76 protein-coding genes and 7 tRNA genes (1 of these 83 running past the window's edge) are annotated in these 115343 nt (G+C 52.4%); 69 read left to right on the forward strand and 14 right to left on the reverse strand.

Features of this window, described 5'->3' with window-relative positions:
- Window positions 1-45 precede the first annotated feature (45 nt).
- From ACY1JZ_RS07560 to ACY1JZ_RS07590, 7 genes are all read left to right on the forward strand, one after another.
- A tRNA-Trp gene (locus tag ACY1JZ_RS07560) sits at window positions 46-119 on the forward strand.
- Between the two features lie 12 nt (window positions 120-131).
- A tRNA-His gene (locus ACY1JZ_RS07565) sits at window positions 132-207 on the forward strand.
- A 21-nt stretch (window positions 208-228) separates the two neighbouring features.
- Window positions 229-303: transfer RNA gene (locus ACY1JZ_RS07570), tRNA-Gln, on the forward strand.
- A 4-nt stretch (window positions 304-307) separates the two neighbouring features.
- Window positions 308-382: transfer RNA gene (locus ACY1JZ_RS07575), tRNA-Gly, on the forward strand.
- A 10-nt stretch (window positions 383-392) separates the two neighbouring features.
- Window positions 393-466 (forward strand) — tRNA-Cys (locus ACY1JZ_RS07580).
- A 14-nt stretch (window positions 467-480) separates the two neighbouring features.
- Window positions 481-557: transfer RNA gene (locus ACY1JZ_RS07585), tRNA-Arg, on the forward strand.
- 24 nt (window positions 558-581) lie between these two features.
- Window positions 582-662 (forward strand) — tRNA-Leu (locus tag ACY1JZ_RS07590).
- A gap of 169 nt (window positions 663-831) precedes the next feature.
- Here ACY1JZ_RS07590 and ACY1JZ_RS07595 read toward each other — a convergent pair.
- Complete coding sequence (locus tag ACY1JZ_RS07595; RefSeq protein ID WP_462628719.1) at window positions 832-1740, reverse strand: AraC family transcriptional regulator; 909 nt, start codon at window positions 1738-1740, stop codon at window positions 832-834.
- Window positions 1741-1853: 113 nt separating this feature from the next.
- Between ACY1JZ_RS07595 and ACY1JZ_RS07600 the strand changes: the two genes are divergently transcribed.
- The 5 genes from ACY1JZ_RS07600 (at window position 1854) to ACY1JZ_RS07620 (ending at window position 11842) form a co-directional block, all read left to right on the forward strand.
- Window positions 1854-4571, forward strand: a complete 2718-nt coding sequence (locus ACY1JZ_RS07600; protein WP_462628720.1) for a glycosyl hydrolase family 95 catalytic domain-containing protein — start codon at window positions 1854-1856, stop codon at window positions 4569-4571.
- 230 nt (window positions 4572-4801) lie between these two features.
- On the forward strand, window positions 4802-6055 hold the full coding sequence (locus ACY1JZ_RS07605; RefSeq protein WP_462628721.1) for a HipA domain-containing protein: 1254 nt from the start codon (window positions 4802-4804) through the stop codon (window positions 6053-6055).
- 496 nt (window positions 6056-6551) lie between these two features.
- Complete coding sequence (locus tag ACY1JZ_RS07610) at window positions 6552-7595, forward strand: LacI family DNA-binding transcriptional regulator (RefSeq protein ID WP_462628722.1); 1044 nt, start codon at window positions 6552-6554, stop codon at window positions 7593-7595.
- Between the two features lie 75 nt (window positions 7596-7670).
- Complete coding sequence (gene arfA / locus ACY1JZ_RS07615; protein ID WP_462628723.1) at window positions 7671-9179, forward strand: arabinosylfuranosidase ArfA; 1509 nt, start codon at window positions 7671-7673, stop codon at window positions 9177-9179.
- Between the two features lie 230 nt (window positions 9180-9409).
- Complete coding sequence (locus ACY1JZ_RS07620) at window positions 9410-11842, forward strand: hypothetical protein (RefSeq protein WP_462628724.1); 2433 nt, start codon at window positions 9410-9412, stop codon at window positions 11840-11842.
- A 94-nt stretch (window positions 11843-11936) separates the two neighbouring features.
- Here ACY1JZ_RS07620 and ACY1JZ_RS07625 read toward each other — a convergent pair whose 3' ends face one another.
- The gene (locus ACY1JZ_RS07625; RefSeq protein ID WP_462628725.1) at window positions 11937-12836 is read right to left on the reverse strand and encodes an AraC family transcriptional regulator; all 900 of its coding nucleotides are present in this window, start codon (window positions 12834-12836) and stop codon (window positions 11937-11939) included.
- A 430-nt stretch (window positions 12837-13266) separates the two neighbouring features.
- Between ACY1JZ_RS07625 and ACY1JZ_RS07630 the strand changes: the two genes are divergently transcribed.
- The 10 genes from ACY1JZ_RS07630 to argD all read left to right on the forward strand — a co-directional run bounded on the left by ACY1JZ_RS07630 (window position 13267) and on the right by argD (window position 31905).
- The gene (locus tag ACY1JZ_RS07630; protein WP_462628726.1) at window positions 13267-14661 is read left to right on the forward strand and encodes an ABC transporter substrate-binding protein; all 1395 of its coding nucleotides are present in this window, start codon (window positions 13267-13269) and stop codon (window positions 14659-14661) included.
- 72 nt (window positions 14662-14733) lie between these two features.
- Complete coding sequence (locus ACY1JZ_RS07635) at window positions 14734-15660, forward strand: carbohydrate ABC transporter permease (RefSeq protein ID WP_270165585.1); 927 nt, start codon at window positions 14734-14736, stop codon at window positions 15658-15660.
- Window positions 15657-16526 (forward strand): carbohydrate ABC transporter permease, encoded by an 870-nt coding sequence (locus tag ACY1JZ_RS07640; protein WP_270165583.1) that lies wholly within the window; start codon window positions 15657-15659, stop codon window positions 16524-16526. Before ACY1JZ_RS07635 ends, ACY1JZ_RS07640 begins: the two co-directional genes overlap by 4 nt.
- Window positions 16527-16567: 41 nt before the next feature.
- On the forward strand, window positions 16568-23632 hold the full coding sequence (locus tag ACY1JZ_RS07645) for an S-layer homology domain-containing protein (protein ID WP_462628727.1): 7065 nt from the start codon (window positions 16568-16570) through the stop codon (window positions 23630-23632).
- A gap of 367 nt (window positions 23633-23999) precedes the next feature.
- Window positions 24000-24677, forward strand: a complete 678-nt coding sequence (locus ACY1JZ_RS07650) for an Lrp/AsnC family transcriptional regulator (protein WP_462628728.1) — start codon at window positions 24000-24002, stop codon at window positions 24675-24677.
- Between the two features lie 127 nt (window positions 24678-24804).
- Window positions 24805-25584, forward strand: a complete 780-nt coding sequence (locus tag ACY1JZ_RS07655; protein WP_462628729.1) for a patatin-like phospholipase family protein — start codon at window positions 24805-24807, stop codon at window positions 25582-25584.
- A gap of 130 nt (window positions 25585-25714) precedes the next feature.
- Complete coding sequence (locus ACY1JZ_RS07660) at window positions 25715-28162, forward strand: efflux RND transporter permease subunit (protein ID WP_462628730.1); 2448 nt, start codon at window positions 25715-25717, stop codon at window positions 28160-28162.
- 225 nt (window positions 28163-28387) lie between these two features.
- Window positions 28388-28699, forward strand: a complete 312-nt coding sequence (locus ACY1JZ_RS07665; RefSeq protein WP_462628731.1) for a phasin family protein — start codon at window positions 28388-28390, stop codon at window positions 28697-28699.
- A gap of 72 nt (window positions 28700-28771) precedes the next feature.
- Window positions 28772-30397, forward strand: coding sequence for an ABC1 kinase family protein (locus ACY1JZ_RS07670; RefSeq protein WP_462628732.1), 1626 nt, complete (start codon window positions 28772-28774; stop codon window positions 30395-30397).
- Window positions 30398-30741: 344 nt separating this feature from the next.
- Window positions 30742-31905, forward strand: coding sequence for an acetylornithine transaminase (gene argD, locus ACY1JZ_RS07675; protein ID WP_462628733.1), 1164 nt, complete (start codon window positions 30742-30744; stop codon window positions 31903-31905).
- Between the two features lie 57 nt (window positions 31906-31962).
- Here the strand turns inward: argD and pdxR are convergent, their stop codons facing one another.
- Window positions 31963-33399: a MocR-like pyridoxine biosynthesis transcription factor PdxR gene (gene pdxR, locus ACY1JZ_RS07680; protein ID WP_462628734.1), complete on the reverse strand. Its 1437-nt coding sequence runs from the start codon at window positions 33397-33399 to the stop codon at window positions 31963-31965.
- Window positions 33400-33699: 300 nt separating this feature from the next.
- Between pdxR and ACY1JZ_RS07685 the strand changes: the two genes are divergently transcribed.
- On the forward strand, window positions 33700-34938 hold the full coding sequence (locus ACY1JZ_RS07685) for a benzoate/H(+) symporter BenE family transporter (protein WP_462628735.1): 1239 nt from the start codon (window positions 33700-33702) through the stop codon (window positions 34936-34938).
- A 198-nt stretch (window positions 34939-35136) separates the two neighbouring features.
- Window positions 35137-37107: an AraC family transcriptional regulator gene (locus tag ACY1JZ_RS07690; protein WP_462628736.1), complete on the forward strand. Its 1971-nt coding sequence runs from the start codon at window positions 35137-35139 to the stop codon at window positions 37105-37107.
- Window positions 37108-37361: 254 nt separating this feature from the next.
- Here the strand turns inward: ACY1JZ_RS07690 and ACY1JZ_RS07695 are convergent, their stop codons facing one another.
- Entirely contained in the window at window positions 37362-37952 is a 591-nt protein-coding gene (locus tag ACY1JZ_RS07695; protein WP_462628737.1) for an RNA polymerase sigma factor, read from the reverse strand.
- Between the two features lie 431 nt (window positions 37953-38383).
- Between ACY1JZ_RS07695 and ACY1JZ_RS07700 the strand changes: the two genes are divergently transcribed.
- From ACY1JZ_RS07700 to ACY1JZ_RS07720, 5 genes are all read left to right on the forward strand, one after another.
- Window positions 38384-38626: a hypothetical protein gene (locus tag ACY1JZ_RS07700; RefSeq protein ID WP_462628738.1), complete on the forward strand. Its 243-nt coding sequence runs from the start codon at window positions 38384-38386 to the stop codon at window positions 38624-38626.
- A 98-nt stretch (window positions 38627-38724) separates the two neighbouring features.
- Window positions 38725-41223: an ATP-binding protein gene (locus ACY1JZ_RS07705; protein WP_462628739.1), complete on the forward strand. Its 2499-nt coding sequence runs from the start codon at window positions 38725-38727 to the stop codon at window positions 41221-41223.
- Window positions 41224-41235: 12 nt separating this feature from the next.
- Window positions 41236-42132 (forward strand): response regulator, encoded by an 897-nt coding sequence (locus ACY1JZ_RS07710; protein ID WP_462628740.1) that lies wholly within the window; start codon window positions 41236-41238, stop codon window positions 42130-42132.
- A gap of 186 nt (window positions 42133-42318) precedes the next feature.
- Window positions 42319-47421 (forward strand): S-layer homology domain-containing protein, encoded by a 5103-nt coding sequence (locus ACY1JZ_RS07715; protein WP_462628741.1) that lies wholly within the window; start codon window positions 42319-42321, stop codon window positions 47419-47421.
- Window positions 47422-47647: 226 nt separating this feature from the next.
- Window positions 47648-48436: an AraC family transcriptional regulator gene (locus ACY1JZ_RS07720; RefSeq protein WP_462628742.1), complete on the forward strand. Its 789-nt coding sequence runs from the start codon at window positions 47648-47650 to the stop codon at window positions 48434-48436.
- Here ACY1JZ_RS07720 and ACY1JZ_RS07725 read toward each other — a convergent pair.
- Window positions 48433-48636, reverse strand: coding sequence for a hypothetical protein (locus ACY1JZ_RS07725; protein ID WP_462628743.1), 204 nt, complete (start codon window positions 48634-48636; stop codon window positions 48433-48435). The two genes, ACY1JZ_RS07720 and ACY1JZ_RS07725, sit on opposite strands and share 4 nt — an antisense overlap.
- 1 nt (window position 48637) lies before the next feature.
- Window positions 48638-49804 (reverse strand): glycoside hydrolase family 27 protein, encoded by a 1167-nt coding sequence (locus ACY1JZ_RS07730; protein WP_462628744.1) that lies wholly within the window; start codon window positions 49802-49804, stop codon window positions 48638-48640.
- Window positions 49805-50169: 365 nt separating this feature from the next.
- Here ACY1JZ_RS07730 and ACY1JZ_RS07735 point away from each other — a divergent pair, with 365 nt between their 5' ends.
- The 20 genes from ACY1JZ_RS07735 to ACY1JZ_RS07830 all read left to right on the forward strand — a co-directional run bounded on the left by ACY1JZ_RS07735 (window position 50170) and on the right by ACY1JZ_RS07830 (window position 81801).
- Window positions 50170-51483: an ABC transporter substrate-binding protein gene (locus ACY1JZ_RS07735; RefSeq protein WP_270165552.1), complete on the forward strand. Its 1314-nt coding sequence runs from the start codon at window positions 50170-50172 to the stop codon at window positions 51481-51483.
- 91 nt (window positions 51484-51574) lie between these two features.
- Window positions 51575-52486 (forward strand): carbohydrate ABC transporter permease, encoded by a 912-nt coding sequence (locus ACY1JZ_RS07740; RefSeq protein WP_270165550.1) that lies wholly within the window; start codon window positions 51575-51577, stop codon window positions 52484-52486.
- Between the two features lie 13 nt (window positions 52487-52499).
- Window positions 52500-53330, forward strand: coding sequence for a carbohydrate ABC transporter permease (locus tag ACY1JZ_RS07745; RefSeq protein ID WP_270165548.1), 831 nt, complete (start codon window positions 52500-52502; stop codon window positions 53328-53330).
- A 199-nt stretch (window positions 53331-53529) separates the two neighbouring features.
- The gene (locus tag ACY1JZ_RS07750) at window positions 53530-55365 is read left to right on the forward strand and encodes a sensor histidine kinase (RefSeq protein ID WP_462628745.1); all 1836 of its coding nucleotides are present in this window, start codon (window positions 53530-53532) and stop codon (window positions 55363-55365) included.
- Entirely contained in the window at window positions 55343-56938 is a 1596-nt protein-coding gene (locus tag ACY1JZ_RS07755; protein ID WP_270165544.1) for a helix-turn-helix domain-containing protein, read from the forward strand. The genes ACY1JZ_RS07750 and ACY1JZ_RS07755 overlap by 23 nt, the downstream gene beginning before the upstream one ends.
- 32 nt (window positions 56939-56970) lie before the next feature.
- Window positions 56971-58278, forward strand: a complete 1308-nt coding sequence (locus tag ACY1JZ_RS07760) for an ABC transporter substrate-binding protein (protein WP_462628746.1) — start codon at window positions 56971-56973, stop codon at window positions 58276-58278.
- Window positions 58279-58467: 189 nt separating this feature from the next.
- Window positions 58468-62781 carry a cohesin domain-containing protein gene (locus tag ACY1JZ_RS07765; RefSeq protein WP_462628747.1) on the forward strand — a complete coding sequence of 1438 codons (4314 nt, stop codon included), beginning with the start codon at window positions 58468-58470 and terminating at the stop codon, window positions 62779-62781.
- 77 nt (window positions 62782-62858) lie between these two features.
- Window positions 62859-63899 (forward strand): S-layer homology domain-containing protein, encoded by a 1041-nt coding sequence (locus ACY1JZ_RS07770; RefSeq protein ID WP_462628748.1) that lies wholly within the window; start codon window positions 62859-62861, stop codon window positions 63897-63899.
- A gap of 454 nt (window positions 63900-64353) precedes the next feature.
- Window positions 64354-66573, forward strand: a complete 2220-nt coding sequence (locus tag ACY1JZ_RS07775) for an ABC transporter ATP-binding protein (RefSeq protein WP_462628749.1) — start codon at window positions 64354-64356, stop codon at window positions 66571-66573.
- Complete coding sequence (locus ACY1JZ_RS07780; RefSeq protein ID WP_462628750.1) at window positions 66570-67097, forward strand: DUF1854 domain-containing protein; 528 nt, start codon at window positions 66570-66572, stop codon at window positions 67095-67097. The genes ACY1JZ_RS07775 and ACY1JZ_RS07780 overlap by 4 nt, the downstream gene beginning before the upstream one ends.
- Window positions 67098-67160: 63 nt before the next feature.
- Window positions 67161-69392 carry an ABC transporter ATP-binding protein gene (locus ACY1JZ_RS07785; RefSeq protein ID WP_462628751.1) on the forward strand — a complete coding sequence of 744 codons (2232 nt, stop codon included), beginning with the start codon at window positions 67161-67163 and terminating at the stop codon, window positions 69390-69392.
- Window positions 69393-69815: 423 nt separating this feature from the next.
- Window positions 69816-71774 (forward strand): ribosomal protection-like ABC-F family protein, encoded by a 1959-nt coding sequence (gene abc-f / locus ACY1JZ_RS07790; protein WP_462628752.1) that lies wholly within the window; start codon window positions 69816-69818, stop codon window positions 71772-71774.
- Between the two features lie 259 nt (window positions 71775-72033).
- Window positions 72034-73680, forward strand: coding sequence for an extracellular solute-binding protein (locus ACY1JZ_RS07795; protein WP_462628753.1), 1647 nt, complete (start codon window positions 72034-72036; stop codon window positions 73678-73680).
- 68 nt (window positions 73681-73748) lie between these two features.
- Window positions 73749-74651, forward strand: coding sequence for an ABC transporter permease (locus tag ACY1JZ_RS07800; protein WP_462628754.1), 903 nt, complete (start codon window positions 73749-73751; stop codon window positions 74649-74651).
- Between the two features lie 19 nt (window positions 74652-74670).
- Window positions 74671-75546 carry a carbohydrate ABC transporter permease gene (locus ACY1JZ_RS07805; RefSeq protein ID WP_270165518.1) on the forward strand — a complete coding sequence of 292 codons (876 nt, stop codon included), beginning with the start codon at window positions 74671-74673 and terminating at the stop codon, window positions 75544-75546.
- A gap of 13 nt (window positions 75547-75559) precedes the next feature.
- A complete protein-coding gene (locus tag ACY1JZ_RS07810) occupies window positions 75560-76369 on the forward strand; it encodes an alpha/beta hydrolase (RefSeq protein ID WP_462628755.1) in 810 nt (269 codons plus the stop codon).
- Window positions 76369-77139 carry an alpha/beta hydrolase gene (locus ACY1JZ_RS07815; RefSeq protein WP_462628756.1) on the forward strand — a complete coding sequence of 257 codons (771 nt, stop codon included), beginning with the start codon at window positions 76369-76371 and terminating at the stop codon, window positions 77137-77139. Before ACY1JZ_RS07810 ends, ACY1JZ_RS07815 begins: the two co-directional genes overlap by 1 nt.
- A gap of 19 nt (window positions 77140-77158) precedes the next feature.
- Window positions 77159-78358, forward strand: a complete 1200-nt coding sequence (locus tag ACY1JZ_RS07820) for an MFS transporter (protein WP_462628757.1) — start codon at window positions 77159-77161, stop codon at window positions 78356-78358.
- Window positions 78359-78377: 19 nt separating this feature from the next.
- A complete protein-coding gene (locus tag ACY1JZ_RS07825) occupies window positions 78378-80669 on the forward strand; it encodes a helix-turn-helix transcriptional regulator (protein WP_462628758.1) in 2292 nt (763 codons plus the stop codon).
- Between the two features lie 130 nt (window positions 80670-80799).
- Window positions 80800-81801, forward strand: a complete 1002-nt coding sequence (locus ACY1JZ_RS07830) for an NAD(P)/FAD-dependent oxidoreductase (RefSeq protein ID WP_462629054.1) — start codon at window positions 80800-80802, stop codon at window positions 81799-81801.
- A gap of 68 nt (window positions 81802-81869) precedes the next feature.
- Here ACY1JZ_RS07830 and ACY1JZ_RS07835 read toward each other — a convergent pair whose 3' ends face one another.
- Entirely contained in the window at window positions 81870-82778 is a 909-nt protein-coding gene (locus ACY1JZ_RS07835; RefSeq protein WP_462628759.1) for an AraC family transcriptional regulator, read from the reverse strand.
- A gap of 226 nt (window positions 82779-83004) precedes the next feature.
- Between ACY1JZ_RS07835 and ACY1JZ_RS07840 the strand changes: the two genes are divergently transcribed.
- The 4 genes from ACY1JZ_RS07840 to ACY1JZ_RS07855 all read left to right on the forward strand — a co-directional run bounded on the left by ACY1JZ_RS07840 (window position 83005) and on the right by ACY1JZ_RS07855 (window position 88050).
- On the forward strand, window positions 83005-85389 hold the full coding sequence (locus ACY1JZ_RS07840) for a glycoside hydrolase family 95 protein (protein ID WP_462628760.1): 2385 nt from the start codon (window positions 83005-83007) through the stop codon (window positions 85387-85389).
- A gap of 321 nt (window positions 85390-85710) precedes the next feature.
- Window positions 85711-86097, forward strand: a complete 387-nt coding sequence (locus ACY1JZ_RS07845) for a MarR family transcriptional regulator (protein ID WP_270172619.1) — start codon at window positions 85711-85713, stop codon at window positions 86095-86097.
- 14 nt (window positions 86098-86111) lie between these two features.
- Window positions 86112-87119, forward strand: coding sequence for an LLM class flavin-dependent oxidoreductase (locus ACY1JZ_RS07850; protein WP_462628761.1), 1008 nt, complete (start codon window positions 86112-86114; stop codon window positions 87117-87119).
- Between the two features lie 226 nt (window positions 87120-87345).
- A complete protein-coding gene (locus tag ACY1JZ_RS07855) occupies window positions 87346-88050 on the forward strand; it encodes a DNA alkylation repair protein (protein ID WP_462629056.1) in 705 nt (234 codons plus the stop codon).
- Between the two features lie 129 nt (window positions 88051-88179).
- Here the strand turns inward: ACY1JZ_RS07855 and ACY1JZ_RS07860 are convergent, their stop codons facing one another.
- On the reverse strand, window positions 88180-88740 hold the full coding sequence (locus ACY1JZ_RS07860; RefSeq protein WP_462628762.1) for a methylated-DNA--[protein]-cysteine S-methyltransferase: 561 nt from the start codon (window positions 88738-88740) through the stop codon (window positions 88180-88182).
- A 102-nt stretch (window positions 88741-88842) separates the two neighbouring features.
- Window positions 88843-89490 carry a bifunctional transcriptional activator/DNA repair enzyme AdaA gene (locus ACY1JZ_RS07865; protein ID WP_462628763.1) on the reverse strand — a complete coding sequence of 216 codons (648 nt, stop codon included), beginning with the start codon at window positions 89488-89490 and terminating at the stop codon, window positions 88843-88845.
- Window positions 89491-89785: 295 nt separating this feature from the next.
- Between ACY1JZ_RS07865 and ACY1JZ_RS07870 the strand changes: the two genes are divergently transcribed.
- Entirely contained in the window at window positions 89786-90307 is a 522-nt protein-coding gene (locus ACY1JZ_RS07870; RefSeq protein ID WP_462628764.1) for a tubby C-terminal domain-like protein, read from the forward strand.
- A 461-nt stretch (window positions 90308-90768) separates the two neighbouring features.
- Here ACY1JZ_RS07870 and ACY1JZ_RS07875 read toward each other — a convergent pair whose 3' ends face one another.
- The gene (locus ACY1JZ_RS07875; RefSeq protein ID WP_462628765.1) at window positions 90769-91749 is read right to left on the reverse strand and encodes a glycoside hydrolase family 43 protein; all 981 of its coding nucleotides are present in this window, start codon (window positions 91747-91749) and stop codon (window positions 90769-90771) included.
- Between the two features lie 298 nt (window positions 91750-92047).
- Between ACY1JZ_RS07875 and ACY1JZ_RS07880 the strand changes: the two genes are divergently transcribed.
- From ACY1JZ_RS07880 to ACY1JZ_RS07890, 3 genes are read left to right on the forward strand one after another with little or no spacing between them, the layout of a single operon-like run.
- Entirely contained in the window at window positions 92048-95251 is a 3204-nt protein-coding gene (locus tag ACY1JZ_RS07880; protein ID WP_462628766.1) for an efflux RND transporter permease subunit, read from the forward strand.
- 40 nt (window positions 95252-95291) lie between these two features.
- Window positions 95292-95972 carry a response regulator transcription factor gene (locus ACY1JZ_RS07885; RefSeq protein WP_462629057.1) on the forward strand — a complete coding sequence of 227 codons (681 nt, stop codon included), beginning with the start codon at window positions 95292-95294 and terminating at the stop codon, window positions 95970-95972.
- Between the two features lie 10 nt (window positions 95973-95982).
- Window positions 95983-97329 carry a sensor histidine kinase gene (locus ACY1JZ_RS07890; protein WP_500862384.1) on the forward strand — a complete coding sequence of 449 codons (1347 nt, stop codon included), beginning with the start codon at window positions 95983-95985 and terminating at the stop codon, window positions 97327-97329.
- Window positions 97330-97439: 110 nt separating this feature from the next.
- Here the strand turns inward: ACY1JZ_RS07890 and ACY1JZ_RS07895 are convergent, their stop codons facing one another.
- A complete protein-coding gene (locus ACY1JZ_RS07895) occupies window positions 97440-99662 on the reverse strand; it encodes a heavy metal translocating P-type ATPase (protein ID WP_462628768.1) in 2223 nt (740 codons plus the stop codon).
- Between the two features lie 599 nt (window positions 99663-100261).
- Between ACY1JZ_RS07895 and ACY1JZ_RS07900 the strand changes: the two genes are divergently transcribed.
- The 3 genes from ACY1JZ_RS07900 to ACY1JZ_RS07910 all read left to right on the forward strand — a co-directional run bounded on the left by ACY1JZ_RS07900 (window position 100262) and on the right by ACY1JZ_RS07910 (window position 102946).
- A complete protein-coding gene (locus ACY1JZ_RS07900) occupies window positions 100262-100939 on the forward strand; it encodes a DsbA family protein (RefSeq protein ID WP_462628769.1) in 678 nt (225 codons plus the stop codon).
- A gap of 21 nt (window positions 100940-100960) precedes the next feature.
- On the forward strand, window positions 100961-101368 hold the full coding sequence (locus ACY1JZ_RS07905; protein WP_462628770.1) for a disulfide oxidoreductase: 408 nt from the start codon (window positions 100961-100963) through the stop codon (window positions 101366-101368).
- Between the two features lie 291 nt (window positions 101369-101659).
- Window positions 101660-102946 carry a CopD family protein gene (locus ACY1JZ_RS07910; RefSeq protein WP_462628771.1) on the forward strand — a complete coding sequence of 429 codons (1287 nt, stop codon included), beginning with the start codon at window positions 101660-101662 and terminating at the stop codon, window positions 102944-102946.
- Between the two features lie 144 nt (window positions 102947-103090).
- On the opposite strand, the gene ACY1JZ_RS07915 is transcribed toward ACY1JZ_RS07910, so the two are convergent.
- Together ACY1JZ_RS07915 and ACY1JZ_RS07920 are read right to left on the reverse strand one after the other, a co-directional pair.
- Entirely contained in the window at window positions 103091-103594 is a 504-nt protein-coding gene (locus tag ACY1JZ_RS07915; RefSeq protein ID WP_462628772.1) for a FixH family protein, read from the reverse strand.
- Window positions 103595-103610: 16 nt separating this feature from the next.
- A complete protein-coding gene (locus ACY1JZ_RS07920; RefSeq protein ID WP_462628773.1) occupies window positions 103611-105029 on the reverse strand; it encodes a PepSY-associated TM helix domain-containing protein in 1419 nt (472 codons plus the stop codon).
- Between the two features lie 246 nt (window positions 105030-105275).
- Between ACY1JZ_RS07920 and ACY1JZ_RS07925 the strand changes: the two genes are divergently transcribed.
- Together ACY1JZ_RS07925 and ACY1JZ_RS07930 are read left to right on the forward strand one after the other, a co-directional pair.
- On the forward strand, window positions 105276-106100 hold the full coding sequence (locus tag ACY1JZ_RS07925) for a sensor histidine kinase (RefSeq protein ID WP_462628774.1): 825 nt from the start codon (window positions 105276-105278) through the stop codon (window positions 106098-106100).
- A 259-nt stretch (window positions 106101-106359) separates the two neighbouring features.
- Window positions 106360-107046, forward strand: a complete 687-nt coding sequence (locus ACY1JZ_RS07930) for a sulfite exporter TauE/SafE family protein (RefSeq protein WP_462628775.1) — start codon at window positions 106360-106362, stop codon at window positions 107044-107046.
- Window positions 107047-107078: 32 nt separating this feature from the next.
- Here the strand turns inward: ACY1JZ_RS07930 and ACY1JZ_RS07935 are convergent, their stop codons facing one another.
- Complete coding sequence (locus ACY1JZ_RS07935) at window positions 107079-107495, reverse strand: FixH family protein (protein WP_270165464.1); 417 nt, start codon at window positions 107493-107495, stop codon at window positions 107079-107081.
- 218 nt (window positions 107496-107713) lie between these two features.
- Between ACY1JZ_RS07935 and ACY1JZ_RS07940 the strand changes: the two genes are divergently transcribed.
- The 7 genes from ACY1JZ_RS07940 to ACY1JZ_RS07970 all read left to right on the forward strand — a co-directional run.
- Window positions 107714-108136: a BlaI/MecI/CopY family transcriptional regulator gene (locus ACY1JZ_RS07940; protein WP_462628776.1), complete on the forward strand. Its 423-nt coding sequence runs from the start codon at window positions 107714-107716 to the stop codon at window positions 108134-108136.
- 341 nt (window positions 108137-108477) lie between these two features.
- The gene (locus tag ACY1JZ_RS07945; protein WP_270165460.1) at window positions 108478-108951 is read left to right on the forward strand and encodes a C40 family peptidase; all 474 of its coding nucleotides are present in this window, start codon (window positions 108478-108480) and stop codon (window positions 108949-108951) included.
- Window positions 108952-109741: 790 nt separating this feature from the next.
- Complete coding sequence (locus ACY1JZ_RS07950; RefSeq protein WP_462628777.1) at window positions 109742-110314, forward strand: matrixin family metalloprotease; 573 nt, start codon at window positions 109742-109744, stop codon at window positions 110312-110314.
- Between the two features lie 22 nt (window positions 110315-110336).
- The gene (locus ACY1JZ_RS07955) at window positions 110337-110906 is read left to right on the forward strand and encodes a hypothetical protein (protein ID WP_462628778.1); all 570 of its coding nucleotides are present in this window, start codon (window positions 110337-110339) and stop codon (window positions 110904-110906) included.
- Between the two features lie 323 nt (window positions 110907-111229).
- The gene (locus ACY1JZ_RS07960; protein ID WP_462628779.1) at window positions 111230-113056 is read left to right on the forward strand and encodes a cache domain-containing sensor histidine kinase; all 1827 of its coding nucleotides are present in this window, start codon (window positions 111230-111232) and stop codon (window positions 113054-113056) included.
- Window positions 113046-114650, forward strand: a complete 1605-nt coding sequence (locus ACY1JZ_RS07965; RefSeq protein ID WP_462628780.1) for a response regulator — start codon at window positions 113046-113048, stop codon at window positions 114648-114650. Before ACY1JZ_RS07960 ends, ACY1JZ_RS07965 begins: the two co-directional genes overlap by 11 nt.
- Before the next feature lie 359 nt (window positions 114651-115009).
- A protein-coding gene (locus tag ACY1JZ_RS07970; protein WP_462628781.1) for an ABC transporter substrate-binding protein crosses the window boundary here: on the forward strand, window positions 115010-115343 show its 5' end (the start). The gene runs 950 nt beyond the window's last position; 334 of the gene's 1284 nt are visible here — the first part of the coding sequence; its start codon is at window positions 115010-115012; the stop codon falls past the right edge of the window.

A 115343-nucleotide genomic window follows, 5' to 3' on the forward strand; every position in this document is an offset into this window, starting at 1 on the left:
TACGAGTTCGGTGGTTCGAATCCATCATCCTCCACCAGTTACCTTAGGGGCATAGTTTAAAGGTAGAACAGCGGTCTCCAAAACCGTTAGTGTGGGTTCAATTCCTGCTGCCCCTGCCAATATGCAATATGGCGGTCGTGGCGAAGGGGTTAACGCACCGGATTGTGGCTCCGGCATTCGTGGGTTCAAGTCCCATCGATCGCCCCATTAATGAAAATTACATATTGTTGGGAATTAGCCAAGCGGTAAGGCAACGGACTTTGACTCCGTCACTCCTAGGTTCGAATCCTAGATTCCCAGCCATCATGCGGAAGTGGCTCAGCGGTAGAGCATCGCCTTGCCAAGGCGAGGGTCGCGGGTTCGATTCCCGTCTTCCGCTCCATTATATTTTTGGCGCCATAGCCAAGTGGTAAGGCAGAGCTCTGCAAAAGCTTTACCCCCAGTTCGAGTCTGGGTGGCGCCTCCATAAGTTATTGTTATGTGCCCTTAGCTCAGCTGGATAGAGCGTTTGACTACGAATCAAAAGGTCAGGAGTTCGAATCTCTTAGGGCACGCCATATTTTAAATATAATGTTCAATGTGCCGGTGTGGCGGAATGGCAGACGCGTTCGACTCAAAATCGAATGGGGAGACCCGTGGAGGTTCGAGTCCTCTCACCGGTATTAACAACGAAATTAAACTCTTGGGATAATAATCCTTAGAGTTTTTTTGTATGTATGATTAACTAAATAAGCCGATATGTTTAGCGAGTCGACACATTAACATGGTTGTCGGCTTTTTTAATTTTATCCCTGCCGAAAGGAAGTCGCCACGGGGCAGTGTTTATTACAATTATTTTTTTTGAGACCTGTAGTGGGTTGCAGTTATGCCGTAATATTGCTTGAACGCATGGCTGAACTGTTCCGGTGTTGAAAATCCGATACGTGCGGCAATAGCATTAATAGTCATATCGGTTGTTGCAAGAAGATGGGCTGCGGCGCTCATTCGGGATTGTTGCTTTTTTTCTCTGAAAGGAACGCCGTATTGTTTCTGCACAGTCCTCTCTGTTTGGCGTGTGCTCAGACCTAGCTTGTCCGCAAGCTGTCTTAGTGTAAGAGAAGAATACTCATATAAGAAGCTGTTCTCTATTGTTAGCAGTCTGCTGTCATCCAACGTTTTTGTCGGTATGTCATGCGGAGAGGAACAATCCCCCGTATATTGCCTGATCATTCGGGTAACAATCATCTCCAGTATATTCGTAACCATATGGTGGAAGCCGAGGCGCTTCAAAGACAACTCGCCTGCAAGCATCTCGAACAAAGTCATCATATTTTCGTTGTCAAGTCCGATCCAGAACGGAGTGTTCACCAGCAGCTCTGGAAGGAGGTTATCTTTGAGGGGGTTGTAATTAGTTGCAGCTAACTGGAAATCACCAGGGAGCACCTCGAAGAAGATACAGTATTCAGCCATAGGATCGTTATGATCTGGAATTTGCTCATGTACGACACCTGGTCCGGTCATAAATAAAGTGCCAGGGGTGAGTGGATAACGCACTCCGTCAGCCACCAGTATGCCCTGACCACAAGGAATATAATGAAGCTCATAGCTGCCATGGCTGTGACTGTGCTCGCGCATCGGGCTGTGGAAATAGCCGTACTTCACGTATAGTACATTCAATATGAAGCCGCCAAGCGTGAGCTTAATATCCATATTTTCAATATGAACAGGGGGAAGGTTCATTTCAATAGTCTCCTCTGCCAAAATGCGACATCCCGAAGATGGCCTTGGTCGCCTCAAACGATGCCGCTTAGATGCCTGAGTCGTTATAATTATAACGAAAAGTCAAGAGCTTAGGGAAGCGGGGAAATAAAACAATGACAACTTCTACTGATCGTTTGTTCAAAAAAGGAAACTATGCTAATAGTTATACGGAGGTGCCAATATCCAATCCGGGTTACGCTTGGCGTGACGGCATGGTAAGCGGTAACGGTGAAAATGGTTATGTTACATCAGGGTCCCCTTATTCCGACAGCTTTATCTTTCAGTATATGTTGTTTAATTATCCTTCCAAAGCCCCCAGATTCATTCCATATGAGTTAACGGAGCAGCTAGCCGATGCGAGATGGAATGTCTTTAATCAGAATGATCAATGGAAGATAACGGACGAGAATGGCTCAACACGAGTCCGAACATTCTACTACTGCTACCATCCCGGCCATCAGCTTCGATTAAATGTGACAAGCAGAGGCAGCGTTACCAGTTATAAGCGATGGACAAATTATGAGACTGCAGAGACGGGCGTACATTACGTGGATGAGTTTGGCGAATGGGTCAGAACCTCCTTTACCTCCAGAGCAGACAATGTTTCGATTACGAAAATTGAACAATCCTCCATTGGCTCTAAAATCAATATGACGATTTCCATCGACGATATATTGTGCATGAGCAGGGCACACAACGGTTCCATTGAGCTTACAGAACTGCAATATAAGAAGCTGGTAGATCAGAAAGCGGAATACATCGCTCAAGTAGCGCATTACCCGTCTTATGCGGGCAGCGAGCTTCGTAACGCCGGATACGCGGGGCTGACGCAGGTAATAGTGGTGAACGGCACAAAAAAAAGAGTGTTGCTAGCCGAAACGAATGAACCGATTAACGTTGGCAGCGAGCAGAATCCGGCAATTCAAATTATTAATGCTGATGCCGTTTATTTCATTACACAATCCAACCGAACATTTGAAATGGGCAGTATTGAGGATTTTGCCAGGCAACCGGAATACCCTCTCGTAGAGCAGTTGTTCAGGAATACTAACGCTGTCGCGAGGAAATATAGCGATACGCAAGCCTGTTTTGATTATGAAGCTGCCCTTGTCCCCCATGTCGAGCAGCATGCTGCTGAATTCAACAACGTACAGTTTTCGTTGGCCGGCGATGATGCGGATAAGTACGCGGATAACCTGACGCTTATTTACAAACAGCAAGCGATGACAACTAGAATCAATCATGCCTTCATGGAACAGGTTTATAATCAGGGGCGGTATGCAATGATTTGCTGCGGAGGCTCAAGCGCGCCTCGCTTGTATGGTATGTGGACGGGAGAGTGGAATCCGGGCTGGCGCGGCATCTACACCCTTGACGCCAATGTGAATTTGCAGGTTGCAGCTATGAATACCGGGCATCTGACGAAGGCACAGCTCGGTTATATTGCATTTTTCTTGCGAAATGCGCCGGACTTTGCTTATAATGCTCGAATGGCTTACGGCATGCATGATGCGCTCCAGGTATCCGTTAACTCTGACGGGGATCGCGGCATGCATGTGGAATACGACAACGATTATCCGTTTCAATATTGGAATGCGGGGGCAAGCTGGTGCCTGCTGCCTATCTACGAATACTGGCAATGCTATGGCAATATGCAAATACCGATTGTTGATTCGATGAGAATACATGAATTGCAGCCGCTGCTCAGCGTTCATGACGGTGGACTTTCTGATGAGGAATTTGCCAATCTATTGCGAAGGGGATATCTGGAATTAGAGAAAGATATCCTGCTTCCGCTCTTGACGAAGCAAGCTAACTTCTGGGAACAGATATGTACACCGGAATACTTCACAGACAAGAACGGCAATGCTTGTTATCAAAGCGGCAAAGTATCGTTAAATCCAGGCGAGAAGTACATGATTATCCCGACCTATTCACCGGAGAATAATCCTATTGGCTATAACAGCACGATTACAGCTAATGCTACTATGGATATATCTGCCGCACGGGATGGGCTGTTGATGGTCATATCGATGGAAAATGCCATCAAGCGCGAGGGCTATGAAGCCGCTGTAATGAAGTGGAGGACTCTCCTGAATCTACTTCCTGAATATAAATATGATGAGGACGGCGCTTTGCGTGAATGGGCGATGAATGAATATAAGGAAAATAATAATCATCGCCACCTGAGTCATCTTTACGCAGCCTGGCCTGCCTATGAAACGCAAAGCAATCAATCGCTTGCATCGGCAGCGAAGATTGCGCTTATGAACAGGGACAAATACAATACAAAAGACGCGACAGCGGGGCATGGCTGGATGCATAAGGCACTGGTTAGCGCGCGACTCAAACAAGGCGAAGGCGTGCTGTCTTCGCTGCTGCCAATGATGAAGGAATTCGGTTATTACCCATCTTTAATGACGGATCACGATACGAATCGTAGAAATCATTGTTACTGTACAGATACGTCATTTGGAGTTGTCGGGGCTGTGAATGAAGCGCTCCTGTTCTCTAATAGGGGAGTCATTGAAATCCTTCCGGCTTTGCCTCCAGATTGGCAATCGGGATCGGTATGCGGACTAATGGCACGAACGCAAGTGGAGGTGAGGCGGTTGTCCTGGGATTTATCATCGGGTACAGCACAAGTTTTGTTGAGCTCTGGCATAAACGGAAATACTATAGAATTAAGTGCCGGGATTCCTTGGGAGAAAGCTATTGTGGTTGTGGATGGCAATGAAAGAGAATTACTTTCGAACAATACGGGTGGACATATTCAGTTAAAGTTGGATATGGATAGGGATGCGAGTATTTCATTTATGTTTATCGTATGAGATATTTGGAAAAGAAGCCCGGTTTACAAATGAACAAGGGGCTGTCCCAAAAGCCCCGTTATTTATAGATTAAGCGCATGGCTCCACAATCAACTTATGGCTTGAACTGAAGTCACTTTCGAGTTGTGTTCCAAATGGAAAAAATTAAAAGCCCTACATGACGAAATCTCTGCAGACTTGATATAATAGAATTAATATAAAAAGAAAATCAAGAAATGGAGGAAATGATAGTGGCTGAATCCTGGAACAAATCCTATACACTCATGCACAAAGATGAACCCGTGGCTGAGATTGAGCTGGATGAAGCAACAGTCTCCATTTCAGCGATTGGACAAGTCTATGCAGCGGGGCATGTGCCCGTGGGCATACCTGTTAAGAAGGGAGCAATAGACCGTGCGGCACTCAATGAATGGTGGAGGGAACGAGCGATTCCGGCCAGTCGTGATGGAATAAAAGAAGCGCTGCTTGAATTGAATTTGTCTACAACACAAAAACTGTTAGATAAAAGCTACGGACTTAGTTTGTCCGATCAATATTGGATTCGTCCATCTGCATCACATTTGGAATGGAGCGCCATTAACTTCTTTCACAACCCTTTCTCGGGGGACGTAGGGAATGTATTGTTTGGGCAGGGTTCATCTGATGCGATGAGTCTGATCTCGCCAGACAATACCTCTGATGGCTGGTTGAAAAAGAAGTGGGCGATTATAGATGGTAAGCGTTGTCTGGTGAAAGGCGGAAGCGGCGCGACTAGGCAGGAGCCATACAATGAGGTCATTGCCAGCAAGATCATGGAGCGATTGGGGATTCGACATGTCCCCTATACACTGATGGAGCTGGAGGATTACCCCTATAGCGTGTGCGAGAATTTCATAACTCCACAGACAGAACTCATTACAGCTTGGTATGTGATGCACACTAGGCAAAAGCAGAACCATGTATCGGTGTATCAGCATTACGTGAACTGCTGTGAGGCGCTGGGCATTACCGGCATTGTGGAGGCGCTGGACCAGATGATGGTGGTGGATTATCTGATTGCCAATGAAGATCGGCATCAGAATAATTTTGGAGTGATCCGCAATGCAGAGACCTTGGAGTGGATGGGGGCAGCGCCGATCTACGATAGTGGCTCGTCACTCTGGTTTTCCAAGCCGCTTGGTCTGATTCGCGCAGATGGCAAGCTGACGTGTAAACCATTCAAGCCTGATCACAACGAACAAATTAAACTGGTAACCTCCTTCGAATGGCTAGATCTGTCTCTACTAGACGGAATTGAAGAGGAGGTGCGGACTATTTTCCGTGGCTCGCTGTTTGTTGACGAGTCCCGTTGTCATGCGATTTGTCAGGCTCTGCGTGGACGCATCGAACGTTTACAGGAAATCATGAATCGTCGTGAACTGCAGGTGTGGGTGGACGATCACAGCACCGATGTGAAAGAGAATATTGCGTACAGTGGCTTGCAGGAGGAAGACGAAGGAAGGTAAAGGAGAGCGTCTAGGCAGCCCTATAGGCATTACAAGAGCTTATGAAGCCGAAGCTCCTCGCTTGGGCTGTAATTGCTCAGGCGGGTTCGTCGCGTGTTTCCATACGTAATCGTTGGACTGTTTTAGACAATCTAGCGAATCCAGTTCAACGTCTGCTGTCAGTGATTAGCGGGCCTTCTGCATGTATAGGGAATAGTAATGGAGAACATTCGTTAGCCTTGTTAAAATAATCAAAAAAAGCGCTTGCACATAACTGTAATCATGTGATATAAATTAAAATAGATATCTAAACGTTTAGATGATCTCTTCATTATATTAGACTAGACTGTGTATAGCTACGATAAGATTCATGAGTACGTAAGAGTCAAGCTTGCCTGTCAGCACTGGATTCAGATGATCAGCAGGCTTGGATTCCTGAAGTGATCATGTGTACATCAATAGGGATTAGGCTACCCATAATTCGAAATCTAATCGTTTATATTAGGAAGTGTTGAATGTGTCGAGGATCGGAATTAAGGACATCGCTGAGAAAGCCAATGTTTCAACTGCAACCGTCTCCTATGTATTGAATGGAACGCGCAATGTCAGCCCGAAGACAAGAGAACGTGTGTTAAGGGTAATCGAAGAGTTGAATTACACACCCAATGACGTAGCCAAAAGTCTGAAATCTCAGCGCACCAACATCATCGGAGTCATTGCTGAGGACGTAACGGTTTTTAATGTGCCCGAAATTATTGATGGTATCAATGAGTATGCTGACCGGCATGATATGCACATTCTATTGACGAACTTACGGCTGCATAAGCGAGTGGGCCATAACTTCGGAGATGTGGATGCCTATAAGAAATATGCGTCAAATGCGGTGATGGATCTACTGTCCAAGCAGGTGGAGGGTATTATATACGTTGGTGTCCATCCGCGTGATGTGACCGGGCTTATAGATACCAGAGGAAAACCGATTGTATACACGTATTGCTACACAGATTCGGATATTTCCATTCAATATAATGATGAGCAAGCTTCTTATGATGCGATGAAATATTTAATCGAACGTGGTCATCGGCGCATTTCTATTATTAGCGGATTAATGGATTCCTTGCCGTCACGGCTTAGATTCAATGGCTACTATCGTGCGGTCACCGAGTTTCAACTGCCTTTTGATCCACAATTTATTAAGGTGGGAGACTGGGGGCTAGAGTCAGCCTATCGGTTGACGAAGGAACTGCTGGATCTGCCACAGCGACCGACCGCTATATTGATTATGAACGATATCATGGTTATAGGTGCGATGAGGGCATTGTTAGAAGCGGGCATTGCGATTCCTCAGGAGATGTCGATTATCGGCTTCGATAATCGCGAGTTCAGTGATTATGTTAATCCGCGCATTACGACAATGGATCTGCCATTACATCAGATGGGATATAGCGCGATGAAGATTCTGACTTCCATTGTAAAAGGAGAAACAGTGGAGTGTGATCGCAGCCCTGCATGTACATTAATCGAACGGGATTCGGTTGCCTCCCTGCTGCCTCGTCCTTAGAGGACGGTGTGGTAAAAGCATGCTTGAAAACTTGTCTGTGTAGAGCATATCTTTCATAACAAGGAGAGAGAGAACATGGCATTAACGGCAAAAATGGTCGTTGACAAGGATTTTATCATTAGCAAGATTGATGATCGCATGTATGGTTCTTTTATTGAGCATTTAGGGCGAGCGGTGTATGGCGGAATATTTGAACCGGGTCATCCGACAGCGGATGCCAATGGATTTCGTCAGGATGTACTGGAGTTAATTCAGAAGCTGAATGTGCCGATTATTCGATACCCTGGGGGTAATTTCGTATCGGGCTATGACTGGAAGGATGGAGTAGGGCCTGTAAGCGAGCGCCCACGCAGGCTGGATCTGGCTTGGCGCACCGTGGAGCCGAATCTGATCGGGATGAATGAATTTGCCACATGGGCGAAAGCTGCTGGCGCAGAGGTGATGTGGGCGATCAATCTGGGCACGCAAGGAGTAGAGGATGCCAGACAGGTGATTGAATATGCCAATCATCCGGGTGGCAGCTACTGGAGCGATCTACGTATCCAGCATGGCTATGAGCAGCCTCATCGGATAAAAACATGGTGCTTGGGCAATGAAATGGACGGACCATGGCAAATCGGGCAAAAAACAGCCGATGAATACGGGCGAGCTGCTGCTGAAGCTGCGAAGGCGATGCGGTGGGTCGATCCAGATATTGAATTGGTGGCTTGCGGCAGCTCCTATCTTGGGATGCCTACATTTGCTCAATGGGAGGCAACCGTTCTAGAGCATACCTATGAGCATGTTGATTATTTGTCGCTTCATCAATATTATGGCAATGCGGAGCAGGACACGGCGACCTTCCTTGCACGTTCCTTGCAGATGGATCAGTTTATTGATAGTGTTACCGCAATTTGCGATTATGTGAAAGCGAAGAAGCGCAGCAAAAAGACGATGAAGCTTTCATTTGACGAATGGAATGTATGGTTTCATACGTTGGAATCGGATAAGCAGATCGAGCCGTGGCAGGTTGCGCCTGCACAGCTAGAGGATATTTATACGATGGAGGATGCGCTTGTTGTCGGTTGCATGATCATTAGCCTGCTGAAGCATTCAGACCGTGTTGGCATGGCGTGCATGGCACAGCTTGTCAACGTTATAGCGCCGATTATGACGGAGACAGGTGGAGCGGCATGGGCTCAGACGATCTACTATCCGTTTATGCATGCTTCCTTATATGGAAGAGGGAATGCACTGATTCCGCTTGTTCATTCGCCGAAATATGATACAAAGGAAATTACCGATGTGCCGTATCTGGAGGCAATCGCTGTTCATAATGAAGAACATAATGAAATCACTATATTTGCAGTCAATCGTCACTTAACGGATTCATTATCGTTGCTCATGGATGTGCGCAGCTTCGGAGAAGTTGCTCTTATCGAGCATCTGGTAATGGAGCATGAGGATTTGAAGGCAGTGAATACGGCCAATCTGCAAGCGGTGTCCCCGCATGCTGGCGGGAATGCGCGCGTTGAAGCCCGTAGCGTGACCGCAAGCTTAGCGGCGGCTTCATGGAACGTGATCCGCCTAAAAACCCATTCTTGAGGCTCAGAGCGATGCGAGTAGGCGATCTTGCTAATCGGTAATACATCGCAGAGTGTGGAATATGAATACTTGATGTGTGCGAAGGAGACTGTGTTCACTTACAAAACGGTCTCTTTTTCGCATGAATGGTACACGCTTAACTGGTGTTATATCCTTGATTGGGTATGTAGCTGAGTGGCATTATAAGCTGGAAATTTAAACGTTTAGACTATGACAATAGGAGTGAGAACTTGAAGCTGCTTCGTAATGGTACCTTTGACGTATCTCTGTCCCCGCAAGGGACGGTGGAGTCTTTAATAGTCCGAAATGATCCAGAGCAGATGAACTGGGTTATTGATGCACAATATGTACAGGACGCCGGATACACGAATCAGGATAAGCGTTTTGGACAGTGGAGTGCTGTTGTTGATGATGAACGAATTGAAAGCCTTGATTTGCAGTCACATATGGAGGCTATCGGTGAGCAAGGTGTGTCGATCACCTTTTTACACGATAAGTTTCACGTTCAATATGAATATTTGCTCGATCAAGATGATGAATGGAAGTGGAATATTCGTTGTACCAATTGTGCGGATCATCCTATAAAGGTGAATGGCTTTCACAGTTGGTTTTCTCTTGCGTATATTATGTTTCGAGATTCGGATGTCTTGCGGAACATGAACCACTCGTGTGCGGTATTCCCGCATCTGGGTGGAGATTATGCCAAATTTGCAGCGATGCGTAGAAGTAATGAGGCTCCACATCTTGCCATATACAGTGTTGGCGAGCGGGTTGCTGCCTTTGGCACCTATTGCAGCTATGTCAATCGGTTCTTGGAGCAGGTCTCCCCATCCTTGGACGGTATGCTCTATCATCGGTTGTCCTTGATTGAGGATGGGAGCTCGCTGGCACAGTCTGCAGATCATGATTGGATCTATAGCGGTGATTACTCGGCGGTAATCCTGGAGCCTTCTGAGACCAGACAATGGTCATTTGTGTTCACACCCTTCACAGAACAAAAGGAGTTTTATCTGCTGGCGTTAAAGTATGGGCATCCACATTGGACGTATTCGCCTGTGACGACGACCGAAGGAGAGTTCTATGCGGAGGTAAGTGTGCCAGAGCACGATAACCTGCATTCAGTTACCCTGATAAGGGCAAGCGATAGAGCGGGGATCGTGGAGGAGACAGACATTACCGATGCATTCAAGGTTGTGGCCACTACAAAATCTAAACGTTTACGTGCTGTTGTGTCACGGCCAGCGGCTGGAGAGCTGAAGCTGGTAGCACGACTTGAGAGTGGAAAATGCGATGTATTAGTTGGCAATGTGCTGGAGCCGATTCATAGCATACTTGAGCAGCGGGCGGCTTGGCTATGTGAACATAGCTTTAATACAGCACAAGCCACTCGACCGTATGCCTTTGTGCCCTTATCGAATCAGGGAGAATCGCTGGGCAAGCTCTCCTTCATCCTAATGAAAAATCTGTTATCTCCTCCGGTGATCGAACAGGTCAAAAAGGTTGAAATGTCAGCCGTCCTCGACTTGAAGGAACATTGGTTTGTAGCTGGAGATTTTGGGCGCCCGAGGCCGTTATACGGTTCCTTTTATCGCATTTATGATTTTGATTATATTGGGCATGTCTACTATCTGCTGTCCAAATTCGATACCTCTCTATTATCTTATGCCGATTCAGACACCTATCTGGAGTGGGCAGCGCAGGTCATGTGCATGAGGCTGGATTCAGCCTGTCATCACAGTAAACGCGAAAAAGAAGAATCCCGACTTGTCGGTGTATTTATTCTGTATATAGCAGACTTGCTTGAGGATCTGAAGAGAACAGGGAAGATGGATGGCTACGCGAAGCTGAACACACTGTGGCTGGAGTTTATTAAAGGCTTAAAGCAGGATTCACAAGGGTATCAAGGCGCGGTAACGGAGCACTTTTATGATAATGCCGGGTTTGGGCCGACTTGTGAAGCGCTATGCCTGGCTGGGCTGACGGATGAAGCCCATTTGTATGCTCCATTAATTATTGCGAATATCGGATTTAGTAATGATTATCGTGCTAATGCGCCGGATCGTTGGTGGGAGGCGTTATCCTTCATGACGCATTCTTTATGGGGAGGATTGGTAGCGGGAGCTGCCCGATCTTCTTACGAGGCGCTTGGCGATCCACGACTTCTGGAAGCAGGCTATCGGGCGACGATGGCGGTGTTTAATTGCTATGATTGGAATGTAAAGTCGACAACTCGCCAGTTAAATCCGGGTGAGGCTGCTTCTACGTATAGCATTGCGGCTCCCAATCTGAATATGCCCGAGCTTTCCAGAAATCGCTTTGGTCAATCGATCTTCAAGAAGTCGAGCGATCCGTTATTCAGTAGTCTATTTGCCAATATTGAAGGTGACGATTGGGATATGGGCGAAGAGCTCGTGGCCTATTTGCTTGGATTTGGCTCGACAACCTATCTGTATACGGATGGCGAAGGCGAGCTGCGATGCGTCAATGGATGGATCGAACCGATGGATAGAGGATGGAAGATTACAAGCTACGCTGCCTATCCAACGAGATATATGATGCTGGAGAGAGGATGTACTTTCGTTGCCCATACGGGAGAACTCGTCAAAAGCGTTTTGTGGATCAATGGCCAGTTCGAACGTATCGAAGTCAAATTAGAACAGTAAGCATGCTACCGAATGAAAACAGAAGGCTTGGCGATACAATAGGGACAATCCGCTTGTATCGCCAAGCTCTTTGGGTTAGGGTTGGATACACGTCCTAGTGCAGCCCAGGCTGGCGAAACTCTTTTTTTCTAAAATTTGCGGGAGAAATTCCTTGTTTATTGGTGAAGACAGAGGAGAAGTAAGCGGGATTGCTAAAGCCTAATTCATCAGATATGCGAGTAATTGACCAGTTCGTTTGAATCAGCATTTTTTTGGCTTGCTCGATTCGATATTGCAGGACATAATCAATTGGCGTGATCCCGTACACCTTTAACATGCATTTGGCTAAATAGTTGGGATGATAATTAAATTCGGCTTTGAGCATAGCATTCGTTATCTTTGAAGTATAGTTTTGCCGAATAAACAATTCTATTTTTTCTGCAAGTTGTACGGCAGTTGAGTTGATTGTCGTTGCCGATTCCTGGTTTATATTTTGCATGAACGTTTGGAAGGCTGTCTGCTTCCTCCAATTGCGAAGTGAACGAGGATCCTTATCCAAGGAATAAAATTCAGCAAGATCATTGATCGATTTGTTGGACAGCTTGGCTTGCTTGGGAATAAAGATAGAGCTAGCTTCACAATGATTAAGATAAGCCTGCTCTTTATGTTTTTCAAATAAGGCCGGCTCTTTTTCGTAGCATTCGTTAATGCTCTTCATTTCCTCCCAAGCTCCGAACGTTTGAAAATGTATCCACGTAATTTCGGTCTCCTCTTCGCAAGGAAACGTGCCATAATGATACGCATCAGGTCTTAATATAAGGGCTTCATCCTTGGGGATGACCCACTCTTTATCATTTTCTCCGATAAACAATGTTCCTTTGGTGACGATGATCAGATCGAATACACGAATCGAATCACGGCTTACATGCCGTTCTCCCGGCAAAAACGTATGTTTTCCACTGTCAATAAAATAAGGAATGGGCGGGGTAACAAAGTGCATGACTAAATCAGACATGATGATTCCTCACTTTACGCTGTAATGGTCGCGTTTTCATTTCGTGGCGGAGAAATACCAACAGGGAGACTCCAAGGTTGGCCGCCCTGTCCCCCTGCAACAATCATTGTGGGCTTTCGCCATGTCTATCGTAGCGGATCGAGCATTCGTTGTAAAGGTAAAATATATAATCTGCATCTAAACGATTAACTTTGACTGCTTCCATATTCTGTAGAGAGGGAGACAGGGAGAGAAAATTTTACAAATTGCTCACGACAGGTTGAAATAATAAAAAAAGAGGTTTAAATATGCCGTTTCGCTTCGTGAATACACATGACATAATATTCTCGAGATCATTTCTAAACGTTTAACATAAATCGTGAGCATTTGGAGCGCTCTGTTAAATGGTTAGACATGAATTTGAAGCTAATATTGAAGGGAGTACGGGGGCATGAAAGCAGGAAAGAGAATTGGAATGGGTCTTGTCGCGGCTGCATTGGCAGTGAGTGTGGTTGGATGTGGGAGCAGCGGGGGAAATGAGCCATCAACGGGAACGAATGCTGTAAATACACCGGAAAATTCCAAAAAAGAAAAGGTTAAAATTGTGTACTCGATGTGGGGGAGCGCGGCAGAGGGAAGTGCGACTCAGGCAGTAGCCGACAAGTTCAATGCTTCTCAGGATCGCATAGAAGTAGAGGTGATGGCGATTCCATGGGAAAACTACATGACAAAGTTGAATACGCTTGCAACCGGGGGGCAATTGCCGGACACAGGGATGTTGCAGGAAAGTGGCGTTATCCAGTGGTCATCTGAAGGCATGCTGAATGATGTAAGCGCTATGTATGAAGGGAGCGACAGCAAGCCGCTAGATAGCCTGGCTTACAAATATCAGGGCAAGACGGTAGCCTATGCGGCTGCTAATGAAATTCTTCTGCTCTATTACAACAAGGATATGTTCGACAAAGCGAATGTAGCCTATCCTCCGGCTGTACTCGATGAAGCATGGACATGGGATCAATTCGTAGCCACAGCGAAGAAGCTGACGATTGACAAAAATGGCAAGCATCCTGGCGAGGAGGGCTTTGATGCACAGAGCATCGTTCAGTATGGCGCCTCGGTCGAGAATCTTCCGTGGCAGTTGGAGACTTGGACGCTAAGCAATGGCGGCGGTTTCTATTCTGAGGATGGCACAGAGGTTAAGATTGGAGAAGACGCCAGCATCGAAGCGATTCAAAAGGTCGCTGATCTGTATCTGAAGGATCAGGTTGCTCCATTGTCTGTCGGGCAGACGGATGATGGGATTCAGCGCACCATCATTGCAGGCACAGTGGCGATGGCAACGAATGGTCAATGGAATGTAGGCACCAGCTTGAATACAGCCAAGGAAGAAGGGCTGAACTATGGGGTCGCTGTATTGCCTTACATGAAGGAGAAGGTCACGCTCAATACAGGCGGCGCCAATGTCGTATTCTCCCAGACCAAACACCCGGATGAGGCAATGGAATGGCTGAAATGGTATAACTCTGAAGAGAACAATTGGTCTCTCATCTCATCAGGTATTTGGATGCCAACGCTGGATAAGTGGTATAAAGATGAAGCGCTTACTCGTAAATGGGTTGAAAATCCAAACTTCCCTCCATATGAAGAGTACAAGTCCGCCGTAGTCGACTATGCACAATCCTCTGCGGCCAGACCAGCCTCATGGTTCTATACGAACTATACAACAGACTTTAATACACTGCTCGGTTCGGTTCTGGGGGATGTGTGGACAGGAAAGACAACAGCGAAAGAAGCTATCTCCAAAGGTCTTGATGCATTGAAGAAGGTTCATGCAGGCAGCAACTAAAAGATAGAAGGGATGGCCGCTCATACAGTATACATAGCGGTCATCCTTCATACATGAGGTGGGGAGCGAGATATGGAAACCAATAATACACTGCAAAGGCGCCGCCGTTCCCGTGCTTATTCAAGCGAGGCACGCGTTGCTTATATATGTTTGATTCCTGCTTTCATCGGGTTATTCTTTCTGACATATCTGCCGCTTGTTGGGGTACTGGGGATCAGCCTGACGAGCTGGACCGGGTTGAAGAGCCCCGAGTTCGTCGGCCTTGATAATTACATCAAGCTATTTACTTCCGATCCTTATATTAAAGATTCTATTGTGGCTACAGTCTATTTCGCTGTTTTATCGGTAATTGGAAGCATGCTCTACTCTCTGTTCATTGCAATGCTGCTCAACCGTAAAATTCCGGCACGCGGATTTTTTCGAGCGGTGTTCTATGTACCGTATGTCTTGCCAGCAGTAGCGATCTATGTAGGATGGTCTTGGCTTTATGAAGGGAATTTCGGCTTTTTCAACTATATTCTCTCTGAGCTCGGAATGAAAAAAATTCTGTTTATCGCTGATTCCAGCTATGTTGTTCCTTCTCTGTCATTGATTTCGGTATGGCTGGCCGGGAATTTGATCGTTATCTTTTTGGCAGGGCTGCAGAATGTGCCGGGTGTGTACCATGAAGCTGCTGAAATGGATGGCGCAAATGGCTGGCAGCGCTTCCGTCACATTACGCTGCCGTGTATGACACCGATTATTTTTTACAACCTGCTGATGAGTCTGATCGCTAATCTTCAAGTCGTTACACCAGCGCTTGCCCTAACGAATGGCGGCCCAGGAAACTCCTCGCGATTTTTAACCTATTTGATGTATGATCAGGCTTTTGTCAATTACAAGCTAGGTTATGCATGTGCGACTACCGTCATTATCTTTGCGATTCTTGCCAGCTTTACTGTTGTGTTGTTTAAGACGTCCAATCTGTGGATTCATAACGAAGGGGGCGACGAAAAATGAGCGTAGCAGCATATAGCAGATTAGCAAGCAAGAAGCGCAGAGCCACAATGATGAACATCCTCACGCTTGTAGCCGTCATTGTTTTCGCTATGTTGGCCATCTTCCCAATCTGGTGGATTTTCCGTACTTCTCTCATGACCAGTGCTGAGATCTACCGTTATCCCCCGGCCCTATTGCCGAGCAATTGGTTGTTTTCCAACTATGAGAAGACGCTACAGGTATTCAAATTTTGGAAGTATCTATGGAACACGATGCTCATTATCGTACCGGCCTGCTTGGCGGGGACATTTACAGCTACGATTTGCGGCTATGCATTTGCCAGGCTGCGGTTTCGGGGGAAGAACCTCATCTGGACGCTTTGTGTCGGCTCGATGCTGCTTCCTGCGATGGTGACGCTTATTCCGCTGTATATCGGCTGGACGCGGGGGCTGGGACTAAGTGATAGCTATTGGCCGCTGATTTTGCCTTATTTTTGCGGCGGTGGCGCATTCAATATCTTCCTGATCCGTCAGTTTATTATGTCCATCCCCAGAGAGCTCGACCAAGCGGCAACCATTGACGGCGCAGGCTACTTCCGAATTCTGTTCAGCATTATTATGCCAGCGATTCGACCTGCAATGATCGTCGTCGCGTTGTTTATCTTCATCGGATTATGGAATGATCTGCTTCAGCAGATGATTTACATCAATTCCAGTGATAAATATACGATCGCGCTTGGACTCACCAACTTTCGAGGCCAACTGAAAAGCGATTGGTCGATGACGATGGCAGCAACCTGCTTATCCTTTACCCCAGGCGTTCTATTCTATCTGATCGGTCAAAGGTACTTCGTAGAAGGAATTACGCTGACTGGAATGAAAAGCTAGTTCATGAATTACATAACGTGTTACGGGAGGTTATGATGGACATGATTGCCAAAAAGCTGACTTCACTGACTATTGCATCCTTGCTGCTTTTTCAAACCGTACCATTAGGATTAGGTGGGGCATCTATAGCAGCCGCAGCCAGGGAGGATATCTCCAATGCCAGTCTTTCTGCCAAGATTGGTGAGCTGGGACAGATTGAAGAGCTGTATATTAACAATAACCCTGCCAACAGAAATGGCCAACCGATCAATTTTGTACTACCCAACAATACATCACCACAGAATGATGTGCAGCATCAATGGATGGGCGAGATGATCTTTTCTTATCGTACCGGTGACAGCGAGCAGTTCCCTAACAACAGGGATGGGTTTGTGGAGGTGGATACGAATAAAACATTGGCAGCCGGGGGTTCAACAACCTATTCCAATATTAGTCCTACTAACCCATATATTCAGAAGAGCGCTTCATCTGACGGCAAAAAAGTAGAGGTCAACTTTATCGGTCAGGAGCTGGACTCTACCGTCCAGCGGGCGATGAAGGGCTTCGACGTGAAATCTGTGTTCGATATGGACACCGAAGATGGCTCGATGCTGTGGAACATTACAGTGAAGAACAAGAGCAGCAAATACATGGAGTTTGGCGATATCGGCTTGCCGATGCCCTGGAACAATAAATATCGCGATGTATTGGACACCTATGATAATCGTCTTACCGTGCATAATTTTGCTGGTGCCGACAGCGGCTATGCCTATGCGATCCGCACGAGCGGCGAGGGGAATTTCATGCTGTTCACTCCGGTACCGGAAAGCGGAGCCCGCATCGAATATGTGGATTATTGGCATAACGACGCTGGTGAGCTGCGTACTGGAAGTACGTTCTCCAACTGGACAGGAGACAGCGGCGGCTGGTTCCCGGGGCTGAATGTGCTCTATATCCATTCCAAGGATATTCAGAAGACAGGTCGCGGATATTTCACCGATGCTTCCAGTCTAGTACTGGGACCGAATGAGGAGAAAACCTATCAGTTCAAGTTCTCCGCGGTGCGAGCAGGCAATAATGAGCCGCAAGATAATGCCCAAAGCCCGAATAACGCCTCGACTTCGATGGAAAACCGCGAGGCCAACCTGCGTTCGATTCTGTACCAATCGGGTATGATCGATGCAGTAGCAGTGCCTGGCTTCCAGACTGCGATCAATATGCCGACCAAGCTCGATCTGCATTACAACGATAGCCTCATTGATGTGCAGTCTGTAGAGATTCAGTCTGTTCATGAGAATGATCCATTTGACGAGGCGCATATCCCCAGCATCAAGCCTGGCAAGACCAGGGAGGAGATGGTCAACAATTCTCGTGCCGGTCGCGGTCTCCCTGACGGGAATCCGGGATATACGGAATCTGCGCAGTTTGTAGAGACGAAGATCATTAACGGCGAGCAGCATCATATTTATTCCCTTCAGTTTAATAATATTGGCAATAACAGTGTTCGTGTGAAGTATAAGCTGAAGGTCGGCGATGAATGGGTGGACAAGTTCACCCAGCTTGAATTCAACGTGCTGGCTGAGCTGGATGCAACCTCGCAGGCTCACTCCACCTTTATGGTAGAGAGGACGCAGGACACAGACCCGAACAGCCCTACCTATGGCATTTACCGTGACTGGTATCTTACAGGCGGCATTGATATGGACAAGAACCATTGGGGCGATGACTGGAGCCACGACAATATCAATTTCATGGCGATGAAAAACTATCTCGACCCGAATCCGAATGAGATTCGCTCCATGGAAACGTATCTGATCGACTTTATGTGGAAGCGGTTTATGAAGAATACACAGGATAGCTATACGGTTTCGAACTATCTTCGAGATTCGGGCTCATTCACAGACAAAGAGAAGCCTTATACACGGGCGTTCTCCGAGATTATGGTGGCCACCGGCTATTTCAATATGTATCGCGTGCAAAAAGCGTATCCTAATCTGATCGAATATCGCGAATCGCCTCAGTATTATTTGGAGAAGGCCTACGGCATATACTATAATCGCATCTCTAGCGAGCCGATCGGATTCTATGGGGAACAGCAGATTCCAGATATGATTGAAGCGCTGAAAGAGGAAGGCATGCAGACCGAGGCGCAGAGGCTGCAACAGAAGTTCGCGCGGGACAAAGGGCGGAATGTGACGCGCGCCGTCTATCCGTTCGGCTCCGAGTTTGAATATGACAATACGGGCGAAGAAGGAGCCTACTCCGCTGCCAAGGCACTGCGTAGCTACTATCCTGGAGACGAGCGGGCAGCAGCAGCCAAGAAGAGCATGCAGATGTCGGACTGGAAGACGCGAGCGATGCGCGGCATTCAGCCAACATGGTATCACTATTCCGTACCGGTATTCCGGGCAGGGGAGAGCTGGTGGAACTTCCAATATACAGCGTCCTTGGCGGGATACATTATGGATGACTGGCTTCGCTATCAGGAGGATGGCAGGTCTGGCGAGCAGCAAGCGATCGCGCAGCAACGCAACTATGCGGCGAAGATCTCAAACTTTAACGCCGTCAATATGGGTCAGATTGCAGCACAGTCTGTAGGCAGTACATCCTGGAGATATTCCATGCATAAGGGAGGAACAGGCACCAAGGACGTATTCGATGGTGGCTCCCGCGTGATGAATAACGGCTGGAATGATTTTTCCGGGGAGTCGGAGGAGGGCCTCTATGGATCATTGCTGAGTATTAGCTCTGATATTGTCACCGATCCGGTATTTGGGCTTTTCGGTTACGGAGCATTGGTTACAGATGAGGGCAATCGCTATGCGATTACGCCTAAGGACGGCTTTGGCAAGCGACTTAACCTGATCAATGAGAAAATATATCTGGTGCTGGAGAACGACAAAATCGAACATGCAACCATTCAAAAGGACGGCAAGGCATTGACGATGGAAATCGCTAATCTCGCCCAAAATGAGCATGCCTCAAAAATTAAAATGGATGGGGCAGGCGTAGAAAATGGCTATTATACGATCAAGCTAAATGGTGCGGATGCCGGACAATTCTACGTACAGAACAATAAAGGCGTTGCGATGTTCCAGATGAGCAGCGCGCCAACGGCTCAATTGACGATTGAGAAGGCAGCCTCGGGTGAAAATCAGGCTCCTAAGGTTACTATACAGACGGCGACGCAAGCCCCGCAGGCACTCATCCCATTCATGCTGAACGGTATGGTAACGGATGACGGGGCGCCAAGCGGCACGCTCACCTACCAATGGGAGGTTGTCAGTACGCCCGAAGGTGGCAAGCTAAGCTTTGTTCACCCTCAGGCCAACATGACCCAGGCTGTCGGAACGAAGGAAGGCTCCTATACCGTGAAGCTCACTGCTAATGACGGGGAGGAACAGGGTGCTTATGAGCTTACCTTCACCCTGGCGGCGGCACCGGACAAACAGCCTCCAGTCATTGGGGCAGTGACGGCGGTTCAGGATGATACGAATAACAGTATTCTCCTCTTGTCCGGCGAAGCGACAGCAGATCCGGTGCATAGCGCAGAGTTCGAGCCAACGTGGACCTACCAATGGACGGTCAAGCAAAAGCCGGATGGTGTGGGAGAGATCGCTTTTGTCGATGGAGACAAAGCAACGGCCTATGCGCGTGTAAGCAAGGCAGGCCGCTACGTATTTACCTTTACAGCAGCAGATGAAGGCAAGGCTGCGAGCAAGGATGTCACGATTGAGATACAGCAGGATGCGAAGGACACATACCGGGCAATCAGTGTCGTGACTCAGAAGAGCATCGCTCCACTCCTTCCTGCCGCTACGGATATTCTATATGACGATGGGTACAGAACAAGTGAGATCCAGTGGAATGCAGTAGAGCCAAGCAGCTACGCGAATATCGGTCAATTTGAAGTCAGTGGCCGTATCAAGGGCAGCGAGTTGGAGGTGCATGCCACAGTATACGTTGTGGATACGGAGCTTCAGAACGCTGCGCTCGTAGCCAAGCCGTCGGCGAGCTTCTCCAGTGGTGACGGGTACCCTGAGGCGATGAATAATGGCTTCGATCCCAAAAGCTCGGGAGACTTCTCGCCGAATCGCAATGCTCCGAACAGCGCATGGCATAACTGGGGAAGAGAAGGAGATCCGGCATGGGTTATGTATGAATGGCCGCAGCCACTCCTTGCTTCAGCAATGGATGTCTATGTGTTCCAGGATGGTGCGGGGAACTTCCGTCCCAAGGATATGCAGCTCATGCTTCGTGACGAGCATGGGACATGGTATACACCAAGAGCGCTGCATGGGCTAGGCAATGAACTGAATCAATACAATAAGACGACCTTCGAGCCTGCCTACATTACAGGTGTGCGAATGGATATGAAGCCTATTGCCAATGGGTTAGGTATCTTGGAGTGGAAGGTATATGGGTATACGGGGGCGGTAGACAAGTCGGAGCTGATTAAGGTTTATAATTATGCTACGACCTTAAACCCTGCCAACTTTATCGATCAGGGTCTTGCGCCGATCGAAGAGGCCAAGGCAACGGCATCCGATGTGATCAAAAAATTAGATGCTACAGAAGAGGAGGCTGCAGAGGCTCTTAACAAGCTGCTGAACGATCTGCGTCTGCTCCATCCGCGCGACAATAATGCAGCATTTTTGGCAAGTGTGTCAGCTAGCTATACATCGCCATGGGAAAGTCTTGCTGCGATTAATGACGGCAAGAAGGCAACGAGCAGCATCCCGCACTGGGGAACCTGGGGCAATGGAAGCGCAGCGGAGTGGGTGCAATATGACTGGCCGCAGGGCGCTACCATTAACAGCACGGATCTCATATTGTGGACGGATGGGGGTGGTATCCTGGTACCGGCCAAGTATGAATACTCCTACATTCCAATGGATAGTCCAATGAATGAATGGGTCACACTGGGAGCAGTTAGCGAAGGGATTACATTGGCTGTGGGGACTCCGGTGGGTTCCTCCAATCCCTATGAATTTGCTCAACCGTTGAAGGTGAAGTCGTTGCGGGTGACGATAACCAAGCAGCAAGCAGATGGGAACGGCGTTGGTCTATGGGAATGGGAGGTGTTCCAGGGGCAATCCAATCAGGAGCGGGAAGCACCGACTACACCTTCAGGAGTTGCGCCGACCAATGTGAATAGAAACGATGGGAAGCTGATTGGCGTAACGGCGGAGATGGAATATAGGAAGGAAGGAACGGAGCAGTATACGGCCATTACAGGAACAGAGGTTACAGACCTTGCTGCTGGCACGTATTATGTACGGTATATGAAGGCCGGCTCCTGGAATGCAAGCCCGGATAAGGAAGTCATCATTCCAGAAGGGGTGAAGCAGGATCAGGAAACGCCGGATCATAGCGGATGGACAATCACCAACGCGAATACGGATACCGATACAAAAGGGAAGATCGAGGGCGTAAATGACACGATGGAATACCGCAAGCTGGGGGATGAGGACTATATACCTGTCAGCGGCACCAGCATGGACAATCTGGAGCCGGGAAGCTATCAGATTCGATATGCGGAGACAGGCGAACGGAAGGCAAGCGAACCCGTAACGGTGGTTATTGGCAACGAGGCCAAGATAGACAGGGATGCGCCCAAGGCGGACGAGCTTGTCATCACGCCACCAACAGCAGCAGGTGGAAATGATGGAAAGATCGAACAGGTAACTGCTGCTATGGAATACCGCAAGGTGGATGGCGGCGCCTATATGCCGATCACCGGAACGAGTATCGATAACCTTGCTGCAGGTCGTTATGAAATTCGCTACGCCGAGACAGACACCGAGAATCCAAGCCCTGCTATCGTCATTGTCGTGCCTGATGGAGCCAAGCAGGAACAGAATCCGCCATCTGATGCAGCGGTCAAAGGTGTAAATGTCACTGCAAGCGGTGCGGTGGATGGCAGGATTACAGGCGTCGATGTAACGATGGAATATCAGAAGCAAGGCGCTGCTTCGGATGACTGGGTCGCGATTACAGGTACCGAGGTTACGGGTCTTGGGATTGGAACCTATTACGTAAGATATAAGGAAACAACAACTCGTCTTGCAAGCAGCTCCCTGACGATTACGATCAGCAATCCGGCCGATCCGGAGCCTTCCAAGGATACGGAGGCGCCGAAGTGGAGTGTGGGCAGCAGAGTAACTGCGCAAGCGGGTACAACGTCCATTACGCTAGCATGGGATGCAGCCGCTGCTATCGATACGGTAGGGGTTACGGCGTACAAGGTGGCATGGAAGCAAGGGGCTGAAACAAAAACACAGGATATTGCAGATGGCAAGGCGACAAGCACTGCAATAAGAGGACTGCAGCCGGGCACGAGCTATACCTTCAAGCTCGAAGCAGGTGACGCAGCGGGGAACTGGAGCAAGGATGGCCCAAGTGTGACTGTGACTACAGTACAATCGAGCTATTATCCATCTGTAAGCACACAACCGGAGCCTGAGCAGCCGGTGAAGCCCGAACAGCCCGTTGATCCGGTACAGCCGGTAGACCCCGAACAGCCGGTCGAGCCCGAGCAGCCAGCAGAGCCCGAGCAACCGGAGCAACCGAAGATAGAGTTCAAGGATGTTCCAGCAACATACTGGGCAGCACAAGCAATCGAGCGTGCAGTGGGTCTGGGCATTGTAAACGGATATGGCGATCAACAGTTCAAGCCTAATGCTGCGACAACGCGGGCGGAATTCATTACGATGCTGGCGAAGGCCTTCCAGTGGCAAGCTGAGTCAAGCGAGCAAGGAGAACTTACCTTCTCCGATCATGGCAAAATCGGCACATGGGCGAAGGCAGCGATCACCCAAGGGATCGCCCACGGCGTCATTACCGGCTATGCCGACGGCAGCTTCCGTCCTGATCAAGAAATTACACGTACCGAAATGATGGTCATGCTGGCCAGAGCAATGGAGCTTCCAGGCTCAACCGTCCAGCCAACAAGCTTTGCCGATGATGCTGCAATTCCGGCGTGGGGCAAAGGAGCAGTTGAAGCATTGCGTGAGCTAGGTGTAGTTACCGGACGCAATAACAACAGCTTTGCGCCGAATGATGCCGCAACTCGTGCAGAGGCACTTGTAATCATTATGCGTATACTGGATCGAAATGAAGCCTAAAGAAATGGTGGCGTCTATTCTATCATAAATGATCCATAAGAACTTTGGATGATATGGAATTACAATCGGAAATAAGGTGAATCAGGAGTTATTCCGTATTCACCTTATTTCTTTAAGGTTACGATTGCGTGGATGCATTTGCATTTGGCTTGGCCATTCGTCATATGGTCTGGCCCAGTGAAATGATCATGCATGGCAGCCGCCCCAATCCCCACCATTAAAACAATACATCCTGCGATTGACTGTGAAAACTTAAGATGGTAGTATTAAGTCACAAAAAACCAAAAAACTTAACGAAAAAACAAGACACAGCGGCGTTTGGTTACAATATATAGTACTCATCTACAGAGAAAGGCGGGAGAATAGCATGGTATTATCCAAAAGACGGCTCCAATTTCTGGATGAGCTTGTGGGGATGTATCAAAGGCAGCGCCTGCCTATCCATTATGAGGCATTGGCTAATGCTGTTGGGGTGAGTAAGTGGACAGCATATGATATGCTCAAGGCGATTGAGAAGTCTGGTTATGTTACACGCAGCTATGAAGTAAATCCCAATGAAACAGGTCGATCCCAGGTCGTCTTCGCGCCAACACAGAAAGCGACAGAATTGTTTGAGCAGCAACGTCCTCACGAAGGAACGATTGAAAAGTGGGAAGAGAGTATGAAGGCACTGTGGGAGATGATTCATAGCCTCAAGCATACCAGTATACAAGACTTAATGAAAAAAATGCTGGATGATATTCCGCAAAGACAATCGAGTCTGGAATTCTGTGGATATGTCTTGGGCATATTAATTGTATATTTGAAAAAGGTTGGTGGGCGAACAGAGGTAGCCATCCGAAGGGTCATCAATAAAACTGCCGGTTATAGCACTAGTCTGCTGATGTTTGTTGGTACGGTAATGGGAACGGTTATCCAAAGCGTGGGTGAGGAAATCAGCAATGAATTGGCAGAATTGCTTAGTTCATATGTCAAAATGATTGGCAGCCTGTCCAATGAAGAACATAAGCTGCTAGCTGATTTTGTAAATGAGGCGCTTGCGTAAACGCAAGATCATATGTCGTGCGGTCCATATTTACGCGAAACGAGCTTTGCCTGTCCAAGACAGTGATAGCCGTTTACGCTTATTATGTTTTTGGGTCTTTTGTGAATTCTTGATTAGGTGGTGAATGATGTTGAAGAGAATAGGATTGGTATTAGGCGGAGGGGCTGTCCGTGGGCTTGCTCATATAGGTATACTTAAATCGCTGGAGGAGCATCGCATACCCATTCAATGCATTATTGGCACAAGCATGGGGGGGGTGATCGGAGGACTTTTTGCCGCGGGTATTTCGGCACACAATATTGAGCATGCCTTTATCCATACACCCAAGTATCGATTCATTGATTTCGGATTGTGGCAACGGGGATTGCTTGCAGGGAATGGAATTAACCAGATGGTCGAGGATTTGATGGAGACGAGCGGCAGAAAGGGCCTTGAAATTCAAAACTTTCCGATTCGTTTTAAAGCGATTGCGGTGGATCTGATGGAAGGCCAGCAGGTGATACTAGATACAGGTGATTTAGGGATGGCCCTGCGAGCAACCTCAGCTTTTCCCGGCGTATTTGCTCCCTTTATAGTGAACAATCAAATGTTGGTGGATGGCGGTGTACTGAATAATTTGCCGGTTGCAGAAATGCAGGAGGAAGAGGTTGATTTCATTATTGCGGTAGATGTTGCACGCGAGCATGAGAAGAAAATGCCCCGCAATATGGTGGAGGTTGTCTATCGTTCCTATAGCCTGATGACCGCAGAGCGGAAGCGCAGCAGTTTGCATAAAGCGGATTGTATTATTCGACCTGAAGTGGGGCAGTATGCAGCATTTGATTTTACGAAGATGACCGAGTGTATCCATGCGGGGGAAGAGGCAGCGGAGCGGCTTATTACAGATTTAATCAAAATTCTAGAGTAGAGTTAATTTCAGCGCTTGAAGGAGGTGAGACTTTTTATCCTGAGATTCGTTTATTTAATTTAGTTTTTGGGTCTTTTGTGTATTACATTGAAGTCATCAAATAAAGAAAAAGAGTGGAGTGGGATATTGCATGTTGAAGAGAGCATCAGGAACGATCGGTTCACTTATTCATCAATACGCTGTATGGTTCGTTGTACTGCTAATTCTATGTACTGGCGTGATGGGATATGGATTAAGCCAGATCGAGATTCGTACAAGTGTGAATATGCTTCTGTCTGATGAGGACCCTGTGTCGATCAACAATGGGAGGTTTCAGGAGAAGTTTGGAGGCGAAAGCTTGATTTTATTAATTGAGGGACAACAGTCTTCGTTATTTGAGCCCTCATCCTTGGCGATTTTAAGCGATCTACAGCACAAGCTCAGCGAAGTGGATAAAGTATATGCGGTGACGAGTCCCATGTCCTTGGCGGAAGTGTTTGCGGAGCAAGCGCAGAAGCAATCTGAACAGATGGAGCAGCAAATTGCCCAAACCATGAGCACAGCGGCAACCGAAGCTGCCGCAATGGTCAGAGAGAGCGGGGGCGATGAAGCTGCTCAAGCCGAGGCCGTAGAAGCTGCCAAGGCACAAGTCATGAAAGGGATTCAGCAGCAATATGGAGCACAATTAGAAAAAATGAAATCGATTGGAGAGCTTCGTGCAACCAATGCTGCATTTGTTCGTTATGCGCTGTTGGATGAGAACGGGGTCCCTCAGGCTGCTGTTGCGCCACTGCTCCCAGACAACGGCAATAACATGCTCTTTCAAATTCAATTGGATAGCGGGCTCACGATGCAGGATATGGCAGTTGCTACGGATGATATAGAGAAAATCATTGACACTCACTCGATGGACACAACGAGAAGCGTGTTCTCCGGCATACCAGCACTCTCCAAAACGTTGGAGGACTATATTCAAAAAGATATACTCACTATGCTATTAACGGTCATTGTACTAATGATTGTCGTGCTTGCGATAGTATTTCCAGTTCGCTGGCGTCTGGTCTCGTTGCCTGTCATTTTGATCGGGATGATATGGACGTTTGGACTCATGGGCTACATGGGGATGCCGTTAAGTATTGCGACTATGGCCTTGCTTCCAATTCTCATTGGATTAGGTACTGATTTTGCGTTGCAGTTCCAAAATCGTTATGAAGAGGAGCTCGCTAAAACCAAAGATGTTCCAAAAGCTGTTACAAGCACCATGAGTCATATGGCACCGGCAGTTGGCATTGCCGTATTCATTATGGCCATTGGATTTTTGACGCTGCTTTTATCTGATATGCCCATGATTAAGGATTTCGGTCTGATGCTGGCTGTCGGTGTATGTATTATGTATGTGATCGGGCTAGGATTGTTGTTGCCTTTGCTGGTACTGAGAGACCAGAGGGGAATACAATCAAAACAGATTGCTTCGGGGGGGCTTGTGGAGAAAGGGTTGACTCGCCTGGCGAAATGGGTCGTCCGCAAACCGGCCTGGTTCCTCATTCCTCCTGTACTCATTGCGGGCATCGGCTTTGGACTGGATCACAAATTGAATGTTGAGAGCAACATCGAGAAGCTGATGCCGCAGGAAGCCCCTGCATTGTTAGCGATGAATGAAATCCGTGACGTTCTAGGCAGTACATTGACTATAGACTGGATGGTAGAGAGTGAGGATGTACGAAGTAAAGAGGTGCTTCAATGGATCATGCAGTTCCAGCAAGGCAGTATCGAGAAACATGCGGATATTGAAGAGGCGTCCAGTATTGTGAATGTATTGACATCGTTGCAAAGCGATGTTCTGGATAGCGACCAACAGGCGATTGAACAGGTGTACGATCAGGTGCCCGAGGCTATGATGGCGCCATTCGTATCATCAGATCATCGTATGGCTCGTGTAAGCTTCACACTATCGGATATGGATACTCAGGCACAGGAGAAGCTGCTGGCTGAGTTGGAGAAGGAGCTGAACCCCCCTGCTGGAGTGAGCGTTCATCCTGTAGGTCTCCAGGTGCTTCAAGTGAAAAGTCTGAATGGATTGACAGATAGCAGACATACGTCGCTGTTAAGCGGGTTAGTTGCCATATTAATTGGATTGTTTGTTGTCTATCGAAATCTGAAAAGAGCATCCTTTCCCCTTGTTCCAATTATATTGGTCAATGGATGGTCCATTGCTTTCCTATATATTCTTGGTATTGATATTAACCCTATGACCGCTGTGCTTGGCGCGTTGGTTCTGGGGATCGGCACCGAATTCACGATCCTCTTGATGGAACGCTACTTGGAGGAGAAGTCCAATGGGCTGGATACAGATCAAGCCATAACCAAGGCCATGACCAAGGTGGGGCGGGCGATCACTGCTTCAGGCCTGACGGTTGTTGGCGGGTTTTGTGCGCTGATCTTTACCAATTTCGAAGTTGTGCGCGTGTTTGGCATCTCGACGGTGTTGGATACCCTGTTATGTCTAATCAGTACCCTTACAGTATTGCCAGCTATTATAGTATTGTTTGATCAAGATAAGAAGAAAGAGCGGGCAGTTCAGCATCCAACCAGGGTTTAAAGAAGCTATGGTTGCGGAGATTTCGATGAATTCTGGGAGGAACAGGGATTAGGCTGGATAGTGATTGAATGCCCCGTCCCTCTCAGTGCTTATCTTGACTCTACTTTTCAGTCATGCTAAGCTTAAAACAAATTTTTTGGTTTTTTGTGTATCGGAGCGTTACTGTCGAATGAATACCGTTAACGGCTTGTTGTCTACAATCTACCCATGAGGAGAGAATAAATAATGAAAAACACGATTAGAAAAGCAGTTTCGTTGGCATTTGGTCTGGCGGCGTTAGGGAAGGAGCAGGTGGAGAAGGTTGTAGGGGAGCTGGAGAAGCAAGGCGAGATGAGCAAGAATGAAGCCAATGAGTGGATTAGCGCTGTGGTCGAGAAAGGCAAGGAAACCGAAGCCGCTATGGATAAGCTGATCAAGGAACGCTTCCAGGCGCTATTGAAGGAGCAGGGGCTGGCGACGCAGGAGGAGGTCAATGCGCTGAAGCAGCGTATTGAGGCGCTGGAGCAAGCTCAGCAGCACCAACCGGAGCAACAGTAATACAGCACAGGCAAGGAGAAGGGGGGAGAGCTTATTAACCGATTTCAGCATTTGCAGCGTTACCGAGCCATTATGAGCACGTTAGCTCGGAATAGCCTTGGATTTGCAGCGGATGAGCTAAAGAGCACGGGCAAGACGTGGTTCGCGAAGGAGGAAGATGAAGCTCTGCCTAAGCGGACAAATCTCGGTACTCGCATACGGTTGTCGTTGGAGGAGCTCGGGCCAACATTCGTTAAGCTCGGCCAGATTGCGAGTACCCGGCCGGATCTGATCCCGGCGGACATCATCGCGGAACTGGAGAAGCTCCAGTACCATGTCAAGCCCTTCTCTTATGCCGAGGCGGCCAGACTAGTGGAGAGCGAGCTGCATGCGCCTCTAACCGAGCTCTTCCTCTCCTTCTCTGAAGAGCCGCTGGCCGCAGCATCGATCGGTCAGGTGCATCGGGCCGTTCTGAAGGACGGCAGGCAGGCGATCGTCAAAATTCAGCGGCCCGGCATTCAGGCGACAATGGAGACTGACCTGGATATTTTGGCGGAATGGGCAAGGATCAGCGAGGGAAAGATGGCTTGGGCCAGGCATTACCGGTTAAGGGACGCTGTAGACGAATTGATCCGCTCCATGCTGAAGGAGCTTAATTATCTGGAGGAGGCCCGGAATGCGGAGAGGATGAAGACGAATAATTCGCTGCCCTACGTCTACATCCCCGAGGTATATTGGGAGCTTACGACCAAGCGGGTCATGACGATGGAATATGTGGATGGCATTCCGTTATCTGATCATGAGCGGCTAGCCGTTGCAGAGGTGGATCACAAGCAGCTTGCGCAGCACCTCGCGACCTCGATTTTCACTCAAATTCTGGAGGATGGATTTTTTCATGCGGACCCTCATCCGGGCAATGTCATGGCCTTGCCGGATGGCAAGGTCGCTTTTTTGGATTTTGGCATGGTCGGTACCCTGCCTGAGCATTTGAAGCAGCATTTCGTCTCCTTCGTCATTGCGCTGCGGAATCAGAGCACGAAGGGGGTAATACGAGCGATCTCCAATATGGGCGTCATTCCTGATGAGGTCGATCATGACCGTCTGTCTTCGGATGTGGAGGAGATGCGGCAAAGGTATTATCAGGTGCCGCTTCATGAAGTAAGCGTCGGTGTCGCTGTTAATGATCTGTTCGCGGTAGCCTATAAGCACCACATCCGTATTCCAAGCCAGATGACCATGCTTGGCAAATCGATGCTGACCATGGAGGGCGTGGCGACTGCCCTCGACCCGGAGATCAGTGTGATTGATATTGCGGAGCCCTTCGGGAAGAAGATGCTACGGGACCAGTTCAATCCGTTCAAATTAGGCAGACAGGTGATGGAGGAAATCCCGAATTATCTGGATCTGATTCGCGAAGTGCCTCTGGGCTTCCGACAACTCATCAAGGTCATGAGGCAGGGCAAGCTGCGGATCGAGGCCAATTCCCCCCAGCTTGGCGAGCTGCAGCATCAATTGGATCGGATCGTTAACCGCTTGTCCTTCAGCATCGTTCTGCTCGCGCTGAGCATTATGATGCTTGGCCTAATCATCGGAGCTGCTATCAGTGGCACCTCATCCCCGATCTTGGCGAAGCTGCCGGTTATTGAGATTGGCCTTGGTATTATTGCGTTCATGATGCTCTGGCTTTTGCTCGCCATATTTCGTTCAGGGCGTTTCTAAAGGCCATGTGATGCTTGACAGCCGCGGGAATGTCGCTGGTACAGAGGCGCAAGGTACAATCGCTCCCATACATACGGTAGATGGGCTATCAGGCTCATCTACCGATTTTTTTTCTATTTCCACTCCTTGCTTGATCTCCTTCTCACCCCTATCTATACCATCCCTTCATTCACATACGTTTGTTGCCAACAGACCCCAGGAACGCCAATCGAGGTTTGGATTGCTTGATTCGATGATTTTTGGATAGAGATAACCAATCCATCTGCTGCTATACTGACCTAGTAATTACAGAGATAAAGGATCCAGCATTACGAGTCTGGCGTGGAAGAGAAGGCGGTGGTCAAGTGGAGAGAAGTTATTTATTCCCTACCTACAACAAATTCCCGCTCACCCTGGTGAGAGGGCGTGAGTCCACCTTGTGGGATGAGGAAGGGAACGCTTATCTGGATTTTATGACGGGGCTTGCAGTGTGCAATGTCGGACATGTGCCGGAGAAGGTGAAGGGGCGGATTCAGGAGCAACTGGAACAGTTATGGCATGTATCTAACCTGTTTCATGTTCCAGTTCAAGAGGAATTGGCTGGGAAGCTGGTGGCGAACAGTTGCGCCGATCTGGTGTTCTTCTGCAACAGCGGGGCCGAAGCGAATGAAGCGGCTATTAAATGTGCCCGCCGCTACCATCAGCATGTGCTGGGGAATCAACGATATGAGGTTATTACGTTCGAGCAATCGTTTCATGGACGCACGATGGCTACACTGACAGCGACGGGACAAGCGAAGGTCAAGGATGGCTTTGGGCCGTTGCCGGAGGGATTCGTACATGCACGCTACAACGATATAGACAGTGTACGCAGTTGCATGACAGAGCGAACTGCTGCGGTCATGCTGGAGCTGGTGCAAGGGGAGAGCGGTGTTCATCCGGTCAATGTCACATTCATACAGGAGCTGTCTGAGCTGTGTGAGAAGAATGGTGTACTGCTGATTGTGGATGAGGTGCAGACGGGAATCGGCAGGACAGGGCGGCTGTTTGCCTATGAGCATTATGGGATTGAGCCGGATATGATGACATTGGCGAAGGGGCTGGCCAGCGGGCTGCCGATCGGAGCCATGATGGGCAAGGAGAAGCTCAGGGAAGCCTTCTCCGCTGGAAGCCATGCCTCGACATTCGGCGGCTCGCCGCTCCCTGTCACTGCGGGACTCGCGACGCTGGAGATGATACTGGAGGATCGGGCGTGGGAGCAGGCCGGAACAGCCGGAGCTTATCTGATCCGCGAATTAACGGAGTATTGCCTTGGCTACCCGATCATTAGGGAGGTTCGGGGATTGGGACTGCTTGTCGGTGTGGAGTTCACGGAGCCTGTAGCGCCGATCATACAGCGCCTGCATCAGAAGGGGCTGCTGGTTCTGCCAGGGGGTACGCATGTAATCCGGTTCATGCCGAACTTGTATGTGAGCCATGATGAGATCGACCGGGCGGTCGCTGTGCTGGTGCAGGTGCTGCAGGAGTGAGAAGGCACCGCCACCGCAAACCCGCAGGTAGCGGCGCCTTAACGTTAACATAGCAGCCTAATTGTGCATTAGGAGCTGCGCCAGCCGCATAATGCCCGCTTCTATCGCAGCTTCATCCACCTTGGCGAAGCCAAGCACCCATCCTCTGCGGTCGCTATTCAGGCAATACTTGCTCAGTGGATAGATGCGGATGCCTTGCTCTAGCGCGAGTCTTGTCACGGCCGCTTCGTCATATGAGGGCTGCGCCTCAAGGAGCATATGCAGCCCGGTCTCCGCGCCGCTCAATGTGAAGCGCTCGCTCAGTCCCGATGCAGCGAGCGCCTTCGTCATCGCGGCATGTCTGCGTCGATATACATTGCGCACTCGTCTCATATGGCGCCTGAAGTGCCCTTGCTCGATAAAATGAGTCAAGGTGAGCTGCTCCATAATCGGGAGCTGCCGATAAGTGAGCTCCTGAACGAGCGCCATCTGACGGATCGCTTCCTGTGGGCCGATGACGGCAGAGACTCGGATGCCGGGGGCAATCATCTTGGAGAAGCTCATCATGTACAGCGTATTCTGCTGCTGCTGGCTGAATAGAGTGGGGAGCGGATCGCCCCGATAGCGGAATTCGCTATCATAATCATCCTCCACTATCCAGAATTGTCGTTCTGAAGCTTGTCGCAGCAGTTGCTGCCTGCGAGGCTCTGCCATAATGACGCCCGTCGCGCATTGATGCGATGGCGTCACAAATACCAGCCGGGCGCTCGGATCGATGCATTCGACACAAAGACCATGCTCATCGACAGCAACCGGGGTCACCTGCATACGGCGATAGTGCATGGTCATCCAGGCGGCAGGAAATCCAGGATCCTCAACTGCGACCGTTGATCCCTCCTCCAGGAGAGCCTGGGCGATCAGATCGAGGCTATGCTGTGCGCCAGAGGTTAACAGAATCTGTCCGGTATCCACATGAATGCCGCGTTCTAGCGACAGATACCGCTGTATCTGCTCTCGCAGCGGCATAAACCCATAGGCATCGCCATACGCCCAACTGTCCAGATCGGCGGCTGTCGAAGCCTTGAGGAAGGAATGGCGCCAGTTTTTTTGAAAATGCTCGTCCAGATAAGGCTCATGAGGACTGAAATCGATCGCGGCATAGTGCTGCTCCTTATCTCCAAACCAACTGTGCAACTGTCCGATGGAAGCATGAAGCGATGGCAGGCGAGGCGGAACAGGCCCTTGGGCGGGACTGTCCTCCTTGGTGTCCGGCTTATAGATCGAATCACTGACGCGAGTCCCGCCACGGCGGGAGGTGACGGTGTACCCCCGGCTGAACAGCTCCTCGTACACGGTCTGCACCGTTGAGCGGGAGACGCCGATCAAGGCGGCAAGCTCGCGGGTCGGCAGCAGCAGCTCGCCGGGAGCCCATTTTCCCGTTGTAATATTATGAATCGCCTGATCCAGCAGTTGCTGCCAGATGGGGCGTTTATCCTTTCGTTTTACCTGGAGCATTGGATTCACCTCAAGTTATTCGTGCGATTATACCCTAGCTATAGGATCTGTTGATGGCTATCCTATCATGAACCCCGTGCTCTGGCAATGCACTTGATGCATGCACATGCAAGTCATCACTTGCCCGCATGCACGTGCAAGCCCTCGCTGGCTAGCCGGGCAACTGGTAACCAGGGAACCGGCACACTCATTGTCATGATATAGGGGAATCTTAGCGCATTGTGAAGCAGGGGGCTGTATCCCGAATACTCAGCAGAGACATCAATCAATGGCTTAAGAAGAAAGGTAGGAGAACTCGATATGAATACGCATTCCCCGTTGCTTCGTGGGCGCGATCTCATCTCGCCGACAATCGCTGCACTGATCTCGGTTATTGTTAACTACGGGGGCACGTTTATCCTTGTATTCCAGGCGGCCAAGGCGGCGGGCCTAAGTCCGGAGATGACGGCTTCATGGATCTGGTCAATCTCGATCGGGGTGGGTGTAACCGGAATATGGCTCAGCTATCGCTACCGGGAACCAATCATTACCGCCTGGTCTACGCCAGGCGTTGCTTTCCTCGTATCCGTCCTGGGAATCACGCCGTATCCTGAAGCGATCGGGGCATATATCCTCTCTGCCATCGGATTTATTGTATTAGGGCTGTCGGGCATGTTCGAGCGATTTGTCCGGCTCATCCCGCCTGGCATCGCTTCTGGGCTGCTGGCCGGCATCTTACTGCAATTCGGCATCTCTGCTTTTGGCGGAGCCAAGCTCGACCCGTGGCTCGTCGTGCTTCTATTCGGCTCTTATATCTTGCTCAGGCGGTTTACTTCCCGTTATGCGATCGTTGGCATATTGCTCATCGGACTTGTCTATCTCATTAGTACCGGCAAGGCGGATTTCAGCACAGTTCGACTGGCGGTCGCCTCTCCTGTGCTGGTCATGCCAGAGTTCACGCTGCATTCCGCCTTGGGCGTGGCTCTGCCGCTATTCGTCATCACCTTGACGGGGCAATACATGCCGGGGATGCTGGTGCTGCGCAATGATGGCTTCAAGACCAGTGCCAATCCGATCCTGGCCATCACCGGACTCGGCTCGCTGCTTGCGGCACCGTTCGGCTCGCATGCCTTCAATGTCGCTGCGATAACTGCAGCGATCTGTACCGGCAAGGATGCTCATGAAGATGCGTCCAAGCGGTATATAGCCGGTATTGTCTGCGGCATCCTGTATATCACCGTCGGGATTTTCGGTGTGACACTGGCTGCGCTGTTCCTGATCTTGCCATCGACCTTTATTGCCACACTGGCAGGCTTGGCGCTCCTGGGGACGATCGGCGGCAGCCTTGCGAGCGCATTAGCGGACCCGAGCGGGCGCGAGACGGCGCTCATTACATTCCTGGCAACAGCAGCCAATGTGACACTGCTTGGCGTCGGCGGCGCCTTCTGGGGGCTGGTCGCAGGCTTGGCTGCGCATCTGCTGATGCACGGGAAGCTTCGTGGGAAGCGCAGCAAGCTGAGCGAGGCGCAGCCGGCTCAGTCGGCTCAGTCGGAGCGCTAAGAGGCAGTAGAAGGATCGTAACGTTTAATCAACGAAGATGGTACGGAAGCATGCGATAACATGTGCTTCCGTACCATTTTGTGCAATTCAGACGGACATGTAATGATTGGGATTGGTGAACAAAAGCGATGACATTGATAATGATTTTCAATTATACTGGAATAGAGGAAGGGCAGGACATTGAAGGAGTGAGCGGCCATGATCGACAGGCAAGAGATGATTCGTTACTATACACCGGAGATGGTAGATGTCGCTATGAAAATATGGATGCGTTCAGCGGTATCTTTAATTGATATAAGGTTTAGAACCATCCAGCGAAACAGCCCGCTAGAAAATTACCTGTTGCCAGCTAACATGTTTATCTATACACATGGAGCGCCAGTGAGCATACTGCTGAATCAGGAGCCTTATCGAACAGAACGGTATGGTTTATGTCATGCCGGTAAAGGAAGCTTGTTATCCATTGCTCCGGTTGAGACAGATGTGGATGCGTTTATGATTCTATACAAAGCAGACGCGCCACCGTTCTACAAGCGTAATCTGCGCAAGCTGATGGCAACGGTCAATCCGTTTAACCAGCTATATGGATTCGCCCCGACCAACCCCATTTTTTTTGTGGAAAAATTCCACCATATGCTAGAGTCGTGGAACACAAAAGTAAGTATGGATCAATTTTATGCCAAGGTTCTCTTGTATCAAGTCGTTCATCATGTGTATGTTGAATTGAAAAAAGGGGATATACGCTATATGGAGCCGGATTATGTGGAATGGGTCAAGGAGTATCTAAACAGACACTTTACTGAGCCCATATCGCTTCAAGCTCTATCGGATCGGCTTCCAATAAACAGGAGTGTTTTGGCACGTATGTTTCGCAAACGAGAAAATAGCAGCATGCAGGAGTACTTGATAAAGAAACGGATAGAGGCGGCCAAAGCATATCTAGTCGAAACGAATGCGTCGATACAAGAGGTTGCTTATGGAAGTGGATTTACAGACGAATTTAATATGATCAGAATGTTCAGAAGATATGTGCATGTCTCCCCCGGCGAATACCGTCGCAAAAGGTCAATGAATTGTATCAATAAGGACATTGATAATAATTATCAATCTCTATACAATGATGGAGGGCTGGATGATCTGGTCAATTATGATAGAGATGGGGAGTACAGCATGTTTGGACAATTAAGAAATAAGCAAATGATTGTAGCGGCTGCATTGTGTTTAATGCTGCTGTTATCGGCGTGTAGTGCAGGCACGACAACCAATAATGGCAGTGCAGCGAGCCAGACGCCTATACAGACACAGCAGGTTAAGGAAACATCGGATGGGGGGAATGCCGCCGAAAAGCAAACACGTATTATCAAGACGGTGTTGGGCGATGTTGAGGTGCCGACGAATCCACAGCGTGTTGTCGTTCAATATTTGATGGGGGATGTGCTTTCCCTCGGCATTACGCCAGTGGGCGTTTCAGATGCTTACGAAGGCGCTGCTTTTAGAGAGATGGTATCAGATTCCGTAAGTCTGGGAGGGGTTCAATCCTGGGATGCGGAAAGCGTCATGATGGTAGCACCGGATTTAATTCTCGTTATTAGCGAGGAAGACGCCAGAAAGTTTTCTAAAATCGCACCGACCGTTTTTATTCCACATGGTGAAATGACTCAGGATGAGCGTGTTACCTTTATCGGTGAGGTACTTAACAGACAGGAGGAGGCTGTTGCGGCCATTCAAGCCTATCGCAGTAATCTGGAGCAGGCAAAAGCCAAGCTTGCTAATGCCGGTTTTGATGAGTATACCGCCTCGGTGTTTGAAAGCATCGATGATGCCTCCATGGCCGTTCATGGAGACAAATATGGTGCAGGCAGCATCGTCTATGCTTCACTAAATTTGAATGCGCCTGAGGCTGTGCAAACTAATATTCTGGATAATGAATCTTACAGTGAGCCGGTGTCGTTTGAGGTTTTGCCGGCATATACGGGAGACTTTATTGTCCGTAACGTCTTTGAAGGCATGGTTGATTTATCCGGGAACGCCATATGGAACTCCCTTCCCGCAGTACAGAATGATCGTGTGATCGAAATGGAGTTTGGTTTGAATTACTATAGCGATATTTACTCCGCAACTGCTCAAATTAATCACGTAACGGACTCCTTGCTTCAAGCGATTAAATAGACTTGTCAGGTTTACCGGTTCCAGCAGAATAGTTATAAAAATGACCGCCCGGGAGGCGGTTTTTCGTTTTAATCCTGCCGTGACAGATCATCTCAAGCTGCATGTCACCAACTTCTGTCCCTTTTTTGTCATAACGAAAAGCACCCCCTATCGTTGTACATCGGCTCAAACACCAGGGTGCTTTTACAATGTCCACTATAAGGGGGGCGCTTCAGGCTTGTTAATATCTGTACAGGGGGTTTTAATTCATTTGTTTAGGTGGAACTCCAATATTTTATATTTCGATCATTGCTACCATTGCAATTTTGTAAAAAAAGTTGGAGTAATTTTTTTCGCGCTCTAGCCATACGCTGAGTAAGGACTGTTTCCTTTATGTGTAGCTTTAGTCCAATTTCTTTGTATGTATTTCCGTCAAAATAAAATAGACGCAGTAACTTTTGATAGTCTGGTTTTAATTCTTTAATAGCCTGATGCAGTATTTCATCTCGCCATTTGTTTTCCACTACTTTTGCCACACTGTCTTCCCCTGATAACTCTCTACTACTCAGGTATAAACCTTCAACTAACTTAGTCTCTTTATGTATTCTTCTTAAATAATCAATGGCAGTATGACGCGCTACCTGTTTGATCCAGGCCGGAATATTACTATTAGAAGGGAGCATGGGGCCTTTAGTGATCATTTTCATAAAGGTATCTTGAATCACATCTTCTGTGAAAGCATGCTCACGAAGCATGAAATATATATCGCGATATACGAACTGATAATAAGAGACGTACAACACCTTTTGAATTTCAATATTCAAGTTGTCAAATCGATTACGTATTAAATTGAACCATTGTTCCATCAAATTCCCCCTGTTTTGTTTATTCGTGAGCGACTAAGCAACGGGAAGCAGGGTACTTAACCTCGATTATACCTTATAATTAAATTTTATGTAAATATTGGTCGCTTTTAACTTCCGGTACAAGGAACAGCGGGGCTACGATTATTGGCAAATTATTTTTTTTGAAAAACGTTAGGTAAAGCCGTTTTTGGCGTTATATTAAGTAGACAATCCAGAAGAACAAGGCATATTTGAGTAAGAAGAGGGAAGGAGTGGATTTTGTTATTACGTCCAGGCTGGACAGCAAGGCGCTAAATTCACACGTAAATCATGGACTGGACGGTGATCGGCAAGTGTCAGGGATGAAGCAGAAAATGTACTAGGAGAGTGAATGAATTGAAGTTAAACCAAATGAAAAGTACCGTGACCCCGATTCCGCCTACCACTGCACCATGATCAAAGCGATCTCAGGGCTAGGTTTACTGTTCATCTGCGCCTATGTGTTTGTAGCCATCCATGAGAGCGTACTCGCTACCAAAGAGAAGGTGAGCGAGGTTCGCATCACAGGATTGTTTGGTACCTATGGTGGCTACTTGCAGCAGAACTATAGTTATGCCCTCATGATTATATTGATCTTATTGTCCTTCTTTGCATTGGTTCTGATTGTGTGGGGATGTTTCTTCGACCGGAAGTAAGATTTAGAATGCAGAGCATGCTGCACGCTAAAGAACATGGTACAATAATGAAGCCGCTCCTTAACGGCCCGGACGGGCATCAGCAGGAGCGGCTACCCTTGATTCTGAGCAGGAAGAGGTGGGGCATTATCCCGCTCGTATACTACATCCAGACCTCAGCGATTGGGCTGGGGATCACGCTAATTATTTCCTTCCATATGCTGATACATAATGCGGAGAGGAGCGCCTCCAGACGAATATTCTGGGGACTCATCCTCTCTAATATGCTGCTGCTCGTGCTGGAGCTGCTGCTAAATACACTTACGGGCAACAGCGCTGACATGTCCCGTACTCTATTGCCTGTTATTGTGTTTCTATTCTATATGATGAACCCGGTTCCCGAGGCCCTGTGGGTGTTATATCTGGATGCAATTATTCGGAAGAATGCGGCGGTTCCTGACAAGAGACTGGTCATAGCCGTGTCCATCCCGTTTATACTGAATCTGCTGCTATCCTTGCTCAGTCTGTCCGGCGGTCAACTCTTCACCATTGATGCGGACAATGTTTATCACCGCGGGCCGTATTTTGCCCTCATGCTGCTATGCTGCTACGGCTATCTGCTCTATATGCTCCTTCTTATCTATGTAAAACGCAAATCGCTGCAGATGAATGAACTCGTCGTATCTATCTTCGCCGCTTTGCTGCCAGTCGTTGCCGGTGCCATCCAGAGTCTGTTCTATGGGATCAGCCTGATCTGGATAGCGCTTTCCTTTTCCTTGCTTATTGCGTATATCAATCTGCAAAATGAACAGGTATATCGTGAACTCCGCGCGCTGAATCGGATGAAGGATGAATTTCTGGCGAACACCTCCCACGAGCTGCGTACCCCTCTGAACGGGATTATCAATATTACGAGTACTGTTATGGAGAGCAGCGTCAATACGCTGGATGACAGGCAGCGCCATAATCTGCGCATCGTCATCTCATCTGCCAAACGGCTATCCCGTCTGATTAATGACATTTTGGATATATCCAGCATGAAGAGCGGTGAGCTGCGCCTGCAAAAAAGCGCCGTACAGCTTCACTCGATCGTAGAGAGTGTTCTGGACATGCTCCGGCGGTCTGCCAGCAACAAGGAGACAGTGCTGATCAATCGCATTCCGCAGGAGCTGCCGCCCATTCATGTCGATATGGAGCGACTCTACCAGATATTCTATAATCTTGTCGGCAATGCGCAGAAGTTTACGTCTAGCGGACGGATCGAACTGGGAGCGGCTCTGGGAGAGCAGCAGGTGCAGATCTGGGTGGAGGATACCGGCTGCGGTATTCCTGCGGACAAGCTGGGGAGCATCTTCCAGCCCTTCTATCAAGTGGATGCGGGGCTGGGTAGAGAGACCGGAGGCACCGGACTGGGACTGGCGATTACGAAGAATCTGGTCGAGCTCCACGGCGGAACGATACAGGTGGTCTCGACAGAGGGACAGGGGAGCCGCTTCACCTTCACCCTGCCGATCAGCCGCACGGATCTAAGAGAGAGGAGCATGCAGCCGGAGCCTGCGCGTCAGCCCGCTGCATATGAAGTTGCCGTCGCTATGGAAGAGTGGTTCCCGACTGGCTCTGAGCCGGAGGAGAGACGGTATGCTGTTCTTGCGGTGGATGATGATCCGACGAGCCTGACGGCGCTGTATCACATACTGGAGCTTGAGGGCTATTATGTGAAGGCGGTATCCAGCGGAGAGGCGGCGCTGGAGGAGCTGCGGCACAATGGCAGCTATGATCTGATGGTTCTCGATGTGATGATGCCGAGGATGTCCGGCTATGAGGTGCTGGAGCAGATCCGCCAGCGGTTCGAGCCTGTCGATATGCCGGTGCTGCTGCTGACAGCCAAGGCCAGACCGGAGGACCTGCTGGCAGGCTTCGAGGCCGGTGCGAGCGACTACCTCTCCAAGCCGTTCGAGGCGGTAGAGCTGAGGGCTAGAGTGAAGACGCTTGTTCAGCTAAAGGAGTCGGTCAGCATGCGGCTGGAGACCGAGATGTCCTTCCTGCAGGCGCAGATCAAGCCGCACTTTCTGTACAATTCGCTTAGTGTGATTGCCGCGCTGAGCACTCAGGAGCCGCAACGGGCAGAGCAGTTGCTCTATGATCTCTCGGATTATCTGCGCGGCAGCTTTCAATTTGACAACTACGAGGGAGTTACATTTCTGTCGAGTGAGTTGGCTACGGTGCGCGCCTATGTCTCCCTGGAGCAGGCTCGTTTCCGTGATACGCTGCATGTCGTCTTCGATGTAGATGACGAGATTGACATTCCGATTCCGATGCTGGTCGTGCAGCCGCTGGTGGAGAATGCGATCCGCCATGGCGTGTCCAAAAAGCCTGGCGGCGGTGTGGTCAGCCTAAGCGTGCAGCGCGGCAGCGGCAACACGGTCATTACCGTCGCGGATAATGGTGTGGGCATGACGGAGGCGACATGGCGCGAGCTTCTGAACGGCCAGGTGCCCGGTCAGGGAGTGGGGCTGCAAAATATACAGCGGCGGATGATTGTCCGCTATGGGCATGGACTGGAGATACAGAGCGCTGTGGGTGCAGGCACATCGGTAACACTGCTTATCCCGGATTGATGAGGTGGAACTATGCGTACTATTCTGGTAGACGATGAACCGTTTATTCTAGAGAAGCTGGAGCACATGCTGAGGCAGCATGAAGCGTTGGAGGTTGTGGCGGCCTATACCGACCCGCTGCAGGCACTGGAGGAGGTTCACTCCACCCGGCCAGACTGTGCCTTTCTCGACATCGAGATGGCTGGACTCAATGGCATTGAGCTGGCAGAGCAGCTTGCTGCTGCCTGCTCCGGGCTTCAGGTTGTGTTTGTGACGGCGTACAATCACTTCGCCTCGCAGGCCTTCGATGTCAATGCGATCGATTATTTGTTGAAGCCGATTCGTCCTGAGCGTCTTCATCATGCGGTGAACAAGCTGGTGCAGAGAGAGGCCCAGCTACCCAGGCAACCCGAGCATAGCTGTACAATTCGCTGCTTCGGCGCGTTCGAGGTGATTGTGAATCATCGGCCGATCAGATGGAGCCGTTCGCGAGCAAGGGAGCTGCTGGCCTATCTGCTCCAGCACGAAGGCAAGTGGATCTCCAAGTACAAGCTGTGCGATGAGCTGTGGCCGACGTATTCGCCGGAGCGAGCGCTGTCCTATCTGCAGATCTGCCTGCATGCTCTACGCAAAACCTTGCGAGAGGCAGGATGTATGCAGATCGTCATCGACTACTCGAACAATAAATACAGCTTGACGGTGCAGACGGTGGATTGGGACTTGCGGAGCTTTGAGGAAGCCAGTCATGCCTTCAGCACCACGGGATCGCCAGAGGCTGCAGAGCGCGCCCTGAGATGGTGCAGGGCCGAATATATGGAGGGAGAGGACTGGCTATGGGCCAGCCTGCCCCGTGAATCATACATTATTCGCTATGATCGCTTGAAGCAAGCCATTGAAGAAGAGGAGGAAGTGGAGGAGGTCGAGGAGTAACGTCGTTATCTTCATGGAGCCAGAATTGTCCAGCTCGCGCCGCAGGCGGGGGCTTGCTTGGCGTGGAGCCGGGCCATGGGGAATACGGCTATGCTCGGCATGAGCTTGTAAGTAATTTGTAAGTGTCCCCCGATATAATGAATTCCGATAATGTGAATTGCGACATGAGGGGAGCAAATGTACACTATGAATCATTCATCCAAAGCGAAGCATACCCGTCCGTCAGTGAAATTGCCTGCGGCATTGCTGTCGGCGACATTGACGCTGCAGCTAGCCGTGCCCGGCATCGCGATGGCAGAGCCGATCCCGGCAGCCACCCCGACTCTCACGGCTATCGGAGACAACGCCAATAATATGGTGAGGCTGAACTGGACATCATCCCAAGCCGGACAAGAGTATTATATGGTGTACCAGAAGGAGACTGGCGGAAGCGAGCTGGATGAGTACCAATCGATACCGTTAAAGAAAGATATCAAGGTGTTGAACGTGTACCCGGATGTAGCTGGATCGGACGGCTTGCAGGCCTGGATGCAAACCTACGGCAATCCGAATGGCTATACGATGCAAGTGGACAAGATCGCGATGAGTGATTTTAACGGAGACGACAGCTCACGCAATTACGAGCATTACCTGGCGAAAAATCCGAACGGCTCATATAACTATGATGTGTTGTATTTTGGCGCATGGGATGTCAACAATCGCCATGACCTGATCGCCCGCTCTCATGCAGCCGTTGAAGCCTTCATTCAGTATGGTGGTGGCGTACTGGTTGGACATGATACAGCCAGCTTTAACCACCAATATTTTATTGACATCGCTCAGAAGTATCTGAACATGAGTGTTAATTTCCAGGAAGGCTATCCTAACCCGAGCATTCCGCCAACGGGCAGCGATCAGGTCATCATTCAACGCAGGGGCTTCCCGATGAACTACCCCTATGCGCTTGGTGATGTGGGCACGATCCTGAGTACGCCTACCTCGCACAGCTATTTTCAATTTGCCAGAGGCGACGTATGGTTCAAATACGCGAATATTAACTGGGGCTGGGATGTAGAATTGACGAGCTACGAGAATCAGAAGGGCACAAACAACTTCTACCTCACGACATGGAACAATGCGGCAATGATCCAGACGGGTCACAGCATGGGTCAGGCTAGAGAGGACGAGCAGAAGATTCTGGCCAATACACTCTTCTACCTGGGGCAGATCTCGACGGACAACAGCTTTGACGACCGGATGTCTCAGGACGTAGCGGCTCCTGACGCGGTGGCGGGATCGAGCCTTGTCGTGTCGAGCGGCAGCGCCGCGGGCAAGCAACTGCTGAGCTGGGCAGAAGCGGCCGATCATGGCAGCAGCTATAGCTACTATCTCAAGGCGATCTCCTATATCGACGGAACAAGCCGGGTATCTGACGAGACCGAGGCGACGGTGACGACAGGCGTTAAGGGCTATGCGATCAAGATAGACACGGACTCCTCTGACGTCGATCCAGGCAATGTGGTGACGACGACTACCAACAGCTTCGAGACGGAGAATCTGCAGCCCGGCGTGACCTATTATGCCCATATCAAAACGATCGACAATGCCGGCAATGTCTCAGCCATGGGAACCTTCTCCTTTGCAATTGATGCCCCGGTACTGACAGCCTCGTCAACCGACCCTGCAGGAGCGATCCATAATGGGAAGACGAAGCTGAGCGTAGCCGAGAGCATCCAGCCTGGCAACAAGCTGGTCTACTTCAATGCGGGCGACAGCAAAATCATCACTCCTGCAATAGGAGATGTGCTGAACGGCTATGCGGAGCTGCCAGCGAGCGGTCTGGTCGCAGCGGAGGATGGGGATAAGCTCGCGGTTGCCGAGGTGGATGCGAATGGCAGAGTGGTGCGCTTTGGATACACGAAGGCACAGGTCATTGCGTCAGCAGAGGGCCTGCCGGTAAGCTCTGTCGATCCGGCCGGGTCGAGCAATAACGGCAAGACACAGATGGTGGCGACTGCCAGCAGCGGCAAGCGGCTTGTCTATATCAACATGGGCACCGAGGCAGTCGTAGAGCCTGATGTTGGAGCTGTATTGACAGGCTATGCGGCGCTGCCGGAGAACGGCATCATCGCAGCGGTGCGCGGCGATCGGATCGGCATCGCAGAGCTCGATGAGGACGGGAAGGTTGTGCGCTTCGGAGCAGCGCGTGCGGTCGTATCCGATGAATCGGAAGCGACAGGTCTGGTCGCTACGGCGACTGCGCCCGTTGGCGCAGGCACGGAGGGCAAAACTCGTGTAGCCGTTAGTGCGACACCAGGCAATAAGCTGGTCTATGTGAATTTCAAGAATGCTGCGGCAAATGTACCGGCTACAGGCAGCAGCCTGAGTGGTCTGGGGTATGCGGAGCTGCCAGCGAGCGGTCTAGTGAATGCGGAGCAGGACGACCTGCTCGGTGTAGCGGAGGTTGATCCGTCCGGCAAGGTGGTGAAGTATACCACCGTGAATGCTGTCGTTGCAGCGGCGGGCGCAGCGAAGAATCTGGCGGTGGGCGCGCAGGATGCAGTCGGAGAGGATAGCGACGGCAAGACGCAGCTAACCGTTAACGTAAGCGCAGGGCGCAGGCTGGTCTATGTGAACTTTGGCCAAGGGCCGGCAGTTGTGCCGGCAGCAGGCGAGATGGTCGGCAGCACTTATGCAGAGGTGCCAGCGGGCGGTGCAGTTGCCGCCAAGCACGGCGATCTGCTCGGTGTAGCGGAGGTGGATGACCAGGGGCGTGTCATCCGATATGGCACGACGCATGCTGTGGTTGCTTCGGACAACGCGGCTGGACGCTTGCCGGCAGCAGCGACTGATGCGGTCGGCGCCGGCACGGACGGCAAGACCAAGATCGTCAGCAAGGCCGCGGAGGGCAATAAGCTGATGTATGTGAACTTCGGCGAAGGTCCGGTGCAAGAGCCGGGACGCGGCGATACGCTCGCAGGCTATCAGGAGCTGCCAGAGAATGGCATCATCGCTGCGAAGCCTGGCGATCGGATCGGCCTGGTAGAGATCGGGCCGGATGGCCAAGTCATCAAGTACGGTGCAACAGCAGCCGTAGTGGTGCCGGAGAAGGCGGCCAAGAACCTCCCGGTCGTCAGCACCGATCCGACAGGTGAAGGAACGGACGGCTACACGAAGGTTGCAACTGCTGCCGGCGTAACCGTAGCCCAAGGGAACAAGCTCGTCTATCTGAATGCCGGCGCGGGTACTGTCGCTGTGCCGGAGGCTGGAGCCGTGCTGAGCGGGTATACCGATATGCCAGCGAGTGGAATGATTGAAGCTGCTGAGGGCGATTATATCGGCATCGCAGAGGTGGACGGGGCAGGCAGGGTAGTGCGCTTTGGTACCACGAAGGCCGTAGTGGAGGCTGAGGCGGCAGCCAAAGGTCTGACTGCCAGTGCGAGCGACCCGGCAGGCGAAGGAACGGATGGCAAGACCAAGCTGGCGACCGGGACAGCAGCCGGTGAGGGCAACACGCTCGTCTACCTCAACTTTGGGCAAGGCGCTGTACGCAAGCCGAACGTGGGCGATACACTGAACGGCTATGCTACGCTTCCGGCTGATGGGGTCGTTCCTGCTGATAACGGCGACCTGATCGGTATCGCGGAGGTCGATGCGACAGGCAAGGTGGTTCGGTTCGGTGTGACAACGGCTGTGACACATGCCAATGCGGCGGCACAGGCACTGGAGGTAACCGCTAGCGATCCTCAAGGAAGCGCTAATGACGGGAAGACCAAGCTTCGTGCCCAGGCCACAGCGGGCAATAAGCTGGTCTATGTCAACTATGGTAGCGCACAGGTAATCGTTCCTAACACCGGCGAGATTCTGGCTGGCTACGTAGAGCTGCCGAAGGACGGGTTGGTTCGTGCGGCTCACGGCGATCACATCGCTGTGGCAGAGCTGGACGCATCCGGTCGTGTCGTGCGCTTCGGCTATGCCGATGCGATCGTTGTCCAGGAGCCCGTCTATTACAGCAGCGGAACGACAGTCACCGCTCCGGGCACTCCAGCGACCACTACCAATGGAGTGGAAGTGCTGGTCAATGGCAAGGTGGAGTACGCCGGTACTGCGACGGTATCAACGGAGCAAGGCCGTACACTGACGACGATCGATGTCGATCAGGCGAAGCTGCAGGCCAAGCTGGATGCGGAGGGCGTTGGCGCAGTGGTGACGATCCCGTGGCAGACGCCGTCGGAGCTGACTATCGGACAATTGACCGGACAGATGGTCAAAAATATGGAGGACAAGTCAGCGACGCTGGTGCTGCAGACACCGACAGGCGCCTACAAAGTGCCGATGAAGCAGATTCAGATGTCTGCGCTGGCTTCGCAGCTTAACCAATCAGCGAAGCTCGAGGATGTCAAGCTGCAGCTTCATGTCTCGCTGGTCACGCCGAAGGCATCGGAAGCGGCCGCGAAGCTGATCGCCCGTGCAGACGCTACCCTGATCGCGTCTCCGGTTACCTTCAAGGTCGAGGCATCCTATGCCGGGAAATCAATTGAAATCAAGGATTACAGCGTCTATGTCGAGCGGACGATTGCCTTGCCAGCCGATGTGGACCCAAGCAAGATCACGACAGGTGTTGTGCTGGAGGAGAACGGAACTCTCCGCCACGTACCGACCAAGGTGACGAAGCTGAACGAAACGTATTATGCACAGATCAACAGCTTGACCAATAGTGATTATGCCGTCATCTGGCATCCGTTGGAATTTGCAGATGTGGCGAATCACTGGTCCAAGGAAGCCGTGAACGATATGGGCTCCCGATTGATCGTCAATGGTGTGGGCGAGGGCCAATTCAATCCGAACGCGGATGTCACCCGTGCGGAATTTGCAGCCATTATCGTGCGCGGTCTGGGACTTCGTCTGGAGCAGGGAAGCGTGCCGTTCTCGGATGTTGCTGCCGGGAAATGGTATGCGGAAGCCGTGAATACCGCTTATTCCTTTGGGTTGATTACAGGCTATGAGGACGGCACCTTCCGTCCGCAAGGCAAGATTACGCGGCAGGAGGCCATGACGATCATTGCCCGCGCGATGCAGATTACCGGACTGAAGGGTAAGCTTGTGAGCGACGATCTGTCCCAGGTGCTGCTCGGGTACAAGGATGCCGATCAAGTCTCGGCTTGGGCGAAGGAAGGAGCCAGCCTGTCGATTGCTGCCAAGATTGTTAACGGCAGAACAGCAGATACGCTGGCGGCAGGAGCTTATATAACGAGAGCTGAGGTTGCGGCTATCGTACAACGGCTGCTGCAGGCTTCAGAGCTGATCTAAATGTGCAGGGCGTGAAGGCCAGCATAGAGAGCAATACAACACATCGTTCTAGAAGGGGCTGTCCCAAAAGTCATAAATGACTGAGGGGGCGCCCCTTCTTGCTGTTGTGGCGTATAGAGAGATAGGAGGAATAAAAGCCTGATAGGAGCCAAGCTGTTCGTGCTTATGGTATCCTATGGCAGAGAGGAAGACTAGAGCTGATTGATTGAAAGGACAGACCACGCCCATGAACGAGCTAATCTGCGTAGGCAACGGCTACAAGCCGCCCAATAACCATAAGTGGGGGCCGGGAGTACGCGATGTATATGCCCTGCATTATATTATGAGAGGCAAGGGGACGTTGAAGACGAGGCATACAGTCTTTACGCTGTGCGCCGGGGAGAGCTTCATCCTATTCCCGGAGACTGAGATCTATTATTACCCGGACCCCGCCGATCCCTGGGAGTATGTGTGGATAGAATTCAAGGGTAATGAGGCGCAGCGGCTGCTGTCCATGACGGAGCTGACGCGGGACAAGCCGACGGTTGCCCGCGCCCCTGTTGATCTGGCGCCATTGTATCGCATTATGGACAATATGGAGATGCAGCGCTATGAGAAGCTGCGCTCGGGGGCCAAGCTGCGGCTGTTATTATCGTACTATGCGGAGTTCTTCCCCAAGCCTGCGATGATCTCCCAGCCCGATTATGTGCGCTCTGCCAAGGCCTATATTGAGAATAACTACTGGCGGTTGTCCGTCACAGTCTCCGACATTGTCGGAGCGGTCAATATCGAGCGCACCTATCTGTTTCGTCTGTTCAAGGAGGCGACAGGACGGTCTGTCTCGGCCTATCTGACCGCTTACCGTATGGAGCGTGCATGCGAGCTGCTGCGGTCATCGGAGCTGGCGATCAAGTCGGTGGCCTACTCCGTCGGCTATAAGGACCCGTTGTACTTCTCCAGAGTGTTCAAGAAGGCAACATCCTATACCCCAATGGCGTACAGGATGCTGCAACGAGTACAACGCAAGCACGACTAGCGAAATAGAACACAATGACCAGATGCGCGAAAGTAGGCGATCAGCTTCTCGATCGGCTCCCGCCCGCAATGCAGTTGGACACCCAGACAATCGATGCATAGAAACTCGCGCGCTGTACGCGAGACGAGCTTCATATAGATCGCTACCTCATCCGCCGCTAACGGAGCCTCGCACTTCATGCACGTTCGATAGAAGCTCATTTTACTTCACCAGCTTGGCCCGAACCACGAGACAGTCATGGGCTGGAACGACCGGGCTGTACCGTTCGCGGAAGGTGCCCAGCTCCTGATGTGTCCAGCAATCGTACAGTGACAGAGAGAAGCCTGAGGCATAAGGAAGGCCGAGATCCCAGAACTGGAGCGAGATTTCCCGCTGGTCATCGCTCAGGTTGAAGAAGCCGATCGCCAGATCACCGTCCGTCAGCACCTTGACGAGCATGAAGACATCATCGGTATGGAACCATTGCGGCTCAGGCTTGATGCGATAGGCTCCGCGGCCTTCGACATCCTGATTAATCGCGATGAGGTCGCGGTTCAGCAGAATATCCTTGGTGGCCGGATTCGCCTGGCGAATATCGCATCCGATCATCAGCGGCGAGCCCATCAGACTCCACAGCGAGAAGTGGGTCTTGTACTGGGTATCGGTGCAGCCGCCGATAGCGCTGCCGATAAAGCCATTGTTACTGCCGCCGTACATGCCGACCACGAGCATGTCCATATCATTATGGCAGAAGGCGCCGGTGTAGCACTGCTTGTCGAGCTGCGAGATCGCCAGCCGTTTGATCGATTCCCAGCTATCCTGTATATCTCCGGTCGAGCGGTACATATGCGCGCCGGATTCCCGTATCCAGCTATAGACCTGATCCTCTCCCCAGTTGCAGGCGGAGAACAGAATCTCCCTGCCGCAGTTCTTGAGTGCCAGGCTCATCCGCTTGTACAGCAATTCTCCAGACATATGGCGCGGCTTGAAGCAGTAGTCATACTTCAGGAAGTCGACGCCCCACTCCGCGAGCCGCTTCGCATCCTGGAACTCATGCTCGAACCCGCCCGGATACCCGGCACACGTATGGGTCCCCACACAGGAATACATCCCGAACTTCAGCCCCTTGGAATGAATATAGTCGGCAAGCGCTTTCATCCCGCTGGGGAATTTGGCCGGGTCGGCGACGAGATTGCCGTTCGGATCACGTTCCTTCAAGCTCCAGCAATCATCGATCACGACATATTCATACCCGGCATCCTTATAGCCCTCGGACACGAACCGGTCAGCGACATCCCGAATCAACTGCTCATTAATATCCCAGGTGAACGTATTCCATGAATTCCACCCCATGGCAGGGACAAGTCCTAGCGGCCTGGATTGATTCATATGAAGCAACATCCTCTCATTTGCCTGATGCAGGCGGATTGTATGACTTACTATTATGGATTAAATCATAAATTTCCCCCTTGGAATATGGTCTGAGGTTGCTTTGATATGGACTCATGTTGTATTTGCTCGCTCCGCGACCCTTCGCAGCAGGAGGGAGAGCGGAAGCGACACCGGGCGAGTAGTCAAAAAAAGAACGTCAAAAGTAAAAGAAGTGTCCCTGGAAACTGTCGCGCCAAAGCTGCTGGCGCAGCGAGTAAAGAAAGGTACAGGATTTGTAAAATGCGTTGATTTCAACCTTTCTCCATATCGCCTAAGATAAAAGAGCAAACAGTACACAAATGGCATAGGGAGGCTTGCATGGTATGAAAAACAAAATGATGCTGCTCATGCTTACCGTTATTCTGGGCGTGACAGCGTTGGCAGGATGTTCAACTCAAAATCAGGGAGCGGTCAATAAGGAGAATCCGCCAGCGCCCGCCAACACGACCCAAAAGGATAATGAGGGCGCCGCATCCAATAAAGGAGACGTTACGCTGCGCTATGCGGTGTGGGATTCCAATCAGGCCAAAGGACTGGAGACGATGGCGGATGAGTTCGAAGCCGCTAACCCAGGGATCAAGGTGAACATTGAGGTCGTTGGCTGGTCGGACTATTGGACGATGCTAGAGGCCGGTGCGACGGGCGGTTCCCTGCCTGATGTATTCTGGATGCATTCCAACGAAATTTACCGTTATGCCTCCAATGGCATGCTGATGAACCTGAACGACCAGATCAGCTCCAGCGATAAGGTGGATATGAGCAAGTTCCCGGAAGGCATTGTGAAGATCTACAACTTCGAGGGCAAGCAATACGGGGTGCCGAAGGATTTTGATACGATCGGTCTGTGGTACAACAAGACCTTGTTCGATGAAGCGAAGCTCTCCTACCCGGATGAGACATGGACATGGGATGATCTGTACAACGCAGCGAAGACACTGACCAAGGATGGCGTCTACGGCTTTTTGGCGCCGCTTCACAATCAGGAAGGCTACTATAACTTCGTCTATCAAAACGGCGGAACCATCATTACCGATGACAAAAAATCCGGATATGATGATCCGAAAACAATTGCAGCACTGGATTACTACGTGAAGTTCGTTCGCGAAGGACTGTCGCCGGAAATCTATGGAGATGCCGAGCGTGGCGAAGCGCTGCAAAATGGATTGGTTGCGATGGGATTGTTCGGTTCGTGGAACCTGTCCGGCTTCACAGCCAACGAATTCATCTCCAAAAACTTTGATGTTGCGGTGCTGCCTAAGAAGGAGCGTCAAGCCTCCATCTACAACGGCCTGGCGAATGCGATCGCGCATAATACAGAGCACCCAGAGGAAGCGTGGAAATTCGTCGAGTACCTCGGCTCCAAGGAAGGTCAGGAGAGACAGGCACAGTTGGGTGTTGCCATCTCCGCTTATGAAGGAACGGCAGAGCAATGGATCTCCTCCAACAAAACCTTCAATGTCAAAGCGTTCGTCGATATGGTGAGCTACGGTGTCATTCGTCCATACTCGAACACAACGATTGTCTGGGAAGACAAAGCATATGAGGCGCTCAAGCCGGCATTCATGGGTCAAGTCTCGGTTGAAGAAGCAGCGAAGAAAGCAGCGGCTGCGATGAATGAGGCGCTTGCGGCGGAGTAAGCATCAGGCATGAACGACTGCCGCCCTGGCTAAAACAATCCAAATGACGGTAACCCTGCGAGGTTACCGTCATTTAGTAGGAGAGAAACAGATGAACATAACCAGCCGAAAAAAAGTGTCGAAAAGCCAGCTCAATATGTGGTTATGGGGTTGGTTCCTGGTCGCGCCTACGATGATCGGACTAATCGTCCTCAATATTATCCCGATTTTCCAGACGGTCTATCTCAGCCTGTTCAAGAGTGGCGACTTCGGCAAGGGAAATCAATTCGTCGGGTTGGATAACTATGTGAAAATGCTCGGGGACGCTCAGGTCGGGCATGCCGTCGGCAATACCCTGCTGTATACATTGCTCGTCGTCCCGCTCAGCATAGCCTTCGCGATGGTGATCGCTGTGCTGCTCAATGGAAAGCTCAAAGGTAAGTCTGTATTTCGCACCATTTACTTTATCCCGATGATCGCGGCTCCGGCTGCTGTCACCATGGTATGGAAGTGGCTCTACAATCCGCAATTTGGATTAATCAATTATGTATTAGCTCAGCTTGGTCTGGGGCCTGTCAAGTGGACAACGGATCCACAGGTCGCTCTAATAGCGATCGCCATCATCGGCATCTGGAGTATTATCGGTTACAATATGGTTCTGCTGCTGGCAAGTCTGCAAGAGATTCCCCGTGATTTCTACGAGGCGTCCGATATTGATGGAGCGAGCAGATTGCAGCAATTTTGGGTCGTAACGCTGCCACTCGTGACGCCGACGCTGTTTTTCGTATTCGTGACGACGATTATCCAGTCGATGCAAGTATTCGACGTGATCTATATGATGATTGATGTGACCAATCCGGCGTATGACCGCACGGTATCGCTAGTCTATCTCTTCTACAACAGCTCCTTTAAGTACATGGACAAGGGCTATGGCTCAGCGATCGTCGTGCTGCTACTCGTGATCATTATGATTATTACGTATTTCCAGCTCAAGGCCGAGAAGAAATGGGTCAATTATATGTAGGAGGCAGATCAACATGGGGAAGAGCGGTAAAGCTGCGCGAGCAGCAGCCTACACATGCTTGGTTATAGGGGCTTGTATCATGATTTTGCCGTTTCTGTGGATGGTGCTCACCTCGCTCAAGACGGTGACGGAGTCGACATCGATGAATCCGTTCGTGATCTTCCCTTCGGAATGGAGATGGGAGAATTACGCAGAGGTATGGAAGCAGAGTCCGTTCTCGGCATTTTACTTCAATACGCTGGCGATGATGCTGCTGCGCATCGTGTGCTCTATACTGTTCAGCGCGATGGCCGCTTACGCCTTCGCCAGGCTGGAATTTCCGGGGAGGGGCTTCCTGTTCGGGATCGTGCTGTTTCAGATGATGGTGCCGACACAGCTCTTTATCATTCCGCAATACTTGATGGTGGACGCGCTTGATATGCGCAATACGATCTTTGCCCTCGTATTCCCGGGCCTGGTCAGTGCATTCGGCACCTTCCTGCTGCGGCAGTTCTTCCTGAATCTGCCCAAGGAGCTGGAGGAGGCCGCCAAGCTGGACGGGTGTAATATCGGTCAGACCTTCGTGAAGGTGATGCTGCCGCTAACCCGCTCCGGTCTCGTCTCACTGGGGATTTTCACCGCACTGTTCGCCTTCAAGGATATGATGTGGCCGCTTATTATTAATACGCGGACCGATGCGGCGACACTGGCATCGGCGCTAGCCAAGATTCAGAGTGCTTTCTCTGTTAATTATCCCGAGCTGATGGCGGCATCCGTGCTGGCGATCTGGCCAATGCTGCTGATCTATATTGTATTTCAAAAGCAATTTGTGGAAGGTATTGCTACATCTGGAGGTAAGTTATAGTCAGTTATCGCTGCTCGCACGTTGCCACTTGGGATAGTGGACACGTGCGGGCCTTTATATCATTTGAATCCAGAATACATATTGACGATCCAGTGCATGAGGAATATGATGAGAAGGGGCATGCCGCAATGATTGTGTTGGCGATGTCCTACCTGTATTCCTGCCGTTACTCAATAACCTGACATAGGTTGTGATTTGTATGATAAGAAGCCTGCAATTTATTAGTATTAAGACGAAGCTCATCGTCATTTTTTTGTGCGGCATTATTATCCCTCTATCGACGATTACTATTAATTCCTATTATACCTCTCAAAGCCTGCTGGAGCGTAAATATTCAGATTTGCTGCTGGACATTGCCAGTCAGTCTACAATTCGTATTGGGGAGTATTTGCGGGAGATCGAGAAGCTATCTCTTGTTGCCAGCTATGGCATGAACAGTTATGTATCCGCTTCCTCACACGAGGATTATCCGATTCAGGATTTCCTCCGTAATAGCGATGATCTGAATGAAAGCATCGTGTACCGGATGATGATGAATTATATTTTGCTCAAGGATCGCATTTTCTCCGTCTACATCTACAATCTGAATGGCGGCAAGGACATCTATATCAGCTCGAACCATCCGATCGACTACAACTACAGGGCGGTCAATGAAGAATGGTTCCAGCGCTTCCTGCAATCGGAGGACAAGGTTACGACGCTCAGTACGAGGTCTGACAAGCAAGTGCGGACGGAGAACCATCTGGCGATATTGCAGGCGCGCAAAATCTTCGATATTCATAATGGCAGGCTCATCGGCATGATGGTGGTGAGCATCGATGTAGATTTCATCAACATCATCAATGATCTGCTGCAGGAGGGCTTGCGCTCCCGGTTTGCGATCCTAGATGAGCGGCAGAACATTATTTATCATGCGGACACCTCCCTGATCGGGCGTCCCTTCTCGGAGAGCCTCCTGCCGATTGATACGACCAGCGGTGAAGGCGCAGCCAGGGAACGAGGTGTTATCCGTTCCGGCACGACCGACTATATTATGGCGAAGAGCTCCTTTCAATATTTGCCGTGGACGACGTATTTTTATATGCCTCTACATGAGGTGTCGGCCGAGGGCGATATTTTGCAGCAAAACCTAATCATTCTGGCCGCCTTGATGCTCGGATTCTCAGTGCTGCTCTCTTTTTACTCCTCGACGGTTATTACCAGGCCGATCAAGGCTCTTATGCGCAACATGACCTTGGTGGAGAAGGGGCAGTTCGAGCGGCTGCCGGCGATTAGCTCCCGTGATGAGATCGGCTTGCTGTCCCATCGCTTCAACCAGATGTCTACCGAGCTCAAGCAGCTCGTCGAGCGCATCCATCAGGAGGAGGCGGAGAAGGCGACAGCGGAGATTCAAGCGCTGCAATCGCAGATTAACCCGCATTTTCTCTACAATACGCTGGGAACGATCAAGTGGATTGCTTCGATGCAGCGTGCCGACAAGATCGTGGATATGACAGAGGCGCTCATCTCCCTGCTGCGATATGCTGCCCGATATGAGGGGTCTATGGTTCCCATACGCGAGGAACTGGACAATATTGATCATTACATGACGATTCAAAATGTACGATATTACAACCTGATTGAGATGGTCTACGAGGTGGATGAGGAGCTGCTGGATTATCGCGTGCCCAAGCTGATTTTGCAGCCAATCGTTGAGAATGCGATTTTTCATGGGCTGGGTGAATCGGAGGAGGATGGTCTCATTACTGTTCGCATCTTCAAGGAGGCAACGAAGCTTCATATTCAGATCGCTGACAATGGAAGCGGCATGGATCAGGAGACCCTTCAATCGCTGAAGGCAAGCATGGCGGCTCGGCAGGGACAGTCTTACGGGATCGGCGTGCGCAACGTCCATCGACGAATTCAGCTCTATTTCGGGGAGCAATACGGAATCACCTTCACAAGCGAGCAGGATGAGGGAACGACCTTCACGATTACGATTCCTTATGATCTGAAAGGGAGGAGCGAGGTTCATGTTAAGGCTGATAATTGTTGACGATGAGCTTCTTATGCGCATCGGCCTGCGATCGATGATTCAGTGGGAGGAGCATGGCTTCGAGATCGCAGGGGAAGCCTCCAACGGCAAGGAGGCGTTGGAGCTTGCGGAGAAGGTTGCGCCCGACCTGATTATTACCGATGTTCGGATGCCGGTGATGGATGGGCTGGAGCTGATCCGGGAGACCGGCAAGGTATTGCCGAAGTGCACCTATGTCATCTTGAGCAACTTCGATGAGTTCCGTTATGTGAAGGAAGCGATGCAGCTAGGCGCCTCCGATTATCTGATCAAGTGCGAGATCAAGCAGGACAGCCTCGTGCAGTTGCTGGGAAGAATCCGGCAGCAGCTCTCTGATCGCATCCAGCCGCAGTCTGGGGGGCAATTGCCGGATGCGGATTATCGGCAGAGTCTGGCCTACCTGAAGGAAGCGTTGTTCAAGGAGGCGATCAGCGGCTTGCAATCCGAACAGGACATTGCGGCCAAGGCCGGGCCACTGAACATTCGTCTTCGTCCCGAGGAGATGTTCATGCTCAAGCTGAAGATTGAGCAATTCGATGAGCTGAAGAAAAAGTATGTGGAGCAGGACGAGAAGCTGCTGCGCTTCTCCATTGTTAACATTCTGGAGGAGGTCATCCCCGGCAGGTGGAGCCGTGAGATCGTGGTGGAGAGCTCATCGGAGTACCTGCTGCTGATGAATACGAGCAGCAAAGGCGCAGACGCCCGCTCGGATATTGAGAAGCTGTGCGGCAAGATCATTCGCTCGCTGAAGGATTTCATGAATGTGCAGCTTACGGTTGGGGTGAGCACGATTGTGCGCGGATACCGCTACATCAAGCTCGCCTACCAGGAGGCTACGCTTGCCCTGCAGCAGCGCTTCTACGCCGGAGCGGGGCGGGTGCTGTTCTTCGACGAGATGGAGCGGTATCCCGCCCAGGCGAGCCGTGGCCTGGTGCTCAGCCGCAAGCAGGAGCAGGAGTATCAACTGATCATCGAGGGCAAAAGCGTGCAGCGGCTGCAGACGTTCCTGGAAGACATCCGGCTTGAGCTTGCACAGGAGAGCGAGGAGGATATTCGCAGCATCTATGTATCCTTGATCGAGTACGCCAATTCCTACTTTACCACCACTCTGCGCTCGCGCTATCTTGCCGATGACAAGTCGTTGTACGAGACGATTCTGGAGGAAGGAACCTGGGATGAAATTCATCAGCTTGTACATCGTTACATAATGGGGCTGTTTGAAAGCGAGCATAAAAATGGCGACCAGCAGACGTATGCCAATATGGCGATCCGCATTATGGATCGGTACTATAACGCTGATATTTCATTGCAGAGCGTAGCCAAGCAGATTAATGTCAATCCATCATATCTGAGCCGGATCTTCAAGCAAGAGACCGGAACGAACTTTGTCAATTATCTGATTGGTGTTCGAATCAGCAAGGCGAAGCTGCTGCTGGAGAACAAACAGTTGAAGGTGTATGAGATAGCAGAACAGGTGGGCTACCATAATTACTCGTATTTCAGCCGGATGTTCAGGAAGGTTGTCGGTGTTAGCCCGGAGGAGTACCGCAATTAACCCGATTCGAAGGCCGTTAGGAGGGAATCTGTGTGAAACGATCTGTCTGGGGAAGCCTCTTGGTCGCGGCGATTTGTCTGCTCCCTTCCTGTCTGTCCGCTAGCGGCATCATCGGTGATCAGGAGGGGAGCGGCAGCTTGAGTGCTGTGGAGGTCAAGCAGGAGCAGCCGCAGGTGACACTGCGGTACTCCAGCTATCTGCTGGATACGGCGCAGGCGGGCCGAACGTATTACAAGGCGATTGAGGAGTTTGAAGCATTGTATCCCAATATTAAGATTGAGACGGACTTTATTCAGAATACGTACTACACGGCCGGCATCAAGGCTCGATTGCTGGGCGGCGAGAAGCTGGATGTGTTCGATACGTGGTCGCCCAGCCTGTTCAACGAATTTTTGATGCTGGGGGAGCACATCTATCTCGATCTCACAAGCTCGGAGTTTCTGAAGGACTTTCTCCCCTCCTCTCTGGAGCCTGTTACGATAGGCGGCAAAATATACGGGGTTCCAGAGGTCATGCATAGCGATGGGCTCATCTACAACCAGACGCTGTTCGAGGGACTTGGCCTGGAGGTGCCGCAGACGTGGGAGGCGTTCATGGCGCTATGCGAAACCTTGCGTGATCAGGGTATTATTCCCGTCGCGCTCGATTCCGAGTGGTGGGTGCCGCAATTCATCTTCGGCTCCATCCTGTCCAGTAACGGCGCTGATGCGGCCTGGACGGCCAAGCTGGAGAGCGGCGAGGTGAAGGCATCGGATCCGATCTTCGTCGACGCGATGGTTAAGACGAAGCAACTGGTGACGAGAGGATATATCCCCGAGCAGTGGCTCAGCTTGAAGCATGAGCAATCCAAGGATCTGATCGGGAAGGGCAAGGCGGCCATGATTGCCGCGGGAACATGGGATGTTCCGAGCCTGATGGAGCGCAACCCGAATATGGAGCTGGGCTTCATGATTGTCCCTGGGGACGAGCGGGCGGTGCCCAATATCAATATCGGCACCTACCGGGTCATTAATGCGACGACTGCTCACCCGGAGGAGGCCAAGCAATTTGTGGCCTTCATGAACGGGCGAGTGAATCAGGAGAAGCTGGCGCTGGGCGCACTGGCCGTCCCGTCTGTGGTGAACTATGAAGCAGAGCATCCAAGCATCGAGAAGCTGGCCGCCGTTGTGACACGGAAGGACGCGGTTACCTTCTGGCCGCACTCGGTCTCGACAGAGACGCTCCAGGTCAAGATTTTGGAGGGGGTGAACCAGTATCTGCTAGGTGCGGAGCTGGAGGAGGCGCTGGCCATCATTCAGAAGGCCATTGATGATGCAAGGCAGGATGTTCTGGAGCGCTAGCGCATGCAATGTCGGTTCAAAAAAGGATAGAAACCCTAAAAAAATGAACATCGCCCCGGCGGGGGCAAGATGGCGCATGCAGGACGTAAAGAAAGGGACAGGAAGCAGTAAAAATGCTGAATGTCCTAAAACGCGAGATTGACTTATCCTATGTATGAAGACGAAAAAAATCTAAGAGGTGAGACGATTTTGAGATCCTATCTTAAGCGTTCGATGATCGCCATGCTGGCCATGTCGATCATGCTTCCGAGTACAATGGCAAGCGCTTCCACGGTTGAGGATCAACCGTCGCCGCAAGTAGCCGCCCAGGATTTCACGGTGAATGTTACGGCTGGAACTACCCCCCTGTACAGTTGGGAGTTCGATCAAGGACAGGTGAGCAGTGGCTCTGTGACCAATACCGTGAAGCCGGGAGAGAGCGCAGAAGCAGCTCAGCTACAGGGGAGTGCTGCTGTCGTCAACGATGACCTGCGTGGTCAGGTGCTCTCCTTGTCCGGTGGCGGCAACGGTACCGGCTGGCTGAAGCTGCCTGGCGACATGTACAAGAATGTGTCAGAGGAGCTGAGCTTCTCGGTATGGGCCAATATTGATCAGTCGGCCAGCGGCTATACACGGCTGTTGTCCTCTACAATTACAGAAAAAGGGCTCACCCAAAGTGGTGTGAGTGGATGGCAAGACCCTGAATTTATAGTCATTGCGGGCGGTGGGGCATTCAATAACCGCATCTATACCGGAACGAATACAAGCGCAGTTGCAAGCTATAAGGGAGATATTGTCTGGGGCAGCAATCCAGCCAGAGGCAAATGGCAGCATATTGCGGTGACGATGAAGAAGGACGGAAGCTATGCGCTGTATCTGGACGGCAAGCCGGTCGCAGTGAACGGCATAGCAACTACAACCAGTACATCCGGAGCGACGATTGCCAGCACGCTGGAGCGTCTCTTTGATCGCGACTATCTGGATGCATTGAAATTCAATGAATTCGGCAGATCGTTGTACAAATCCGATGGCGATATTCGCGGCAAGTTCGATGATATTCGCCTCTATAATGTCCAACTGTCGGCGGAGCAAATAAGCGCCTTGTATGAGGAGACGAAGCATGATGGAGCGGGACAGGCAAGACCAGCGAGCATCTCGGTAGATGTAGCTGACCGTTCGTTGGGCCAGGTGTTCCATGGTGCGGCAGGCGCGCTGTATGCAGTGAGCGAGCCGAATGTGCCGGACATCAACCTGTTGCTTCCGATCAAGCCTTCGCATATCTCTCAGAAACCGCCTAATGGCATCCAGCATGCGACAGGCGATGCGCTCAGAGTAGCGGATTACTTCTTCGAGGCAGGCGGCGAAGCGGTCAATATCGTGATGCAGGATTATTACCAGCATTGGTATTATCCATCCAGAACCGCGGAGGAGTACATTAACGAGGCTGTTATTCCGGTTGTGACCGCGGTCAAGGCATTCAAGGAGCAATGGGCCGCCCAGCATCCAGGCCAGAACCCGGATGAGAAGTTCATCTATATTCCGTTCAACGAGCCGGAGCAGAATAATACCCGTTATCCACAACTGCTGGCAGATAATCAGACGGGCAAAAGCTCCCGAGCAGTATTGAACAGCGACTGGCTAGCAGTCACGAAGAAAATTAAGGAGCTTGATCCCGGCGCTGTTATTTCCGGGGTGAACCTGACACAATACGGATCCAGAGTGTTCGAGGATTTCGTACCGTACTGTGTGGAGAATGATTGCTTGCCGGAAATCATCAGCTGGCATATGCTCTGGGACAAAGCCTTCAACCAGGCAGCATCCAATATTACGACCTTCCGGGCAGTAGAGGCGAAGTCCGCGGAGCGCTACAAGGAGCTGTATCCGGATCGTCCGCTTCCGTTCCCGCTCAAGGTTGATATTAACGAGTATGCGCAAACCTCAGAGATTGCGGTGGGCGGCTCACTGATCAACTATATCGCCCGTTATGATGAGCTGAAGATGAACAGTATGCTTCCATACTGGAATACATCGAACTCCTATGGTTCTCTGCTCGCAGGGCAGAACGAGCCGAACGGCGCATGGTGGCTGTACAAATGGTATGCAGATATGATCGGCGGCGACATGGGCAAGGTGGCTGTCGCTAATTCCCGCAATGATAATGATCCGTATGGTCCTGGCCTGTATGGTCTGTCCTCCATTCAGGATGACAAGAAGCAGGTGAGCTTCGCATTCGGCGGTACGAAAGGCGACAGCAAGATCGTCTTCAACAACCTGACTGGCAATGCGAACAGCCCTGCCTTCCTTGCAGGAGCCGAGCAAGTGCATGTGACGGTATGGCATGCGGGTTATACCGGATTGACGGGCTTCCTGGTGGAGCCGACACAAATTATCGATCGCAACTACGCGGTTAAGAATGGGGCAGTAACGCTGGATGTGAAGCTGGATGATTATACCTCCGCTTACTTTGCAGTCATTACCCCAGCCGTCCAATCTACATCGCAAGAGGTATGGTTCAGCCGCTATGAGGCGGAAGAGGCGCAGGTGCGCACAGGTGTATCCTTAGTTGACCATTACCCGCGTAAGAGCACTGGCCGTTCGGCATCGAACGGACAATATGTGCAAGGTATCAAGAACCAGGATAGTGTAGTGAAATGGACGAATATTACGGTGCCGACAGACGGCAGCTATCGTCTGGACATGATTGGCGGCAGCGGAGGGATAGCAAGCCTGCGCAACCAGTCGAATACTGGCAACGTCAATCAGCGCATCAATTCGGAGTGGTTCATCAAGATTGATGAGAAGCCGGCCTTCAAGGCCGTACTGCGCGCAGACTACAGCTTAGAGCTGCTAGGCGGCAACACCGTGTTTGTTGATCTGGAGAAAGGAGAGCATTCGCTTAGCATCAGCAAGTACAACCCGGATAATGGTGAAGTCGGTCAGGGTGAATCCACGCTGGATGCGATCGAGTTAACCTATTATGGCGGGATAGGCGCAGCCCCGAGCTATCGGGTGCAAGCGGAATTCGCTGAATATGATGCGGCGAAGGGACTGTCCAGAGGCAGCAGCATCGAGGGCTTCCAAGGCGCAGGCTATGTAACGGGCTACGGCCAGGACAGCGATGCGAATACACGGTTCGTTGTGAGCGTGCTGGACGATGGCATGTATGATGTGAAGCTGCGCTATGCATCGGCAAGCGCGGGCAATATCTCGCTGAGCCATGACCGCAAGAAGGTCACAGATATCCCGGTTGTGAATACGAATGGACAGTGGAATGAGGCAACCCTGCGCATGTTCCTGCGCACAGGGATCAACCTGATTGATGTGAAGTCTAGCGCGGCATTAAGTCTGGATTATGTCGATGCTTCCTTCGTTAACAAGAATGCGATCTTCTCGATTGAGGCCGAGGACGCATTCATCTCGGGAACTCCGGCTGGTTCGGAGCTGCCTCTGGTGCGCAGCGACGAATACGCGAAGTATGCATCGGGCGGCAAATATGTGAACGGCATTACCTCCTATGACAAGGCTGAACGCTATCTTGAGATTCAAGACATCGACGTGCCGGAGGATGGATTCTATAAGCTTGTTGTAACGTATGCGAATGGGGAGAGCGCGGGTACGCATGCCTATAACCCGGATGTGGTCGAGCGCTATGCACAGATCAGCATCAATGGCGCCGAGCCGCAAACGGTCTACTTCAAAAATACGGTCTCCTGGCAGCAATTTGCGACCCAGACGATCGATGTAGAATTGAAAGCCGGAAAGAATACGATTCGCTTCTCTAACAATAACACGTATAACGGTGGCTCCAACCCATACGGCGGAAGTGACCCTAAAAACTTCAAGCCATATACTTCGGTGCCTAACCAATATGCGCCAGCATTCGACCGTTTCGATCTCTATCCGCAAAAGCCACAGGCTGAAGCTTCCAGCTCGGCAGTGCTGACGGGTGAACAGACGGTGAACGTAGGCCAAACCTTCGAACTGGTCTATGGTCTGAAGCAAGTAGAGCATAATGTATACGCTCAGGACATCACGATCAAATATGATGCAGATAAGCTGCAACTGATTGGAGAGCCAGTGTCGCTGGATGAGGAGCAATTTGTCATTGTCGGCGGTGACCAAGGCACGGGATGGATACGTATTATCGGTACGAATCTGAAGGATTCCCAGACTCAGCCGAACCGCAATGTGCTCAAGCTGCAGTTCCAGGCTAAAAATGTAGTCGGAGCAACGACGATACAAGTGACCGAGGTTTCTCTGGGCGATGGTCAAGGCCCTGATATCCCGGTCGACGGAGCGGAGCATACGCTGCAGATTCGCACGAAGCCGCCAGTTGCGGTAGGCGACTTCAATAATGATGACAAGGTCAGTGTCGGCGACCTGGCAATGATGGCTAAAAATTACGGTAAGACGGATAAAAGCCCGGATTGGGAGCAAGTCAAGCAGTATGACATCGCTGTAGATGGAAAGATCGACATCGCGGACCTGGTGAAGCTTGCCAAGATTATTCTGAACAAGCAATAAGGAACAACAGGGGCATCAGCCGACTTGGTCTGGCCGATGCCCCTGGCGTTTGGATGCTGCAAAGGAGACGATATAAGTTGACAACCAAATGGATACCCTTGCTGCTGTCCGTCATGCTGCTGCTTGCGAGCTTTCCACAGCAGGCGTCTGCCAGCGAGCAGCCGGCATTTGCAATGACAAGCTCTGCTGCTGAGGTGAAGGTAGGCGACAAGATTGAAGTAAGTATAACGGGAAGCCATCTGCAGGATGTGTATGGGTTCGAGCTTCGGCTGTCGTATGACGCAGGGAGCTTGCGCTTCAGCGAGTCCTCCACCTCCTGGAAGGGATACACGGTGCCGCCGATCGTGGAGGGAGGCCAGGTGACCGTGGCGCATACGAAGATTGGCAATGTAGCAGGTGAGAATGGACAGGTAAGCTTCGCGAAGCTGACCTTCGAAGCGATTAAGGAAGGAGAGGCGGCAGTCCAATTGGCAGGCGTGAAGCTGGTGAACAGCCAAGTCGCGAGCACGACCGCGGAGCCGAAGCTATCGGCGAAGGTGACCATTGTGCCTGAGCGTGCTCCATCGGTCACGTTCAGTGATATACAGGGGCATTGGGCGGAGAAGGATATGCTGAGAGCGGCAGGCATGGGCTGGATTAACGGCTACCCGGATGGACGCTTCAAGCCTGAGGAGCAGGTGACGCGAGCCCAATTCACAACGATGCTATCCCGGGCGCTTGCGCTGACTGCGGCAGAGGGAACGACAATCGAGTTTGCCGATAAAGAGAGCATCCCGAGCTATGCGCGCCCTCATGTAGAGCGAGCCGTCACGGCGGGGATCATCACAGGCTTCGCGGATCATACGTTCCGGCCGGAGCAAGTCATCTCACGCGCGGAGATGACCGTTATGGTGATGCGTGCGCTAGGTCTCCCAGACAGTGGCAACGAAGCTCAGTCGTCAAGCTTTGCCGACGCAGAGCAGATTCCAAGCTGGGCTCATGCGGCGGTCGCAGCCGCTGCGGAACATGGACTGGCCAAGGGTAGAGGCGGCAACCGGTTCGTTCCTGATGGAACAGCGACGCGAGCGGAAGCGGTGACCTTTATTCTACGCATGCTGGACTATGCTCCATCTATTTGAAACATAGCGAGTGATGGAGAGGCAAGGCAATATCTAGGGCTGGTTAACGCTTAGCGTGGCCTGTCCCGCAAGAGCGTGCCCGAGCCGGAGGCAGTATGAACAGTTGCAGGCCCTGAAGGCGGCCTGCAACAAGCTGTTGGTAGAAGCCAAATGGCATGCGGATAGGTTATTATTGTAGATTATTCCATCCCGGTTCATGACGGGATGGAATTTTTTTTACTATAGCAGGACTTTCTTGTTGTACGCCCAGTAGTGGCATCAGAAATTCATTAATTTGACGGGTTATTCTATTCCTAGGAAAATGATATACTGGAGGTTAAGTCCTGTATGTGGGTAATATTCCATCTAAGGAAATTTATACGTATCTAGTGAGGAGGGAATCCCTATACTACCAAATGAACCCGCGTTCATCCTGGAGAAACGGGGGGTTGCTGCGCATGCTGTTGTAAGCTGGATGCTCTGCGATCGACGGTTGGATGGCGGATTCGCTGACCGTTATCTGGTCTTGACCCGCGAGAGTCTATACATCGTGGCTGGCGATCCTACACGGTCAGAGAAGACGTTCAAGGGTTATGTCGCCACGCGCAAGCAAGCCGCGGAGATAGCGTCTGATCCTTCTGTTACTTGGACGGTGGAAGAGCTGGTCGTGGAACAGATTGAATCCGCTTCCATAGTGCAATTGGTGGCATCTGGCATGCTAGTGCTCAAGATGCAGCAGGAAGAGACAGTAATTGGAGCGTTCACCAATGGCGAGATGAAACGGGCGTCCGCATTTATACAGGCATTAGAGAAGCTGAAGAGCCATCAGACGATCGAGCTGGAGCCTTGGCAAGAGGAGGGGGGAGCAGCATGTCCGAAATGCGGCATGATCTACCCGGAGGAGGGGCGGAGGATCTGTCCCAAGTGCATGAAGAAGCATGCGATCTTCATAAGGCTGTTGTCGCTGGCGGGTGTGTACAGAGTCTCGCTCCTGCTCATCGTGGTCTTCATGCTGCTGAATGCAACGACGGCTCTGGTCGTTCCCTATTTTCAAGGCACGGTGCTGTTTGACCAGGCACTGGCCGGAGCGGGCACATTCGCCGGACAGATTGGGACAGTCATTCTGATCATTATTGTCTTCCGCACGTTGTCGATGGTATTCGGGGTCTTGTATGGCGTGTTGACCGCAAGGCTGGCGGCCAAGGTCGTCTTCGACCTGAAGTCGGCTGTGTTTGCCGCAATGCAGCGCTTATCGTTGCACTATTTTATGCGCAGGCAGACGGGGCATCTGATGACTCGGGTAAATAACGATGCACAGGAGCTGCAATATTTTTTCGTGGATGGACTAACTTATTTTATCGTCAATGCGATGAATATTATCGGTATTCTCGCTGTGCTGCTGTGGATGGATTGGCGGCTGACCCTGATCTGTCTGCTGCCGATGCCGCTCGTTCTCTGGCTCATGCATCGGGTATTCCCTACTCTATGGAGGCTATCCTGGCGGCGGCACCGCAGAAGGAGCGCGCTGAACTCGATTATCAGTGACTCGGTGAGCGGCTCGCGGATTGTGAAGGCCTTCGGCAAGGAGGGGATGGAGATTGGACGCTTCGGGCGAGCCAACGGCGCCTTCTCAGGCGCGGAGCAACGCTACAACACCTGGAGCGGAACGATATTTCCGATCCTTAATCTGCTGACGCAAATGGGAGGTATCCTGATCTGGGCGTTCGGCGGCTGGCTGGTCATGCAGGGGCAGATGGCATTCGGCGCGGTGCTGACCTTCGTGGGCTACATGGCAATGCTTTACGGGCCGATTCAATTCATGAACAATATTGTCGACTGGTGGTCGGGATGCATGGCCGCGGCACAGCGCATCTTCGAGATTCAGGATGCCGTGCCTGATATAGTAGAGCGCCCCGGAGCTGTAGACCTGCCACAGATGAGAGGCGATATTGAGGTGGAGCGTGTCTCCTTCGGCTATGAGCCGAACAAGCTGATCCTGAAGCAAGTATCCATGAAGGTGCAGGCAGGTCAAATGATCGGCGTCGTCGGTCACTCGGGAGCAGGGAAGTCGACACTGGTGAATCTGGTGTCCCGGCTGTACGATGTGACCGAGGGTTCGGTGCGGATCGATGGCATCGATGTCAAGGATCTGACTACCGCTACACTGCGCCGCCATATCGGCATCGTATCTCAGGATGTCTATGTGTTCTCGGGCAGTATCGCCGAGAATATCGCCTATGCCAACCCGGAATGCTCCATGGAGGAATTAATCCGTGCGGCCCGCATCGCCAAGGCGCATGACTTCATCGAGAAGCTGCCTGACGGCTACGATACAAAGATCGGCTCTGGCGGCTATAGTCTCTCGGGCGGAGAGAAGCAGCGGCTGTCCATTGCCCGGGCAGTGCTCCACAATCCGAAGGTGCTCATTCTGGACGAAGCGACGGCCTCGCTCGATACCGAGACGGAGCTGCATATTCAGCAAGCGCTGGATGCGCTCATTAAGGGACGGACGACCATCGCTATCGCTCATCGTCTCTCCACGCTGCGCAATGCCGATTATCTGGTCGTCATGGATCAAGGGACGGTCGTGGAAGCCGGAACGCATGACGAGTTAATGGCACAGGACGGGAAGTATCGGGAGCTTGTCCGCAAGCATGATGAAGCGCTCAAGATGAAGGAGGAGATTGTAGCATGACTGTGAATACACCTGAAGGAGCGGAGCTGGCGGATGCTGCGGCTATCCTCTATCTGACAGAGGACAATGCAGCGTTCCTCGAGACGAAGGGCGGTATGCTGTCAGTTCGGATCGACAGCAAGGAGCATTCGCCTGTCTATGTGCACAGCTCCTTTCCCCATACGAATCGTTATGCCTTCCTGTCGATTCGCACCGCGGATAATAAGGAACTGGGTATGATCCGCGGGCTTGACGATTTCTCCCCGGAGACGGCCGCGCTACTGGAACGACAGTTGAAGATCCGTTATTTTGCACCGGAGATTACGAGGGTGATCCGTGTGAAGGAGGAGTTCGGCTATGCCTACTGGGAGGTGGAGTCGACGGCCGGGCGCTGCCGCTTCACCGTGCGTGCGGGCGGTGACCATGTCAAATTCGCTGCCGCGAATCGTCTCCTGATTACCGATGTGGACGGCAATCGCTTCATTATTCCAGAGCTTGATCGGCTCAGCAGCAAGGAGTATCGGCTGGTCGAGATGCAGCTCTGATGATGAGGTGATCCATGTGCCAGCGGCAATACGCATCTTCATATCTCATCAAGGAGGGCGAGAATGAATCTGAATTACAGACTCCCGGAGCAGGACAGGGCAGCGGCCGAGCGAGCAGTGGGCGGAGAGATAGCCTACTGTGTCCCGGCGGACTTGTCGCTGGAGGGGCGAAGGACTCCGGGCTATCTGGTGATAGGCGGCAGTCGATGGGCGTATGTAGAGAACGGCGTGGCGCAAGAGGGGGGCGAGATTGGGGCGGCTGCCCACTACAAGCTGGTGTCGCTTATCGGCAATGCAGTGCTGGAGGCGGAGGAGGACGGTGCCAGGCGCATCATCGTCAGGGCTACGATGCGGCATGCGGCCAGATATGGTTATATCGCCCAGATTCTGAACGATATAGCGGCCCGGCGCCCTGTTCGCATCTATAATGACGAGGAAGAAACGATGTGCGCTTCATGCGGAGGAACATTGGTTCCAGGCACGCGCATCTGCCCACAATGCATGAACAAGGCAGCGGCATTCAAGCGACTGCTGGCGGTCTCGAAGGGGCATTGGCGGCAGTTGGCGCTTGGCCTATGCGTCCTGATCGCCGCTTCGGCGCTGGCGATGGCCGGGCCTTACTTCCAACGGCTCATCGTTGATGCTGCGCTGCAGCCCCCGGCAGGACAGGAAGCCAGTATCCGCCTGTTCGTTCTGGCGATTGTTGGCATGCTGCTCACGCTCGTCTTCGGCGAACTGCTCGGTATCGTCAGAAGCCGGTTGATGGCCAGAGTCAGCTCAGGCATCGCAGCAGACCTGCGGCAGATCGTATTCGAGAGACTTCAACGCCTGTCGCTCGGCTATCTGTCTTCCCAGCGCGCCGGAGACATCATGAACCGGATTACGGCGGATACCGACCGAATCCGTCATCTCATTCAGGAGCTATGTACGACGGCAATCTATCAGCTCATCATTCTGGTTGCCTCTGCTACGCTGCTCTTTGCCGCGGATTGGCGGCTTGCGACCGTTGTATTGCTGCCAGCTCCCTTCGTTGCTTGCTTACAATATTATATCTGGAGACATGTGTTACACAGACTGTTTCACAGGCAATGGCGCATCTCCGACACCGCCAATTCCTTCCTTCATGATGTGCTGAGCGGCATCCGGGTGGTGAAGTCGTTCGGCAAGGAGGAGCGGGAGGTGATGAAGTTCCGGGACTACAACAGCCAGTTCGCCGCGGCAACGATTCGTACCGAGAAGCTGTTCAGCATCCTGTCCCCTATAACGAACTATCTCATCCAGCTTGGGCAGTTCTTCGTGCTCATGATCGGCTGCTACATGATTATGAGGCGTGAGATGAATGTGGGCGAGCTGATCCAGTTCAGTGCGTATGCTGCGATGATCTTCGGGCCGATCTCCTGGCTGATGTTCATGCCGCGCTGGGTAGCCAATGCCGCAATCTCCATCCATCGGGTGTTCTCGGTCATCGATGAGCAGCCGGAGGTGGTCGAGGCGAAGGAGGCGGTGCAGCATCGTCTGCGCGGCTCGGTGGTCTTCTCTGGCGTCTACTTCGGCTACAAATCCTATGAGCCTGTTCTGAAGGATATCCATCTGGAGGTGAAGCCGGGAGAGATGATCGGACTGGTGGGGCACTCCGGTTCGGGAAAATCGACGATGATCAACCTGATATCCCGATTCTATGATGTGAATGAAGGAGCGATACGGATCGATGGCATCGATATTCGCTCCATCCGGCAGGAGGATCTGAGGTCGCAGATCGGGGTGGTGCTGCAGGAGACGTTCCTGTTCAGCGGGACGATCGCGGACAACATCGGCTATGCGAGGCCAGATGCACAGCCGGAGGAGATTATTCAGGCAGCGAGGATCGCTAACGCGCATGATTTCATTGTGCAGCTTCCTGACGGGTATGATACGCGGCTCGAGGAGAACGGGAACAATCTGTCGGGAGGAGAACGTCAGCGGCTTGCGATCGCAAGGGCAGTGCTGAGTAATCCGCGCATCCTCATTCTCGACGAAGCCACAGCATCACTGGATATTGAGACCGAATCCTCGATCCAGGAGGCGCTGCAGCGGGTGACGCGCAGTCGAACCACGATCGCGATTGCCCATCGGCTCTCGACCCTGCGCAACGCGGATCGGCTCGTCGTGCTGGAGCAGGGACGGATTGCCGAGGTAGGGACGCATAACGAATTGATGGAGCGGCAAGGCATCTATTATAGGCTGGTCACCGCCCAGCGCGGCATGTCCCGCAAGAGCGGCGAAGACAATGACTTGTCAGCACAAGCGATCGGTTGAGCGTATTCTTGTGGAGATGGCTTGAATTATGCTATGATGGAAATATTCTATGTACCAAGGAGGTGAAGGTAGGTGAATCACGCGATGGTCAACAACCGTATTAGCCAGTTGGGTCTTACCCTGTCTGGCATTATCCACACATCTTCTGCGAACGGGATCAGTCTGTCCATTTTTCAACATACGTTTGAACCATTCGCGAGAAGACGCCTGCCTTGACCACAACGGATTGTTTGATTATCCATGAGGGCCGCGCGCTTATTGCCGCGGCTCTTTTTGAATATATAAGCATTTATAAGTGCTGATCGCCTTATATGAGCTTCTATATCTACGCGAAACGAAGCTTAGCCCGTCAAGGACGGCGACAGCCGTTTACGCTTGTGTGCTTGCCGGCAGGGTCTCTCCACTAACCAGGAGGCTCCTATTATGACGATTATTCATGTACAACATATTAAGAAGTATCATGCGGCCCATCTTGTATTAGAGGATGTGACCTTCCAATTACAGGCCGGGGAGAAGGTTGGACTGATCGGCCGCAACGGCAGCGGCAAGTCCACCCTGCTTCGGTTAATCTCCGGTATTGACCAGCCCGACGCTGGCCTGCTGACGTTGCGCAAGGAGCTGCGCATTGGATATCTACCGCAGGTTCCAGCCCATTTTGAACAGATGACAGTCTATGGCGTCTTGTCCTATGGCTATCGTGAGCTGATTCAGATCCAACAGGAAATGGCTGCGCTGGAGCGGCAAATGTCGGAGCCGGAAACGGCCTCCCGGCTTGATGGGATGGAGCGGCTGCTCAACAGATACGCTCTCCTGCAGGAGCAATTCGAGCATGGCGGCGGCTATGATATGGATACGGTCATCGATCAGGTCGCTGCTGGTCTGCGTATAGACCGCAGCGATGACGGGCGCAGCTTCGGCAGCTTGTCCGGCGGGGAGAAGACCCGTATTCTGCTGGCCTCCCAGCTTGTGGTGCAGCCGGATGTGCTGCTGCTGGATGAACCGACGAATCATCTGGATTTGCGGGGAGTCGAGTGGCTGGAGCAGTATATTCGCACCTGTGGCTGTGCATGTATCATCGTCTCGCATGACCGCTATTTTCTGGATGCTGCCGTTTCGAGAATCATTGAGCTGGAGGACGGGGAGGCTCAGCTATACTTCACCAATTACAGCGGCTATGCCAAGGAGAAGGAGGAGCGGCTGCTGCAGCAGTTTGCCCAATATCAGGAGCAACAGAAGGTGCGGAAAAAAATGCAGGAAACGATTCGTCAATTGGAGGAATGGGGGCGGATCGGCGGCAATGAGAAGTTTTTCAAGCGGGCAGCCTCTATTCGCAAAGCGCTGGATCGTATGGAGCTGGTGAAGCGTCCGGTGCTGGAGCGGAAAACAGCCGAATTTGCGCTATCGCAGGTGGAGCGCTCAGGTCGCAAGGTGATGGCCTTTCATGGACTGACGAAGCAGTATGGGGAGCGTCATGTGCTGCAGGGGGCAGACGGAGAGCTGTTCTATGGTCAGAAGGTGGTGCTGGTAGGCGATAACGGTTCGGGCAAGACGACGTTATTCAAGCTGCTGCTCGGTCAGACGGAGCCGGGTGCCGGAGAGCTCGAGCTGGGTGCCCGCACGGAGGTTGGCTATCTCGCTCAGCAGGAGCCGGTGGAGCAAGGGAAGCTGTCGGTGCTGGACTATTTCCGTACAGAAGCGAGGCTGGAGGAGGGGGTCGCTCGTCATCTATTGGCGAAATATTTATTCTACGGCGCAGATGTATTCAAGCCGCTGCATATGATTTCGGGCGGAGAATGGACACGAATAAGGCTTGCGCTGCTTGTACTAAGCAAGCCCAATGTGCTGCTGCTTGACGAGCCTACGAATCATCTCGATCTGGAATCGCGTGAGGCGCTGGAGGAAGCATTGGAGCAATTCCCCGGTACCATCCTGGCGATTTCGCATGACCGCTATTTCATCAATCGGCTCGCGCAGCGGGTGTGGGAGCTGGAAGATGGCAAGATTACAGCTTATCTTGGCAATTATGATGACTTCAGGGTCAAGCGTGCGGAACGGATCGAGCGGGAAGCTCAGCATAACGTGCAGGCGGAGAGCGCGCGTCGCCCTTCGGAGCAGCGCTCCGCCGGCGGCCCAGCCTCCTCCACCATCAAGCGCCCGCAATTGGGCATGCCTGCTCCGAGCAGACGAGACAGTCAGCAAAGGCGCGAGCGGCTGGAGGCGGACATTGCCAGGCTGGAGACGCAGCTCGCTGAGGCGGATGAGGAGCTGAATCGACTTGACCAGAGCACAGATGCGTCTGAGCTTGAGGCGAGGTGGCGTGAACGTGAGGAGCAGCAGGCACGGCTCGATGCATTGCTTGAGCAGTGGGTGGCATTAGACTAGGGCGCGAGCATCGTGTGTAGGGGACAAAAATTGTGAATGCGATAGGCAAATACTAACTATTCTTTACAGGAAAAAGCGCTGAAGCCGCACGGTTGGCGCTTTTTCTGTTGCAGTGCAAAAATTGTGAATCGGCTCGCAAAAGCTGCTCATTTACTTGGAGGCGGGGCGAACGTACACTACAAGCAAGCGGTTACAAAAGCGGATTCGCAAGACCGCGCTGTGCACATCCGAAGGGAACAAACAAGAGGGGGACAGATGAATGTTGCGTACATCATGGTTAACTAGAGGCAAGCCGATATTGATGAGCATGCTAATCACTGCTGTGCTGGCGACGGGCTGCAGTACAGGCTCGGGCGATCAGCCTGCTCCATCGAATGGGTCAAGTACAACGCCAACGGTCAGCAACGGTGATCCAGCCAAGCTGCGGCGACTGGTGCCGGAAGGGGAGACTGCGACATTAAAGGTATGGCGTCCAACGCATACCTCGATCGGTACGATCATCGAGAAGTGGAATGATACGCTGTTCAATAAATGGATGGAGGAGCAGACTGGCGTCAAGATCGAATGGATCACTCCGGTCAGCGGCACAGAAGCTGATAATCTGGCGATGATCGTCAGCTCCGGGGAATATCCAGACTTGTTCTTTGATGCAGGAGGCGTCTATCCGACAGGCGCATATGGTCTATTGAAGGATGGCGTCGTCATCAACGTCGCCGATTATCTCGACCGTCTGCCGAACTTCAAGAAGCAGCTTGAGAAGAGCGAGCTGCGGCGCATCGAGAGCTATTCCGACAATAAAGAGCTGGCCGCCTTCTACCGCTATTCCGCGAATGACGAGCTGGCAACCACCTGGTACGGTATATTGATGCGCAAGGACTTGCTGGATAAGGTGAATAAGGAGGTGCCCCAAACCTACGATGAATGGCATGATGTGTTGACAGCCTTCAAGAATGCCGGGGTGGAGAAGCCATTCCTGCTGAACAGCACCGGATTTCCGAAGCTCAATGTGTTCACAGGCGGGCTGGGCTTCGGCTACATGAATTACGGGGGAGGCACCGTTCCATTCTATCAGGTGGATGGCAAGGTAAGATACGCGCCACTGGAGGACGGCTTCAAGAGCTATCTGATGATGATGAACAAATGGTATGCCGAAGGGCTGATCGACAGTGATTTCCTGTCGCTCAACTCGTTAAGCGCAGAGTTTGCTGCTTATGGCGATGTACAGAGCGGTTCGATGGTTGCGCCGCTGTCCGTCGCCAAGGTCGTCAAGCAATTGAACCCTGACGCGGGTCTTGAATTCGTCGCTGTGCCGCATCCGGTTGTCAACAAGGGAGACAAAATCCATATTGGCGGCTCGCCGACAACGACGGTCTCGGCAGGCATGCAGATCAGCGCCAAGACGAAGAAGCTCGATCTGGCGCTGCAATGGGCGGACTTGTATTATTCCGAGGATGTCATTCAAGCGGGCAATTTTGGACCAGATCCGTCCTATTATGAGCAAGATGCTGCGGGCAACATTCATTTTAACGACAACGTCTTCGCCAACAAGGACGGCTTCGCGATCGTGGACATGATGACGACGATTGCCGACTATCCGGTCATTACGGTCAATGACCGCGACATTAACGATGAGCTGCTGCTGAAGCAGGGCCAGATGTATGATGAGCAGAATGACCATGCCTATACGATCAGCTCCAAGCTGACGATGACCGATGAGGAGAGCAAGGTCTACAACTCGATTATGACCGACATCATCGATTATGTGGAGGAGATGCAGGTCAAATATATATTGGGCATCGAATCGTTCGACAACTATGATGCCTTTGTCCAGCATATCAAGGACAAGCGAATCGCTGAGGCGATGGCTGTCTATCAGACGGCACTGGATCGCTACAACGCCCGATAATATGCAGGGCTGCGGATAGCCCTTAGGCATCTGTAGCCCGCCACATCCCAAGAAGGAGCGATCCCGCCATGAAGGAACTGGTTGCCAATTACAAACGGCACAAAATGATCTATTGGCTGACCTTGCCGGTCATCCTCTATTTCATCGTCTTCAGCTATCTGCCTATGGCCGGTCTGGTCATGGCATTCCAGGATTTCTCTCCGCGCAAAGGGTTTTTGGGCAGCGAGTGGGTAGGGCTGACCAACTTCGTGGAGTTCTTCACCAGCTCGAACTTTATCCGGGTTACCAAGAATACGCTGGCGCTCAGCCTGCTCGACCTGCTGTTCGGCTTCCCGGCTCCGATTATTCTGGCCCTGCTGCTAAATGAGATCAAGGGGCGGCTGTTCAAGCGCACCGTACAGACGGTCAGCTATCTGCCCTACTTTCTGTCCACAGCCATCATATGCGGGCTGATCATTGACTTCACCGGCTCCAGCGGCCCGCTGACGACAGCGATTGCTCCGCTGCTGGGCAAGAGCGGCAATCTACTCGGCATGCCCGAGATGTTCCGCCCTCTCTTCGTCTCTACGAATATATGGCAGATGGTCGGCTATAACAGCATAATCTACCTGGCGGCGTTGTCGCGTGTCGATACGGATCAATATGAGGCGGCACGCATTGACGGCGCAGGCTACTGGAAGCAATGCCTGCATGTGACGATTCCGGGCATATCCTCCACGATCATTATTATGCTGATTCTCAATATGGGTCATCTGCTGACGGTCAACTTTGAGAAGGTGCTGCTGCTGTATAATAGCGCAATCTATGAGACGGCAGATGTGATCTCGACTTACATTTATCGTCAGGGCATTCTGAATCATGACTACGGGTACAGTACAGCGGTCGGGCTGTTTAATTCGGTGATCGGCATGCTGCTGATTATTACGGCGAACTACATCAGCCGCAAATATTCGGAAACCCGGCTGTTCTAGGAAGGAGGAGCGAGAATTCATGGATAAAAGTATAGGTCGCCGGCTGTTTCTGGCAATGGACTACGCGCTGCTTGCCCTGATTGCTCTCCTGTGTCTGGCGCCTATGTGGCACACGCTGTCGGCGTCGCTGTCATCGCCTGGAGCGCTTAATGCGAACAAATCCTTATTGCTGTTCCCGGCAGGAGAGATCACCTTCAAGGGCTATAGCATCGTCTTCGCCAATGCATCGATCTGGAAAAGCTATCTGAACACGCTGCTCTACGTGACCGGCGGAACGCTGCTGGGTATTACGATGACTGCGCTGGGCGCATTCACACTGTCGCGTAGCTATTTCCGTCCTGCCAATACGCTGATGCTGCTCATTACGTTCACGATGCTGTTTAATGGGGGCATGATCCCCAACTATATTCTCATTCAGAAGCTGGGGCTGTATAACAGCGCCTGGGCGCTCATCCTGCCCACGATGGTCAACGTGTTCCATCTGATCATTTTGCGCACTTCGTTCCAAGGGGTGCCCGTGTCGCTGGAGGAATCCGCCAAGCTCGACGGTGCGAGCGACCTGTATATTTTTCTCAAGATTATATTGCCGCTGTCCAAGGCATCGATTGCAGTTATTGTGTTATTTATTGCCGTGATGCACTGGAACTCCTGGTTCCCTGCCTCGCTCTATATCGCGGATCGGGCCAAGTACCCGTTGCAGATTATTTTACGGGAAATATTGATTGATGGCAGCACCAATATGACCTCTGGCGGGGCCAATGCCTCCATTACGATGTACAAATCATTGATCAAGTATTGTACAGTTATTGTAAGCACACTGCCTGTATTGGCAATTTATCCATTTATTCAAAAATATTTTGCGAAGGGCGTCATGATTGGCGCCATCAAAGGATAAGGGAGGATTAGCGATGGCGTTGCTTCAACTGCATACGTTCTCCAAGACGTTATGCTCGCAGACCAAAATAAGGGTCATCCTGCCGGATGGCTGCAAGGACGAATCCATTCCCGTTCTCTATCTGCTGCACGGGGGCAGCGGCAACAGCACAGCCTGGCTGAGCAACAGCTCCATCGAACGGTATGCCCAGGCTCATCGCATCGCGGTGGTCATGCCGTCTGCGGGCCCGAGCCGCTGGCTGAATATGGCGCTAGGCCCGGCGTATGGCGACTTTATGGTGGAGGAGCTGCCGAGCATCATGCGCCGCTTCTTCCCGCAGTTGACCGGCGAGCGGGAGCAGACATATATCGGCGGTCTGTCGATGGGCGGCGGCGGTGCGATGCAGCTCGCAATCAGGTACCCGGAGAAGTATGCGGCGGCCTGCGTCCTGTCGACCAGCTCGGTCATTCCGCTTGAGCATCTGCGCACGATCAAGGGCTACCCGCCACCGCCGGGCGGCGACGGTGCGCCTAGTCTGCCGCAGATTCATCTTGGTGTGGATGACCCGGATGAGCTGGCGGGAACTGAATATGATGTGCTGCAGCAATCGATCCGCAATCTGGAGGAAGGCAAGCGGCTGCCGCGCATCTTCCATGCCGTCGGTACGGATGATCATGGGTTTGAGGTGGGATTGGCGCTGCGCAGCCACTTCCTGGGGCTGGAGAACAATCCGTATCGCTATGCGTTCTACACCGAGCAGGCTGGTCATACATGGGAGTTCTGGGACAAGTGGATTCAGGTCTTCCTGGATTCGCTGACACGACCGGAGAAGGAGGAGTCGTAATGGCCTTTATACAGATGGAGTTCTATTCCGCGATGCTGACGCGGCATACGGAGATTGCGGTGATCCTGCCGGAGAGCCGCCAGCAGGAGAGCTATCCTGTGCTGTGGCTGCTGCATGGAGCCTGTGACAATGATAGCGGCTGGTGGCGCAATACGGCTGTGGAGCTGTATGCCGAGCAGCATGGGGTGGCTGTTGTGATGCCTTCTGGCGATAACAGCTTCTATTCCAACGGGCCGCTGGGACGGTATTTTGATTATGTCGCTGATGAGCTGTACGACAAGCTGTGTACGATGATGCCGCTGAGCCGCGACAGAGCCGATCATGTGGTTGGCGGTCTGTCGATGGGCGGACATGGCGCCTATAAGCTGGGGTTGATGCGGCCGGATCGTTATGCTGGTATTGCGGTGCTGTCGGCGGGCAATTTCATCGATCTGGGCGATCCTGCGCCTGGCAGCGCCTTCGCAGATATAAATCAGAAGCTGTTCGGTACGACGGACATGAGCCGTCTGGTCGGTACGGAGCATGATATTGTCCATCTGGGGGACATGGCCGCCCAGAGCGGAGCGGAGCTGCCGGAGCTGTATGTGTGCTGCGGCACGGAGGATCTGGCATTCGGGAGTGCGCAGCAGACCTATCTCCATATGACAGGCAAGCTCGGTATGAGCGGACAATGGCATGCGCGTCCGGGCAAGCATGACTGGGCATTCTGGGGGATGATGATCCCCGAGGTGATGGCCTGGTGCGCGCAATTGACGGGGCGTAGTCGGTGATGCGCAAGGCTGGGCTACGATGGAGATGAAGCCGAGGCATATATGGAACCCGATGTACACGGCCCTGTTTCTGCTGAATGCCATCGTCAATGTCAGCTTCTATATGGTCTCTACGACGCTCTCGCTCCATCTGGTCGGGATTGGCATGACATTGACCGCCGCCGGAGCCATTATAGGGGCGATGCCGCTGGCTGCGATGCTGATTCGCCCCTTCAGCGGCTGGGTGTGCGACCGCTTCGCCAAGCGCAGGCTGCTGCTGCTCTGCCTGCTGCTCAATGGCATCTGTGTGGCAGGATACGGGTTAGCCGGGCAGGAGGCAGTCTATATGGCGCTGCGGGTTGTCCATGGGCTGTCCTTCGGCATGATGACGACGGTGACGATGGCATTGGTCGCCGCTTACATCCCGGAAGGTCGAATGGGAGAAGGGATGGGCTACTTCGGCCTGGCGCAGACGCTGGCGATGGCGGCTGGCCCCGGCATCGGCTTGGCGCTGGCAGAGGTTGCGGGCAGCAGCCGGATGTATATGGCTGCCGCGCTCTGCATCGTCGCCTCGCTCGGGCTGCTGCCGCTGATCAAGGAGCGTAGAGAGGAGAGGGAGCAGGCGGTGCGGGCCGGGCTCCGTCTGAGGGCGAGCGACTTCCTCGCGCGGGAAGCGCTGCTCTATGCCGTGATCGCTCTGGCCATCTCCTCGGCTAACGGGATCGAAGTCAGCTACATCGCGATGTATGGCGAAGCGCTGGGCATCGTTCAAGTGGGGTGGTACTTCACCCTCAGCGCACTGGCACTGTTCACCGCTCGCCTGATCTGTGGAAGATTGGCAGATCGGCGGGGGTTTTCATTTGTCTTCTATCCCGGTATGATGGGGATAGCCCTTGCGTTCATCCTGCTGAGCCAGGCGCAAGAGGGGGCGGCCCTCGGGCTGTTTGCCGCGGCGGCTGTACTCAAGGCGCTAGGGGTCGGAGCTGTTCAGCCAGCGCTGCAGGCTGCTGTTGTGCAAGCGGTTACACCGCAGCGGCGTGGCGCAGCGACCAGCACCTTCTTCATCGGCGCCGATCTGGGGCAGGCCGTCTCGCCGGCGCTGGCGGGCGGGATGATCGAGGAGAGCGGATATTCGCTGATGTTCCAAATCTATGCCTTGCCCGTGGCAGTTGTGGTCATAGGATACGCGGTAGTAAGAGGGTGGAGGAGGAGGAATAGTCGCTCATCCGATAGAGGGTAGCAAAGGGGGCGGAGAGCGGTTGTTGTGGCGAAAAAATCTGTTGTTCGGCGAGCGAACGTTCCGCAGATGGTTCATCGGCTCGATGTGCGTCATACTGTTGTTTCTGTTGCTCGGCCTGTTGCTGTATATGGTGGGGCTATACGCCACAGAACGAGCAGTCGTTATGGCGCAGCGGCAGTCGGCCGAGCAGGCCAGGACGCTGATCGACAGCAAGCTGCAGGATATCGAGCAGAGCGTCTCGGCGCTCACCTTCAATGAGAGGCTCGTATCTGCCGCATTCATAGAACCGCCGCTTGTCGGCAGTGATTATTATGCGCTTCACAAGGCGGCGGAGGAGCTGAAGGGACTTTACTTATATGGCAACATTAAGGATGTCTATGTCTATTACAGCGGCTGCGCCTGTTATATCAGCTCCTACAGCTTGATTCAGGATAAGCAGGGGACATTCACGGAGCAGCGGTTCGGCATGAGCCGGGAGGCGTGGCGCGAATTCGCCCAGGGGCGTCTGACGAATGCCTTCATGAAGGCGGGCGATACGGTCTATTACTTCAGTCCGCTCAAGCGTCGCGGCGCGCATGAGGTATACGCTCTGGCGATTGTTGCGCTGGATCGCAAGGAGCTGGAGCGTCTCATAATCGGGGACCAGGAGGCGGGCGATCCAAGTGCCAGCTTCGGCTATCTTGTTGACGCGGACGGGGAGCTGATCGCGACGACAGGGGAGGCAGGACATCTTCCGTTCGCCTATGGAACGATGAATCAGGGAGAAAATTTCGTTGGGCACAAGGTTGTGACGAGCCAGAGGCTGACTCATGCGGACTGGGAATATATCTCCGTTGTTCCGGTGGATCAATATTTTAAGGAAATCTATGCGCTCCGGCCGATGCTCTATGGCTATCTGGGTATCGGAATCATACTGGCCGCCGCGGTCGGCTACATCGAGACGAGCCGTCGGTATCGTCCGGTGTTAACGCTCAGGAAGAAGTTCCAGACGGGCTCAGGCAGGCCAGGCTCCCCGCCGGAGTCGAATGAGGACATCTTCCTAAGCCTGCAGCAGGAAATCTCCAGCATGGTGGAGGATAATACGCGGCTGACGACGCTGCTGCGAGAGGAGAAGGAGACGATCCGCGCCAAGCAGTTCTCCCGGCTGCTGCGGGAGCAGCTCAAGCCGGAGGAGTTCTCCCCACTGTTCGCCGACAGCTTCGGCATGCCGTACCGACATGGGGTGGTGGTGATCGTGCATGTGGTGTCGAGCGGCCGCAAATTGCAGGAGCTGCCTATTCGCGAGCGTGAGCATATCTTGCTCATCTGTCTCAATAATATGGCCAAGGAGATGCTGGGCGAAGCGTATAACTGCTTCTTTTGGAGAGACGCCGAGCTTACCGGGGTGATCTGGTCGGATCAGGCGGAGGAAGAGGGGGTGGATGTGGACATCGCGAGGAGGCTGGAGCAGGCTCGGGATTGCATCATTCACTACTTTGACGCTGATCTGCAACTGTCCTTGAGCAGCGGATGCCATGATGCGTCCCGTATACCCGCCGCCTATGCGCAGGCGCAGCAGACCTGCAATTATGCCAACATGACGGGCAAGACAGGAGTCATACGCTATGACAGCAGCTTCACACAGCCTCATCCACAATGGAATCGGAGCGATATTATCCGCGCGGAGCAGGACTTCATGTCCTACATGCTGGAGCATAACTATGATAAGGCCAAGGCGAAGCTGGAGATGATTACCGGCTACTATGGCTACACGGATGGCGTGTCGATTCAACTGCTCAAATGCCGGATGTTCGGCCTGATGAATCTGGTGCTGAATGCGATCGAGATGCGGAAAACCCCGGCGGAGGAGCAGTTCTACACAGACATGAATCCGATTGGACGGCTGCTGAATGCATCGACGATTCGCGGGCTGGAGCAGGAGATCATGGCGATTATCGAGGAGATGATCCTGCATTATGAAGAGAAGGACGAATCGACGGGCAAGAAGCTGGAGTATATCGATCGGTATATCGAGGCGCACTATATGGACCCCAGTCTGAGTGTTCAGCAGCTCGCGGATCTGTATCAGTTCTCGGTCTCTTATCTGTCGAAGGTCTACAAGCGCCAAAAGGGGCTGGGAGTGCTGGAGGCCATCAATCGCTGCCGGGTTCACCATGCGAAGCAATGGCTGGCGCAGCAACCGGATATGCCGCTGGCGGGCATTGCGGAGAAGGTGGGCTACGGCAATGTGCAAACCTTTATTCGCATCTTCAAAAAGCAGGAGGAGCAGACGCCCGGACAATATCGGCAGTCGATTCATACGCAAGACTGAGCTTGAGGAAGGAACAAATTCGGCTGTATAAGCGGCAGGAAGCGGATTAAGTCTTGCCGCGCAGCAAAAGATGGCTTTTCTACTTTATATACATTATAATTTACTATGTATATAAAGATAGGAGGAGAGCATATTGACGGTTGATCCAGGCAAGGATTGGACAGATATAGCGATTATTGGCGGTGGACCCGCCGGAATGTTCGCAGCCTTCTACGCGGGGATGCGTCAGGCAAGTGTGAAAATTATCGATAGCATGCCTCAACTGGGCGGCCAACTGATGGCGCTTTACCCGGAGAAATATATTTATGATGTGGCTGGCTTTCCCAAGGTGACCGCAGCCGAGCTTACGCAGAGCCTGCTGGAGCAGATGTCGTTATTTCCTGTAGACATTCGTCTGGGGGAAAAGGTGCAGCGGGTAGTGAAGCGAGCGGAGCGGGAGTTTGAGATTGTGACGGATAAGGCGGTTCATTATAGCAAGGCGGTCATTATAACGGCAGGGGTTGGGGCATTCGAGCCGCGCCGTCTGAATCTGGAGCGAGCGGAGTGCTATGAACAGACGAATCTGCATTACTTTGTCACCGATCTGCAGCAATTCGAAGGTCAACGGGTTATTATCAATGGCGGCGGCGACTCGGCTGTTGACTGGGCGCTGATGCTGGAGCCGATCGCCAAGGAGGTGACGCTGGTTCATCGTCGCGACAAGTTCCGGGCGCATGAGCACAGTGTAGAGAAGCTGCGAGCCTCACAGGTTCGAGTGATCACCCCTGCTGAAATTACGAGACTGGATGGGGAAGGGAGCATCGAGCAGATCGAGATTACGGATGTGATGACAGGGGGTACATCGCAGTTGCCCTGCGATGCATTGATCGTCAGCTTTGGGTTCCTGTCCTCGCTCGGCCCGATTGCGAAGTGGGGATTGGAGGTTCAGCAAGGGGCGATCGTGGTCGATACCCGTATGGAGACGAGCATTCCTGGCATCTTCGCTGCCGGCGACATCACGACCTATCCGGGGAAGGTGAAGCTGATTGCGGTCGGCTTCGGAGAGGCGCCGACCGCGATTAATAATGCGAAGGTGTATGTGGACCCGGCAGCGAAGCTGTCTCCGGGCCATAGCAGCAATATGAAGCTGTAATGTACAGAGATGGAACGGCAGGCGGCCTGCTTCGTTCCATCTTTTTTTGGTTATGCTTCCGTGCCAGCTTAATCGTAGTGCTCGGCGCTTATCTGCTGGCCTGCCCGGTACTGTGTCGCAGATAAGCCGTAGAACGTTTTGAAGGTGCGGCTGAACTGCGCTAATGTTGCAAACCCCACCTGGGCGGCAACCTGGGTGACGGACAGGTCGGTGGAGGTCAGCAAGCGAGCGGCAGCCCCCATGCGCGCCTGTAGCTTTTTGTCGGTGAAGGTGAGACCATATTGCTTGTAGACGGCTCGCTCTGTCTGCCGAATGCTTAATCCGAGCTGTTCGGCCAGCAGCTTCAGCGTAATTGTCGCGTACTGGTGGAGGAAGCAGCGCTCAATCGTTAGCAGACGCTTGTCATCGAGCGTCTTGAGCGGAGCTGGCGGCAGTGTCGGCTGGCTGGACGGGTACTGGCGTAGGACGCGGGTAATGATAATCTCCAGCAGCCGTGTAACATTGGTGTGATAGCCGAGCCTGGCGGCAGCCACCTCCTCTGCAAGCAGAGCGAAGAGCCCCATCAGTTGCTCCGTATCCTGTCCGATCCAGAACGGCGTGCTCAGCAGCAGCTCTGACAGCAGCGCATCTTGGCGGGCGACGGCCTGGTTAGCTGTTGTCGAAGCTTCGCGCGGAAGCAGCTCGAAGAAGATGCAATATTCCGCCATAGGGTCCAGGGGATGAGGGATTTGCTCATGAGCGACATCGGGGCCAGTGACATACAGCGTGCCAGGCCGCACCTGATATTGCCTGTCTGATGTAATGAGCGTGCCTTGTCCGCAGGGAATATAATGAATCTCGTAGCTGCCCAGACTGTGGCTATGCCTGGGGACTGAGCCCTTGAAGTAGCCGGATCGGACAAACAGCACATTAAGCATGCACTGTCCGATGGCTAGCTTGATGTCTATATCTTCAATGTGAATGAGCGGAAGCTGCATAGCGGCTGATTCTCCATTTGCATTATTCTGACATGTTTCGTTGCCGGATGTCGCCTTCTATAGTAACCGACGATGCTCTGGCCTGATTATAATTATATTGTACCTTGGAGCATTTGCAAAAACAGGATAGGTCAGGCAATATGACGAACAGATATAATGTCGAGATGAACTCAAGGCGATGACGTCTTTGCTAATCGAGCTTGATCCACTACAGGAGGGCTGCACGATGAAGATACAATTTAATAAGCCGGCGAGCTATTGGACGGAAGCGCTTCCCGTCGGCAATGGCAATCTGGGGGCGATGATTTTTGGCGGTGTGGAGCAGGAGCGCATCCAGTTGAATGAGGACACCTTATGGTCAGGCGCTGCAAAGGATGGCAATCATCCGCAAGCGAAGGAAACGTTGCAGGCGATTCGGGACAGTATTGCGCGTGAGGACTATGCGACAGCCGATCAATTGGGCAAGCAGATGATGGGACCCTACACGCAATCCTATCTGCCGTGTGCTGATCTGCTGTTGACGATGGAGCATGGCAATAGGTTCGGGAGCTACAGCCGCTCGCTTGAGCTGGCTGAGGGGATCGCGCGTGTAGCTTATACTGTAGGAGGCGCCGAGTACAAGCGTGAGATATTTGCTTCCCATCCTGACCAGGTCGTCGTCATCCGTCTGGAATGCAGCGAGCCGGGGATGCTGAGCTTCCGAGCCCGGCTGACGAGTGTGCTGCGCAGTGCCAGCGGCGTCTCGGGAGGGCAGCATACCATTGCAGGTATTGCCCCGGAACAGGTGTGGCCAAGCTATTGCAATGTATCGAATCCGATTCAATACGGCGACCCTGGGACATCATCCGCACTTCAGTTCCATGGTCGGCTGGCGGCAGTGCTTGAGGGCGGCGTAATGAGCGCTACCCATGATGGCATTCAGGTTGAGGGAGCGACGAGCGCCGTGCTGTATTTTAGTGCAGCGACCAGCTTTGATCCTGCATTGGGTGCCACCAGCGACATCCGCAGGCCGGAAGTGATGACAGCAGCTACGCTGAAGCTCGCCCTGGACAAGGAGTATGCCGATGTGCGTCAAGCGCATATTGAGGATCACGGCCAATTGTACCATCGCGTATCGCTGCGGCTCGGGGAGAGCAAGGCGCCAGCGGACATGGCAACCGACCAGCGGATTGCCCGATATGGAGCCGATGATCCGGGACTGGTCGAGCTATTGTTCCATTATGGGCGCTATCTGATGATTGCCAGCTCCCGCCCCGGCACGCAGCCTGCCAACCTGCAGGGCATCTGGAATGAGGAGACGCGGGCGCCATGGAGCAGCAACTACACCTTGAATATCAATGCGGAGATGAATTATTGGGCCGCGGAGACCTGCAATATGGCGGAGCTCCATGAGCCGCTCCTGTCCTTTATCGAGCGGCTTGCCGAGAACGGAAGAGAGACGGCGCGCGTCAATTATGGGGCCAGAGGCTGGGTGACGCATCATAATTCGGATCTGTGGGCGCAGACCGCTCCGGTAGGCGATTACGGAGATGGCGATCCGGTATGGGCGTTATGGCCGATGGGTGGCGTATGGCTGACCCAGCATCTGTGGGAGCATTATGCCTTTGGCGGGGATGAGGTGTATCTGAGAGAGCGTGCCTACCCGGTGATGAAGGAAGCAGCATTGTTCTGCCTCGACTGGCTGTATGAGGATGCCGAGGGTTATCTGATTACGGGCCCTTCGACCTCCCCGGAGCAGAGGTTCAGAATAGGGGAGGCATGCTATGCGGTCAGTGCGGCTGCGACGATGGATCTGAGCCTCATCGCAGAGCTGTTCGATAACTGCATGGCAGCGGCGGAGAAGCTTGAGGTGGATGAAGTGTTCTGTGCGGAGCTGGCCGCTGCGAAGCGCAGGCTGCTGCCGCTGCAGATCGGGAAGCATGGGCAATTGCAGGAGTGGTACAAGGATTTTGAGGATGAGGACATTCATCATCGCCATGTCTCGCATCTGGTAGGCATCTATCCGGGGCGGCTCATCTCGGAAGCCTCCAATCCTGAGCTGTTCCAGGCAGGACAGGTGTCTTTGGATCGCAGAGGAGACGGCGGCACTGGCTGGAGCCTGGGCTGGAAGATCGGGCTGTGGGCCAGATTCAAGGATGGCAGTCGGGCGGAGCGGCTGATTGGCAATCTGCTGACGCTCGTTCCGAGTGAAGGAGCGCTCGGCAGGAATGGAGGCGGTGTGTATGCGAATCTGTTCGATGCGCATCCACCGTTCCAGATTGACGGTAATTTTGCCGCTACAGCCGGCATTGCCGAGATGCTGCTGCAATCGCATCAGGGCTTCCTTGATCTGCTCCCGGCCTTGCCGGACAAGTGGATGGATGGCGAGGTCAGCGGTCTGCGAGCGAGGGGAGGCTATGAGGTAGGGCTAAGCTGGAGCGGCGGCAGGCTGGAGCAGGCGTGGATTCGTTCGATCAGGGCGCAGAAGGTCAGATGTGCAGCAGGAAGGTCTCCGATTCGGATTAGCGGTGAGGGAAGAGAGGTGGAGTTTGAAAGGATGGGAGTGAATAATTCCCTGTTTGCCTTCCGTGCCGAGGCGATGGTGCCATATGTCATTGAATTCTCGAGTTAATCGCTATGCGGCAGTCCGACAGGTGGGTGAGCCACCTAATCGGACTGCCGTTTTCTGATGAAGCGCAACAGGAGCATCTGCTACCAGGGAGCTTGTACATTGCTTGGATCGCAGAATTTGTCGTGCTTTGCCTGGGATGCGGGTCTGCCCGTAGTTACACGCCGTTGCCATGCAGCAAGGCTTGCTGTAGATGTAGACTTGCATTGCAGGTGCAGAACAACTATAATACTTGATATATCAACAATTGATGCATCAACTAAATGAGGTGAGCATATCGAACCTGTATGCACAGATCGCGAGAGGCTGCTGTACCGCTTGCATGTGCTTGTGAAGGAGATGGGTCAGGCTTTTACCGCCTCGGTCAGCACGAGCTGTACGAAGCTGGAGATTTTGCATGCTATCGAGCGACGCAAAGAGCTGAGCCAGTTGGAGCTGCAGCAGCAGCTCGGGCTGGATGCGGCGGCTATCACCCGTCATCTGCAGCAGTTGAAGCAGCAGCAATTGATTGCAAGCCGCAAGCCTGAGCAGGATAAGCGTGTGACGCTGATTTCCTTGACGGACAGCGGCAAGGCGGAGCTTATGGAGCTGGAAGCGAAGCGAAGGCAATGCCTGGAGGAGATGACCCGTGATTTCTCAGATCATGAAATCGCGGCGATGACAGCGTATATGAACCGGATTGCCAGTAATGTTGCCAGAATGATTGAATAGGAGGCTGATGTAAGATGGCAAATCATCAAGTGAAATTATCGGTGCTCGACCTTGCGCCTGTATTAGATGGGGGGACACCTGCCCAGTCGTTTCGCAATACGGTCGATCTGGCACAGCATGTGGAGCAGTGGGGCTATAACCGCTACTGGCTGGCAGAGCACCATAACATGACGGGCGTCGCCAGCTCGGCGACCTCGGTTATTATCGGTCATGTCGCTGCGCATACTCAGACCATTCGGGTCGGATCGGGCGGCATCATGCTGCCGAACCATGCACCGCTCATGATCGCCGAGCAATTCGGCACATTGGAGTCGCTGTTCCCGGGACGGATTGATCTTGGGCTTGGGCGCGCGCCTGGCACAGATCAGCCAGCGATGAGAGCGCTGCGGCGCGGCCTTCATAGCGACGGCAATGACTTTCCCGAACAGCTTCACGAGCTGCGCTCGTATCTGAATCCGGCGATGGGAGGCGGTGTTCCCGGTGTGCGCGCCGTTCCGGGGGAGGGGCTGAACATTCCAATCTGGCTGCTTGGCTCCAGTGGCTTCAGTGCCCAGTTGGCGGGTCAGCTCGGCTTGCCGTTTGCGTTCGCGAGTCATTTTGCCCCGGATTATCTGTTGCAGGCACTGGAGCTGTATCATCGCCATTTTCAGCCATCGGCTGTCCTGGAGAAGCCTTACGTCATGATTGGGGTCAATGCGGTCGTTGCTGGAACGGACGAGGAGGCCCGGAGGCTGGCGACCTCGCAGGAGCAGCAGTTCCTGAGCCTGATTCGTGGTGAACGGGGCGGACTAAAGCCGCCGGTAGATACGATGGATGGGCGGTGGACAGCCCAGGAGCAGCTTCTGGTCTATGGCAAGATGCTGAAATATTCGGCTGTCGGCAGCCCGGATACCGTCAAGCGCAAGCTCGATACGATCATTGAAGAGACGCGAACGGATGAGTTGATTGTGGCGGGTCAAATCTATGACCATCAGGCGCGTCTGCATTCGTATGAGCTGCTGGCGCAGATCATGGGGGAGTAGATACGAAGGCAATAAGGCATTAAGGCAAGAAGGTGAGAAGGCAACGGCTTCACCCGCGGCTTCGGCTGATGGGGTAACGCGATCTTGCTGTTTCATTCCTGGAGCATGGGCAGGCTCCCGTCGCTGCGGTATCATTAGACTAAAGACCGCTGAGCCAACTGCATGAGTGGCAAGGATGTTGCGGCAGGGATAGATACTCATGAAGGCAAAAGGAGCGACGGCAAAGATGGAGCAGCAGATCAGAACCAAGCTGCAGGAGCTTGCAGAGGAGTCATACCGGGCATTTGCTTCGGCATTAATTCCTGAGGTTGGCCCGATGATGGGGGTACGTCTGCCTCATCTGCGGGCGTTGGCCAAGCAGATCGCTCGCGGCGACTGGGCCGCTTATCTGGCCACCGCTGATGGAGAATGGTTTGAGGAAGTCATGCTGCAGGGCATGGTGATCGGGTATATACGGGCAGATGTGGAGGAGGTTCTGCAGCAGGTCGCTGCATTCGTGCCGCGCATCGATAATTGGTCGGTATGTGACAGCTTCTGCTCGGGGTTGAAGATCACGGCCTCACACCGTCCGCGCATCTGGCAGTTCTTGCAGCCGTACCTGCGGGGGGCACAGGAGTATGAGCTGCGCTTCGGTGTGGTGATGCTGCTGAACTACTATGTAGATGAAGAATATATCGAACAGGTGCTGGCGCTGCTAGATCAGATACGGCATGATGGCTACTACGTCAAGATGGCAGTAGCTTGGGCGGTATCGGTCTGTTTCGCGAGGCTGCCCGAGCGGACGATGGCCTATCTCCAGCACTGCTCACTGGATCAGGCGACATACAGCAAGGCGCTGCAAAAAATAGTCGAATCGCGCCGCGTCAGCGCTAACGATAAGGAGGCCATCCGCGCTATGCGGAGCGCGGCTCGAAGCCTGGGGAACGCCTGATGACCATAACCGCACTGCTGCCTGCCTAATGTCGAAGTCAGGTTTAGACATTAGGCAGGCAGCAGTAGTGCTGGTTAACGTTGTCGCAGGACAATAGCCGAGGAATGCAGGGCTCTGGCGCTGTTAGCGTCAGCGTATCTCAACGGAGGCAGAAGCAGCCACCGTAGCTGTTAGCGGGCGGCCCGACTCCATTGCTAGCAGCCGACTCTTCATGTCCAAGCCGCCGCGATAGCCGGTCAGCGTGCCATTCTTGCCGACGACTCGATGGCAGGGAATAGCGATGAGTACCGGGTTAGCGCCGATCGCAGCTCCGACTGCCCGCACAGCCGCTGGCTTGCCGATTGCCCGGGCAATATCCGAATACGATCGGGTCTCTCCATAAGGAATTGCGCGGAGCGCCTGCCAGACACTCTCCTGAAAGGACGTCCCCCGGCAGGCAAGCGGCAGGGCGAAGTGTTCTGGCTTGCCTAGCAGGAAAGCTGCGAGCTCTGCTGCATAGGGCTGGAGCCGGCTGTCATTGCGCGCCAGCGCATGCCGAGGATAACGTGCAGAGGCCCAGTCGGTCAGCTCGGTGTACGGCTGACCCTGTGCGCCGACAAAGCATAGGCCCTCCTCCGTTGCTGCCAGATGCAGCCTCCAGTCCTCAGTCTCCAGCACAGACCAGTACAGGATTGGGGTTGGGACAGACATGATTCATTCTCCTCTCCGTGCAGAGCGGCTTCTGCCGATTCTGCTTGTGTAATTCTGTTCCATGAGTTCTATCGCATGACCGGCCTATTACGGCCGAACGGGCTAAGCGTGCGGCTGCTGTTGTTGATGCAACTGCCGATAGGCGTTCGGAGTATGGCCGGTTTTTTTCTTGAATAGTGTAATGAAATAAGAGGTGTTGGTCATGCCGACCGCTCGGCCCACTTCGGCTATGCTTAGCGGCGAGCGTGCGAGCAGTGATTTGGCCTCATTGATTCGCAAGCTATGAATATAGTCCAGGGGCGTGACCCCCTTGATTCGTTTGAAGGTGCGATGTAGATGATAGGGGGTTCCATGGCTCAACTGTGCTAGCTCCTCTAGCGAAAGCGGGGCGCGATAATATTGTTCTGCATAGCGAGCGATAGCGGCAACCCATTCCTCATCGGGCCATCGTTCAAGAGTAGGTCGGCATCGCTTGCAGGGGCGATACTGGGCGGCCAACGCTTCCTGCGACGAATGAAACCAGCCGATATTCTCCCGATTGGGTACCCTGGATTTGCAGGAAGGACGGCAAAAAATGCCTGTCGTCTTCACAGCATAGAAGAAACGACCATCATAGGACGAATCATTATCCCGAACCGCTCGCCATTGCTCCTCCGTCAGTGGCCTAGGGAGCTGCTGCTCCTGCTGTACGCGGTCGCTCCCATCCGCCTGCCGGCGATCTGATGTCTCTAGAATCAACTCATCCTTCATACTTGATCCCCCCTCCTCCTAAGTATACCCTGAAATAACGTCGGATGGACAACAGGAGCAATGGAAGCGCAAGATAACGAAATGATATTATGCAATTTTGTTTATAGTTGATAAATTTTGGGTGATTAAATATGATAGTAGATGAGGGGGAATTGGATTGAAGAAGACTTGGTTGGCGGTTCTTCTGTCTGTGCTTATGTATTCCATTGTTAATTCTTTTCATTTATTCAGTAAGGGACAGGTTGTCTAAGTATCCCAAGTCGGCTTGTTATCTCTATTATTCGAGGTATATGATATGAAGTATACGATTCGGTTTCCTTTTTTTAAAAATAGCAGAGCTATATGCGACATAAAGGATGAGACGGGGGAGATCGTTGGTTATATACAGCGCTATCATGCCAATTGGAAACAACGTGCAATTAATTTGATCTTCGATAACTTCGTAAATAATGTAAAAGTGTATGGTAGCGACAAACAATTGGTTCTGCATGTAGTTGAGGTGAACAACTTCAAAACGTTGATCGTTGAGCGCTGGAGAATACTCATAGGGGATCATGAGCACAAAATGGAAAGCAAAACTAAAATTAAAACGAACCCTCAATTTCTATATACCAAAAATGATGAGCAAGTTTGGATCAAAAAAGATTTTGCTGACCGGATTGTTCGCTTCTCGATACATAATAAAAAAATTGCTGAAGCGATACCGGCGGGATTAATGCCGCCTCAATCCAATCTAGTTACTTTTGATATTTTCGATTCGACACTTGATATTTCTGAAGTTGCCGCGCTGTATTTTATATTAGCATTGAAAAATTAGTGCGTGTATGCAAACCCGCATAATGGCATCTATCCCCGGCTTTACGCCCCCTGCTGCGTTGCTTTTCGCAGGCGTACCCCGGTACGCCTGCAAAAAAAGCGCCTGGCATGGAACGAAAATTCGGCACCATCCGCCCCCTGCGGAGCTTGCATACATACCCTAGTCATGTAACGGCCGTAGCCCTGAATTCCATCGAATTCAGGGCTACGGCTGTATTTCTCACATTCTAATATTGTTCTCTCTACAGATACAGAGCTATCTAGGTCGTGTCTGAACACCCGTTCAAGGGCATCTCTCCCCGCCTTTTCGCCCCATGCTGCGTTGCTTTTTCTTGACGTACCCCCGGTACGCCTGCGAAAAAGCGCCTTGCCTGGAACGAAAATTCGGCCAGATCTGTTCCGTTCAGAGTTTTCAGACACGCCCTAGAGAGGAGCATATCAGCTTGCTACCATTAGGTTGCTCTAGGACGGATAAGGAATCATCTGAATGGTGCCGTCCTCGTTGTAATGCAGCTCGGTAAATTTGACAGAGCGTTTATTGTTGGCGCCGCCAGAGAGCGAGCTGTCATGATAGAACAGATACCATTTGCCTTGGAATTCTACGATCGAATGATGCGTCGTCCAGCCGAGCACCGGCGTCAGGATGACACCGCGATAGGTGAACGGGCCAAGCGGATTGTCGCTGGTCGCGTACACAATCTGATGCGTTGAGCCGGTCGAATAAGACAAGTAGTAGGTTCCGTTATATTTGTGCATCCACGGCCCTTCAAAGTAACGGCGCTCCTCATCGCCAGCGGTCAGCGGCTGGCCGTTCTCGTCAAGGATCGAGATTTCCAATGCATCGTGCTGGAAGGAGAGCATGTCCTCGCTCAGCTTGGCTACACGAGGGCCAATCGCTGGAGCCGATGGCTCTGGCCCCTCTGCGTCCTCGACGAAAGTGCCCGTCTGCCACTTCTCCAATTGTCCGCCCCACAGTCCGCCGAAGTAGATATAAGCCTGATCGTCCTCATCAATGAAGACAGCCGGGTCGATGCTGAAGCTGCCCGGAATGTAGTTCGGCTCAGGAGTGAACGGCCCTGATGGCGAAGGGCTTGTCGCTACGCCGAGTCTGAAGATTCCTTCCTTGTCCCTGGCAGGGAAGAACAGATAGTACGTATTATTGCGGTAGGCTGCATCAGGCGCCCATAGCTGTTGCTTCGCCCAAGGAATATCGCGCAGATGAAGCGCTTCCCCATGATCGACGCAAGGCGCATCAAGGCTGTCAAGGGACAGTACATGATAGTCTTCCATATCATACTGGTCACCATTATCATTGGATACGTTCTCATGATCAAGATCGTGAGAAGGGTAGATGTATAGCTTGCCCTCAAATACATGAGCGGACGGGTCAGCAGTGTAGATATGCTTGACGAGCGGCTCATTTGGTTTTACCGGTTCATTCATGTCCAATCCTCCGTATCGTAATCTATTCTGGTTGCAGACGCATAACTCTATTGTATCAAAAATACAGTTGGTGTCGAACCTGATAAAGTATAGATGTTCACGTAAAAAGCTTATATTTTCAGCAGCTTAAGCTCAATGATGAACTGACCATATGTCAGATGAGTGGCTCCATTAATCGTCAGTAATCACGGCGGGCAGAATCCGGCCTGTATCCGACGTTTTTAGCGCCGTACAAATTGTGTACAAAAACAGCCTGTATAATTCAATTCAGACACAGATTAGAAAGGTGAGGTTACAGATGAGCTGGATGACAAAATTCAGTCTGAAAAATGGAACAGCGGTTGTCATTCTATGTATGCTGGTTATGGGTTACGGTTTGTTTGCTGCAACACAGATCAAGCAGCAGACCTTCCCGGATCTCGAATTTCCCGCGGTGTTCATTCAGGTCGCTCAGCCGGGAGCGTCGACCGAAGAGATTGAAGCTGCGGTTACCGGGCCGATCGAGGCTAGTCTGCAGTCCGTAAAGGGCTATGAGTCGTTAACTAGCACGACCTCGGAGAACATGGCAAGTATTATTATTCAATACCCGTTCGGCTCGGATATGGACGAGCTATCGGCAAAGATCGAGTCAGCCGTCAACAAGGTGGACTTGCCGGACAACGCGACAGTGAGCTTTCTTAGGCAGTCTGCGAATTCGCAGCCGATCTACCAAGCAGCCATCTTCTCTGCGACAGAGGATGCTCAAGCATTGCAAACCAGACTGGAGGAGGTCATTGCGCCGGAGCTGGAAAAGCTCGATGGCGTCTACTCGGTGCGGCTCAAGGGGATCGCCTCTGAGCATCTGGAGATTGTTGTCGACAAGGAAAAGGCTGCGCAAGCTGGTATTTCTCTCAGCTCGATCAAGAGTGCGCTGCAAGCGGCCGACTATGCTCTGCCGCTGGGGGCTGTCTCACAAGATGACGTCACCATCCCGATTCGCCTGACCGGCAAGCTGCAATCCCTGGAGCAGGTGGAGCAGCTTAAGCTCGGAGCAGCCGCCTCGCCGAGTGCAAGCACCAGTGGCTCGGGGCAGCAGCCTCCGGGAGGTTCTGCCGCAGGGACTGCTTCAGGGGCTGGTGCAGGGGGGACATCGCCTTCTTCGATGGCCCAAGGCCAGCTTCCGGCGGGAGGTGCTGCGTCAGCGGGAGCGGAGGCGTCAGCGGCTGGAAGCCAGCCGCTCGTGCTGTCCGACATCGCCGAGATTCGCACTTCGACCTCCAGCGACGAGCTTGTTCGCTTCAATGGCGAGCCGAGCTATGTGGTGGAGGTGGTGAAGGAGCAGGATGCGAACACGGCGGATGTCGCCGATGCCGTTAAGGAGGCGCTGGCTGCCTACGAGCAGAGCGGAGAGCTGAATGTGCATGTCATTACCGATCTGGGTAAGGAAATCAACAAGTCGGTAGATGGACTGGTGAAGGAAGGACTATACGGAGCGCTGTTCTGTGTGCTCATCATTTTCCTGTTTTTGCGCAATGTAAGAGCCACCTTGATCTCGATTCTTTCCCTGCCAATTTCCATCTTTGCGACGATCGCAGTGCTGAACCAGATGGATTATACACTCAATATTATGACATTGGGCGGGATTGCGGTATCGATCGGACGAATTGTGGATGACAGCATTGTGGTAATCGAAAATATATTCAGATGGCGCCAGGAAAAGGGTAACCAGCTCAAGGGCAAGGCGCTTGCCTATCAGGCTACGAAGGAAGTAATTGGCCCTGTCGCTTCCTCCACTATTGCTACTGTAGTCGTGTTTGCACCGCTTGCTTTCGTGGGTGGCATTATCGGAGAATTTTTCCGGCCGTTCTCAATTGCGGTCGTCATTTCCATTGTCACCTCCTTGCTCGTCGCGATTATGCTGATTCCAGTGCTTGGCAGTCGGTACTTCCGCAATGTCAAGGCGCATAAAGAGCCGAGCTGGCTGGCAGATCGGTTTGAGCGCATCATTCGTGGCGCATTGAAGCGCAAGAAGACTGTGCTTGCAGCGGCGGTTGCGCTGCTGATTGGCTCGCTAAGTCTGATCCCGGCGCTCGGCATCGTCTTCTTTCCGGCAAGCGCTACTCCCAATGCAACAATCGAGCTTGTCTTGCCCGCCCAGAGCAGCCTGGAGCAGACGGATAACGTCACTGCGAAGATTGAACACTATGTGCAGGAGCTGACCGGTCTGGAGAGCTATCAGGCGTCTGTCGGGAGCAGTGGAGCAAGACCGATCCTCTCCGCGGGCGGCAAGAACAAGGCGACGGTGAACGTGCAGTTCGCTGAAGGAACAGATATGAAGCACGTCGTGGAGCAATTGAATGCAGAGCTGCCAGACGTAGCCGCTGCCGCGGTGCCGGACACAGCCGTCCAGGTTAAGGAGGGCGAGCAGCAAGGCCCACCGACCGGCAATACCATCGAGGTGAATTTGTACTCGTCTAATGTGGAGAGTCTGGCGGAAGCCTCGAAGCAGGTCGAGGCGCTCTTGAAGCAAAACGGCGATGTGAAGGATATTGCCAACAATATGAATGAAGTGACTCCAAAATGGGGGATCGAGCTGAATCAGGAGGGGATCGATCTGAACGTCAGCCCTTATCTGGTGATGCAGACCGTCGGCGAGCGCCTGCGTCCTGTGGATGCAGGAACCTACACGCTGGACAACAAATCCAGAAGCATAACCGTATCCTACAAGCAGGACATCGTGTCCCGGGAGCAATTGGAGAGCATACCGATTGCGACACAGGGGGGAATCAGACAACTGAAAGAAATAGCGGACATTACGGAAGAGAATGCCTGGATTACAGTCAATCATGATGATGGACGGATGTATGCCAAGGTCAGCGCTACGGTAAAAAATGAGGACGAGGTGTCAGCGGTAACAAAGCGCGTTGAAGCCGATCTGAATAGCCTCGTATTTCCAGAGGGCGTCGAAGCCAATGTCGGAGGCGGACTGGAGATGATTAGTGAAGGCTTTGTGAACATAGGCATAGCTATGGGAGCCGCAGTAGGACTCGTATTTTTGGTCATGAGCATCACCTTCGGCGGACTAAGGACACCACTGATCATCATGTCCTCGCTTGTGTTCATTCCGGTTGGAGCGCTCGGTGCGCTGCTGATTGCGGGACAACCGCTCTCGATGAGCGGCATGATCGGAATGCTGATGCTCGTTGGCATCGTCGTGACCAATGCCGTCGTCCTGCTGGATCGGGTCGAGAACAATCGCGCATCCGGCATGGGCCTGACCGAAGCTATCGTTGAAGCGTCGAAGACGCGACTGCGCCCGATCTTGATGACCGCATGTGCAACGATGCTGGCGCTAGTCCCCTTGGCTTTATCCGGCTCCACTACGAGCCTCATCTCGGGCGGATTGGCCATTACAGTAATCGGCGGCTTGTTCAGCTCTACGATGCTGACTCTGATTGTTGTACCGGTCATTTATCATCTCGCATGGAGCCGACACGATGTACAGGAACAAGAACAGTGGTAATTAAGAACGTGATCCAGTGGATAGAAGGGAGGGAGCGCACCTGACGACAGTAATGGTCGTAGACGATGAAGCGCATATTCGGGAGTTGGTCAAGCTATACCTTGAGGATGAAGGGATGCAGGTTGTCGAGAAGGCCAATGGCGAGGAGGCCTGGGCGTATTGCCAGAGCTATCCGGTTGATCTTGTCGTGCTGGATGTGATGATGCCGCGCATGGACGGCTGGGAGCTATGCCGCCGTCTCCGCGAGTCCGGTGACAAGCCGATATTGATGATGACGGCCAAGGGGGAGCCGTTTGACCGCATCAAGGGCTTTCAGCTTGGTACAGATGATTATTTGGTCAAGCCGTTTGAACCGATGGAGCTGGTGCTGCGGGTAAAGGCGCTGCTCAAGCGCTATCTCATCTCGATCTCCGAGCTGGTGATGCTGGGCGGCATTACCCTGGACAAAACGAGCTATCTCGTGCGATATAAGGACGGACGCAGTGAATCGATTCCGCTCAAGGAGTTCGAGCTGCTGCTCATGCTGGCAAGTCATCCGGGAACATTGTTCACACGCAACAGGCTGATTGAGCAAATATGGGGCTACGAATATGATGGTGACGAGCGAACGGTAGACACCCATGTCAAGCGCTTGAGAGACCGGTTCGAGGCGTATGAGAACGAATTCCGCATCGTAACTCTTCGGGGGCTGGGCTACCGTCTGGAGGTGTATCGCGATTAAATCGCTGTACATTCGGATACTGTGCGCCTTTCTCGGCTCAACGGTAATCAGCATTATTTTGAGCTTTTTTGTATACGGACAGTTGTACAGCGGACAGTTGAGAAACTATATGCTAGATAACATGATTGCTAATGGGAAAACGATTGTGCAGTCTTACAAGCAGGCTACGCCCTCCAATCGCGAGGATCTGGTTCAAGGCTTGACCGCTTTTCCGATTTATTCGTACCGGTTGTATGACAAGGAAGGCAGAACGTTACACAGCCCGGCTGGAGTTGAGGGCAAGACGGCCTACGAGATTGAATCGGGGGCGCTGCTTCAGGTCATCAAGGGGGCGGTATACCGCAATGAGGAAAGGCATGGCTTCGGGCATATGATGGTGGGGTTGCCGTTTATAGTTGAAGGACAGCCCTATGCGCTGTTTGTTGAAGCAGACTTCGGGGAATTCAAGCAGTTTTTGTCCCAGTTGTTTCGCAACCAGTTGTTTATTGTCATGCTGTTCGGAAGTCTGTTTATTTTAATCTCAGCCCGTTATATTGTACGGCCGATCCAGAAGCTGACCAGAGCTACCCGCAAGATGGCCAAAGGCGAGTTCGATCTGCGTCTGAGCACGCGGCGCAAGGATGAGATCGGACAATTGACGGAGAGCTTCAACCACATGGCTCACGAGCTGGGCATGCTGGAGAGATCAAGAAGACAGTTCGTCTCAGATGTTTCTCATGAGCTGCAGTCTCCGTTGACCTCCATTCAAGGCTTTACTCAAGCATTGAAGCATAAAAAGCTGGATGAAGAGAGCCGGCTCCGGCTGCTCGATATTATTGAACAGGAGAGCAAGCGGCTGTCGCGGCTGACCGAGGATTTGCTGCAGCTATCCTCGCTCGATTACGAGCAGACGGTGAACCATCCCGTTACCTATCGGCTGGATGAGCAGATTCGCAACATCATCATTGCGCTGGAGCCGCAGTGGGCTGCCAAGCAGCTTGAGCTGCAACTGGACTTGCCGGAGCTGGTCATCACGGCAGATGAGGGGAAGCTTATTCATCTATGGATGAATCTGCTGACGAACAGTATCAAATTCACCGGCTATCACGGCTCCATTCACATTAGCGGGCGCCAAAATGATGAATGGCTTGAGATTGAGATTACAGACAACGGTCAGAGCATGCCGGAGGACGAGCTGGAGAACATCTTCCAGCCATTCTACAAGGTGGACAAACAAAGAGACCGGACGGTGGGGGGCAACGGCATCGGCCTATCAATTGTGAAGCGGATTATTGCGCTCCACAACGGCAAAATCCGGGTTGTCAGCAAGCTGGGCGAGGGCACGACGATGCGGGTATTGCTGCCCGCATCGCCATAAGGTCGCAGCCTGTCTCCGCCCGAAGAGGACGTCTGCAGCATGTTGCGTGGCAATCTACAGTGGGAGACATCGTCGGCAGATGTATTGAAGCCGACGATGTCTCTTATGCATTATGCAATCTCTTTCTCTACCTTTGGGGACGAGTCGCCACCCTGGCGACGCTGTATCAGAATGGTGAGGCTGACCAATGTGACGAAGACTGTCGCGCCCATGTCGGACAGAATCGCAATCCAGAGTGTGAGCCAGCCGGGGATGGTCAGCAACAGTGCGATCGCCTTCAGACCGATCGAGACGGTAATATTGAAGCGGATGATCCGATTGACCTGCTTGGCGACAGAGACCGCCTCGGGCAGCTTGCCGAGATGATCCTGCATCAGCACGATGTCCGCCGTCTCGATGGCGCTGTCTGTACCCTTGCCCATAGCGATGCCGAGGCTTGCCGAGGCGAGTGCAGGAGCGTCATTAATGCCGTCGCCGATCATGCCGACTGTGCCTTGTTGGGAGAGGGAGCGGATCTGGCTCACCTTATCCTCTGGCAGCAATCCGCCGTAATATTCGGAGACGCCGACTGCAGCCGCGACCTTGGCGGCCGTCTGCTGATGGTCCCCCGTCAGCATGACGGTGCGGCGGATACCCAGCTTGTGTAGTGCCTGGATGACCTCGCGGCTCTCCTCGCGAATCTCGTCAGCGATGCCGAATACGCCGAGCACCTGCTGCTCATCGGCTACGAGCACGAGTGTCAGGCCCTCGCTCTTCAAGCGGCTAATCCGTCCGCTGACCGCATCCGTCATATGGATATGGCGAATACTGTTCTCATTGCCGAGCCAGTAGCTGCGACCTTCGATGCGAGCCCTGATGCCGCTGCCTGCCAAGGTTTCGATCTCCTCCGGCTCGGGGATCGAGATGCCGCGCCGCTCTACCTCCTTCATAATAGCCTTCGCCAATGGATGAGAGGATGACCTCTCGATCGCGCCCGCGACCCGGAAGAAGCGCTGCTCGTCGTAAGCCTCGAGCTCAGCGACATGCGGCTCGCCCTTGGTCAATGTGCCCGTCTTGTCGAAGGCCAGCGCATCCAGCTTGCCAAGCTGCTCCAGAAATACGCCGCCCTTGACCAGTATGCCATTACGGGCGGCCCGGGTAATGCCGGATACAATCGCAATCGGTGAAGACAAGATAAGCGCACACGGACAGCCAACAATCAGGACGGATAATCCTTGGTACAGCCAGCTCATCCATTCTCCGCCCAGAAGCAGCGGCGGCACGATGGTCACGAGCACAGCGATAGCCATAATAATGGGGGTGTAATATTTGGCGAACCGATTAATGAACAGCTCGGTTGGCGTCTTCGTCTCCTGAGCCTCTTGAACGAGATGGAGAATCTTCGCCAGCGATGAGTCCTGATAAGCCTTCTCGATCTGGACAAGCAACAGCCCTTCGTTGTTGATGCTCCCGCCGAATACCGATGCGCCCGGCTCTTTCTCGACCGGCAGTGATTCCCCGGTAATGGCGGCTTCATTCACGGAGCTGCGCCCTTCGGTAATGATGCCATCGGATGGAATCTTGGCCCCTGGCTTGATGCGAACCAGATCGCCAGCCTGCAGGGAGGCAATAGGAACGACCCTCTCCTTCCCATTCTCCAGCTTGAGCGCTTCCTTCGGGGCAACCTCCAGCAGCGCCTCCATCGAGCGGCGTGCCTTCTCCATGCCGTAGCCCTCCAGCAGCTCGTTAAGTCCGAACAGGATGGCGACGAGTGTGGCTTCCTTCCATTCGCCGATAGCGACGGCTCCGATGAGTGCAATCGTCATCAGCGTATCGATGTTGAATTTGAGCTTGAGCAGATTTTTCAGGCCGCGCAGAAAAGTGGTGTACCCACTAATAATCGTTGCTGCCAGATAGAGCAAAATGAGCGCCTGCGGCTTCACAGTGCCATCCAGCAGCAGTGCCCCCGCATACAGAATGGCTGAGGTGATCAGCAGCTTCAGCATTTTGCCGTTCGCATCATGACTGTGGTCATGGTCGTGGTCATTATCATGGCTATGACTGTGCCCGCCGTGGCTATGATCATGGTTCGTATGGCTGTGCTTGTGCTCACTGTGATGATGGTCATGATGATTATGACCAGAGCTGCCCGATCGCGATGGATGGACGATATAGGCGCCGTCCGACTTCAGAATCTTCCTGACCGCTGCCATAGAGATGTCCGGATGGACGGTCAATTTCCCGGAATTGTAGCTTAGCTTCGTATCGGAGCCATGCTCCAGCTCCTTGATCTCATCCTCGATACGCTGGGCACAGCCCGCGCAGGATAAGCCTTTTATACGATATTCATTCATAAGAAGACCTTCTTTCGATCAATATATGAATACTTATTCATATGATAAATCTGAAGCACGTCGGTGTCAATCCTATTTTGACCCATCTAACTAAAAATATGAAAAAAATGTCGCTTTTGCCACCGACAATCGTCATCGTGAGGAATCGGCATAATGTTCAGAATTTCGTTACAGTTCGCTGTTCATTTGCTGCCAGGTTCTGATATAATATATTCGTTGTCCCTCCCAGGAGCAGAGGTGGGCTGCATTAAACTACAGTGAGTAGTATAATGAAGTTCAAGACATGTAGCTCAAGCTGCAGCTATCATGGTATGATAAATCATCGGAATGATGATGAGGCATAACGGGCAGCATGCAACAATGCCTCTCTCTTAAAGGTGGAAGCTGCGCGAGATGGTGATGATGCGATTCCGTCCAATGGAGAGCTGGAGGATGGGCGTGTAGCGGTGTGTGGACAGCCGCCATGGCACACAGAGAGTTGAACTTTCTGGGATAAACATGTCGTGTCTTGGAGGAGGATGCGGCGTGAATGTCGAATGAGTAGACAAGTAATAAATTGAAGAAATAGGATACAATTCAAATTAATGAAGAGGTGGAGCATGAGTAACAAGAATAAGAAATCGCGCAGTCTTGTAGTGTATACCTTAATCATTGTTCTGTTGTTTGGAGCGCTGTTTGCGCTGAATACTGTCAGCAAGAATAAGGAAGGCGAGAACAAAACGGTAGCCGAGGCGCCTTCGGTTAGTGGCCAGCCAATCGTTGGCAATCAGGAGGCCAAGGTATCGGTAGTTGAGTTCGGGGATTATAAATGTCCAAGCTGTAAGTCATGGGAGCAGCAAATCTGGCCGCAATTGAAGAAGGATTATGTCGATACGGGCATTGCAACCTATTCATTCATCAATACGCTGTTCCATGGAGAGGAATCTCAGCTTGCGGCGGAGGCGAGTGAAGCTATCTGGAAGAGCAACCCGGAGCAGTTCTGGAATTTCCATACCGCACTATTCGCCAAGCAACCGGATGTGAATCATGATTCGGTGTGGGTGACGGCGGACTCGCTGCTTGAGGTGGCACGCGCGTCGGTGCCGGGTCTGGACGAGGAAGCGTTCAAGCAGCAGAGCAAATCGGACGAGGTGGCTGCAAAAATCGCAGAGGACAATCAATTGGTGACGAAGTTCAACATTCGACAGACACCTACCATTATGGTGAATAATATTGTCATTGCGAATCCGTTCGATTATGAGGCGATCAAGCAGGCGATCGAGCAGGAAGCCAAGTAAAGATCAAAGGGGGCTTGAAGCATGAGAACACTCAGGCAATACAGCTTGTATCTGGCTTGGCTGGTCGCGTTGGTCGCGACTTTTGGAAGTCTGTATTTTAGTGAGATAATGGGCTTCATACCATGCGAATATTGCTGGTACCAACGCATTTTAATGTATCCGCTCAGTATTATTCTTGGCATTGCGGCCTTCTTTGACGAGCATACCGTTCGGAAATACGTGCTGCCGCTTTCGATTATAGGCATGTGCGTATCGACCTTCCATTACATGCTGCAGAAGATTCCCGGCCTGGCGGAGATCAAGCCTTGTACGCAAGGGGTACCGTGCAGCGCCCAGTATATTAACTGGCTTGGGTTCATAACCATTCCGTTTCTGGCGCTGATTGCTTTTACCTTGATTACACTGATTCTCGTTCTGACGAGAAAATAGGCATGCACAAGCTATGCATGAACTAGCTGCCGAGGGATAACCGGCAGCTTTTTTTTGCCAAGAATGACACAGCCGTTTAGGCTTGATATATAAGGATGCATAAGTGCTGCTCGCCGTATATGTGCTTCTATATCTATGCGAAACGAAGCTTAGCCTGTCAAGAACGGCGACAGATGATTTCATATGTAGCTACGGAATGGCTCATAAGAGCTATTTTCATTTCTGTACAGGACAGAGAAAATAGGTACGTGCCGCAGTGCCAAGAATCGTAGGATGGAAGAGGGACAAAGCATGAGAGTGAATGCGAAGGCCGGTTGGCTGGCGCTGGTTATAGGAGCGGTTATCGTCTTGTGGGAGGGACTTGTCCCGACAGGGCAGATGACCGTATGGGCACACAACCATGGGCAGCAGGCGGCTAGCAGCAGTGAATGGGCGCTTGTGCTTGCCGTATGCGGGCGCTTCTTCGAGTTGCTGTCCGTGCTCTTGCTGCTGGGGAGCTCGATATTTCGCTATGCCATATGGCCTGAGGCCGCTGTAACGGGCAACTGGAAGGACTTGAACCGATTGGAGCAGATCGCTTCGATCGCGGTGTTGCTGTCCATTATATGGGTTGGAACGGATAATGGGCTGACTATCGTGAAGGCTGCCATGGCTGCCGGTCTGTTGCTCGCCGTGTGGGGCATCATCCCGCAGACCGCTGCACTGTTCGTGAGGGTGATCGGTGTCTGGGGACTGGCATTCGGATTGAATCTATATGAGGCCGAGCGTCTGTTCACTGTGGAAGGTATCGGATGGCTGCTGCTGATGGGGGTCCATGCCCTGTCCGGCGCGCTCTGGCTAGGCGGGGGGGCTGCGCTCTATACTGCGCTAGCTTCGGAGCCGAAGGGATCGGCATCGCAGGATATGTTGATACGGCGATACATGAAATGGGCGGCGGGAGCGGGCGGAGTGTGGCTTGTGACCGGAATAGCGGATGCTGTGCTCCGACTATCTGGAGGGCTGGAGAAGCCGCTTGGGGCAATACTGCTGTTCAGCCTTGTGCTGTCTGGCACCGTAGCGCTGTTTATGGCTGATGCGTATCGTCGCTGGCGGCGGCAGAGCTCTGCTTCACAAGACAGCGGTTCCTTCCGCTTCGGGCAGAGCCTGCGCTTTGCATTAAGTGTGATGGTGCTGATCCAACTGCTTGCGGCTGTGGTGCAGTTCTCCTCGCAGCCAAAAGGGGTGCTGCAGGAGCCGATTTACTGGCATGTGATGGGCACGGATGCGCATATGTCGCTGCGCATTCGCGATGAAGCCGGCGGGAAGCAGCTCGTGCGCCTCGATGTCTGGCTGCCAGAGGGCAAGGGACGTCCGGCAACGGTGGAGGTGAGGCTTGCACATGGAAGCCAGGCGCTAGCTGTGCCCGTTAGCTTCAAGGAAGGCGGGCCTGACCCGTATGGATTTGAAGGCTTTGACAAATATACGTATGAGGCTGTAGGCGACTATCTGAATGAAGCTGGCGATTGGACATTGAAGGTCAATGTGACCGATGCCGAGCAGCAGGTCTTCCATTATGAGCAACAGGAGATCGTGCCATGAGGAAGCGGAGCATCTGTTGGCACTAGCTGTGCGCTCTAACTCAACTAACCCCAAGGATGTTGATATACAGCATTCTTGGGGTTATTAGCTCAGTAGGGGGCGCACAGGGGATACATCATGTCTCGGAGCGGGTGAAGACAGGAACTAGTGGTCATGATGTCCTGCGGAGGCGGCACCTTCCTCGTGATTGCCGCCAGCCTGCATCGCCTCCAGTTCGGCAAGCCGCTGCACGGCGTCCTTGCCGATCGCGAAGCGCCTCTCCGGCCTCGCCTCCAGTTCCCCAGCGCTTACGGTGCTGCGGATAATATAGATGCCCTCGCCCGACAACTGGTGCGTGGCTGTATATCGACCTTCTCCAGTTGGAACGCCGGGCATCGATTGCCGTAGCGCCTCCTGTCCCTCCGGCCAAAGCTCGAAGGTCACCTGGTCAACTGTTACCGGCTGACCGCTGCGACGGACTGTTATGCTGAACTGGCTAGTACTGTGCGAAGCAAGCTTGTCTGGCAATTGCAGGTCCACTGCCAGATAAGGGCGCAGACCGTGCTCGTCTGTGCCGGCTGTATTAGGGGCGCAAGCGCTGAGCAGCAGCAGGGAGAGCAGGAGCGTCAGCGTCAATGCGAACCGCAATAAGGAATTCATCTGTGTCATCGTTGTCCCTCCTGAATTATGCTGAGAACCAATGCTTGAGCGTCGGGATGCGGCGAATCACGAGCATGTCCAGCGCCAGCACCGCCAGCAGTGAAAGGCCGACTAGGGGCATGAGCACACCACATGCGAGCATAATCAGCAAGACGCCTCGTCTTACCCGTTTCTCCTGCGGGCGGCCTGGAGCACCAAGCTTGCCACTGGGCTTACGCTTGCGCCACATCGTATAGGCACTAACAGACATCAGCATGATGCCGATACATGTAAGGAGTCCGAGCAGTTGATTCGGCCAGCCGAAGAGCTTGCCTTCATGCATTGCGATCCCGAGTGTAATCAACTTGGCCATGAAGCCATAATCCGCAAAGCGGACATCAGTCAGCACGGCGCCACTGTATGGATCAATATGCAGTGTGGCATTGTTGCCGGGTCGAGAATGCGCGGTGGATATGGTGTAGACGCCACGCTCGCCTTGCGGCAGGGAGATGGTATATGGCTTCTGAACCTGCTGTCTGTCGGCAATTTCGGCTACCTCTTGCACCTGCAGCGGGATATAGCCGCCTGCGGCCGATTCGGGAACGGGAAGATTCTCAGTTGCCCATGGCACGTCGTCGGCTATAGCCTTGGTGACAGTGACGGCATCGGGCTTGGTCATAAAGCTGAGTGCATACGGGGGATAGCTTGTATTTGTAGCGTTGGCGAAACGGTCAATCTGCTTGCCGAGCACCCCTGACCAGGGTAGCCCCGAAGCGATGAGCAGAATCATGAATAAGGATAGCCAAAAGGCCGGAACCGCGTGAAGATCGCGCCAAAATTGACGGCTGCCGGGGCGGCTTAGACGGGGCAGCACTGTTCCCCAGATCGAAGCCTTGTTGCGCGGCCACCACAAATAGAGTCCGGTTACAATCAGCAGCAATGCCCAGCAAGCCGCGAGCTCGACCAGACGGTTGGCCCAGGTGCCGCCAATAACGAGCTGGCTATGCATTTTTTTGAAGAAGGCGCTGAAGGTTGAATCATTATTCAACAGGCCAACAATGTTGCCGGTATACGGGTCGGCATACATCGTAGTGGAGACGCCGTTGCGAGCAGCGTTCAGCTTTATCGTCTCCTGCGGTTGATCCGTGTAAGTAATGGAGGATATGGAGGTTCCTGGGTAAGCACGTTCCGTTTTGGCAATGAGCTCGTCGGCGCTCAGAGCTGCCGGGGCGACGGCGCGCACCGTCAGCATATCCTTGTAAAGATAGCCCTCGATCTGTGGCTTGAACAGGTAGACGCCGCCGCTGAAGGCGAGGATCATGAGGAACGGCGCAAAGATGATGCCTGCGTAAAAATGCCACCTCCATACCGCTTGGTACAGCGAGGGCAGAAGCCGAGACGGCGCGATCTGGTGCTTGTCCCGGGACGGCCGGGTGGATGCGGGTGGGGTAACAGTGGCTTTCATGATGTCCTCCTTGTCTATACGAGCAATTTACTTGAGTAATTATATGGGGGCAGCGTTATTTCTTCTATAGCTCTTTGGAGTTAAAAATGTACGGCAGCCATGCTGAAGCGGGTGTCACAGACCGCTGCTTGCTGTGTTGACCTGAGTGTGGCGCAAGCGGCGGCATAGCCATTTGGAGTCATGCCGCTATGGCTTTGCACAAGGTAGAATGGTAGAGAGACTGAATGCTGAGAGGAGTAGGGGACATTGACTTATAGACAAATCAAATGGCTGATCTTGACGATACCTACATTGACTATCGGAATCTGGGAGTATGTGCGGCATGAATTTTTGCTTCCCTACATCTCCATGGAGCTGGGCAACTGGCTGGCTCCGGTATTTGTGCTGCTCGTGTCACTATTGTTCCTGACCCAGTTGTTCTCCATGATCGAGCACAATCAGGAGGAGCTGAACAAGGCCAAAGCTGTGCAGGCGGCAATGGAGGAACGGGAGAAGATTGCCCAGGAGCTCCATGATGGCATCGCGCAATCGCTGTTCTTCCTCAATGCGCAGCTCACGCAGCTAGAGCATACCAAGCAGCCGGAGCAGGGAATGCTGCACAAGCTGAAGGAGAGCGTGCATCGAACCAATGATTATGTGCGACAGGCGATAGCTAATCTGCGACAGCCGGCGGATACCAAGACAGCGGCATGGCTGCAGGGCATACAGAGTCTTATCGCGGAGCTGGGCAGAGAGTCTGCGCTGCAAGTCGAGAGCCACTGGAGCATTCCCGACCTGGCTCTGAGCGCCAAGGAAAAAGTCGAATTGCTGGCTATTGTGCGTGAAGCGCTGATCAATATTCACAAGCATGCGGATGCAGGGAGGGCTAGGATTCAGGCAGAGCTGGAGGGGGGAGGATGGGTATGCCGGATTGTCGATGACGGCAAGGGCTGGGACCCTGAGAAAGCCGCTGGCGGCAGTCGATACGGGTTGAAAATGATGCAGGATCGCGCTCGCATGATGTCATGGGAATGGAGTATGGTGAGGGAGCAGAGAGAGACCATCGTCACGGTGCGCAAGAAAAAAACATAAGAGTTCAGGGGCTGTGCCTGGCCTGGTGGAAGCGCGCACAGCTTGATCATTCATAGAATAAGCAAACGGTACGGGCAGGGCGGTCAGTGTACGAGGTCGACATGAGGGCTTCACCGCGTCTTCTTTTTTGACTGGCAAGCTCATATCTATCCATATAGATGGACATCTTGCCCTGGCGACGGTTGCTCATGCTCTCTGCTCAAGCAGGTGGTGTCACAGCATATGCAGTCTCGCGAGGCCACAAAGGGGAGTGAGGGGGATGATCAGCAGTGCCTTGCTGTCGCTGGCTGTGCTGGCTGGCTTGAGCGGTGCTCCGCATTGCATCGCCATGTGCGGAGGGATCGTCTCGGCCTTTGCGCTGCAGTCGGGGGAACGTTCGATGCGGGCGGCACTGGCTTATAATGTCGGCCGCGTCGTGACGTATACGGCTATTGGCGGCTTGATGGGATTGGCCGGCTCCTTCCTCAATATGGCCGGCGGCCTGGTCGGCATTCAGGGGGCCGCCAGCATGCTTGGCGGCCTGCTTATTCTATTATGGGCCTGGCGGCGCTATACACTCCCGATCTATCCCGGCCATCGTCTGCTGGGACAGGAGCCGCTGCAACGAAGGCTAGCCTGGCTTGGCACACGCCATGAGTTGTTAGCTCCATTGGCATCTGGACTGCTACTCGGCTTGTTGCCTTGCGGCCTGACCTATGCGATGCAGATGAATGCGGCCTCTACCGGATCATGGGTGCAGGGGGCGCTGTTACTGCTTGCCTTCGGACTGTCTACCTTCCCGGCGATGCTGTTGACGGCACTGCTGGCAGGCAAGCTCGGTCGCCGCTGGCGACATGCGCTGCGCCGAGCGGGATTGACGCTGGCGATTCTGATGGGGATGCTCGCTCTGCTCAAGGGAATGAGCGTCAGCGGCTGGATTCCAGCCGTTCACCCCTGGCTATGGTGAGCCTGCTGCGAGGTGGAGTGGGGAACCGAAGCTTAGTGGGCGTCAAATGAAGCGGTCATGCTGCCGACATTCCCCTGCCAGCTAAGCTGTGTCTCCGCTTGCCAGCGACCCGGCATGACCGGAAGGACGGTAATCCGGTAATGGCCTGGAGCGGTTTCCACCGCATCGCCAGGAAGAATACCGCACAGCATATCCGGCATGGACACACGAATGTGTACCGTTGCGCCACTTATCGGCTCCCCTGAGGGCCGGGCGGCTCGCAGCAGGAAGACCACCTCCTCCATCGATTGGATCGACGCTGCATCGGTTTCCATCTCAAGCTCCATCCGCATCTCTTGATGGGTATAGACCGATTGATCGCTTCGACTGTCCACAATTCCGCCATAGCGCAGCGTGAAGCTGACCGCTAGCACCCCTATTAATAGCGCGATTCCCCAGCTTGCTTTCATGACATCCCCCCTAGGGTGTGTATGCAAGCCTTGGCAACTGGCTGCCATGCTGCGGTATGGCGGTCGGCTTGCTATGTTCATCCTATGCCCCAAGTACGTCCGCCATGCAGGTGCTCCGCTTCTACGTTGCAGGCTATGCCCGCATGGTCGGTCCTTTGTCTCCTGTCGGAAAAATGCTACAATAACCATATAACTAGCAATCCAAGGAGAAAGCATAAATGACGATTAAGAGGCTGAACCTTAATGAAGGAGGACTCAACCGTTTCTTCGGCTCGCTGGAGGCAAAAATCATGGAGCTGCTCTGGGAGAGAGGCAAGCTGACGATCAAGCAGACACATGAACAGTTGAGCAAGGAAACGGCCATTTCTTTGAACGCGGTTATGACGGTCATGATCCGCCTGGCCGATAAAGGCATTCTGCATAAGGAATCTACGGGGGGCGGCCGCAATCGGCTAACGCTCTTCTATCCGGTGCAGACGAAGGAGCAGTTCATTGTGGAGCAGACCCGAGCGGTAACCGAAGGACTGATCAAGGATTTTGGCCCGCTAGTTGTCAATCATTTCATTGAGCAGTTGGATGATATTGACCCGTCCCTTATCCGTAAGCTGGAGGAGCGGCTGCAGGAGAGGAAGCTTAAATGATGTATTCGCTGCCCGTCCTGCTTCTGCTGCAGAGCGGGCTCTTTGTCTTGATCTGATGTGGGACAAGCTGCTGGGTGTATAGTGGCATCATGCTGTAGTAATGTTGCTACTGAATTATTGAGGAGCAGATCGAGCATTGTTTTTAGGAATGGGTTTGTATTTTGTGTGAATCCTCAATAAAATGAATTTTTTTTAATGTTGCTGACAGAGGATAAAACTTGCCTGCGCCGAATTATACTACAAATAATAAGTTGAGAATCAATGACTCTATAGTTTGGATCGGTGCGGTCGATACACGGTGTGATACGGGCGCGCGCTAAACTGAAAGGGAGGATTCGATCTTGAGGAAACGTGTAGCGGCAGTATTATCCTGCTTGATGCTTCTGATCGGCGGAGGGAGTGTCTTCGCGAGTCCGTCGGGCACGGCGCTGCAGCAATCGATTGACGAGGTGCTGGGCACTCCATATCTATATGGAGGAACAACGACAGGCGGATTTGATTGTTCGGGCTTTATTCTTCATATTCTCAGTCAATATGATGTCGAGCTGCCGCGAACCTCGCAGTCTCAGGCGGAGGAAGGCACCGAGGTTCAGACGGAGGATCTGCGTATAGGCGATCTGGTCTTCTTCAATACGAGTGGCAAGGGCGTTTCTCATGCAGGAATTTATGTAGGGGACGGCCAATTCGCGCATTCCTCCTCAAGCAAGGGGGTTATTATCAGCAGCTTGACCGAGGGGTATTACGCCAAAAGATATGTCACGGCGCGTCGGGTGGCTACAGATGAAGCCTTTGCAGCGATGACGGCTTCGGAGTGACGAAGTGAGTACATAGTGGAGCTCTAGGTTGACAGCAGTAGGGGCAGTGTCTCCTTTCTTCCTGCAAGATTACCGAACGGCTTCGTGGTTCTTCCCGGCTGTTCATCCTCGCGGGGCATGAATGCAGTGATATCCTTTATTCGCTCTGAGTATATAAATACAGAACAAAAATGGCGGTGCAGCCGAACTGCACCGCCATTTTTTGTGTCTGTGGCGATCCCAAATCTGAAGGAAGCCGGAGCAACCCCTCGATTTGACCAGCAGCAATCATATACAAGGCATGGTAAGACGGACAAGCTTGCTGTACAAAGAAAAGTCCAATACTGCCCGAATCTGACAGATGGATGAGGGGGAAGTTATCGCCCTTACCCGGGTAGGTCTCACAGACGCGAGAGTAGGAAAAATTCCGAAGCATGGAGAAAAGCTTGCTGTGAGAAGTTAGCAGACGCCATAGTATGCTTGCCGAGCTAGCGGCAAGCGGATTTTCAAAGGGCTGGAGTAGAATGATTACGAGCTTTGCCTAATCGAAGCAAGTCCTTGTTTAACAACGCATGATGAGGCACCCGACCTCCAATGGGCTACTTGGAATTTCCTTCTAGCGACTTGAATCGACATAATAACAATACGTTAGACCTATATCCCATTCATGTTATTTAATGTAAACTATAAATTTAATTAATTGGTAATTTTGTAAAAAAATTAATTTTATATAAATGAAGGGAGTTTGGGTCGAATCTTTTTATTAATTTCTTTACATTTTTTGAATTATAAAAAATAAAGGAGCCTGATTATGAAACACAAAAAGAAATTAATGATAGTTGTATCCCTGTTGTTGCTGATGGTCGCTATTTTTACTTCTCAAGCATATGCCTATGTAAGAAATGGACCTGATGGGAAGTGGGGGGCCTCTAGCGCAGCCGACTTAAAATATTGGAAAGATAGTTCTGTAGATTCTTATGGATATGGAGGGCGTGTCGACTTTGGTGCTTCACAGTGGAACGGAGTCTCATCAAAAGTAAAACTGACAAATGTCACCTCGGGTTATGTCCATATTAAAGTGTTTGCTGGAGATATTAAAGATACTGCTCTAGCAGATGCGTTGAATTATAAAACTAATTTCTGGGGAAATTACATTGCTTGTTGGGATTGCACATATGAACTTTCCAGAATTCGAATAAATGATCCTGTTATAAGTACATATGTGCTTGATTATCAATACAAGGCCCTTACGCATGAATTTGGGCATTCACTGGGGCTGGACCATGGTGATATAACTCCTGCTGTTATGGTCCCCGGCTGGAATAACTATAAAGTGCCACAAACAGACGATAAGAAGGGTATAAAGGCGATATATGGGAACTAATCATGATTGGAGGGAACGTTCAATGGTAGTAATAAATAAAAATAAAAAAATTATAACCGGACTGTTAATAGCGGTTCTACTGTTAGGTAGCGTATATTATTATTTAGATCAAACGATTGTAAATAAAATTCATACAAAAGCCGAGTTGCCGATGTATAGTCAAGTTGAACAATTAGAAGAAGAAGCTGATGTCATTGCTATCGTTACTCCTACAGGAAACCAAAAAAATCATATGGAATATGATGATCAAGGGCTTCCGTTGTGGTATTGGACTGAGAGTGAACTTATCGTAAACAAGGTGTTTTCAGGGGATGTTAAAGAAAATGAAAGTATAGTAATCTATGAACCTTATGCAACTGGCTCGAATAAAGTTATTGGTAAACTTGAAATCGTACCTGAATATTATACCAAAATGAATAACTCGGAAAATTACATTGTTTTCTTAAAACAACATGAAGATGGACCGTACATGATAATAGGTAGAGACCAGGGGAAAGTTGCTCTGCAAGAGTCCAACAAACAAAGTTTAGGTTTGATCAGTGAATTTTTTGATCTTCATCAAAAGATTCTTGCTAAATATGCAGTGAAATAGACTCGGGAAAGAGCACTTGTAATTCAGCGATCTCCCAAAAACATTGTGGAGCGTTGAGCTAGATAACCTATATAAACGACTATGAATCCTATTTGGGATTTATAGTCGTTTTTCGGTGATAATAGCAGAGGTCCAAAGATCAGCTCGTAATTAACTTCCACGCTTGCGGATTTAAAACCGCCTAGGAGAGTTCCATCTTTGAGACGGTTATCCATGAGTAACAAGATACTGCGACACGGCTCTTGTCTAATCGGGTGTCCAACCTTATACTTGGAACACATGCTATACGACAAAATAAGACAGATTTCGAGAGGGGCGGCAGCGTGATCCAGGCCATTATGCAAAGTATACGCAAAAAGATGATATTGAGCTTTGTCGGCGTCATCATGCTGCCGCTGCTGTTATCGATCTACATTTCGTACCGCAACTTCGCTGCCGAATTGGAGCAGAGCTATATTGTTAATAATAAAGCCATTCTGCAGCAGCTTATTAGCAGGCTGGATGATTACTTTATACAGCTTGAGAACGTGGGGCTTGCCTTTTATTCGGATCTGTTGTTTTCACCGGAATATCAGCTTGCCGACACGGAGTTCATTCAGCATAATCTCAAGCTGCGCAAGCTGATGAGCCTGTATCTGGCTCGCAAGGAGACCCATTCCGTGCTGTTCTATACTCCGCTCAATCAAGAGCTGTATGTCATTAATAAAGCGTTGAACACCTCCTTTTCAGACGCGAAAGCTATGGAGGAGCGGGATTGGTACGCTCATGCAGTGGCGGAGCCGGACAAGCTGATTATTGAGCCGCAGCATAAGCTAAGCAACTATCCCGCTGAATACCGGATACAATCCGGTGTGCCCGTGTTCTCGCTGACTCGGCTAATCAAGGGCTATACCCCCGAGGTTGGCGTCCTGACGATGAATTACACGTTGACACAGCTCCAGCGGATCGGTGAGGAGGGGCTTCTAAGTCCCGATGAGGAGATCGGAGTGTGGACGGCTAAGGGGGAGCTGCTGTACAGCTCTGATCCGGCGATGTCGTCATTGCCAGCCGAATGGCTCTCTACGATGGCGGGCGAGGAGGAGGCGGGGAGCTTCCAATATACCGAAGCGGGCAGCGCGGAAACGAAGCGGCTTGTCTATGCCCGCTCGGCTCACAATGGCCAACTGGTGGCGAAGCTGATTCCGGTGCATGTTATTATCGCTCAGGCCGACAAGACGCGGACGATTAACCTGTTGATTGCATTAAGCATCGTATGCATTGTTATTGCGACGACTGCGTATATCTCGATCCGGCTGACCGGGCCGCTGCTCAAGCTGAAGCGTCATATGGTGCGTGCCGGGGAGGGCAACTTCCAATTGCCTGTTACCGTAACGCAGACGGATGAGATCGGGCAAATCTCCCATGCCTATAACCGGATGATCCAGCAGATTGATACGCTGATTACGGAGAAGTACAAGATGAGGCTGGCTACCCGTGAATCACAATGGAAGGCGCTGCAGGCTCAGATTAATCCGCATTTTATGTACAACACGTTGCAGACGATCGGCAGTGTGGCCCTGGATGAGGGGATTGACGAGCTGGTTCGCATGACGCATGCACTCTCTGATATGCTCCGCTATAGCTTGAAGCCGGGGGAGCGCGCCATGCTGCAGGACGAGCTTCGCAATGTCGAGGATTATCTATGGATTCAGACCTGTCGATTCGAGGACAGACTGGCCTCGCGCATCGATGTGCCCAAGGAGGCGCTGCAGTGGGTGGTGCCCAAGCTGTTCCTGCAGCCGCTCGTGGAGAATGCGATCATCCACGGCCTGGAGCCGTCGAAGCATCGCGGCGAGGTGGAGCTGCAATGCCGCTTGGAGGACGGGGGACTGCTCATCGTAATTATGGACAATGGGGTGGGCATAGCGCCCGAGAGGTTAAGCCGTCTACAGGCGGCATTGGATGCGCCTGATATGCTGGAGCAGAGCGGTCATGAGCGGATCGGGCTGCTCAATGTGTCCCAGCGGCTACAGTTAATGTACGGACAGGAAGCGCGCCTGCAACTGAGCAGCGCGCCGGGACAGGGCACGCAGGTCGAGCTGTGGCTGCCGCCACTGTCGGAGCAGTCAGAGCCTCACGAGCAAGAGAGGGGGAAGACCGATGAGATATAGAGCGATCGTGGCAGATGATGAGCGGCGGGCTCGCAGCGCGATTGTGAAGCAAGCGGAATGGGAGCGTCACGGCATTGAGCTCATCGCAGAGGCTCAAAATGGCGATGAGCTGCTGGAGGCGGTCGAGCGCGAGCGGCCTGATCTGGTGCTGAGCGATATGCGAATGCCGGGCTTGCATGGCGCAGAGCTGATCCGCACGCTGCGGGAGAGATACCCGCATATACAACTCATCATCATTAGCGGCTATGATGATTTTGCTTATATGAAGCAGGCGATTACCTCGCGGATTGTCGATTACCTGCTTAAGCCGATTCGGCCGGAAGCGCTGCATGATGCGTTGGCAGAGGCGGTGCGGGAGCTGAATGCCAGGCGGCAGGAGCAGGAGCGCTCGCTCCATGTGCAACAGCGGCTTAATGAGAGCCTGCCGCTGCTTAGCGAGGATCTGTTCCATCAGTGGATGGTCGGCTCCACGACCAGTGAGGAGGGGCTGCTGCGCAGCCTCGGTCTGCCGGATCGCCCACAGGAGGCGGAATATACCGCGGTTGCCTGTGTAATGGACAACTTTGCAGAGGTGGCTGATAACCGCTTCCACGCCAATCCTCATCTGCTGCTATATGCGCTAGTCAATATGGTGAACGAGCTGCTGGCCGGCCTGGGACGGTGCTTCCGCAGCCGCCAGCAAGACAGTGAGCTGATCCTCATTATGTATCGCGGGCTAGGACATCAGGAGCTTGGCGAGCTGCTCGACAGGCTTGGGGGTGAGCTGAAGGAGCTGCTCGGCATTACCGTGCTGATCGGCGTAGGTGAAAGTCGAACACGTCCGCATCAGACCCGTGATTCGCTTAAGGAAGCGCGGGCGGCGCTGTCCTGGCTGCATGCCGGACAGTTGGAGAATCGAACGGCGTTCTATGCGTTGCTCCAGCCGACAGCGCGAGCGACGCATCACCAGGCTGGGAGCATTGAGCGAAGGCTGTCATCTGCCATCGATTCGGGCAGCCTCGCCTTCATCCGCCAGACGGTGGAGGAGGTATACGATGAGGCCGGGGGAGCGGCTGGCATGAGTCTGGCGAGCATCCGTAAGCTGAATGCCGATCTGCTCTACCAGTTGGAGCGGCTCGTTGACCAGATGGAGGATCAACGGGCGTATCTTGCCGAGCTGGCGGCGCTTAGGCTCGCGGTGGGCAGCGAATTGAATGTCCCGTTTGTGCGGCGCTGTGTGCTCAAGTTTCTGGAATCGGTCTCGCGGCTGGAGATCAAGCAGCGCAAGGAGCGCAAGGTCATCTACGATATTCGCGACTATCTGGAGCAGGAATATGCGCGCAAGCATTCGCTCAAGGAGCTGTCCGACCGCTTCTACTTGAGCAAGGAATACATCTCCAAGATGTTCAAGGAGGAGTTCGGGGCCAACCTGTTCGTCTATCTGGCGGAGCTGAAGATCGAGAGAGCGAAGCGGCTGCTCACTGGCAGCGAGGTCAAGCTGCGGCAGATTGTCGATGAGCTGGGATTTAACGACGAAAGCCACTTCAGCAAAACCTTCAAAAAGCATACTGGCTATTCTCCACGATCATACCGCGATCAATTCAGACTCTTCTAGGGGCTTCCAACTCCAGGTGAACTGTGACCCATAAGTGGGTCACTCTTTTCATAGTGTCCTTCTCATGGGCCACAGTTCACGGCTCCGCTTTGCGGGGTCTTTTTTGCCTAGCCCGTCAAGGACGGCGATAGCTGTGTACGCTTGTATGCCGGGACGCCCTGCACGCTCTCTGCTGGAGAGAATAGTTGGACCACGGTCACTCTTAACAGATGAATCTGTTCAATACAATACAAATGGAGAACAAGCAAATACATGTTTATTCAAAATGGAAACGCGTACAATACGAGTATGAGGTTCGCTCAGTGGCCTCCCCGCTTCAATCGCGGCGGGTTTCGGACAATATGGAGAGGGGTTATGTCATGAGAAAGAGATTAAAGCCTGCACTGCTTGCATCGGTTGCTTGCCTATTATTGCTGTCGGCCTGCGGCACCGCGGAGAAAAATAACGGCTCTGGGACGACGGAGACGCCCCCCGCAGAGCCAGTCAAGCTGAAGTTCTTGACCCAAGTCGTCGATTATCCCAAGTACCAGGATGAAATTAATGAAGCGCTGCATAAGACGTATCCGAACATTACGGTCGAGTTCGACCATGTATTTGACAACTACGACTCGGTGCTCAAGACGAAGATTGCCACGAAGGATGCGCCCGACCTCTTCAATTACGCCGGCTATCTGGCGATGAAGCCGTTCGTGG

The organism is Paenibacillus sp. J5 (assembly GCF_054955055.1).

Bases quoted from the DNA above. Each gene is read 5' to 3' on its own strand.
- ACY1JZ_RS07600 (WP_462628720.1), top strand. From the start codon at position 1,854: ATGACAACTTCTACTGATCGTTTGTTCAAAAAAGGAAACTATGCTAAT.
- ACY1JZ_RS07730 (WP_462628744.1), bottom strand. From the start codon at position 49,804: ATGAATCAATCCAGGCCGCTAGGACTTGTCCCTGCCATGGGGTGGAAT.
- ACY1JZ_RS07665 (WP_462628731.1), top strand. From the start codon at position 28,388: ATGAAAAACACGATTAGAAAAGCAGTTTCGTTGGCATTTGGTCTGGCG.
- ACY1JZ_RS07750 (WP_462628745.1), top strand. From the start codon at position 53,530: ATGATAAGAAGCCTGCAATTTATTAGTATTAAGACGAAGCTCATCGTC.
- ACY1JZ_RS07775 (WP_462628749.1), top strand. From the start codon at position 64,354: ATGCTCTGCGATCGACGGTTGGATGGCGGATTCGCTGACCGTTATCTG.
- ACY1JZ_RS07900 (WP_462628769.1), top strand. From the start codon at position 100,262: ATGAGTAACAAGAATAAGAAATCGCGCAGTCTTGTAGTGTATACCTTA.
- ACY1JZ_RS07880 (WP_462628766.1), top strand. From the start codon at position 92,048: ATGAGCTGGATGACAAAATTCAGTCTGAAAAATGGAACAGCGGTTGTC.
- ACY1JZ_RS07905 (WP_462628770.1), top strand. From the start codon at position 100,961: ATGAGAACACTCAGGCAATACAGCTTGTATCTGGCTTGGCTGGTCGCG.
- ACY1JZ_RS07955 (WP_462628778.1), top strand. From the start codon at position 110,337: ATGGTAGTAATAAATAAAAATAAAAAAATTATAACCGGACTGTTAATA.
- ACY1JZ_RS07850 (WP_462628761.1), top strand. From the start codon at position 86,112: ATGGCAAATCATCAAGTGAAATTATCGGTGCTCGACCTTGCGCCTGTA.
- ACY1JZ_RS07855 (WP_462629056.1), top strand. From the start codon at position 87,346: ATGGAGCAGCAGATCAGAACCAAGCTGCAGGAGCTTGCAGAGGAGTCA.
- ACY1JZ_RS07865 (WP_462628763.1), bottom strand. From the start codon at position 89,490: ATGAAGGATGAGTTGATTCTAGAGACATCAGATCGCCGGCAGGCGGAT.
- ACY1JZ_RS07695 (WP_462628737.1), bottom strand. From the start codon at position 37,952: ATGGAACAATGGTTCAATTTAATACGTAATCGATTTGACAACTTGAAT.
- ACY1JZ_RS07840 (WP_462628760.1), top strand. From the start codon at position 83,005: ATGAAGATACAATTTAATAAGCCGGCGAGCTATTGGACGGAAGCGCTT.
- ACY1JZ_RS07895 (WP_462628768.1), bottom strand. From the start codon at position 99,662: ATGAATGAATATCGTATAAAAGGCTTATCCTGCGCGGGCTGTGCCCAG.
- ACY1JZ_RS07650 (WP_462628728.1), top strand. From the start codon at position 24,000: ATGGTATTATCCAAAAGACGGCTCCAATTTCTGGATGAGCTTGTGGGG.
- ACY1JZ_RS07740 (WP_270165550.1), top strand. From the start codon at position 51,575: ATGAACATAACCAGCCGAAAAAAAGTGTCGAAAAGCCAGCTCAATATG.
- ACY1JZ_RS07920 (WP_462628773.1), bottom strand. From the start codon at position 105,029: ATGAAAGCCACTGTTACCCCACCCGCATCCACCCGGCCGTCCCGGGAC.
- ACY1JZ_RS07685 (WP_462628735.1), top strand. From the start codon at position 33,700: ATGAATACGCATTCCCCGTTGCTTCGTGGGCGCGATCTCATCTCGCCG.
- ACY1JZ_RS07800 (WP_462628754.1), top strand. From the start codon at position 73,749: ATGAAGGAACTGGTTGCCAATTACAAACGGCACAAAATGATCTATTGG.
- ACY1JZ_RS07710 (WP_462628740.1), top strand. From the start codon at position 41,236: ATGCGTACTATTCTGGTAGACGATGAACCGTTTATTCTAGAGAAGCTG.
- abc-f (WP_462628752.1), top strand. From the start codon at position 69,816: ATGACGATTATTCATGTACAACATATTAAGAAGTATCATGCGGCCCAT.
- ACY1JZ_RS07860 (WP_462628762.1), bottom strand. From the start codon at position 88,740: ATGTCTGTCCCAACCCCAATCCTGTACTGGTCTGTGCTGGAGACTGAG.
- ACY1JZ_RS07645 (WP_462628727.1), top strand. From the start codon at position 16,568: ATGATTGCCAAAAAGCTGACTTCACTGACTATTGCATCCTTGCTGCTT.
- ACY1JZ_RS07670 (WP_462628732.1), top strand. From the start codon at position 28,772: ATGAGCACGTTAGCTCGGAATAGCCTTGGATTTGCAGCGGATGAGCTA.
- ACY1JZ_RS07815 (WP_462628756.1), top strand. From the start codon at position 76,369: ATGGCCTTTATACAGATGGAGTTCTATTCCGCGATGCTGACGCGGCAT.
- ACY1JZ_RS07910 (WP_462628771.1), top strand. From the start codon at position 101,660: ATGAGAGTGAATGCGAAGGCCGGTTGGCTGGCGCTGGTTATAGGAGCG.
- ACY1JZ_RS07965 (WP_462628780.1), top strand. From the start codon at position 113,046: ATGAGATATAGAGCGATCGTGGCAGATGATGAGCGGCGGGCTCGCAGC.
- ACY1JZ_RS07755 (WP_270165544.1), top strand. From the start codon at position 55,343: ATGTTAAGGCTGATAATTGTTGACGATGAGCTTCTTATGCGCATCGGC.
- ACY1JZ_RS07805 (WP_270165518.1), top strand. From the start codon at position 74,671: ATGGATAAAAGTATAGGTCGCCGGCTGTTTCTGGCAATGGACTACGCG.
- ACY1JZ_RS07720 (WP_462628742.1), top strand. From the start codon at position 47,648: ATGAACGAGCTAATCTGCGTAGGCAACGGCTACAAGCCGCCCAATAAC.
- ACY1JZ_RS07820 (WP_462628757.1), top strand. From the start codon at position 77,159: ATGGAGATGAAGCCGAGGCATATATGGAACCCGATGTACACGGCCCTG.
- ACY1JZ_RS07700 (WP_462628738.1), top strand. From the start codon at position 38,384: ATGATCAAAGCGATCTCAGGGCTAGGTTTACTGTTCATCTGCGCCTAT.
- ACY1JZ_RS07795 (WP_462628753.1), top strand. From the start codon at position 72,034: ATGTTGCGTACATCATGGTTAACTAGAGGCAAGCCGATATTGATGAGC.
- ACY1JZ_RS07635 (WP_270165585.1), top strand. From the start codon at position 14,734: ATGGAAACCAATAATACACTGCAAAGGCGCCGCCGTTCCCGTGCTTAT.
- ACY1JZ_RS07655 (WP_462628729.1), top strand. From the start codon at position 24,805: ATGTTGAAGAGAATAGGATTGGTATTAGGCGGAGGGGCTGTCCGTGGG.
- ACY1JZ_RS07640 (WP_270165583.1), top strand. From the start codon at position 15,657: ATGAGCGTAGCAGCATATAGCAGATTAGCAAGCAAGAAGCGCAGAGCC.
- ACY1JZ_RS07625 (WP_462628725.1), bottom strand. From the start codon at position 12,836: ATGTCTGATTTAGTCATGCACTTTGTTACCCCGCCCATTCCTTATTTT.
- ACY1JZ_RS07870 (WP_462628764.1), top strand. From the start codon at position 89,786: ATGAAGTATACGATTCGGTTTCCTTTTTTTAAAAATAGCAGAGCTATA.
- ACY1JZ_RS07660 (WP_462628730.1), top strand. From the start codon at position 25,715: ATGTTGAAGAGAGCATCAGGAACGATCGGTTCACTTATTCATCAATAC.
- ACY1JZ_RS07875 (WP_462628765.1), bottom strand. From the start codon at position 91,749: ATGAATGAACCGGTAAAACCAAATGAGCCGCTCGTCAAGCATATCTAC.
- ACY1JZ_RS07715 (WP_462628741.1), top strand. From the start codon at position 42,319: ATGAATCATTCATCCAAAGCGAAGCATACCCGTCCGTCAGTGAAATTG.
- ACY1JZ_RS07630 (WP_462628726.1), top strand. From the start codon at position 13,267: ATGAAAGCAGGAAAGAGAATTGGAATGGGTCTTGTCGCGGCTGCATTG.
- ACY1JZ_RS07940 (WP_462628776.1), top strand. From the start codon at position 107,714: ATGACGATTAAGAGGCTGAACCTTAATGAAGGAGGACTCAACCGTTTC.
- ACY1JZ_RS07690 (WP_462628736.1), top strand. From the start codon at position 35,137: ATGATCGACAGGCAAGAGATGATTCGTTACTATACACCGGAGATGGTA.
- ACY1JZ_RS07935 (WP_270165464.1), bottom strand. From the start codon at position 107,495: ATGAAAGCAAGCTGGGGAATCGCGCTATTAATAGGGGTGCTAGCGGTC.
- ACY1JZ_RS07915 (WP_462628772.1), bottom strand. From the start codon at position 103,594: ATGACACAGATGAATTCCTTATTGCGGTTCGCATTGACGCTGACGCTC.
- ACY1JZ_RS07810 (WP_462628755.1), top strand. From the start codon at position 75,560: ATGGCGTTGCTTCAACTGCATACGTTCTCCAAGACGTTATGCTCGCAG.
- ACY1JZ_RS07950 (WP_462628777.1), top strand. From the start codon at position 109,742: ATGAAACACAAAAAGAAATTAATGATAGTTGTATCCCTGTTGTTGCTG.
- pdxR (WP_462628734.1), bottom strand. From the start codon at position 33,399: ATGCTCCAGGTAAAACGAAAGGATAAACGCCCCATCTGGCAGCAACTG.
- ACY1JZ_RS07785 (WP_462628751.1), top strand. From the start codon at position 67,161: ATGAATCTGAATTACAGACTCCCGGAGCAGGACAGGGCAGCGGCCGAG.
- ACY1JZ_RS07930 (WP_462628775.1), top strand. From the start codon at position 106,360: ATGATCAGCAGTGCCTTGCTGTCGCTGGCTGTGCTGGCTGGCTTGAGC.
- ACY1JZ_RS07735 (WP_270165552.1), top strand. From the start codon at position 50,170: ATGAAAAACAAAATGATGCTGCTCATGCTTACCGTTATTCTGGGCGTG.
- arfA (WP_462628723.1), top strand. From the start codon at position 7,671: ATGGCATTAACGGCAAAAATGGTCGTTGACAAGGATTTTATCATTAGC.
- ACY1JZ_RS07745 (WP_270165548.1), top strand. From the start codon at position 52,500: ATGGGGAAGAGCGGTAAAGCTGCGCGAGCAGCAGCCTACACATGCTTG.
- ACY1JZ_RS07780 (WP_462628750.1), top strand. From the start codon at position 66,570: ATGACTGTGAATACACCTGAAGGAGCGGAGCTGGCGGATGCTGCGGCT.
- ACY1JZ_RS07835 (WP_462628759.1), bottom strand. From the start codon at position 82,778: ATGCAGCTTCCGCTCATTCACATTGAAGATATAGACATCAAGCTAGCC.
- ACY1JZ_RS07725 (WP_462628743.1), bottom strand. From the start codon at position 48,636: ATGAGCTTCTATCGAACGTGCATGAAGTGCGAGGCTCCGTTAGCGGCG.